General features: G+C 58.9%; 103 protein-coding genes and 1 riboswitch (1 of these 104 running past the window's edge). Of the genes, 59 read left to right on the top strand and 44 right to left on the bottom strand.

Annotated elements, in window-relative coordinates:
- From G6R15_RS20840 to G6R15_RS20830, 3 genes are all read left to right on the top strand, one after another.
- Positions 1-1,065 carry the 3' portion of a mandelate racemase/muconate lactonizing enzyme family protein gene (locus tag G6R15_RS20840; RefSeq protein ID WP_164661912.1) on the top strand. Its footprint begins 45 nt before the window's first position, so 1,065 of the gene's 1,110 nt are visible here — the last part of the coding sequence; its start codon lies beyond the left edge, outside the window; its stop codon occupies positions 1,063-1,065.
- Positions 1,062-2,165, top strand: coding sequence for a mandelate racemase/muconate lactonizing enzyme family protein (locus G6R15_RS20835; protein ID WP_164661911.1), 1,104 nt, complete (start codon positions 1,062-1,064; stop codon positions 2,163-2,165). Before G6R15_RS20840 ends, G6R15_RS20835 begins: the two co-directional genes overlap by 4 nt.
- Before the next feature lie 64 nt (positions 2,166-2,229).
- The gene (locus tag G6R15_RS20830) at positions 2,230-3,504 is read left to right on the top strand and encodes an aspartate aminotransferase family protein (RefSeq protein ID WP_164661910.1); all 1,275 of its coding nucleotides are present in this window, start codon (positions 2,230-2,232) and stop codon (positions 3,502-3,504) included.
- Positions 3,505-3,537: 33 nt separating this feature from the next.
- Here G6R15_RS20830 and G6R15_RS20825 read toward each other — a convergent pair whose 3' ends face one another.
- Positions 3,538-3,756: a DUF1127 domain-containing protein gene (locus G6R15_RS20825; RefSeq protein WP_164661909.1), complete on the bottom strand. Its 219-nt coding sequence runs from the start codon at positions 3,754-3,756 to the stop codon at positions 3,538-3,540.
- A 322-nt stretch (positions 3,757-4,078) separates the two neighbouring features.
- Between G6R15_RS20825 and G6R15_RS20820 the strand changes: the two genes are divergently transcribed.
- The 8 genes from G6R15_RS20820 (at position 4,079) to G6R15_RS20785 (ending at position 13,450) form a co-directional block, all read left to right on the top strand.
- Entirely contained in the window at positions 4,079-4,771 is a 693-nt protein-coding gene (locus tag G6R15_RS20820; RefSeq protein ID WP_240336825.1) for an FkbM family methyltransferase, read from the top strand.
- A gap of 265 nt (positions 4,772-5,036) precedes the next feature.
- Complete coding sequence (locus G6R15_RS20815) at positions 5,037-7,133, top strand: 3-hydroxyacyl-CoA dehydrogenase NAD-binding domain-containing protein (RefSeq protein WP_164661908.1); 2,097 nt, start codon at positions 5,037-5,039, stop codon at positions 7,131-7,133.
- Positions 7,130-8,305 (top strand): acetyl-CoA C-acyltransferase, encoded by a 1,176-nt coding sequence (locus tag G6R15_RS20810; protein ID WP_164661907.1) that lies wholly within the window; start codon positions 7,130-7,132, stop codon positions 8,303-8,305. The genes G6R15_RS20815 and G6R15_RS20810 overlap by 4 nt, the downstream gene beginning before the upstream one ends.
- A gap of 106 nt (positions 8,306-8,411) precedes the next feature.
- Entirely contained in the window at positions 8,412-9,602 is a 1,191-nt protein-coding gene (locus G6R15_RS20805) for an acyl-CoA dehydrogenase family protein (RefSeq protein ID WP_164661906.1), read from the top strand.
- A gap of 5 nt (positions 9,603-9,607) precedes the next feature.
- Positions 9,608-10,735, top strand: a complete 1,128-nt coding sequence (locus G6R15_RS20800) for an acyl-CoA dehydrogenase family protein (RefSeq protein WP_164661905.1) — start codon at positions 9,608-9,610, stop codon at positions 10,733-10,735.
- Positions 10,736-10,790: 55 nt separating this feature from the next.
- Complete coding sequence (locus G6R15_RS20795) at positions 10,791-11,162, top strand: PaaI family thioesterase (RefSeq protein WP_164661904.1); 372 nt, start codon at positions 10,791-10,793, stop codon at positions 11,160-11,162.
- Positions 11,159-11,929, top strand: a complete 771-nt coding sequence (locus G6R15_RS20790) for an oxepin-CoA hydrolase, alternative type (RefSeq protein WP_164661903.1) — start codon at positions 11,159-11,161, stop codon at positions 11,927-11,929. The genes G6R15_RS20795 and G6R15_RS20790 overlap by 4 nt, the downstream gene beginning before the upstream one ends.
- A 30-nt stretch (positions 11,930-11,959) precedes the next feature.
- Positions 11,960-13,450 carry a class I adenylate-forming enzyme family protein gene (locus G6R15_RS20785; protein ID WP_164661902.1) on the top strand — a complete coding sequence of 497 codons (1,491 nt, stop codon included), beginning with the start codon at positions 11,960-11,962 and terminating at the stop codon, positions 13,448-13,450.
- A gap of 243 nt (positions 13,451-13,693) precedes the next feature.
- On the opposite strand, the gene rpe is transcribed toward G6R15_RS20785, so the two are convergent.
- A complete protein-coding gene (rpe, locus tag G6R15_RS20780; protein ID WP_164661901.1) occupies positions 13,694-14,383 on the bottom strand; it encodes a ribulose-phosphate 3-epimerase in 690 nt (229 codons plus the stop codon).
- A gap of 265 nt (positions 14,384-14,648) precedes the next feature.
- Between rpe and phnC the strand changes: the two genes are divergently transcribed.
- The 5 genes from phnC (at position 14,649) to G6R15_RS20755 (ending at position 19,427) form a co-directional block, all read left to right on the top strand.
- A complete protein-coding gene (gene phnC / locus G6R15_RS20775) occupies positions 14,649-15,455 on the top strand; it encodes a phosphonate ABC transporter ATP-binding protein (RefSeq protein WP_164661900.1) in 807 nt (268 codons plus the stop codon).
- A 70-nt stretch (positions 15,456-15,525) separates the two neighbouring features.
- On the top strand, positions 15,526-16,434 hold the full coding sequence (gene phnD / locus G6R15_RS20770) for a phosphonate ABC transporter substrate-binding protein (RefSeq protein WP_164661899.1): 909 nt from the start codon (positions 15,526-15,528) through the stop codon (positions 16,432-16,434).
- Positions 16,435-16,499: 65 nt separating this feature from the next.
- The gene (gene phnE, locus G6R15_RS20765; protein WP_164661898.1) at positions 16,500-17,369 is read left to right on the top strand and encodes a phosphonate ABC transporter, permease protein PhnE; all 870 of its coding nucleotides are present in this window, start codon (positions 16,500-16,502) and stop codon (positions 17,367-17,369) included.
- Positions 17,366-18,736 (top strand): phosphonate ABC transporter, permease protein PhnE, encoded by a 1,371-nt coding sequence (phnE, locus tag G6R15_RS20760; RefSeq protein ID WP_164661897.1) that lies wholly within the window; start codon positions 17,366-17,368, stop codon positions 18,734-18,736. The genes phnE (G6R15_RS20765) and phnE (G6R15_RS20760) overlap by 4 nt, the downstream gene beginning before the upstream one ends.
- 70 nt (positions 18,737-18,806) lie before the next feature.
- The gene (locus G6R15_RS20755; protein ID WP_164661896.1) at positions 18,807-19,427 is read left to right on the top strand and encodes a chloramphenicol acetyltransferase; all 621 of its coding nucleotides are present in this window, start codon (positions 18,807-18,809) and stop codon (positions 19,425-19,427) included.
- Positions 19,428-19,574: 147 nt separating this feature from the next.
- Here G6R15_RS20755 and phnF read toward each other — a convergent pair whose 3' ends face one another.
- A complete protein-coding gene (phnF, locus tag G6R15_RS20750; RefSeq protein WP_164661895.1) occupies positions 19,575-20,285 on the bottom strand; it encodes a phosphonate metabolism transcriptional regulator PhnF in 711 nt (236 codons plus the stop codon).
- Between the two features lie 103 nt (positions 20,286-20,388).
- Between phnF and phnG the strand changes: the two genes are divergently transcribed.
- The 7 genes from phnG to G6R15_RS20715 are packed head-to-tail and all read left to right on the top strand — an operon-like array spanning position 20,389 to position 25,382.
- Positions 20,389-20,847 (top strand): phosphonate C-P lyase system protein PhnG, encoded by a 459-nt coding sequence (gene phnG / locus G6R15_RS20745; RefSeq protein ID WP_164661894.1) that lies wholly within the window; start codon positions 20,389-20,391, stop codon positions 20,845-20,847.
- Positions 20,847-21,422 (top strand): phosphonate C-P lyase system protein PhnH, encoded by a 576-nt coding sequence (gene phnH / locus G6R15_RS20740; RefSeq protein ID WP_164661893.1) that lies wholly within the window; start codon positions 20,847-20,849, stop codon positions 21,420-21,422. Before phnG ends, phnH begins: the two co-directional genes overlap by 1 nt.
- 3 nt (positions 21,423-21,425) lie before the next feature.
- Positions 21,426-22,520, top strand: a complete 1,095-nt coding sequence (locus tag G6R15_RS20735) for a carbon-phosphorus lyase complex subunit PhnI (protein ID WP_164661892.1) — start codon at positions 21,426-21,428, stop codon at positions 22,518-22,520.
- Entirely contained in the window at positions 22,517-23,377 is an 861-nt protein-coding gene (locus G6R15_RS20730; RefSeq protein WP_164661891.1) for an alpha-D-ribose 1-methylphosphonate 5-phosphate C-P-lyase PhnJ, read from the top strand. The genes G6R15_RS20735 and G6R15_RS20730 overlap by 4 nt, the downstream gene beginning before the upstream one ends.
- A complete protein-coding gene (gene phnK, locus G6R15_RS20725) occupies positions 23,374-24,144 on the top strand; it encodes a phosphonate C-P lyase system protein PhnK (RefSeq protein ID WP_164661890.1) in 771 nt (256 codons plus the stop codon). The genes G6R15_RS20730 and phnK overlap by 4 nt, the downstream gene beginning before the upstream one ends.
- Before the next feature lie 12 nt (positions 24,145-24,156).
- The gene (gene phnL, locus G6R15_RS20720) at positions 24,157-24,837 is read left to right on the top strand and encodes a phosphonate C-P lyase system protein PhnL (RefSeq protein ID WP_164661889.1); all 681 of its coding nucleotides are present in this window, start codon (positions 24,157-24,159) and stop codon (positions 24,835-24,837) included.
- Complete coding sequence (locus G6R15_RS20715) at positions 24,834-25,382, top strand: AAA family ATPase (protein ID WP_164661888.1); 549 nt, start codon at positions 24,834-24,836, stop codon at positions 25,380-25,382. The genes phnL and G6R15_RS20715 overlap by 4 nt, the downstream gene beginning before the upstream one ends.
- Here the strand turns inward: G6R15_RS20715 and G6R15_RS20710 are convergent.
- Positions 25,364-26,047: a DUF1045 domain-containing protein gene (locus G6R15_RS20710; protein WP_164661887.1), complete on the bottom strand. Its 684-nt coding sequence runs from the start codon at positions 26,045-26,047 to the stop codon at positions 25,364-25,366. The two genes, G6R15_RS20715 and G6R15_RS20710, sit on opposite strands and share 19 nt — an antisense overlap.
- Positions 26,048-26,100: 53 nt before the next feature.
- Here G6R15_RS20710 and G6R15_RS20705 point away from each other — a divergent pair, with 53 nt between their 5' ends.
- Positions 26,101-27,243, top strand: a complete 1,143-nt coding sequence (locus G6R15_RS20705; protein ID WP_164661886.1) for an alpha-D-ribose 1-methylphosphonate 5-triphosphate diphosphatase — start codon at positions 26,101-26,103, stop codon at positions 27,241-27,243.
- A gap of 169 nt (positions 27,244-27,412) precedes the next feature.
- Here the strand turns inward: G6R15_RS20705 and G6R15_RS20700 are convergent, their stop codons facing one another.
- The 7 genes from G6R15_RS20700 to G6R15_RS20670 are packed head-to-tail and all read right to left on the bottom strand — an operon-like array spanning position 27,413 to position 33,867.
- Positions 27,413-27,889 carry a class I SAM-dependent methyltransferase gene (locus G6R15_RS20700; protein WP_164661885.1) on the bottom strand — a complete coding sequence of 159 codons (477 nt, stop codon included), beginning with the start codon at positions 27,887-27,889 and terminating at the stop codon, positions 27,413-27,415.
- Positions 27,886-28,659 carry a polysaccharide deacetylase family protein gene (locus G6R15_RS20695; RefSeq protein WP_164661884.1) on the bottom strand — a complete coding sequence of 258 codons (774 nt, stop codon included), beginning with the start codon at positions 28,657-28,659 and terminating at the stop codon, positions 27,886-27,888. Before G6R15_RS20695 ends, G6R15_RS20700 begins: the two co-directional genes overlap by 4 nt.
- Positions 28,656-29,798 (bottom strand): glycosyltransferase family protein, encoded by a 1,143-nt coding sequence (locus tag G6R15_RS20690; RefSeq protein WP_164661883.1) that lies wholly within the window; start codon positions 29,796-29,798, stop codon positions 28,656-28,658. The genes G6R15_RS20695 and G6R15_RS20690 overlap by 4 nt, the downstream gene beginning before the upstream one ends.
- Positions 29,795-30,379 (bottom strand): histidine phosphatase family protein, encoded by a 585-nt coding sequence (locus G6R15_RS20685; RefSeq protein WP_164661882.1) that lies wholly within the window; start codon positions 30,377-30,379, stop codon positions 29,795-29,797. The genes G6R15_RS20690 and G6R15_RS20685 overlap by 4 nt, the downstream gene beginning before the upstream one ends.
- The gene (locus G6R15_RS20680; RefSeq protein ID WP_164661881.1) at positions 30,376-31,455 is read right to left on the bottom strand and encodes a glycosyltransferase family 4 protein; all 1,080 of its coding nucleotides are present in this window, start codon (positions 31,453-31,455) and stop codon (positions 30,376-30,378) included. The genes G6R15_RS20685 and G6R15_RS20680 overlap by 4 nt, the downstream gene beginning before the upstream one ends.
- 4 nt (positions 31,456-31,459) lie before the next feature.
- Positions 31,460-32,704 (bottom strand): glycosyltransferase family 4 protein, encoded by a 1,245-nt coding sequence (locus G6R15_RS20675; protein ID WP_164661880.1) that lies wholly within the window; start codon positions 32,702-32,704, stop codon positions 31,460-31,462.
- The gene (locus tag G6R15_RS20670; protein WP_164661879.1) at positions 32,701-33,867 is read right to left on the bottom strand and encodes a glycosyltransferase family protein; all 1,167 of its coding nucleotides are present in this window, start codon (positions 33,865-33,867) and stop codon (positions 32,701-32,703) included. Before G6R15_RS20670 ends, G6R15_RS20675 begins: the two co-directional genes overlap by 4 nt.
- A gap of 628 nt (positions 33,868-34,495) precedes the next feature.
- Here G6R15_RS20670 and G6R15_RS20665 point away from each other — a divergent pair.
- Complete coding sequence (locus G6R15_RS20665) at positions 34,496-36,856, top strand: mechanosensitive ion channel family protein (protein ID WP_164661878.1); 2,361 nt, start codon at positions 34,496-34,498, stop codon at positions 36,854-36,856.
- 210 nt (positions 36,857-37,066) lie between these two features.
- Here the strand turns inward: G6R15_RS20665 and G6R15_RS20660 are convergent, their stop codons facing one another.
- Genes G6R15_RS20660 through G6R15_RS20645 form a run of 4 tightly spaced genes read right to left on the bottom strand, consistent with a single transcriptional unit; the run spans position 37,067 to position 42,941 of the window.
- Positions 37,067-38,221 carry an ABC transporter permease gene (locus tag G6R15_RS20660; protein WP_164661877.1) on the bottom strand — a complete coding sequence of 385 codons (1,155 nt, stop codon included), beginning with the start codon at positions 38,219-38,221 and terminating at the stop codon, positions 37,067-37,069.
- Positions 38,218-39,246 carry an ABC transporter permease gene (locus tag G6R15_RS20655; RefSeq protein ID WP_164661876.1) on the bottom strand — a complete coding sequence of 343 codons (1,029 nt, stop codon included), beginning with the start codon at positions 39,244-39,246 and terminating at the stop codon, positions 38,218-38,220. Before G6R15_RS20655 ends, G6R15_RS20660 begins: the two co-directional genes overlap by 4 nt.
- A 13-nt stretch (positions 39,247-39,259) precedes the next feature.
- Entirely contained in the window at positions 39,260-41,116 is a 1,857-nt protein-coding gene (locus tag G6R15_RS20650) for an ABC transporter substrate-binding protein (protein ID WP_373456024.1), read from the bottom strand.
- A gap of 52 nt (positions 41,117-41,168) precedes the next feature.
- Positions 41,169-42,941, bottom strand: a complete 1,773-nt coding sequence (locus G6R15_RS20645) for an ABC transporter ATP-binding protein (RefSeq protein WP_164661874.1) — start codon at positions 42,939-42,941, stop codon at positions 41,169-41,171.
- A 229-nt stretch (positions 42,942-43,170) separates the two neighbouring features.
- Here G6R15_RS20645 and G6R15_RS20640 point away from each other — a divergent pair, with 229 nt between their 5' ends.
- From G6R15_RS20640 to G6R15_RS20620, 5 genes are all read left to right on the top strand, one after another.
- Positions 43,171-43,668, top strand: coding sequence for a class I SAM-dependent methyltransferase (locus G6R15_RS20640; RefSeq protein ID WP_255456194.1), 498 nt, complete (start codon positions 43,171-43,173; stop codon positions 43,666-43,668).
- 9 nt (positions 43,669-43,677) lie between these two features.
- A complete protein-coding gene (locus tag G6R15_RS20635; protein ID WP_164661872.1) occupies positions 43,678-44,826 on the top strand; it encodes an acetate/propionate family kinase in 1,149 nt (382 codons plus the stop codon).
- Between the two features lie 77 nt (positions 44,827-44,903).
- A complete protein-coding gene (locus tag G6R15_RS20630) occupies positions 44,904-45,533 on the top strand; it encodes a glutathione S-transferase family protein (RefSeq protein ID WP_164661871.1) in 630 nt (209 codons plus the stop codon).
- A gap of 137 nt (positions 45,534-45,670) precedes the next feature.
- Positions 45,671-48,073, top strand: a complete 2,403-nt coding sequence (locus G6R15_RS20625; RefSeq protein ID WP_164661870.1) for an FAD-dependent oxidoreductase — start codon at positions 45,671-45,673, stop codon at positions 48,071-48,073.
- Entirely contained in the window at positions 48,070-49,587 is a 1,518-nt protein-coding gene (locus G6R15_RS20620) for a trimethylamine methyltransferase family protein (RefSeq protein ID WP_164661869.1), read from the top strand. The genes G6R15_RS20625 and G6R15_RS20620 overlap by 4 nt, the downstream gene beginning before the upstream one ends.
- 315 nt (positions 49,588-49,902) lie before the next feature.
- Here G6R15_RS20620 and G6R15_RS20615 read toward each other — a convergent pair whose 3' ends face one another.
- A complete protein-coding gene (locus G6R15_RS20615; RefSeq protein WP_164661868.1) occupies positions 49,903-53,289 on the bottom strand; it encodes an indolepyruvate ferredoxin oxidoreductase family protein in 3,387 nt (1,128 codons plus the stop codon).
- A gap of 132 nt (positions 53,290-53,421) precedes the next feature.
- Between G6R15_RS20615 and G6R15_RS20610 the strand changes: the two genes are divergently transcribed.
- The 4 genes from G6R15_RS20610 (at position 53,422) to G6R15_RS20595 (ending at position 63,432) form a co-directional block, all read left to right on the top strand.
- A complete protein-coding gene (locus G6R15_RS20610) occupies positions 53,422-53,892 on the top strand; it encodes an Lrp/AsnC family transcriptional regulator (RefSeq protein ID WP_164661867.1) in 471 nt (156 codons plus the stop codon).
- A 501-nt stretch (positions 53,893-54,393) separates the two neighbouring features.
- A complete protein-coding gene (locus tag G6R15_RS20605; RefSeq protein ID WP_164661866.1) occupies positions 54,394-56,748 on the top strand; it encodes a FecR domain-containing protein in 2,355 nt (784 codons plus the stop codon).
- Positions 56,749-56,814: 66 nt separating this feature from the next.
- Positions 56,815-61,668 carry a PKD domain-containing protein gene (locus tag G6R15_RS20600; protein ID WP_164661865.1) on the top strand — a complete coding sequence of 1,618 codons (4,854 nt, stop codon included), beginning with the start codon at positions 56,815-56,817 and terminating at the stop codon, positions 61,666-61,668.
- Positions 61,669-61,719: 51 nt separating this feature from the next.
- On the top strand, positions 61,720-63,432 hold the full coding sequence (locus G6R15_RS20595) for an adenylate/guanylate cyclase domain-containing protein (RefSeq protein WP_164661864.1): 1,713 nt from the start codon (positions 61,720-61,722) through the stop codon (positions 63,430-63,432).
- 276 nt (positions 63,433-63,708) lie between these two features.
- Here G6R15_RS20595 and G6R15_RS20590 read toward each other — a convergent pair whose 3' ends face one another.
- A complete protein-coding gene (locus G6R15_RS20590; RefSeq protein WP_164661863.1) occupies positions 63,709-64,104 on the bottom strand; it encodes a DUF3307 domain-containing protein in 396 nt (131 codons plus the stop codon).
- A 243-nt stretch (positions 64,105-64,347) separates the two neighbouring features.
- Here G6R15_RS20590 and G6R15_RS20585 point away from each other — a divergent pair, with 243 nt between their 5' ends.
- Positions 64,348-67,305, top strand: coding sequence for an ABC transporter transmembrane domain-containing protein (locus tag G6R15_RS20585; RefSeq protein ID WP_164661964.1), 2,958 nt, complete (start codon positions 64,348-64,350; stop codon positions 67,303-67,305).
- A gap of 285 nt (positions 67,306-67,590) precedes the next feature.
- On the opposite strand, the gene G6R15_RS20580 is transcribed toward G6R15_RS20585, so the two are convergent.
- The 8 genes from G6R15_RS20580 to pcaD form a co-directional block, all read right to left on the bottom strand.
- Complete coding sequence (locus tag G6R15_RS20580) at positions 67,591-67,890, bottom strand: helix-turn-helix transcriptional regulator (RefSeq protein WP_164661963.1); 300 nt, start codon at positions 67,888-67,890, stop codon at positions 67,591-67,593.
- 106 nt (positions 67,891-67,996) lie between these two features.
- A complete protein-coding gene (locus G6R15_RS20575) occupies positions 67,997-69,229 on the bottom strand; it encodes a mandelate racemase/muconate lactonizing enzyme family protein (RefSeq protein WP_164661862.1) in 1,233 nt (410 codons plus the stop codon).
- 6 nt (positions 69,230-69,235) lie between these two features.
- Positions 69,236-69,601 (bottom strand): hypothetical protein, encoded by a 366-nt coding sequence (locus tag G6R15_RS20570; protein ID WP_164661861.1) that lies wholly within the window; start codon positions 69,599-69,601, stop codon positions 69,236-69,238.
- Between the two features lie 51 nt (positions 69,602-69,652).
- On the bottom strand, positions 69,653-70,744 hold the full coding sequence (locus G6R15_RS20565; protein WP_164661860.1) for a Zn-dependent alcohol dehydrogenase: 1,092 nt from the start codon (positions 70,742-70,744) through the stop codon (positions 69,653-69,655).
- Between the two features lie 82 nt (positions 70,745-70,826).
- The gene (locus G6R15_RS20560; protein ID WP_164661859.1) at positions 70,827-72,026 is read right to left on the bottom strand and encodes a TCR/Tet family MFS transporter; all 1,200 of its coding nucleotides are present in this window, start codon (positions 72,024-72,026) and stop codon (positions 70,827-70,829) included.
- A gap of 70 nt (positions 72,027-72,096) precedes the next feature.
- On the bottom strand, positions 72,097-73,434 hold the full coding sequence (locus G6R15_RS20555) for an adenylosuccinate lyase family protein (RefSeq protein ID WP_164661858.1): 1,338 nt from the start codon (positions 73,432-73,434) through the stop codon (positions 72,097-72,099).
- Positions 73,434-74,147, bottom strand: a complete 714-nt coding sequence (locus G6R15_RS20550) for an alpha/beta fold hydrolase (RefSeq protein WP_164661857.1) — start codon at positions 74,145-74,147, stop codon at positions 73,434-73,436. The genes G6R15_RS20555 and G6R15_RS20550 overlap by 1 nt, the downstream gene beginning before the upstream one ends.
- A gap of 2 nt (positions 74,148-74,149) precedes the next feature.
- Positions 74,150-74,938, bottom strand: a complete 789-nt coding sequence (pcaD, locus tag G6R15_RS20545; protein ID WP_164661856.1) for a 3-oxoadipate enol-lactonase — start codon at positions 74,936-74,938, stop codon at positions 74,150-74,152.
- A gap of 176 nt (positions 74,939-75,114) precedes the next feature.
- Here pcaD and G6R15_RS20540 point away from each other — a divergent pair, with 176 nt between their 5' ends.
- Positions 75,115-76,347, top strand: coding sequence for a dipeptidase (locus G6R15_RS20540; RefSeq protein ID WP_164661962.1), 1,233 nt, complete (start codon positions 75,115-75,117; stop codon positions 76,345-76,347).
- Between the two features lie 274 nt (positions 76,348-76,621).
- Here the strand turns inward: G6R15_RS20540 and G6R15_RS20535 are convergent, their stop codons facing one another.
- The 4 genes from G6R15_RS20535 to G6R15_RS20520 are packed head-to-tail and all read right to left on the bottom strand — an operon-like array spanning position 76,622 to position 80,296.
- Positions 76,622-77,812, bottom strand: coding sequence for an endonuclease/exonuclease/phosphatase family protein (locus G6R15_RS20535; RefSeq protein WP_164661855.1), 1,191 nt, complete (start codon positions 77,810-77,812; stop codon positions 76,622-76,624).
- On the bottom strand, positions 77,809-78,783 hold the full coding sequence (locus tag G6R15_RS20530) for a threonine/serine dehydratase (protein ID WP_164661854.1): 975 nt from the start codon (positions 78,781-78,783) through the stop codon (positions 77,809-77,811). Before G6R15_RS20530 ends, G6R15_RS20535 begins: the two co-directional genes overlap by 4 nt.
- The gene (locus G6R15_RS20525) at positions 78,780-79,610 is read right to left on the bottom strand and encodes an alpha/beta fold hydrolase (RefSeq protein ID WP_164661853.1); all 831 of its coding nucleotides are present in this window, start codon (positions 79,608-79,610) and stop codon (positions 78,780-78,782) included. The genes G6R15_RS20530 and G6R15_RS20525 overlap by 4 nt, the downstream gene beginning before the upstream one ends.
- Positions 79,610-80,296 (bottom strand): haloacid dehalogenase type II, encoded by a 687-nt coding sequence (locus tag G6R15_RS20520; protein ID WP_164661852.1) that lies wholly within the window; start codon positions 80,294-80,296, stop codon positions 79,610-79,612. The genes G6R15_RS20525 and G6R15_RS20520 overlap by 1 nt, the downstream gene beginning before the upstream one ends.
- A 129-nt stretch (positions 80,297-80,425) precedes the next feature.
- On the opposite strand from G6R15_RS20520, the gene G6R15_RS20515 reads away from it, so the two are divergent.
- Positions 80,426-80,854, top strand: coding sequence for a peptidylprolyl isomerase (locus G6R15_RS20515; protein ID WP_164661851.1), 429 nt, complete (start codon positions 80,426-80,428; stop codon positions 80,852-80,854).
- Between the two features lie 687 nt (positions 80,855-81,541).
- Here G6R15_RS20515 and G6R15_RS20510 read toward each other — a convergent pair.
- From G6R15_RS20510 to fabA, 4 genes are all read right to left on the bottom strand, one after another.
- Positions 81,542-81,976, bottom strand: coding sequence for a hypothetical protein (locus G6R15_RS20510; protein ID WP_164661850.1), 435 nt, complete (start codon positions 81,974-81,976; stop codon positions 81,542-81,544).
- A gap of 78 nt (positions 81,977-82,054) precedes the next feature.
- On the bottom strand, positions 82,055-82,846 hold the full coding sequence (locus tag G6R15_RS20505; protein WP_164661849.1) for an enoyl-ACP reductase: 792 nt from the start codon (positions 82,844-82,846) through the stop codon (positions 82,055-82,057).
- A gap of 4 nt (positions 82,847-82,850) precedes the next feature.
- Positions 82,851-84,080 carry a beta-ketoacyl-ACP synthase I gene (gene fabB, locus G6R15_RS20500; protein WP_164661848.1) on the bottom strand — a complete coding sequence of 410 codons (1,230 nt, stop codon included), beginning with the start codon at positions 84,078-84,080 and terminating at the stop codon, positions 82,851-82,853.
- Positions 84,081-84,280: 200 nt separating this feature from the next.
- A complete protein-coding gene (fabA, locus tag G6R15_RS20495; protein WP_164661847.1) occupies positions 84,281-84,790 on the bottom strand; it encodes a bifunctional 3-hydroxydecanoyl-ACP dehydratase/trans-2-decenoyl-ACP isomerase in 510 nt (169 codons plus the stop codon).
- Between the two features lie 188 nt (positions 84,791-84,978).
- Between fabA and irrA the strand changes: the two genes are divergently transcribed.
- On the top strand, positions 84,979-85,395 hold the full coding sequence (irrA, locus tag G6R15_RS20490; RefSeq protein WP_164661846.1) for an iron response transcriptional regulator IrrA: 417 nt from the start codon (positions 84,979-84,981) through the stop codon (positions 85,393-85,395).
- 9 nt (positions 85,396-85,404) lie between these two features.
- Here irrA and G6R15_RS20485 read toward each other — a convergent pair whose 3' ends face one another.
- Positions 85,405-86,298, bottom strand: coding sequence for a LysR family transcriptional regulator (locus G6R15_RS20485; RefSeq protein ID WP_164661845.1), 894 nt, complete (start codon positions 86,296-86,298; stop codon positions 85,405-85,407).
- Between the two features lie 88 nt (positions 86,299-86,386).
- On the opposite strand from G6R15_RS20485, the gene G6R15_RS20480 reads away from it, so the two are divergent.
- A complete protein-coding gene (locus G6R15_RS20480; protein ID WP_164661844.1) occupies positions 86,387-87,181 on the top strand; it encodes a phytanoyl-CoA dioxygenase family protein in 795 nt (264 codons plus the stop codon).
- 77 nt (positions 87,182-87,258) lie between these two features.
- Here G6R15_RS20480 and G6R15_RS20475 read toward each other — a convergent pair whose 3' ends face one another.
- On the bottom strand, positions 87,259-88,125 hold the full coding sequence (locus G6R15_RS20475; protein ID WP_164661961.1) for a hypothetical protein: 867 nt from the start codon (positions 88,123-88,125) through the stop codon (positions 87,259-87,261).
- Positions 88,126-88,250: 125 nt separating this feature from the next.
- Between G6R15_RS20475 and miaB the strand changes: the two genes are divergently transcribed.
- The 16 genes from miaB (at position 88,251) to G6R15_RS20400 (ending at position 102,128) form a co-directional block, all read left to right on the top strand.
- A complete protein-coding gene (gene miaB, locus G6R15_RS20470; protein ID WP_164661843.1) occupies positions 88,251-89,573 on the top strand; it encodes a tRNA (N6-isopentenyl adenosine(37)-C2)-methylthiotransferase MiaB in 1,323 nt (440 codons plus the stop codon).
- Between the two features lie 249 nt (positions 89,574-89,822).
- Positions 89,823-90,380 carry an OmpA family protein gene (locus G6R15_RS20465; RefSeq protein WP_240336823.1) on the top strand — a complete coding sequence of 186 codons (558 nt, stop codon included), beginning with the start codon at positions 89,823-89,825 and terminating at the stop codon, positions 90,378-90,380.
- Positions 90,381-90,391: 11 nt separating this feature from the next.
- Positions 90,392-90,685, top strand: coding sequence for a hypothetical protein (locus G6R15_RS20460; RefSeq protein WP_085794476.1), 294 nt, complete (start codon positions 90,392-90,394; stop codon positions 90,683-90,685).
- Between the two features lie 208 nt (positions 90,686-90,893).
- Positions 90,894-91,910, top strand: a complete 1,017-nt coding sequence (locus G6R15_RS20455; RefSeq protein WP_164661842.1) for a PhoH family protein — start codon at positions 90,894-90,896, stop codon at positions 91,908-91,910.
- Positions 91,911-91,931: 21 nt separating this feature from the next.
- On the top strand, positions 91,932-92,429 hold the full coding sequence (ybeY, locus tag G6R15_RS20450) for an rRNA maturation RNase YbeY (protein WP_164661841.1): 498 nt from the start codon (positions 91,932-91,934) through the stop codon (positions 92,427-92,429).
- 36 nt (positions 92,430-92,465) lie between these two features.
- On the top strand, positions 92,466-93,365 hold the full coding sequence (locus G6R15_RS20445) for a hemolysin family protein (RefSeq protein ID WP_164661840.1): 900 nt from the start codon (positions 92,466-92,468) through the stop codon (positions 93,363-93,365).
- Positions 93,362-94,864, top strand: coding sequence for an apolipoprotein N-acyltransferase (gene lnt / locus G6R15_RS20440; protein WP_164661839.1), 1,503 nt, complete (start codon positions 93,362-93,364; stop codon positions 94,862-94,864). The genes G6R15_RS20445 and lnt overlap by 4 nt, the downstream gene beginning before the upstream one ends.
- Before the next feature lie 38 nt (positions 94,865-94,902).
- A riboswitch (SAM-SAH riboswitch) is annotated at positions 94,903-94,951 on the top strand.
- Positions 94,952-94,957: 6 nt separating this feature from the next.
- Positions 94,958-96,139, top strand: coding sequence for a methionine adenosyltransferase (gene metK, locus G6R15_RS20435; RefSeq protein WP_164661838.1), 1,182 nt, complete (start codon positions 94,958-94,960; stop codon positions 96,137-96,139).
- Between the two features lie 294 nt (positions 96,140-96,433).
- Positions 96,434-96,556: an AAA family ATPase gene (locus G6R15_RS20430; protein ID WP_164661837.1), complete on the top strand. Its 123-nt coding sequence runs from the start codon at positions 96,434-96,436 to the stop codon at positions 96,554-96,556.
- Positions 96,557-96,586: 30 nt separating this feature from the next.
- The gene (locus tag G6R15_RS23035) at positions 96,587-96,715 is read left to right on the top strand and encodes a hypothetical protein (RefSeq protein ID WP_255456192.1); all 129 of its coding nucleotides are present in this window, start codon (positions 96,587-96,589) and stop codon (positions 96,713-96,715) included.
- A 48-nt stretch (positions 96,716-96,763) separates the two neighbouring features.
- The gene (locus G6R15_RS20425) at positions 96,764-96,937 is read left to right on the top strand and encodes a hypothetical protein (protein ID WP_164661836.1); all 174 of its coding nucleotides are present in this window, start codon (positions 96,764-96,766) and stop codon (positions 96,935-96,937) included.
- Positions 96,938-96,987: 50 nt separating this feature from the next.
- Positions 96,988-97,698 carry a tRNA (guanosine(46)-N7)-methyltransferase TrmB gene (gene trmB, locus G6R15_RS20420; RefSeq protein ID WP_164661835.1) on the top strand — a complete coding sequence of 237 codons (711 nt, stop codon included), beginning with the start codon at positions 96,988-96,990 and terminating at the stop codon, positions 97,696-97,698.
- A gap of 50 nt (positions 97,699-97,748) precedes the next feature.
- Positions 97,749-98,822, top strand: coding sequence for an amidohydrolase family protein (locus G6R15_RS20415; RefSeq protein WP_164661834.1), 1,074 nt, complete (start codon positions 97,749-97,751; stop codon positions 98,820-98,822).
- Between the two features lie 141 nt (positions 98,823-98,963).
- Positions 98,964-100,310, top strand: coding sequence for a 3-phosphoshikimate 1-carboxyvinyltransferase (gene aroA / locus G6R15_RS20410; RefSeq protein WP_164661833.1), 1,347 nt, complete (start codon positions 98,964-98,966; stop codon positions 100,308-100,310).
- A 574-nt stretch (positions 100,311-100,884) separates the two neighbouring features.
- Positions 100,885-101,502 carry a d(CMP) kinase gene (locus G6R15_RS20405; protein WP_164661832.1) on the top strand — a complete coding sequence of 206 codons (618 nt, stop codon included), beginning with the start codon at positions 100,885-100,887 and terminating at the stop codon, positions 101,500-101,502.
- Between the two features lie 77 nt (positions 101,503-101,579).
- On the top strand, positions 101,580-102,128 hold the full coding sequence (locus G6R15_RS20400) for a hypothetical protein (protein WP_164661831.1): 549 nt from the start codon (positions 101,580-101,582) through the stop codon (positions 102,126-102,128).
- A gap of 317 nt (positions 102,129-102,445) precedes the next feature.
- Here the strand turns inward: G6R15_RS20400 and G6R15_RS20395 are convergent, their stop codons facing one another.
- The 3 genes from G6R15_RS20395 to G6R15_RS20385 form a co-directional block, all read right to left on the bottom strand.
- Positions 102,446-103,924, bottom strand: a complete 1,479-nt coding sequence (locus G6R15_RS20395) for a sulfatase-like hydrolase/transferase (protein WP_164661830.1) — start codon at positions 103,922-103,924, stop codon at positions 102,446-102,448.
- Between the two features lie 82 nt (positions 103,925-104,006).
- Positions 104,007-105,563 carry an AMP-binding protein gene (locus G6R15_RS20390; RefSeq protein ID WP_164661829.1) on the bottom strand — a complete coding sequence of 519 codons (1,557 nt, stop codon included), beginning with the start codon at positions 105,561-105,563 and terminating at the stop codon, positions 104,007-104,009.
- 84 nt (positions 105,564-105,647) lie between these two features.
- Positions 105,648-106,022: a helix-turn-helix domain-containing protein gene (locus G6R15_RS20385; protein WP_164661828.1), complete on the bottom strand. Its 375-nt coding sequence runs from the start codon at positions 106,020-106,022 to the stop codon at positions 105,648-105,650.
- Between the two features lie 127 nt (positions 106,023-106,149).
- Here G6R15_RS20385 and G6R15_RS20380 point away from each other — a divergent pair, with 127 nt between their 5' ends.
- The 3 genes from G6R15_RS20380 (at position 106,150) to G6R15_RS20370 (ending at position 108,715) form a co-directional block, all read left to right on the top strand.
- The gene (locus G6R15_RS20380; RefSeq protein WP_164661827.1) at positions 106,150-106,791 is read left to right on the top strand and encodes an NAD(P)H-dependent oxidoreductase; all 642 of its coding nucleotides are present in this window, start codon (positions 106,150-106,152) and stop codon (positions 106,789-106,791) included.
- Between the two features lie 68 nt (positions 106,792-106,859).
- Positions 106,860-107,969: an NADH:flavin oxidoreductase gene (locus G6R15_RS20375; RefSeq protein WP_164661826.1), complete on the top strand. Its 1,110-nt coding sequence runs from the start codon at positions 106,860-106,862 to the stop codon at positions 107,967-107,969.
- 143 nt (positions 107,970-108,112) lie between these two features.
- A complete protein-coding gene (locus G6R15_RS20370) occupies positions 108,113-108,715 on the top strand; it encodes an NAD(P)H-dependent oxidoreductase (protein ID WP_164661825.1) in 603 nt (200 codons plus the stop codon).
- Positions 108,716-108,721: 6 nt separating this feature from the next.
- On the opposite strand, the gene G6R15_RS20365 is transcribed toward G6R15_RS20370, so the two are convergent.
- Positions 108,722-109,198 carry a YHS domain-containing (seleno)protein gene (locus G6R15_RS20365; RefSeq protein WP_164661824.1) on the bottom strand — a complete coding sequence of 159 codons (477 nt, stop codon included), beginning with the start codon at positions 109,196-109,198 and terminating at the stop codon, positions 108,722-108,724.
- 98 nt (positions 109,199-109,296) lie between these two features.
- On the bottom strand, positions 109,297-110,250 hold the full coding sequence (locus G6R15_RS20360) for an AraC family transcriptional regulator (protein ID WP_164661823.1): 954 nt from the start codon (positions 110,248-110,250) through the stop codon (positions 109,297-109,299).
- Positions 110,251-111,211: 961 nt separating this feature from the next.
- On the opposite strand from G6R15_RS20360, the gene rpsA reads away from it, so the two are divergent.
- Positions 111,212-112,891, top strand: coding sequence for a 30S ribosomal protein S1 (gene rpsA, locus G6R15_RS20355; RefSeq protein ID WP_164661822.1), 1,680 nt, complete (start codon positions 111,212-111,214; stop codon positions 112,889-112,891).
- 154 nt (positions 112,892-113,045) lie between these two features.
- On the opposite strand, the gene sigJ is transcribed toward rpsA, so the two are convergent.
- The 4 genes from sigJ to G6R15_RS20335 form a co-directional block, all read right to left on the bottom strand.
- Positions 113,046-113,921 (bottom strand): RNA polymerase sigma factor SigJ, encoded by an 876-nt coding sequence (sigJ, locus tag G6R15_RS20350; protein WP_164661821.1) that lies wholly within the window; start codon positions 113,919-113,921, stop codon positions 113,046-113,048.
- The gene (locus G6R15_RS20345; RefSeq protein WP_240336822.1) at positions 113,918-114,241 is read right to left on the bottom strand and encodes a hypothetical protein; all 324 of its coding nucleotides are present in this window, start codon (positions 114,239-114,241) and stop codon (positions 113,918-113,920) included. Before G6R15_RS20345 ends, sigJ begins: the two co-directional genes overlap by 4 nt.
- Positions 114,242-114,456: 215 nt before the next feature.
- Positions 114,457-114,843, bottom strand: coding sequence for a hypothetical protein (locus tag G6R15_RS20340; RefSeq protein ID WP_164661820.1), 387 nt, complete (start codon positions 114,841-114,843; stop codon positions 114,457-114,459).
- Positions 114,844-115,031: 188 nt separating this feature from the next.
- Positions 115,032-115,343 (bottom strand): transposase (locus G6R15_RS20335; RefSeq protein ID WP_205520600.1); only part of this gene is annotated, 312 nt, incomplete at its 5' end.

Below are 115,343 nucleotides of genomic sequence, written 5' to 3'. Positions count from 1 at the left end.
GAGCATCCTTATTGGCTCTCAGGCGGGCGGCTCAAGTTCGAAGTTTTGGATGCAACGCTCGTCAAGCTTGAAACGGACGAAGGTCTGATTGGCTGGGGCGAGGGAACACCCTGGGGGCACACCTACGTTCCCGCACATGGTCCCGGCATCCGCGCTGGGATCGAAACCATGGCACCCTTCATCCTCGGGCTCGATCCGCGCCGGGTGCTGGATGTCGAACGCGCGATGGATCTGGCGTTGCCGGGACACCTTTATGCCAAGTCCCCCATCGACATGGCCTGCTGGGACATCGCGGGGCAGGCGGCGGGCCAGCCGATTGCGGATCTGATGGGCGGTGGCTCGCGCACTCCACGCCCAATTGCATCGTCTGTTGGGGCCAAGACGGCGCAGGAAACCCGCGCCGTTGTCGACCGCTACCGCCAGCGCGGCTATGTCGCTCATTCGGTCAAGATAGGCGGCGACGTGGAACGCGACATCGAACGCGTCCGCGACATGGAAGACATCCGCCGCCCTGGCGAGGTCGTGCTCTATGACGTGAACCGAGGCTGGACCCGGCAGCAAGCTCTGCGCGTGATGCGTGCGACCGAAGATTTGCATGTGATGTTCGAGCAACCCGGTGAAACCCTCGACGACATCGCCGCCATCCGCCCGTTGCATTCAGCCCCGGTCAGTGTCGACGAAAGCCTCGTTACCCTGCAAGACGCCGCGCGCATCGCCCGCGATGGTTTGGCCGAAGTCTTTGGCATCAAACTCAACCGTGTCGGCGGCCTGACCAAAGCTGCCCGTATGCGCGACATTGCCCTTGCGCACGGCATCGACATGTTCGTCATGGCCACCGGTGGTTCGGTTCTGGCCGATACCGAGGCGCTGCATTTGGCCGCTACCATCCCCGACGCCAACTGCCACGCGGTCTGGGCCTGTCAGGATATGCTCACCGTGGACATTGCCAGTGGCCGTGGCCCCCGCAACATCGACGGACATTTGCACTTACCCGAAGCCCCTGGCCTTGGCGTTCATCCGGACGAAGACGCCCTGAGCGATCCGGTCGCGGTCTACACCCCATGAAACTCACGCGCATCTCTGTGTGGCACGTGCCGCTCACCAGTCACACCGCTTACTACATGGCCGAGGGTAAATCCTGCGACACGGTCGAGACGGTGGTTGTTGCGCTGGAAACCGACACCGGCCTAACCGGGTGGGGAGAGGTCTGCCCGATCCCCCACTACCTACCTGCCTACGCGCGAGGCGTGGCGCCCGCTGTGCAAGAGATGGCCCCGGTGCTGCTCGGCGCGAACCCGGTTGGCCCTGAGGCGCTGATGGCCAAACTCGACAAACATCTGCAGGGCCACGTCTATGCCAAGTCCGCACTGGATATCGCGCTGTGGGATCTGACCGGGCAGGCCGCGAACCTGCCGCTGCATGCGCTTCTGGGCGGGCGCCGGGCCGAGTCGATGCCACTTTATCATTCGATCACCTGCATCGCCCCGGATGAAATGGCCCGTATTGCCCAGACCGCCTATCAAACAGGGATACGCCAGTTCCAAGTCAAGCTTGGTGCCGATGCCGATTGGCAGGCCGATGTCGCCCGCTTGCGCAAAGTACGCGACGCGGTAGGAGACGGACCGCTGGTCTATGGCGACTGGAATTGCGGCGCCACGTCGCTCGACGCCACCCGCGTTGGCCGTGCCGTGGCCGATCTGGACATCATGCTGGAACAACCCTGCGCCAACATCGAAGATTGCGCCCGTGTCCGCGCCGCAACTGGCTTGCCGATGAAGCTCGATGAAAGCGCCCATGACACGGCTAGCCTGCTCGCAGGCCATGCCCAGGGATGCATGGACGCCGTGGCGCTAAAGTTGTCGAAATTCGGCGGGCTGTCCGCCACCTGTCGCGCCCGCGACCTGTGTCTGCATTTGGGGGCCAAGATGTGCATCGAAGACACTTGGGGCTCGGACATCACCACAGCAGCGCTATTACACCTGGGCGCCTCAACCGATCCGGCACGCGTTTTGAACGTCTGCGACCTGTCAGGCTACGTCGCCCCACGGCTCGCTCCTGATGGCCCGATACGCAATCAGGGGCGGATTGCACCGCCAGACGGGCCGGGACTTGGCATTCGACCTGACAAAAATGTGCTCGGCCCGCCCGATCTCGTTCTTGACTGATTTTTGACTTTCTGGTCAAAATTTATCCACCCAAGGAAATCCCCTACGGCAAAGGATCACTGCAATGGACAAAGTCCTCTCACAAGCCGATTGGTTCGAGCGCGCCCAATCCGTCCTTCCAGGCGGCGGATTTGGCAACTTTGACCCGACTATGTTCATTCGCGACGGTATAGGCAGCCGAGTCTGGGATGAAAACGGCAAGGAATACGTCGACTTTCTGATCGGCTCTGGTCCAATGCTGCTGGGCCACGGCCACCCCGAAGTGCTCGAAGCAGTCGTCGAACAGCTCCCCAAGGGGATGACGTTTTTTGCCAACAACGCCGCAGGGGTCGAATTGGCCGAAGAGATCTGCCGCGCGGTGCCATGTGCCGATCAGATCCGCTATGTTTCGTCCGGGGGCGAGGCTGATATGTATGCCATCCGCCTGGCCCGCGCCTTCACGGGCCGCGACAAGATCGTGAAATTTGAGGGTGGGTATCACGGCATGAGCGCCGAGGCGCAGATGTCGCTGGCGCCATCCCGCATGGTCAACTTTCCGCAGGCGGTGCCGGATAGCGCGGGTATCCCTGAAAGCGTTCGGGCTGAAATGCTGATCGCACCCTTTAACGACCCTGATTACATCCGCTCGCTGTTGGCCGAACATGGGGACCAGGTGGCTGCAATCATTGTCGAACCACTGCAACGGATCATACCGCCGATGCCCGGCTTCCTGCAGCTGCTGCGGGAAGAGGCCGACAAATACGGCATCGTTCTGATCTTTGACGAGGTGGTGACAGGCTTCCGTTTTTCTTACGGCGGGGCGCAGGAGCTTTATGGGGTCACACCCGATGTGGCGACTTTGGGCAAGGTCATCGGTGGCGGCTTCCCGCTGGCGGCGATCGCAGGGCGTGCCAACATCATGGCGCATTTCGACAAGGCGGCTGTTGGGGCAGACAAATGGTTGATGCAACTGGGCACCCTGTCAGGCAACCCAGTGGCGGCCGTTGCGGGTCTCAAAACGATGGAGGTGCTGCGCCGTGATGGCGCCTATGACCAACTGCGCGCCAATGGTCAGCGGCTGATGGACATGGCGGGTACAGCCTTGTCGGCTCGAGGAATCGCACATCAGATCGTGGGTGATCCAACGCTGTTCGAGATCGTCTTCGCCGAGAGCCAGCCACGCGACTATCGCGATGTGTTCAACTCGGACTCAGCCAAAGCGGCCACATTCAACGCAGTCCTGATGCAAGAGGGCATCTTCAAGGCATCAGGCAAGACTTATCCGTCTTTGGCCCTGACCGAGGCCGACTTTGAGCTAACACATCGGGCATATGAAGTCGCAGCCGCATCACTGGTTTAAGAAACGGTTGGGGTTCATCAAGATCCCACCCGCTTAGAATGCCTGGCCGATAACCTGACGGATGATATCTTCTCGTTTGATTCCTCGTGCATCTAGTTCTGCATCGCTTAAGTTGGACAGCACTTGGATGCGGTGCACTTTTGCATTTGCTGCGCCGATATGAGCCAGGGCGTTCCAGATGCCGATAAAAACGTCAGCGACGGCGCCAAGAATCGAAAGAACGGTGTGCGAGCGTGAGGCGGTTACAGCCATTTTCAATAATCTCCCGGTACAGGTTTCGGTTGATCGACATTTATGCTGCGCTTGCAGCATTGAGTAGGGGCGACCTTGGAATATCTGATGTGCGCCGCACGCAAGGGTGCATTTTCGGTTCATGTTTCCCGGGTGAAAGGTCGGCCAAGGTCGGGGGTGAGGCACGCGATGAGGTCTTTGGGGCACCGGGTAGGTGGTATTGCCAAATGCACGACATCTGACCCGGTGCCTTGGTCCGTGAAACACCACCAACAGCCCTTGCGTTTTGGCGCTCATCTCCGCAGGATGCAGCGCAAAGAAATGGGGCACAAGGACCTGAGCAGTGACTGACACGCAAACCGTTGCCGCAGAATGCCTGGGCGTCAAAGTGCCCATGACACGGTTTCTGCACGAAAAACGCATCGAGCGGATCAAGGCCGCCCGCTACGAGGGTCAAGAGATCGAAGGCTCGCTTCATGTAGTAACGCCTGACGATACGGTTCTGGAAATCGGCGCGGGCATCGGTCTGGTGGGCGCGGTCATTGCTCACAACGCCAAGCCCAAGGCTATCCATTCGTTCGAGGCAAATCCCGAACTCTTGGATGCCATCAACGAGCTTTATATACTCAACAATCTGCAAGACCTCATTTCGGTAAACAACCAAGTGCTGATCAGCGCCGAAGACCGCCCCGAATCTCTGCAATTTCACATTCGCACCAGCTATCTCGGGTCTTCTCTTTTGAACCCTGGCAACCGTCCGTCCAATGTAGTGGACGTGCCGACGGCCTCGTTCGCAACAGTTTGCGACGCGCTTGAACCGACCGTTCTGGTGATGGACATCGAAGGGGGCGAGCTGGAACTGTTGCGCCACGCCGATCTGTCCTGTTTCCGTGGGGTGGTGCTGGAATTCCACCCCGAGGCCTATGGTGTCGAAGGCATGCGGGAATGCAAGACCATCTTGACTGACGCCGGGTTCGAACGCGTCGATGAAAAATCCACGCGTACCGTCTGGACCTGCGTGCGCCCCGAAGGCTGACAACCTGCGGTAAGGTCCGGGCGCGCCTCCGAACCCATCTCCAACCTTACGTCGTTTCGGCGAATTCTCCTTGATCTTGGGATCAGGGCGGACCACCCTCTTGTTTGCAAAACGGTGTTTCGCAAGATGAAATGACTGCCGAACATGTCACGATGAAAGAACCCGACAGTGGCAAAATCAGCCGCAGCGGGGATATGTTCGGCCCAGAGAAGTTGGCGCGTCGCATTTATCCGACGCGCATACTGTCAAAGGGGAGTGGATGCCGATGTCAGAGGCAATTGGATACGAACTGATCGGGGATATTGCGGTGTTGTCCGCTCAAAATCCGCCGGTGAATGCTTTGGGGTTGGAAGTGCGCCAGGGGCTGGTCGACGGCATGGCCCGAGCCGAGGCCGACGGTGCCAAGGCGGTGTTGATCTATGGCGAAGGGCGCACTTATTTTGCTGGTGCCGATATTCGCGAATTTGGCAAGCCGCCGTCCGAGCCATTTTTGCCCAATGTCTGCTCACGCATCGAATCTTCGCCGCTGATCGTCGTTTCAGCCCTGCACGGTACTGCCTTGGGCGGCGGGCTCGAGGTCGCTTTGGGCTGTCACTATCGTATCGCGGTACCGTCTGCACGTGTGGGCCTGCCCGAAGTGCTGATTGGTATCATGCCAGGGGCAGGTGGGTCGCAACGATTGCCGCGATTGATCGGTGTGGATGCATCCGTAGACATCATAACCTCAGGCCGTCAGGTTGGTGCGAAAGAAGCGCTGAAACTTGGCATTGTCGACCGTGTTGAAGAAGGCTCTCCGCGTGAAATCGGCTTGGCCTACGCGCGCCAGTTGATCGACAGTGGCGCGCCCCGTCGGGCCATCAGCGAAATGCATGGACCCAAGGCGGTCGATTTCGATGCTCTTTATGACGTGGTGCTGAAGAAAAGCCGAGGCAAGATCGCACCCGCGACTGCGGTTCGTGGTATTCAGGCCAGTTGTGAGTTGCCGTTTGTCCAAGGCATGCACCGCGAACGCGAACTGTTCATGGAACTCATGGCCTCGGATCAACGCCAGGGCATGATCCATGCCTTCTTTTCCGAACGCGCCGTCGGCAAACTGCCAGAACTCAAGGGCGCCAAGCCCCGCGATCTGAATGCCATCGGCGTGATTGGTGGCGGCACAATGGGTGCAGGTATTGCAACGGCTGCGCTGCTGTCCGGGTTGTCAGTGGTTCTGATGGAAATGTCGTCCGAGGCTGCCGAAGCCGCCAAGAACCGGATAGAGGGCAACTTGGGTGGTGCACTGAAACGCGGCAAGCTCAACCCAGCCCAATTCGAGGAGCTGACTACCAAAGCGTTGACCCTGTCGACTAACTACGCCGCGCTTGGCGACGTTGATCTGGTGATTGAGGCCGTGTTCGAGGACATGGATGTCAAGAAAAAGGTGTTCACCCAACTTGATGCCGTCTGCAAGCCGGGTGCAATTCTTGCGTCGAACACCTCGTATCTCGACATCGATGAAATCGCGGCCTGTACCAGCCGACCGGCCGATGTGATCGGACTGCACTTCTTCTCGCCAGCCCATGTGATGAAGCTGCTCGAAGTGGTAGTGGCCGATGCGACTGCGCCTGATGTAGTGGCCACGGGATTTGCGCTCGGTGCCCGGATGCGCAAGATCTCGGTTCGGGCCGGGGTTTGCGATGGGTTCATCGGTAACCGGATTTTGTCGACCTATCGGACATGTGCTGATCACATGATATTGGATGGGGCATCGCCTTACCAGATAGACAAAGTGCTGACAGACTTTGGCTTTGCCATGGGGCCTTTTGCCGTGGCCGACCTGGCCGGGTTGGATATCGGGTGGTCGGTGCGCAAACGCAAACGGGCCGAGGGCTTGGATTCGCGTGTACGCGACAGCTCTTATGCCGACAAGATCTGCGAACAGGGCCATTTCGGACAAAAGACCGGTAAGGGATATTACATCTATGACGCCGGTAAGCGGGCTGGGGTGCCCAACCCGGATGTGATGCCGATGATCGCGTCAGAACGGTTGATCAAAGGGATCACGGCGCGTGAATTCACTGACGAAGAGATCGTGCGTCGTTACATGGCTGCCATGGTCAACGAGGCGGCTAAAGTGGTGGGCGAAGGCATCGCCCGGCGTCCGCTCGATGTGGATGTGACACTGCTCTATGGTTACGGCTTTCCACGCTATCGCGGCGGACCACTGAAATGGGCTGACATGGTCGGATTGCCCCAGCTGTTGGCGGATATTCAAGAGTGGTCCAAGGAAGACGACTATTTCTGGCAGCCCGCCCCACTTCTCGAAAAACTCGTGGCCGAGGGCCGCACCTTTGATGATCTGAATAAGGAAGCTGCACAATGAAACAGGCTGTAATCGTATCCACCGCCCGCACTGGGCTGGCGAAGTCCTTTCGGGGATCGTTCAACATGACTCATGGCGCAAGCATGGGCGGGCATGCCGTTCAAGCCGCTATCGAGCGCGCTGGCCTTCAGGGTTCGGACATCGAGGATTGCGTGATTGGCTGTGGCCTGCCTGAGGGCGAAACCGGCGGCAACATCGGCCGCCAGATCGCAATCCGCGCAGGCTTGCCGGTGACAGTATCCGGTATGACCGTGAACCGCTTTTGCTCGTCCGGCTTGCAGGCTATCGCGCAGGCTGCAAACGCGATCACGCAAGAAGGCGCTGGCCCGATGGTTGCGGGCGGAGTCGAGAGCATTTCACTGGTGCAGTCGAAAATGCGCCCCGCGCCGGACCCTTGGGTCCTGGAGCACAAGCCTGCAGTCTATATGTCCATGATCGAGACGGCGGACATCGTGGCCGAGCGTTATGGGCTGAGCCGTGAATATCAGGACGAATATTCTTTGCGCAGCCAGCAACGGATCGCAGCGGCGCAAGAGGCAGGCAAGTTTGCGGATGAGATCGTGCCGATGACCACCACGATGGCGGTCAAGGACCGTGAAACTGGTGAGATTTCGCAGAAAGAAGTCGTTGTAGATCGGGATGAATGCAACAGACCGGCAACGACGATAGAGGGGCTGTCAGGGCTGGACCCAATACGCGGACCTGAAAAAGCGATCACTGCGGGTAACGCCTCGCAATTGAGCGACGGCGCGGCGGCGGTTGTGCTGATGGAAGCGGCCGAGGCAGAGAAGCGCGGTCTGACGCCATTGGGTGCATTCAAGGGCTTTGCGATCGCAGGCTGTGAGCCCGATGAAATGGGCATCGGCCCTGTCTTTGCCGTACCTCGTCTGCTGGAGCGTCATGGGCTGAAGGTTGACGACATCGACCTATGGGAACTGAACGAAGCTTTTGCGAGCCAGTGCCTCTATTCCCGCGACCGTCTGGGGATCGACCCGGAGAAGTACAACGTCAATGGCGGCTCGATCGCGATTGGTCACCCCTATGGCATGACCGGTGCACGGATGACCGGGCATTTGATGCTGGAAGGCAAGCGGCGCGGTGCCAAGCTGGGTGTGGTGACCATGTGCATCGGCGGCGGCATGGGCGCGGCCGGCTTGTTCGAGATTTATTGACGGTAAGGGCCTTTGTCCGGGCCATCGAGGCCCGGACAAAGGCGGCCCAGCACGGGGTGCCGGGCAATTGCACCTAGCCGCAGATGTTTAGGGAGAAAGACCGGGTATGGATCTGAGTTACACAAAAGAGGAACAGGCGTTCCGCGAAGAGGTGCGAACGTTTCTGGAGGAAAAGCTGCCCAAGAGCATGTCAGACAAGGTCCGCCGGGGGGAGCACATCGGTAAGGAAGGTCATGAGCTGTGGCATTCCATCCTGAACGAACAAGGCTGGCTGTCGTTCAATTGGCCAAAGGAGTTTGGCGGGGCCGAATGGAACGCTGTGCAACGCCATATCTTCGAAGATCAATGTGCTGCGGCCTACGCGCCACGCATCGTGCCCTTTGGCCTGTCGATGCTGGCTCCGGTGCTGCAAAAGTTCGGATCGAAAGAACAGCAGGATCATTATCTGCCCCGTATCCTGGATGGCACCGACTGGTGGTGTCAGGGCTATTCCGAACCCGGCGCGGGATCGGATCTGGCGTCGCTCAAGACCAGGGCCGTGCGAGAGGGGGACCATTACGTGGTCAATGGGCAAAAGACCTGGACCACTTTGGGACAATACGCCGATTGGATTTTCTGCCTTGTGCGCACCGATCCGGATGCAAAGCAGCAAGAAGGCATATCATTCCTGCTCATTGACATGAACACACCCGGGATCGAGGTGCGACCCATCGTTTTGCTCGATGGCACGCCCGAAGTGAACGAGGTGTTTTTTGACAACGTCCGTGTGCCGGTTGAAAACCTGGTGGGCGAGGAGAACAAGGGCTGGACCTATGCCAAGTATCTGCTGACCCATGAACGCACCGGGATTGCTGGCGTCGGCTTTAGTCGTGCTGGTCTGGACGCGGTGAAACGTGTGGCCCGTCAAGAAAGCGCAAATGGCCGCCCGCTGATTGAGAACCCGCATTTTGCAGCACGACTGGCGCAGGTCGAGATTGATTTGATGGCCATGTCCACAACCAATCTGCGTATCATCAGTCAGGCGGCGGCCGGAGCAGCACCGGGTGTCGAAAGCTCGATGCTCAAGGTCAAGGGCACCATCATCCGGCAGGAAATCAATGATCTGGCGCGCCGCGCGGTAGGGCCATACGCGATGCCGTTTGCGTCCGAGGCAGTCGAGGGGGACAATGATCCTGTCGGGCCTGAGTATGCCGGCCCCGTCGCAGCGCAGTATTTTAACAATCGCAAACTGTCGATCTTTGGTGGATCGAACGAGATCCAGCGCGGGATCATCGCCAAAGTAAAGATGGGGGGCTGAAGGATATGGATTTCAATCTGACCGAAGAGCGGCAGATGCTACAGGACACGCTGAGGCGCTATCTGTCCGAGCGTTACACCACAACCAAGCGCAATGCGATTATCGACAGTGACGCAGGGCACAGCGATGAGATTTGGGGCGAACTGGCGGAACTGGGCGTTATAGGCGCGCTGTTCACCGAAGAGCAGGGCGGGTTCGGTGGCGCGGGCTTTGACATCTCGACGGTGTTCGAAGAGCTGGGCCGCGCCGGTGTGGTCGAGCCGTTCCTGGATACCGCCATTTTGGGTGGCGGGCTGATCGCAGCCCTTGGCGACGATGCACAACATGGGCTGGTAGAAGAGGTGATTGGTGGCGGCCTACATCTGGCACTGGCTCATGGCGAACCGGCCAGCCGCTATGACTTGAGCCGGGTGGAAACCACAGCCAAAGTCGATGGCGGCGAGATCGTGATCGAAGGCCGCAAGGCTGTTGTCATCAATGCTGAAGCAGCCGGTTTTCTGATCGTCTCTGCTCGCGAGGGCGGGGGGCCGTTTAGCCTGGATGGCATCTCGTTGTTCCTGGTGCCTGCCGATGCCGATGGCCTGACGATGCAGGGTTATCCGATGATGAGCGGGGGTCGTGCGGCGGAGGTGACATTGGACAATGTGCGTGTGCCGACGTCAGCCCGACTTGGGGCCGAAGGCGTAGGGTTCGAGGCGCTCGCAGATGTCGTTGCGCGGGCCAACGTCGCTTTAGCAGCCGAGGCCATGGGCGCGATGGAGAGCGCTACGGAACTCACCCGCGAATACCTGATGACGCGCAAGCAGTTTGGCCGTCCGATCGGGACGTTCCAGGCGTTGGCGCATCGGTTCTCGGACTTGCTGATCGAGTTGGAACAGGCACGTTCGGCTGTCACCAATGCGGCGGGTCACCTGGACAGCGACGACCGTGACCGCCAGATCGCCGCCGCGCGCAACCTGATTGCCCGTACTGGCCGATTGGTGGCCGAAGAGGCGATTCAGATGCATGGTGGCATCGCTATGACGCAAGAGTACGAACTCGCCCATATTGCCAAGCGGATTGTCATGACCGACCATCGCTTTGGCGACGCGGATTATCATCTGGAGCGGTTTATTGGACTCAGCGCAGCATAGCCCACAGAAAGCTTCACGGGCTTCGTGGACACGTCAGAAATCCGGTTGTCAAACGATGACCGGGTATGAGATCGACCACAGCCGAACGGGCACGAGCCGGGCCTGTTATCTTGATATCGGACCGGAGCATCTAAACTATCATGGCATCCTGCACGGCGGCATTGTTTCGATGCTACTGGACGTAGCTTGTGGCCAGACGGCCTCGGCCATGTTTTGTCCCGAAGATCCGGCCCCGGTCGTGACGGTTGCTTTGAATGTGCAGTTTGTCTCGGCTGGGCGAGGCGGACGGGTGACTGCCGTGGGGCAGCCCGCAGGCAATGGGCGCTCGATTGCTTATGTGTCCGGTGAGCTGCGCAATGAAGACGGGGAACTGGTGGCCATGGCGCAAGGCACATTCAAGCGCGGTAGCAAAAAGGCGAACCCATGAACCTGGCCTGGGTCGAGGATCAGGGTGACCGGTTGGTTGTGGTCAATGGCAACTCCGCGAAGCGCGGGGCGCTGACACCTGATTTGTATGATGCGATCCAGCAGGCCGTTGACCAGGCACAGGACGTACGCATTCGGGCCATTGTTCTCACCAGTGAGGGACCGTTTTTCTGCGCCGGGGGCGATTTGAACGTTCTCATCGAACGGCGCAAGTTGTCGGAAGACGAACGTCGAGCCCGTGTCGAATTGCTTCACGATGTGATACGCGCCGTACGGGGGAGCCCGGTTCCAGTGATTGCCGCTGTAGAAGGTGGCGCGGCAGGCGCGGGCCTGTCGCTGGCCTTGGCCTGCGATCTGATTGTTGCTGCGAAGGGAGCCAATTTCACGGCTGCCTATGTCAAGGCTGGGTTGGTGCCGGATGGTGGGTTGACCTCGGCGCTTGCGCGGATGTTGCCGCGCCCGCTGGCGACAGAGATGTGTTTGCTTGCCCGCCCGGTCGAAGCAGCGCGTATGACAACTCTTGGCGTTGTCGCTGAACTTGTCGAGCCGGGCGAGACTTTGACAGTGGCACAAGAACTGGCGGATTCATTGGCGCGCGGACCACGCGAAGCGCAAGGGGTGATCCGCGCGCTTGTGGGGCACGCCTATGAGCAGTTTGAGGCCGCGCAGTTGGATGCAGAGCGTGATGCCATGGTTCGGGCTGTCGCCGGAAACGAGGCGGGCGAGGGGATATCGGCCTTTCTGGAAAAGCGCAAACCAAGTTTCTAGCACGATGCTTGGACGACAGGGGAGTGTCGCATGACCAAATGGCATGATTTTCTAGATGAACAGATCAAGGTTCGCCCGGATGCAATTGCATTGACCGACAGTGGCGGAACCGCATGGAGTTTTGCGGCGTTAGGTCAGGCCGTTGATGCTTTGGCGGCAGCGCTGCTGGCCCGTGGAGCGCAGCCTTGCGATCGGGTCATGATCGTGTCCGAGAATTGCTGTGCAGCCGTCGCTGCACTCTATGCATGTTCCCGGATTGGAGCCTGTGCGGTGCCGGTGAATGCTCGGCAAACGACCGGCGAGTTGGCAACGATTATCGAACATGCGCGGCCTACTTTGGTTCTTCTGACAACAGCGGCCTCGCCAGATGCAGTGAAGCACGCCGAGACGTTGGGGGCTGAAGCCCTTGCTGGTGAATTCGGCGCGATTCATATTGCTGCCCCCTTTGCCAGCGACCCGGATGCGGATCTGGATGACGTGGCTGTAATGCTCTTTACTACGGGAACGACTGGAACGCCTAAGGGGGTTATGCTGACGCATGACAACGTACGTTTCGGAGGCGTCACTTCGGCCAATCTGCGAACGATGACGCCTGATGATGTGGTCTATGGGGTGTTGCCGATTACCCATGTGTTTGGTCTGTGCTCGGTGGTCACAGCGGCGGGCTACGCAGGTGCGCAGGTCAGACTTGAGGCACGGTTTTCGGCGGCGCGGCTTTATGATCAGCTGCGGGATGGGGTGACCTTGTTTTCCGCCGTACCGCAGATGCATGCGTTGCTGATGCAGTACGCCAAGGAACAGGGGGTGGATGGGTTGCAGGATTGCGCCTTGCGTTACACATCGTCGGGTGCTGCACCACTTGATCCCGCTTGGAAACGGAAAGCCGAAGCATTCTATGGCGTGCCGATCCAGAACGGCTATGGCCTGACAGAAAGCACGGCCGGGGTGAGCGCGTCGAGCAATGAACTGGGCGATCCGGACATCTCGGTCGGATCGGCTTTGCCAGGGGTCAAGGTCAAAATCGACGAGACGGTCGAGGGCGGCGGGGACGGCGTTGGCGAGGTTCTGACAGTCGGTCCCCATGTGATGAAGGGCTATTATCGCAACCCAGAGGCCACTGCGGCGGCGTTGGTTAACGGCTGGTTACGCACTGGAGATCTGGGCTATTTTGACGAACAGAAGCGGCTGCACATCGCGGGGCGGTCGAAAGAGCTGATCATCCACGGCGGTTTCAACGTCTACCCGCCCGAGGTCGAAGCGGCGCTCAACGATCACCCTCAGGTGATCCAATCGGCAGTGATTGGATGCATGGTGAATGGGGACGAGCTTGTTTTTGCCTTTGTTCAGGCCGCCGAAGACGATATGCCGGATGCAGATGATCTGAAAGGTTTCGCCGCTGAGCGTCTGACGGGCTACAAACGACCGTCGCGCATTATTGTGGCCACCGAATTGCCAGCGGCCCCCACTGGAAAGATCTTGAAACACAGACTTCTCGATCACTTCGCCGACCGTCTGGACTAGGCAATTCGGGGCGCTCCCGCGTCCGAGCGATCCTGACTGCGTCAGCACCGCTATCGGACTTGGGCCCAGCACCTCGCCTTCGGCTCGGTGCGGTCTCGCCTGAACGAGACTTTTGTTAGAACCGCCGACCGGTGCGACCAAGCGCCAACCGCCGAGCGTAGCGAGGCCCGGCCCAACGGGAGGAGGTGTTTCGTAAGAAACATCGACGACGGGCGGGAGCGCTCCGTCCTGTGAACGAAAAGTTTAGACGTATACGCCCTCGGCTGCAGCGCGGACCGTGCGGATGTTCTCGCCGTACACTTCGGGGTTCGAAACCGATCCGCCGCGGAATACAGCTGACCCCGCGACCAGGACATCTGCACCTGCCTGGGCAACCAGCGGGGCTGTGTTCGGGTCAACACCTCCATCGATTTCGATGTGAATGGGACGATCTCCAATCATCTCGCGCAAGCGGCGGACTTTGCTGGTCATGTCGATGAATTTTTGTCCGCCAAAGCCAGGGTTCACGGTCATTACACAGACCAGGTCCGTCAAGTCCAACAGGTGTTCCACCGCTTCAGCCGGGGTGCCTGGGTTCAGTGCCACGCCCGCCTTCATGCCTGCGCCGCGAATGGCCTGAAGGGTACGGTGGGTGTGGGCTCCTGCTTCGACATGCGCGGTCAGAACATCGGCGCCTGCATCGGCGTAGGCGTCAATATAGGGGTCAACCGGTGCGATCATTAGGTGTACGTCCATCACTGTTTTGACATGAGGACGAAACGCTTTGACCGCCATCGGTCCAAAGGTGAGGTTTGGCACGAAATGCCCATCCATTACATCCACATGCACCCAATCGGCGCCCTGTGCTTCGATTGCCTGAATTTCCTGGCCGAAATTGGCGAAATCAGCGGACAGGATCGACGGGGCAATCTTGATTGAACGGTCAAAGGTCATGGGGGGCACCTGCGTATGAGTGGGTCAGAGCGAGTCGCCGGTTGATATAGGCCGAAAATGCGCGCGCGAACAGGGGTGCCCCATTGATTGCGCATGACCCGATACAGACCATTTCTTCGCTGTAAAGAAAATGCGAACGTCTGCATCTGCAATCCTTTTCCGGCGCGTTCAAAAATTCGACGCCGTTACAAAAGCTTCACTGCGTCGACACAAACGTTTTGTCTTTCACGCTTAGCCACCCTTCAACAATCATTGGGGGTGGCTCGTGCTGCGGATCAAACAACTCACCAAGCGTTTCGGCAAAAACATTGCCGTTGATGCGGCCACGCTTGAAGTGGACAAGCCGTGCATGATCGGGATCATCGGACGGTCCGGGGCGGGCAAGTCGACCCTGCTGCGCATGTTGAACCAGCTTGAGGATGCCACTGAAGGCTCGATTACTTTTGACGGGCGCGACGTGACTGCTCTCAAGGGCAACGACAAGCGCGCCTGGCAGGCCGAGTGCGCCATGATCTTTCAGCAGTTCAATCTGGTGCCGCGTCTGGATGTGGTTTCGAACGTGCTGCACGGAACGCTCAACCGACGTTCGACCCTATCGACAATGTTTAACCTCTTTCCCATGGCCGACATCCACAAGGCCATCGACATTCTTGATCGTCTGGGTATTGCCGAACACGCCCCCAAACGGGCTGAGGCTCTGTCGGGTGGCCAGCAGCAGCGCGTGGCCATCGCGCGCGCTTTGATGCAGGACCCTAAGATCATTCTGGCGGATGAACCCATCGCCTCGCTCGATCCGATGAACGCTCAGGTCGTGATGCAGGCCCTGCGCCGCATCCACGAGGAGGACGGCCGGACAGTGATTGCCAACTTGCACACGTTGGACACTGCACGCCGCTATTGCGACCGCGTCGTTGGCATGCGCGACGGACGCATCGTGTTTGACGGCCTGCCCGAACAACTGACCACGGGTGTTGCCCGCGAAATCTATGGCGCTGGTGCCGATTTTTCCGAGGCCGCGACCTCGACCGAGATCGAAACGCTCGAACCCAGACCAGTCAAAGAAGCGGTCTAAGGCCGCTCCAAATCCATTTCATCACCCGGACCCGATGGGGGGTCGGGAAAACTTAACCGGAGAACCCAAGATGAAAAAACTGATCGCTGCTCTCATAGCAACCACAGCTCTGGCCGCACCGGCCCTGGCTGAAGACAACACTATCAGCGAGTTTCGCATCGGCCTGCTGGGTGGCGAAAACGCTCAGGATCGTCTGAACAATAACGAATGCCTGCGCGCCAAGACCGAGGAACTGCTGGGTGTTCCAACCAAGTTGTTTGCCCCTGCCGACTACAATGGCGTGATCCAGGGTCTGCTGGGCGGCACCATCGATATGGCTTGGTTGGGCGCTTCGGGCTACGCCAAGACCTATCTGTCCGACCCCGAAGCGGTCGAACCAATCCTGGTCAAGGTCAACAACGACGGCGGTTACGGCTATTACTCGATCGGTTTTGCCCGCAAGGACAGCGGCATCACCTCGATCGAAGACCTGAAGGACAAAACCTTTGGTTTTGGTGATCCCAACTCGACCTCGGGTTTCCTGATCCCCTCGATCGAGATCCCCGAAGTGACCGGCGCGACCATGACCTCGGGCGATTACTTTGGTGAAGTTAAGTTCACCGGAGGTCACGAACAAACCATCGTAGCCGTCAACAATGGCGACATCGACGCTGGTGTAAGCTGGGCCGACGGCCTGGGTGAATGGGAAGATGGCTTTAACTCAGGTGCACTGCGTCGTGCGGTTGATGCTGGTCTGGTCGACATGAACGATCTGGTCAAGATCTGGCAGTCCAAGCCGATCCCCGAGGGTCCGATTGTTTTGCGCAAGGCGCTGCCCGAAGACGTCAAAGTCAAGTTCACTGCTCTGATGGCCTCGCTGCCGTCGATGGACCCTGATTGCGCTTACGGCGTCCTGTCGGGAGAAGCTAAGGGAGTTCAGCCGATCGGCCATGACGCTTACGAAGTCATCATCGAAGCGCGCAAACTGAAGTCCAACTGATTTCAGCGCCAAATTCTCGGGGCTCGGCACAATCGCCGGGCCCCGTTTTTGACAGGAGCATTCCAATGACAGACCTGAGTGCAGGGTCCCCTTCGGTCGCAGAAATTCGCGACGACTACGCCGCGCAGGTACAGCGCAAACGGGTCTATGGTGGTATTCTCCTGATCCTCTTCGTCAGCCTGATGGCGGCCGGTTTCCGCACTGCGGACGCGCGCAATGCGGGCTCGTTTACAGACGGCTGGCATCGTATCCTAGACTACCCGACCGAGGTGCTTAGCGAGGCATGGGAAAAGGTCGCTTTGTTGCCCGCCCATCTGGTGCATTTCATGCCCGCCTTGATCGAGACACTGAACATCGCAGCCGCCTCGACCCTGATTGGCGCGGTTGTCGGCACCTTTCTGTCACTGCTGGCCACGCGCGGCATGGCGCCTTGGCCTGCGCTGATCCCGCTCTTTCGCCGGATCAGCGACATCTGCCGTGCCGTCCCCGAGATCGTGATTGCGCTGGTTCTAATCTTTGTTCTGGGCGGTGGACCGGTTCCTGCCATGATCGCCATTGCCATTCACACGGCGGGTGCTCTGGGTAAACTGTTCTCTGAGGTGAACGAAAACGCCTCGCTCAAACCTGTCGAGGGGCTGCACTCCGTCGGCGCGTCTTGGGCGCAGCGGATGTATCTGGGCGTGATACCGCAGGTGGGGCCGAATTACGTCAGCTACGCTCTGCTGCGGTTCGAGATCAACATCCGCGCCTCGGCGATCCTGGGTTTTGTTGGCGCAGGCGGCATCGGATATGAGCTGCGCAATTCAATGTCCTGGGGGCAGGGAAAGTATGACGAGGCCGCTGCGATTTTTATCCTGCTGTTTGTCACAATCGTTCTGGTCGACCAGCTGTCTGGCGTCCTGCGCAATCGTCTAACCCACGGAGCCGCAAAATGAGCACCTTTGCCACCAACCTACCTATCGAGGCGCTAAAATCTGAGGCTGACAAACTGTTCGTCCGCAAGCGGATCATGAACTTTGGCTTGCCGCTGCTGGTGCTGCTTTATCTAGCTTATGTGTTCTTTGCTTTTGACGTTGCCGGCCTCTACGAAAAGGCCAGCTGGAAAAACGGCAAGACACTGGTCGCGGACAGCTACAGCTACAAAACCCATGTGACCCGTGACAATCGCAACGGTGAGGTGTCGGTCGCCATCGAAGGCGAACGCAAGGGCGAATATCCCGAAGGCACATCACCCGATTGGGTCGAAATGGGGCAGACCACGGTGATCGACCTCGAAAACGGGCATGTCGTCACCTTTGGTCTAAAGAGTATCGAATACGACGTGCCGGGCTATGGTCTGATCCGCACGACCCCAGACCGCCGCAAAGGTGTGCAGGCCGAATTGCCTGCGGGCGATGTTCCCGACTGGATCAATGTGTCCAAGAACCGACTGGCCGTGACAACAGATGCAGGCCGTCTGACAGTGACCCGCAACCGCTCAGAAGTGTTCCGTTATTTCAACGGCTGGGAACTGTTCTGGTTCACCCTCGACAGCCCCTACTATGGCAAAGGTCCGGGTGAGCTGATGGGGCTGGCCTTTGCCGGAGAAGCAGGCGCGATCTGGACTGAATTCTGGACCAACAAGATGTGGCGGCATCAGGATGTGGCTTGGGCGATATTTGAAACGATCCTGATGGCCTTTCTGGGTACACTTGGGGCCGGGATTGTGGCACTGCCACTGGCGTTCATCGCGGCCCGGAACTTTAATCCGCTGGGGTCGGTTCGATTTGGCGTGCGTCGGGTATTCGACTTTGTTCGCGGCGTGGATGCACTGATCTGGACCGTGGTTCTGAGCCGCGCTTTTGGTCCTGGCCCGCTTACGGGTGCCTTGGCAATCTTGGTGACTGATACTGGCACCTTTGGTAAGATATTTTCAGAGGCGTTGGAAAACGTCGACAAGAAACAGATCGAGGGCGTGCAATCCACCGGGGCCAATGCGCCGCAACGTTATCGGTTCGGAGTGATCCCGCAGATCACACCGGTGCTGATCAGTCAGTTGCTGTATTTCCTGGAGTCCAACACCCGCAGCGCGACCATCATTGGCGCGATCACGGGGGGCGGTATCGGCTTGCTGCTGACGCAAGCGATCATCACCCAAAAGGATTGGGAAGAGGTGGCGTATTACATCGTGCTGATCATCTTGATGGTGATGTTCATGGACTGGTTCTCGGGCTGGCTGCGCCGCAAGCTGATCTCGGGCGACGTCAAGACACCGCGCAAACGCAAGGTGGACTCCAAGGCCAAGCCCTTTGTCTTGCCCTGAGATTGCTTCAAGATACACCGCTGACGGGTACGCCTCGCCAGCGACGTGTTCTGTTTGAGAAAGAAAAAAGATGACTGAACCCCGCTTGAAGCCCGAAACACCAACTGTCCATTCTGACTGCCAGATCCATGACAGCCAGTTCGGGGCTTATGTCGAGATCGGGGCGGGCACCCGGTTGAACACCACAGTATGGGGGGATTATTCGTACTGCGACAGGACTTGTGATGTGGCAAATGCCCAGATTGGAAAGTTTTCAAACATCGCCAGCTTTACCCGGATCGGCGCGACGGATCACCCAATGGAGAAGGCGTCGTTACATCATTTTCACTATCGCTCAGCAGACTATTGGGCGGATGTTGAACATGATACCGATTGGTTCGCCCATCGCGCCAGCCGCGTGGCGCAGATCGGGCACGACACCTGGATCGGCCACGCTGCGATCATCAAACCCGAGGTCACAATCGGCCACGGCGCGGTGGTTGCCTCGGGCGCTGTGGTGACCAAGGATGTGGCACCCTACACGATTGTGGCAGGCGTTGCGGCCACTGAAGTGCGGCGTCGGTTCACCGTGCAAGTGGCAGAACGGATGATGGAGCTGGCCTGGTGGGACTGGAGTCATGACGTTCTGCGCGAACGGTTGGGTGATTTCCGGTCCATGAGGGCTGAAGCTTTCCTGGACAAATACACCTGACAAATTCAGGGGAGCTCCCGCACCCGAGCGGTCCCGACTTTGTCGGCACCGCTAGTGGCTTTGGGTCGGGCGCCGGACAAGGCCCGGCGCTCGACCCAACGGGAGGTGTTTTGTCAGAAACATCGTCGACGGGCGGGAGCGCTTGGTTTATGGATCGCCGAAGGTCAGGGTGACGTGATCGCCTGCGAACCACGTGCGGCCGAATTCGACCGGGTGACCGTCTTGGTCGACGTTGACACCCACCGATTGCATCACGGGCGCTCCTTCGGCAACACGTAGGTGCAGGGCTTGCGTTGCGCTGGCACGGCGGGCCGTCAGGCGGGTCCATTTGCGGGTGTAGTCTGCGATGCCAAGCTCTTGCAGGGCGCGCGTGACCGATCGCGTGTTTTCCAAAGCAGAAAGTAGTTCCGGGAAGCGGTACTCTGGAAAGACGCTTTGAAAGACCGCAATTGGCAGCTCGTCTGCCAGGGACAGCCCGTCGTAGACATGCACTGGGCCACCAGTCTTTAGCTCCAGGGCTTCGGCCTCTTGCGCGTCGGCGGCGCGGGTTGTCAGCGCCAGGATTTGCTTGCCGGGGATCTTTCCACTGGCTGAGATGTTCTGGTGGTATCGCACGCGCTTGCCAATTGGATAGTCGGTTGGTCGAGCTGCCACAAACACCCCCGCGCCTCGACGTGCGTGAACCAGACCTTGCTCAGACAGTTCTGCCAAGGCGCGCCGCACGGTGTGGCGGTTCACTCCGTGGGTGGCGGACAGCTGCACCTCGGTCGGCAGGCGGTCGCCATGGCGGTATCGGCCTTCGGCGATGTCCGAGATCAGGCTCGAGGCGATGGTCTTCCAAACGGGTGTGCGGCTCATGTCACTAAATCTTCACAAGTCTCAGGATTGCGGGGTGAAAGGTAAAGGTCTATTATTTGTCTAGTTGTATAGTTGTTGTAGACAACTTCGCCAAGAGGCTAAAATGGCAAATGAGATAGACACCGGTAATTCCGCCCGCAAAGCGTGGATGAGCCTAATCGCGTCAGCGCCCGAAGAGGTAATGATGGCGTTGTGGGGCGCGATGGACAACCGCCCTTCCTTTGACTGGTTGCGCGTGCCCGAGGTGGGCGGCGTGATGGTACGTGGCCGCATGGGCGGTACGGGAGCACCGTTCAACGTGGGCGAAATGACAGTGACACGCTGCTCACTGGTTCTGGGTGATGGAACTGTGGGGCATGGCTATATTCAGGGGCGCTCCAAGCCCAAAGCCGAAGCCGCGGCTCTGATTGACGCGCTGATGCAGACCGAGGCCGCGGCCCTTGTGCAACGCGACGTCCTGAAGCCACTCGCCGATCAGGTGGCACAAACCAAATCAAACCGGGCAGCAAAGGCCGCGGCGACAAAAGTCGAGTTTTTCACCATGGTTCGAGGAGAGGATTGATGCAGGCGCAAGCAACTCAATTTGCAGGTGGGTTCTCGAACACGCCGGTCGACGCGGCCCACGCCTTTCGTGCGGCCATGACCGTCATGGCCCGACCAGGTGAAATTCGTACCCTGTCCGGTGCACAAGCCCCTGTGCCCGTATCCGGGGCGGCGGCGACGCTTCTTTTGACGCTCTGTGATCCGGAAACGGGTGTGTATCTGGCTGGCGCGAGCGACACGCCCGAGATGCGCCAATGGCTGACCTTCCACACTGGCGCACCGTTGGTTGATGCCGCACAGGCGGACTTTGCTGTGGGCACTTGGACTGATCTTCTGCCGCTAAAAACCTATCGGATCGGCACCTCGGAATACCCGGATCGATCTGCGACCTTGATTGTCGAATGCCACGCGTTGGCCCAGACCGGAGCCACGCTGTCGGGACCGGGCATCAAAAACACGTCGCAATTGAACCTGCCTGACATCCCAGCACTTCAGGCCAATTCGATGCTCTACCCCCTCGGGATGGATTTCTTTTTCACCAGCGGCACCCAAGTCGCGGCCCTGCCGCGAAGCACGCAAATTGCAAAGGGCTAAGGCATGTATGTAGCTGTCAAAGGTGGCGAACGCGCCATCGAAAACGCCCACGCCTGGCTGGCCGAGGAACGACGTGGCGATACGTCGGTGGCAGAGCTGTCCACTGCGCAGATCCGCGAGCAGCTGAGCCTTGCTGTCAATCGCGTCATGGCCGAGGGTTCGTTGTTTGACGCCGATCTGGCGGCGCTGGCGATCAAGCAGTCGCGCGGCGATCTGATCGAGGCGATCTTTTTGATCCGCGCTTACCGCACGACATTGCCGCGTTTCGGTGCGAGCCGACCGGTGGAGACGGGGCAGATGGCCTGTGACCGCCGCATATCAGCAACATTCAAGGACGCGCCGGGCGGGCAGGTGCTGGGCCCGACGTTTGACTACACGCATCGTCTGTTAGATTTCAAATTGGCCGCCGAAGGCGAGGTCACACCGACTGAGCAAGGTACCCCTCGTGAGGACGTCACCCCACACATCACCGAGTTCCTGCAAGGTGAAGACATTATTCAGCGCGAACCGGAAAGTGACGCAGTGCCCGGAGATCTGACTCGCGAGCCGATGGAGTTTCCCGCCAACCGTGCCCTGCGCCTGCAATCACTGACACGTGGGGACGAAGGGTTCATCCTTGGCATGGCCTATTCGACTCAACGCGGCTACGCCCGCAATCATGCCTTTGTCGGCGAATTGCGGATTGGCAAGGTTGCGGTCGAGATGGACATCCCCGAGCTGGGCTTTGCCATCGAGATTGGCGAGCTGGAGTTGACCGAATGCGAAACGGTGAACCAGTTCCAGGGCTCCAAGACCGAGCCGCCGCAGTTCACGCGCGGTTATGGTCTGGTTTTTGGGCAATCCGAACGCAAATCCATCGCCATGGCGCTGGTCGACCGCGCCTTGCGGTGGGAAGAGCTGGGCGAGGACAATTTAGGAGCGGCTGCACAAGACGAGGAATTCGTGCTCAGCCATTCGGACAACATCCAAGCGACCGGTTTTCTGGAACACATCAAACTGCCGCATTACGTCGACTTCCAATCTGAACTGGAATTGGTTCGCAAGCTGCGCCGTGAAGTTGAGGAGAGAACCACCGCGCATCAGGAGGCTGCGGAATGACTGAATACAATTTCGCTTATCTGGACGAACAAACAAAGCGGATGATCCGCCGCGCCATCCTCAAAGGGTTGGCAGTGCCGGGCTATCAGGTGCCTTTTGCCAGTCGTGAGATGCCGATGCCGTATGGTTGGGGCACAGGTGGGGTGCAGGTGTCGGCGGCTACGCTAACCCCTGACGATACCTTCAAGGTGATCGACCAGGGTGCTGATGACACCACCAACGCCGTGTCGATCCGCAAGTTCTTTGAGAACACTGCGGGCGTGGCTGTGACCGAAGAGACCGAAAAGGCAACCTTGATTCAGACCCGCCATCGCATCCCCGAGGCCGAGCTGACCGAGGATCAGATTCTCGTGTATCAGGTGCCGATCCCGGAACCGCTGCGCTTTCTTGAACCGCGCGAGACCGAGACTCGCAAGATGCACAGCCTTGAGGAATACGGGCTGATGCATGTGAAGCTGTATGAGGACATCAGCCAGCATGGCGACATCGCAACCGCCTATGCCTATCCGGTGATGGTGCAGGACCGCTATGTCATGGACCCGTCACCGATCCCCAAGTTCGACAATCCGAAACTTGAAATGTCGGCGATCCAGCTCTTTGGTGCGGGCCGCGAACAGCGGATCTATGCGGTGCCGCCTCATACCAAGGTGGTGAGCCTGGATTTTGAGGATTTCCCTTTTGTGGCGTCCAAAGCGAACCATCCGTGCGATCTGTGCGGGGCCGAAGACAGCTATTTGGACGAGGTGATCCTGGATGATGCGGGCAACCGGATGTTTGTTTGCTCGGACACCGATTTCTGCCGTTCGCGTCGCGCGGCAGGCCATGTAGGCAGATTGGGAACGGAGGACGCGGCATGACACCGCTCTTGCAAGTCAAAGGTATCGAAAAGCACTATGGCGCGCTGATCGGATGCAAGGATGTGAGCTTTGACCTCTACCCCGGAGAAGTCATGGGAATCGTGGGCGAAAGTGGGTCGGGAAAGTCGACTTTGCTGAACTGTCTGGCAGGTCATCTGGAAACGGATGCAGGGCAGGTGATCTTTGACACCCGCGCGGACGGTCCGGTGGATACGCTACAGATGTCCGAGCCGGAACGGCGAATGCTGGGGCGCACTGATTGGGCCTTTGTTCATCAACACGCCCGCGACGGGCTTCGTATGTCGGTCAGTGCTGGCGGCAATATAGGCGAACGCCTGATGGCTGTGGGGGATCGCCACTACGGTAACATCAGGGACAAGGCCGTCGATTGGCTCGGCCGAGTCGAAATTGCCGAAAGCCGCGTTGACGATCGCCCGACGGCGTTTTCGGGCGGGATGCAGCAGCGGTTGCAGATCGCGCGCAATCTTGTGACCGGGCCGCGGCTGGTATTCATGGACGAACCCACCGGCGGGCTGGATGTTTCGGTCCAGGCGCGTCTGTTGGATCTGCTCAGGGGGCTGGTGCGCGAAATGGGACTGAGCGCCATCATCGTGACCCATGATCTGGCCGTGGTGCGCCTGCTGGCAGATCGACTAATGGTGATGAAAGACGGCCACGTGGTCGAGGCTGGCCTGACCGACCAGGTTTTGGACGACCCACAACATGCCTACACGCAGCTGTTGGTTTCCAGCGTTCTGCAAGTGTGAGGGACGAGAGAGATGATTGAACTCGATAACGTAAGCAAAAGCTTCACACTTCACAATCAAGGCAGCGCCATCATCCCGGTGATGGAAGGCGCAACACTGAAGGTGAACCCCGGCGAATGCGTGGCCCTCACGGGTGCTTCGGGGGCTGGTAAATCCACCCTGATGCGGGTGATCTATGGCAACTACTTGGCGGCCTCAGGTCGTGTCGTGGTTGGCGGGCTTGATGTGGCGCAAGCCGAGCCGCGCGAGATTCTGGCCTTGCGGCGGGAAACCCTGGGCTATGTCAGCCAGTTCCTGCGCGTGGTGCCGCGTGTGCCGACGCAGGAAGTGGTGGCTGAACCCTTGTTAGCCATTGGTGTCGACAAAGCGCAGGCGCTGGAAAGGGCGACCGGATTGCTGGAGCGGCTCAACATCCGGGAACGTCTGTGGACCCTCAGCCCAACCACCTTTTCGGGCGGTGAACAGCAACGTGTGAACATCGCGCGCGGCTTTGCCCATGGTTACCCGGCGATGCTGCTCGACGAACCCACCGCCAGCTTGGACGCCACCAACCGTGACACCGTGTTGTCCCTGATCGAAGAAGCCAAGGCACGGGGCACAGCTATCGTTGGCATCTTCCACGACGCAGAAGCCCGCGAGCGGGTCTGTGATCGCGAAGTCAACGTTTCGCACTTCACGCCGGTGGCCGCATGACCCTGGCAACCGTCATAGCCGTTGTTGGGCCGTCCGGCGTGGGCAAGGACAGTGTCATGGAGGCATTGGCCGCGCGTGGCGATGCCCTGCAATTGGTGCGTCGGGTCATCACCCGACCGTCGGGCGAGGATGGCGAAGATTTCGAACGCGTGACCGAAGATGAATTCGAGGCTGGTTTGGCAGTGGGTGACTTCCTGCTGCATTGGGAAGCGCATGGCATGCGTTACGGTATTCCTAAGTCGATCCACGAGCAGCGAAGCCAAGCGCGTGGCCTGTTGGTGAACCTGTCCCGCTCGGTGCTTTTGGACGCGCAAGAATTGTTTGACGACTTTGTGGTGGTGGCGCTCACGGCCTCGCCTGAAGTTTTGGCCGCGCGGCTGAACCGTCGGGCACGTGAGAGCGTCGAAGATCGCCAGCGTCGTCTGGACCGGGCGCGCTTGAAACTGCCCAAAGGGCTGCGCCGGGTGATCAAGGTCGACAACTCCGGCGCCTTGGATCAAACGGTCCAGATGATCCTGTCCCGACTTCAGCGGGAAAGTGCGTAGCGATGGATCATCTGGAACCGGCCATCGCTGCGCTCGCCCACAAGCGCCAGATCGCTGATGACAAAGGGTTTGGGCAGCATCGGGGTCAGCACTTGTTCCAGCGCGTCCTGAACGCCGGGCAACTCGGGCTTCGGCAGTTTGCCGGTGAGGGTGATGTGAAAGCGGAATTCGTTCATCACGTAAGGATAGCCCCACTGCAGCAGGTTCGCCTCTTGCGCAGGGTTCAAACCAGTCGCCCGGCGGCGATCAAGTTCCGACGGCGGGGCGGGCGCACGAAAGCCGTCCAAACCACGCACAGCTTGTGCAGCCAATTCCCCCAGTTCACTGGTGTCACCCATCGGACGCAGCGCCAGGAACCGTCCCAGCCGTGCCAGTTCCAACCCGTCCAGCCAGACTGGAGCCATCGAGGTGGCCAAGTCAGCGCTGGCCTGGTGCAGCGCCTCAACCGTCTGCCCTTCGGTCAACCGGAACGGCGGCTTGATGGTTCCATGCAAACCGTATTTATGCGGCGTCGCCGTGATTTGGGCCACATTCAGTCCTGCAAGTTCAGGATGGGCCACCGTTTCACCAGTTTCCGCGTCCCACCCCAACCAGCTGGCACCAAACCGGGCCCACTCCGCATCGGCGGGTGGCGCAAAATAGATCGCGTATCGCGTGAATGTCACATTGGCCTCCTATGTCGTGGCCTTCCCAATAGCTCAAACCATGTGAAGTTCAGATGACAGAAGAATTGATCCTTGCCAATGCGACGCTGATTTTTCCCAATGAGATCCGCAAAGGGTCCCTGCGGGTGGTGGGCGAGCACATCGAAGCCATCGACAGCGGTTCAATGGTTCCTGCGAGAGCCATCGACTGTGAGGGCGATTTCATCTGCCCCGGCCTGATCGAGTTGCACACCGACAACCTGGAACGCCACATCCAGCCACGCCCCAAGGTCGATTGGCCCCACGCGGCGGCGATCATCGCGCATGATGCAGAACTGGCAGGCACTGGTATTACAACCGTGTTTGATGCCATGCGGGTTGGGTCGATCCCGTCAGGTAGGGCGCGCTATGGAAAATACGCGCGCAATCTAGCCACCGAGCTGCTGGAACTGCGCGCGGCGGACGCGCTCAAGATCAGCCATTTCCTGCATCTGCGGGCCGAAGTGTGTTCGCAGACCTTGGCGGATGAGCTGCGCGAGTTCGGTGAAGAAGACCGCGTGGGCATTGTCTCGCTGATGGATCACACGCCGGGACAGCGGCAGTTCCGCGATATGACCAAACTTGAGTCCTATTTGAAGGGCAAGCACTCGATGAGTGATGATGATTTCTTGCAGCATGTCGCGCAACTCAAGGGGCTGCGGGATCAATACGGCGATCTGCACGAGGTCGAGACGGTGAAACAGGCCGGTCTGTATGGTGCAGTGCTGGCGAGTCACGATGACACAACAGCCGAACAGGTTGCGGTGTCGGCGGGCCACGGGATCCGACTGGCCGAGTTTCCGACCACTGTCGAAGCCGCGCGGGCCTGTCACGAGCATGGCATCCAGGTGATGATGGGCGCCCCCAACTTGATCCGGGGCGGGTCACATTCGGGCAATGTGGCTGCGCATGAGCTGGCAGAGCTGGACTTGTTGGACATCGTCTCGTCGGACTATGTGCCCTCGGCGCTATTGCTGTCTGCGGTTAAACTGGGTGAAATTTGGGGCGACATGGCACGCGGTATTAAGACGGCGACATTGGCTCCAGCTCTGGCCGTAGGATTGCAGGATCGTGGTGCTTTGCGCGTCGGTGCCAGAGCTGATTTCCTACGTTTCCGGATGCGAGCAGGCGTTCCGGCGCTGCGGGCAGTCTGGTCCTGTGGAATGCAAGTGGCCTGATCTGTCTTACGCCACCTGGTGCCTTTCAATTTGCATCCATTATGTCGGACATCGGGTGCCGCACACGAGGCTCATACGGGCTCGCCCGTATGAGCGCGGCCCAACCAGAGGAGCTGTCCCGCAAGGGGCATCGACGGCGGGCGGGAGCTCCTTGTGAATCTGGTCTGCGTTAGACCCGATAAAACAAATAGCGATCCGGGGCGATGGTTTCTGGGCCTTTTACGTGTTCGAACCCTACAAGGGGTTGGCCCGATACCAGCAATCCCCCCGGCTTCATCACGGCAGCGATCAGCGGGCTCAGCCGCGCAGATTCAGCGACGTCATCCTCCTTGATCCCCATGCCGAAATCATAATGCGCCAGAGCGATCGTCTGGCCGCATTCCGCCAGTTTCCGCAACATCGGCTCGGCCTCACCCTGCAAGAAGTCCGTTTCCGGGGGCACACAGGACGGATGACATTGCAACACTCGATCCATAACCCAGATACGGCGACCGGGTAGAATTTCGCGCAGGTGATCATACGTACGACCGTTGCCCAACCCCATGTCCAGCACGTCCCCGTCCAGATCGGCAACGGCTTGAGCAGCCCAGTTCAATCCGTCCCTCTGAGCAGTAAAACGGCGCAGCATTGAATCCAGTCGGCTCATGGGGTGGGGTCCTTTTCCAGGGTCTCGGCCATTGTCCAGCACCGGGTTGGCCCGTCCAGCAAACGGAGCAGAACCTCTCGGGTGAAACGCCAGATGTCTTGATCATGAACCAGGTGATGGGTCAACAGGCCATACGGTTCCGCATTGTCGGACACGCCGGTGCGGCGATCCTGTAGGTGCTGTACCAGTTGGGAAATCAGTTGATCTTCGGGCACCAGACCGCGTGTGCCTCGCCAATCGATGGGATCGAGATGGGTGTTGATCTGCCACAGGCCGGGGGTGGCAAAGGGCCTCTTGCGTGGGGTCGCAGTGGACAGAACCTTATAGCCCAAACTTGGCAATCCTTCCACGATCTCATGGTCGATCCGGTTCCATGGCGGCACGAACATGGGCATTAGTGACGATCCAAACATTGCTTGCGACCGGCTCAGGCCACGTTCGGCGTCAGCAGTGATTTCACTGACGGGGCGGTGCATTCGAAACTCGGCTTTCTTCTCCAAAGCGGGCGCGTGGTTCTGATGCGCCCAACCATGCACGACAGGTATCATGCCAGACGAAGGGGCAAGCCTTTCCGATAAAGTTTCAGTGGCATAGGCCGGGACTACCGCAAGATGCACCGGGATACTGAGTTCTTCCGACAAAGCGCCCAGCCGATCAAGCGCCGCGGTCGGCTCTACCGCATCATCATCGCGCCACCAAAGGGGGAGGGATTTCCCTTCAGCCCACCAAAGCGCAAGCTCTCTTTCCAACGGTGACCAATCAGGTGTCATACGAATGTCTCCAGTCTGGCCTCGATGAACTCAACCGTTTTTGTGGCGCCGTCAAAATCAGCGGTCTTGCGGGATCGTGGAGGGGCATTGATGACGTCCTCGATGGAACGAACCAATTTGGGGCCTGTTAATTCGGCACTTCGCAAAACGCTGAACCCGGGTAAATTGGCCAGGCTCTCTGCCCGGAGGGTTTGCTCGACCTCGTTGCCATCATCAAAGGGGATCAAAACGGCTGGTGTGCCAGCCTGCAAAATATCCAAAGCGGTATTGTAACCGCACATGCTGACCGATGCAGAGGCGTGATATAGCATTTGGCGAAAGTCGGGGCGGGCCGGTTCGAATATCACGTTCTCTGGCGGATCATCTTGCATCAACTGAGCGATTCTTGTCGCGGAATCGGAGCCACCCACCAAAAGGCGCCAGCGCCTGTTGGTGATCTTTCGGGCGGCCTCGATGGCCGTACGAAAGATCGGTGTGCCCACCGTTCCGCCACCCGCACTAACCAGGATTTCTCCCTCGCCGAAGCGATCGGTGCCTGCGCCCGCTGCAGGGGGCGCGACATAGCCAGTATAGATCAGCTTGGCTTCCAGTGCCTTGGACACCGGCCAGCTTGCTTCAAGCCGTGTTGTCCGGAAATCGGAATGAACCAAAACCGCGTCATAGAAATCCGAAAGGATGATATCCGTTTTCTCGACCTTCTCCGGCTTCGATGGCGGTGCCAGAATATCCCGGATCGAGCAGCAAATCAGCAATCTCTTGGGCAAGGCACGCGCGGCTCTCAGCAAAGTTAGAAACTCATGCCGCAGCACCCGTCGACCAAAGGGGAACAGCTCGGTGATCAGCACGTCGGGTTTAACAGCATGCAGAATGTCGACCATAGCTTGGGATCGCGCGGCCAAATACGCGTCGTCCGCAACGTCGCCGACATCAGTTAGCAACCGGGTGAAGTTTGTGCCATCCGATCTGAGCCGGGGCAGGTTGCGCACATCAACGCCGTGTGTGTCCAGTTGAGGCACGGCAAACCCGCCCGAGATCAGAACGACGTCATGCCCCTTGCGGGCAAAGGCGCAGCCCAATGTCAGGGCCCGGCTCAGATGGCCGCTGCCCAACAAATGGGTGACGGCGATCAATACCTTCATGCAGAATCCTCGGCTTTGATCAAGCGCACGGGTTCGGGCATGGGTGCGAAAGTATCAAGATCGACGACAAACAACCGGTTGCGCTTGATCCTGAAAGGGGCCTCTCCATCGAAATCCCATCCATGCGCCTTGGCCAGAATTACCCGCATGATCCCGATGTGGCAGACAGCAACCGTATCCGTGTTGCGAAACCGGACCCACGGCTCTAATCGCGCCCACAATTCACGGGGGCTTTCACCCTCAGGTGCGCAGTAGTCCCAGCCCCAGTGCTCGATATGTCTGAACCCGCTGCCGGGCTCTGCTAACAGATCGACGCCGCGTTTACCTTCCCAGAGTCCCCAGTTCATTTCGGTCAGCTCGGGCGAGGTCAGCGGCGCACGACCAGCCACGATCTCGGCCGTTTCGCGGGCGCGGCCCAAGGGACTCGACCACAATTCAGCTCCTGCCCATTCCGGCGGCAGGCTGAACTGGGACAGATCGCGGCGCGCTTCATCATCGAGCGGAATGTCGCTGCGCCCCTGGATCTGGCCTGCGCGATTCCATGCGGTGTGACCATGGCGAAGAAGGGCAAGACGGGTCATTGGGCACCTTTCAAAAGCGGGGCGACAGCAGACCAGAACCGCTCGGTCGCGGCTGGCCTAAGATGAGTGTTCAGGATCATCTCACGGGCGTTTGCACCACATTTGGCGCGATGTTGGGCATTGTTCAAGAACGTCATGACTTGTGTTGCCAATGCTTCTGGTCCATCTTCCGGGCGAGGGTGCTCACCCCCCGGAAGAATGTCGCGCACACCCGGACGATCCTGCGCAGCTACGGGCAGGCCATGTGCCTGCGCCTCAAGATAGACCATACCAAAGGCTTCGTTGACACCCGGCCACAGGAATAAAGACGCCTTGCGGTAAACCTTGTCTAATTCGCTGCGATCCAACTGCCCCAGAAACCGCACGCGTGACCCATGCGGGGCCATTAGGTGTTCGACTTGCAATCGGGCGGGGCCGTCCCCGGCTATGTTCAGCTGCCAGTTGCCCGTCAGGTGCGAAAGTGTCTCGGAGATGATCTCATAGGACCGCAGCTTGTCGCCGTCGCGCATCATGCCGGCTGTTAGCATTGGTCCTTTCAGGGTGCTGGCTTCGGGCAGGTCATCTGTGGGCAGAAAGGGCGGGAAATGCACCAGATGTTGGGCCCCGGCGCGCTCGCGTTCAAGGGTGATCAGGTCATTGGATGTTAGGTAAAAGATCGCCCGGGCCGCGTCGCAGGCATCATGGGCCGCTTGCGCAAAACCCGACCAGGGGCCGTCTAGGCGGCTATAGGCGCGGGTGCTTTCAATCTGAATATAGGGAATACCCAACGCTTCGCAGACGCGTGGGCCGACCAGATCGGGGGCTTTGTAATAGTTGTGATATGTCACCCACAGTTGGGTGTCGCGATGCAGGTCTCGGGTCAGTCGCGCGACTTCGGCATCAGCTTGTTGTCGCAATTTTTCCTGTCGCTCCGTATCTCCCACTTTGTCATAGATCTTGAGCTCGGAGACCAGATCGACCTGTGCGCCATCGCGTTGGACAATCGCCGCCATCAGGTTGCGCGCCATTTCACGATCCCCCGAAGGCACCGCGCTGTACGGGGACTTCATAGGGGCGTAAAAGGCAACACGGGTCATGGGATCAGCCGCCTTGCATCAACTGGGTCAACCGGGTGGACAGGCGCGCGATACCCGGGGCCATGCCGAACTCTCCAACCAGGCGGTCGTGCGCGGCTGTGGCATAGGCCTGTGTCTGTGACGGGTTGTCGGCCAGATCACGGATCGCGGTTGCCAGTTTGGCCGGGTCATCTTCGACCAGCAAACCGTGGGTGCCGCTGTCGATGAATTCGGGGATCGCAGAGACAGGCGTCGACAGGATCGGCAACATCTGCGAGGCCGCCTCCATCAGCACGTTGGGCAATCCGTCGCGATCGCCGTCTTCGGCGATTCGGCTGGGCAAAACAAAAAGGTCGGCTTCGCGCATCGCTTCGATAACCTCAGGCTGATCACAAGCGCCGCGCCAGGTGATCCGGCTTGCGACACCGGCCTCTTCGGCTTGGGCTTGCAGCGCATCCTTCAGGCCGCCGCCGCCGATGTGTGTCCAGTGCCAATTCAGACCAGTGGGAAGTTGGGCAAAGGCTGAAATGAGCCGGTCAAACCCCTTCTTTTCGACCAGACGTCCGACGGAAACCATGTGGAACGGATCAGACGCATCGCGCAACGCGCGTTCGGGCGGCGCAGGAAAGCGGGTGAGGTCAAGACCGTGATAGACCAAATCCACGCGCGCCGGGTCATCCGCCATCTCGCGCAGGTGTTCGGCCCCAAAGGCGGTGCAAGTGGCGCCAAAGACCGCGCCGTGGGTCGCCGCGCTCAGCTTTTCGCGTTTTTCCCACTCATCAGATGTCCAGATGTCCTTGGCATGGGCCGAAAAGCTCCACGGCAAACCCCGCATGATCGCAGCGTAACGCGCGACCGAGGATGGCGTATGCATGAAGTGCGCGTAGAGACCTTGGGTGCCTTCGGGCAGTTCGGTGGCCAGAACGCAGGCCTGGCCAAAGCGACGAATTCGATTGTGGGTCAGATCGCGCGCCAGATCAGCGCGCCAGATGCGATAGGCCTCGCCGTAACCTGGCAGGGCTTGGGCCGCCGTCCGCGCATGCCAGACCCGCTCGGGGTCTTCATGCAAGTACTCGGGCAGATAGCGCACACGCGCCTTGATCCGGTCGTGCAGCGGGTGGCGCTTTTTGTCGGTGGGATAGCGCAGCGACCAAATGTCGAAGTCGTGGCCGCTGTCTTCGAGTGCAGCCAGTTCCTGTGCGATGAATGTTTCGGATAGGCGCGGCCAGCCTTTGACCACGATCGCCAGTGGCGGTTTTTGGGACGTCATTGAGCGGCTTGTTCCGTCTTGTTGGTCAGTAGGGCATTCACCCGGTGTGTGACATAGTTCAGCCCGTCGAGCAGCCCGGACGAAATGGCCTGCGAGGGTTTGGGTTGCTCCGCCAGACCACGAATGGCCTGGATCATGGCATCCGGTGTCAGCCCGTCGCGTGTCTCATCCAGCATGCGGATCAAACCCAAATCTTCGGCGCGGGACGCGCGCAACCATTGTTCCAGGCGCGGCGTGGTGCGGGGCACGATCACGGCGGGCTTGTCGAACGACAGAACTTCGCAAAAGGTGTTGTACCCGCCCATGCAGATCACGCCCTGAGCCCCTTTGAAAATGGTTTCGATCTGGGATTCAAAACCAACGGCGGTCACGCGCCCGTTCAGCGCCTCGACTCGGGTTTCAAAGTCTTCGCGCAGCTCACCCGACAGGAACGGGCCGTAGACCAGAACCGCGCGCGGGGCGAGCGTTGGGTCTTTTTCATAGGCGCTGAGCACCAGATCGACCATGGCCCTGCCGTCGCCGCCGCCGCCGGGAGTTATCAGAACATAAGGCTGCTCGGGTGGTTTGCCGTCAGCGCTGGCTTCGCGCCGCAGATAACCGGTCCAATGCATCCGGGATTGAGCATCTGCCGACAGCGGTAGACCCGCGGTCGGATCATAGATCGAGCGCAGACCATAGACCCAAATCTCGTGATAGAACCGTTCGGTCGCGGTCACAGCGTCCTTGCGCTCCCATTCGGTGGCCAGCACCTCAGGCTCGTCCAAAACGTCGCGTAGTCCCAGAACCAGCCTCGTCTTACCGCCGTTCTGAAGCATTTCCAGAGTTGGCAGAAGCTCTCCACGAAACCCCGTAGGCTCCTTGTCGACGATCAAAACGTCCGGCTCATATTGTTTGGCCGTAGTACAAATCAGACCGGACCGGAGGTCTGTGACTTCTTCAATGCCCATACCGATGGTTTGCGAGGCGTAAGAGCCATCGCTTCGTTTCGTGACACCAGGCAAACGTACGTGGTCGACCCGCCGTGGAAAGGTAAAGCGACCCGCAACTGGAGATCCTGTCAGAATCAGCGCTGAAGCATGCGGATCAGCGGCAGTGATAGCGGCGGCCAGAGCACGGGATCGCCGCAAGTGCCCCAAACCAAAAGTATCATGGCTGTACAGCATGATACGGGGCGCACGATAGGCGCCCTGAGAAACTGTCTTATTAGCGTCCTCGCCCGTGTTCACGTCTTCGACCTCGGATTCGCGCTGAACAAATTGCTTGCTTCAGAGGCACCGTATCGAATTGTACAGCGAAAACCAAAGCTTCGAATTCGGGCGCTTGGCATTTGACTTTTAGCCAATTGCGCCTCTGCCACAGCTCTTGCATCGATGTTCTGCTTTGCGGGTGCCTTGATACAGGTCAAGCCAGGTGCACAGGGATGCGTGCCCGGCAAGATGGGGCCGGTCGGCCACGACAAAATGCCCGATCCCAGAAGCGCCCCGTCCATCCTGTTTTCCAAGGCGCGTGACCTCATGCTCAAATCCTGTTTTGCGCGGCCGCCCGATCGGCGTCAGACATTTTTGTGCTGGTTAGTGTGGCGTTCGGACGAGACCTGTGTCGGTCTCTTTCACGCGGTTCTATTGGACAAGATCGGGATTGAAAACACGATACTGCGCGCGAAACCGGCTGATCTGTCACGGAAAGGTGAGTTTTCTGCTGGTGTCATTGCTATGTGGTCAAGTCATTTGAATAACATGCACCTGTCCGATAGGTTCCTTGCCAGGTTAAGTTACCCAAAGAAAGACCTCTATGCTGACCATTGTCCTTCGCATTCTTGCAATGCTGGCGCTGACTATTGCGGTTTCCACCACAACCGCACAGGCGCAATTGTCACTTTATTCCGGTGCGTCTGGCTCTAGCAGCAGCGAAACAGACACGGACAGCGATCTGGCCACTGCAATCCGCGAGGCGACCGAGGCCGGGGCCAGCGTGATTGTCATTGACAGTTCGGGCAACCTCGCCACGGCAGGTCAGGCGCCTGGAGAAGGCGGGGGCGCCGATAAGGCCGACCCGATGGGAGAGGCCTCGCAGTTGATGCAGGCGCAATCGCAATGGGCCGAGTTCCGAAAAGCGTTGGAATCCAGATTGGCAGCACTGCCGTATTCCATTTTTGAGGTTCAGTATATTCTGCGCCAAACAAGCCCGGACGGACAGATCAGTACGTATCTTTGGGTGTTGGCCATCAATATCGGCCTTCTGCTAATCGGGCGATGGTTGTCGGTTGAGATTTACGGCAAGCGGGTCGCCAAAAAGTACGTCGTTTCGCGGATCAAGGAAAACCCTTTTGGATACCGGGACAAGATGCCGTTCCTGGTGTTCCGCTTTGCCATGGGGATCGGCGGCACGCTGTTTGCCATGCTGTTTGCCACAATTATCAGCTATCTGATCTTCGGTGAATCTGACGACATCTCGGTCCAATTCACCGTCACAGCAATTTTCACGGCGTACTTCCTGTCGCGCACGGTGTCCGATCTGTGGCGCATGGTGCTGTCGCCCTTCCTTAGCCAGTACCGCATTCCACCGTTTTCTGACAGGGACGCCACGCGGCTGTACATCTGGGCGTCGGTTCTGGCGACCTATGACATTTCGGCGGTTCTTTTTGCCACTTGGGTCGCGGACTTTGGGCTGAACTACAACGTCTACGCCATGGTTTATGGCGTGCTGACGGCGGTGGGCGCTGCCCTTAATGTTCTGATGATCCTGTTCAACGCGCGCGCGATCACCGAGGCCATTCGGGCAGGTCGCAGCAAAGAACAGGTATCCTGGATGCTGTGGGCGATTTCGATCGCATGGGCCCCGGTTCTGATCCTTTACATCGCGTTTAGCTGGTTCTCTCTGGCGCTGGATTTGGTGTTGGAGAACCCTGCTCCGATCCCGTTGATTGCCGGAACCTATGGCATTTTCATGTCTGTCGTCGTCGCCTATGGCGCGATGAATTACATGCTGGAACGGTATTTTAACCGGTCTCGCAGGGTGCAACAGATCAACGCCGAGTTGGCCGAGGCCGAGGCAAGTGAAGAACCGCAACCCGTACCGCCCATTGAATTGGCGCATTCGATCTCGACCTACGAGGATCTGGCGCGTCGTGTGGCCGGTATTCTGGCCTTTGTTGTTGGTGCCTATGCGCTGTTGGTGATCTGGAACCCGGATGCAGATTGGACCCAAGACCTGCCGATGGAGCGGTTCCTGGACGTGATGATGATCCTGTTCATCGGCTACGTCGTCTTTCACTTTTTTCGGATCTGGATCGACAGCAAGATCGCTGAAGAAGGCGGAGATATGGAAGAAGGCGAATTGGGCGATGAGGGCGGTGGTTCTTCGGCCAGCCGGTTGGCGACCCTTCTGCCGTTGTTCCGTGGCGCGATCCTGGCCGTGGTGGTGGTGTCAATCGCGCTGATCGTTTTGCTGGAAATCGGCATCAACGTAAGCCCCCTTTTCGCCGGTGCGGGTGTTGTCGGGCTGGCGGTGGGTTTTGGTTCTCAAACGCTGGTACGGGACATTTTTTCAGGCGCGTTTTTCCTGCTGGATGACGCGTTTCGGAAGGGAGAATACATCGACATCGGGGATGTGAAGGGAACGGTCGAAAAAATCTCTGTTCGTTCATTCCAGCTCCGCCACCATCTGGGGGCGCTCAACACCATTCCCTTTGGTGAGATCAAGGTTTTGACGAACTATTCCCGAGACTGGGTGATTATGAAGCTGCCTTTGCGGGTGACCTATGACACCGATGTGGAAAAGGTGCGCAAACTGATCAAGAACCTCGGGAAAGAGTTGCTGACAGATCCGGTGATTGGTGAAAATTTCATCCAACCTCTCAAGTCGCAGGGCGTGATCGAGATGCAGGATTCGGCAATGATCATTCGCGTTAAGTTCATGACCAAACCGGGGGATCAGTGGCTCGTACGTAAACGCGTGTACCAGGACATCCGCGAGCTGTTCGCGCGCGAAGGTGTGAAGTTCGCACACCGCGAAGTCACGGTGCGCCTTGCGGACGAGAAGGACCCCAAAGATCTTTCGCCAAAACAGCGCGAGGCTGTGACTGGGGCGGTGCAGGCTGCTATCGACGAGGACTATCTCGACGACATCGGACCTGGCGGCGACCGGGATTAAAATTCGGGGGCTCCCGCCCCCTCGGCATCTTTCTGACGAAAGACGTCTCGGGGTTGGGCGTGGCGCCGCGCTGACGCGCGTCGTGGTTGCTTTGCTGGGGTCGAGAGTGCCGCAGAACGCAACGAAGGGAGTGGCGCCCCTTACTTCTTCTTGCTTAAGTAATTTCGGGGGAGTGGCGCAGAGCCGGGGGCGGAACCCCCATCGCTCTGCTTACTGTTGGTAGGGATCAAGGCTGTCGCGCAGGCCATCGCCGAGGAAGTTAAATGCCAGCACAATGATGATGATCGGGATCATCGGGATCGCTGTCCATGGATAGATTTCGATTGAAGCCAGGTTCTGCGCATCGTTTAGCATCACGCCCCAACTGACGGCTGGTGCCCGCAGGCCCAGGCCAAGGAAACTGAGCGCGGTTTCCCCTAAAATCATCGCAGGGATCGACAGTGTCGCGCTGGCAATTAGATGGCTCATGAAGTTGGGTAGCAGGTGCTTGCGGATCACACGGCCCGAGCTTGCACCCATCATCTCGGCCGCCCGGACGTACTCCTCCTCACGCAAGCTCAGGAACTTGGCCCTTACGGCACGCGCAAGGCCCGGCCAATCGAGGATGCCGAGGATTATGGATATGATGAAGAACACCGCAACGGGCCCCCAATTCGAGGGCACAGCGGCGGACAGAGCAAGCCACAAAGGCAGTTCGGGCAGAGAGCGCAGGATTTCGATCACGCGGTTGATGACCCAATCGATGCGGCCGCCAAAATAACCTGCAATTGACCCCAGCAGAATACCAAGGAAGAAGGATACCGAAATGCCGATCAGACCCACGGTCAGGGACAGTTGCGCACCGTAAAGGATGCGGCTGAACACATCTCGACCCAAGCGGTCGGACCCCCAAAGGAACAGCGTGGCCCCGTCAGGGGCGCAAAACAGATGCGTGTCGCTGGGGATGAAACCCGCCAAACTGTACTCGGCACCTTCGCAGAAGAACTCGAGTTGTACCGGGGTCGAGGTGTCCGGTTTGAACACCCATTGAAACGTCTCCAGGTCTGCTTCGGCGGTTATTGGATAGACGAAGGGACCCAGGAATTCACCCTCGTGTACCCAATGCACGGCCTGTGGCGGGGCATAAAGGTGGTCCGAGTTCCGCTCGTTGGCGCCATAAGGTGCGATGAAGCCCGCAAAGGGCAGCATCAGATAGCAGAACAGAAGGAAGATACCCGATATCAGACCCAGCTTGTGGGTTTTGAATTTGCGCCAGATCAGCACCCAATTTGGCGCGTCCAGATCGCGGCGTTCCAACTGTTGTATGGAAACCTGTGGGTCATATGGCGCGTCGTCGACGTAGCGCCCATCGGGGAGTTTGGTCATGAATCGCGCCCTTCATATCTGATGCGCGGGTCAAGCATGACCAGCAGGATGTCTGAAATCATGGTGCCGATCAGGGTCAGCAATGCGACGAACATCAGAATAAAGGCCGAAAGGAACTGGTCTTGAGTCTTGAGCGCAGTGAGCAGCGCCGGCCCGATCGTCTGCAGGCCCATGACTACCGAGACAAGAACAGAACCAGACACCATCGAGGGCAAGAGGTTGCCGATGTCAGCCACAAAGGGGTTGAAGGCCACGCGCAGCGGATATTTGGTCAACATCCGGCTAGGGGCCATGCCCTTGGCAATCGCAGTTTCAACATACGGCTTGCCCAGTTCATCCAACATGTTGGCGCGCAAGCGCTGCATCATCGCCGAAGCACCAGCGGTGCCGATTACGATGGTCGGCACAATCAAATGAACCATGATCGACTTCATTTTTTCCCAGTTCAGCGGTTCCCCTTCGAAGGAAGGGTCCATCAGGCCACCAATTGGAATGTTCAGGTACTTGCGCCCGTAATAATAAAGGATCAGCGCCAGCAAAAAGTTCGGCGTTGCCAGTCCAAGATAGCCAACAAATGCGGATGTATAGTCGATCCAGGTACGGGATTTGGCGGCGGCGATTACGCCCAAAGGCAGCGCCAGAGCATAAACAAAGACGATGGCGGCCATGTTGACCAGAACGGTCAGCCACAGGCTGTCGCCCACAATCTCACGCACGGGGCGGTCGAATTCGAATGACCAACCAAAGTTACCTTGGATGAGGCCAGAAAAGCCATGCGGGCCGGGCATGAAGCCCATCCAGATCATGTATTGCTCCCAAAGCGCGCGATCCAGCGCGTATTCCTTGCGCAAAAATTCAGCCTTGGCGACGCCTGCGGATTGGCCGGATGCCTTGAGCTCGGCGATCTGGTTCGACAGGTAGTCACCCGGCGGTAGGTTGATGATCACGAACACCAGCATCGACACCACCAGCAGGGTGAGCAGCATGGTGCCAAAGCGATAGATTGAGTAGCGCAGGATGCTCATTCAGCTTGTCCCGTCACTCGGCCATGAAGAATTCATCGGGGCGATGAACACCGAAATGCGCGCCGGGGTCCCAAGCCCAAAGGCCTTTCTTGGGCACGTTGCGCATCCGGTTTGATACGACGATAGGCTGCGGCGCTTCGGCCAGAATACCGATGCCAAATAGCTGATCGGCGTGTATTTCCAGCATCTCGTTCCAGGCGGCTGTGCGCTGTTCGTCGTTGTCGGCGCGGTCCCAAATCAAGGCCAGCTCCATCAGGCGCTGCGCAGCCGGAATATCAGGGGCCTCGCCCACATCACCGTTGGTTTGATAGTGCTGTCCCCACTTTGGCCACGCCATGAATTCTTGATGGCGCGGGGCCAGGTAATCAGGAGAGGTGTAGGTTTGTGGAATGCCATTGTCCCAACCAAACCAGACCGCGACCATAGTGTTGCCGGCATAGACGCGATTGCGCAGGATGTCGCGATCAAGCGGGCGCATAACCAGCTTCACGCCAATCTCGCGCCAAGTATCTGTCACGATTTGCAGCGCGTTTTCAACTTCTTGCCGCTCGCCGGCGGTTTCAATGACGATCTCCATCGGACGGCCATCGGGCAACATACGGATTCCGTTGCCATTGCGCTTGTCCAGTCCAGCCTCGTCCAACAGGGCATTCGCGGTTTCGGGATCAAAGGCAGCCCAGGCGTCGCGATGTTCTTGCTTGAAGAAAGGCGAGGCGGGCAACACGGTCATCGAGCCCGGCTTGGCCAGTTTGAAATACAGTGCCTGATTGATGGTTTTGCGATCGATCCCCATGGACAGCGCGCGGCGCACGCGCACATCGCGCATAACCTCGCGCCAAACCGGATCGGCGTAGTTCAAGTTGGGATAGATCGCGATTTGTGAGGCAACACCTGTTTGCCAAAGGTTGGTCTTGTAGTCCCCGTCAGCCTCACCTTTTTTCAGGATCGAAGTGTCGCGGAAGTCCAATCCGCGCCCCTGCAAGTCGACTTCGCCCGCATTGGACTTGGCGGCGACTAGACCGGGGGCCACGATCTCCATCTCGACGATGTCGATGTAGGGAAGTTGCAAGCCGTTGCTATCGATGCGGTGATAGTAAGGGTTACGAACAAAATTGTGACGGATCTTCTTACCGGCACTGGCGTTGATCCAGGGTTGCAACGTGGGCAGCTCGGAATTGTCGAACTTGTACATGTTGTCGCGCTTGTTGTGCAGGGCAGCCCAGCTTTTTACGCGGGCATCCTCGACCTTTTCGGCCAGCGGTTCAGGGTCGGCATAATCGCCATGATAATCTTTCAGAAAATGCGAGGGGCGATAGATGAATGGCGGACGCGCCTGAGCCAGTGACTGTAGGAAGTTCGGGTTCGGATGCTCCCACTGATACACAACTGTCAGTTCATCGGGGAATGTAACCGTGGGCAACTCGCCTTCGATGCGCAGGAAATCAAGCGGGCCAGCGGGGCTGAGCAGTGGGTTGTTGGCAACATCTTCCCACCAGTATTTGAAATCGGCTGATGTAAATGGCGCACCATCCGACCATTTATGGCCAGGGCGCAGGCGCAAGGTGAACTTGTGGTTGTTTTCATTCTCAAACGAGGCCAGCAGATCCGGCACCAGCTCATAGTTTTCGTTATATCCGATCAGTCGGGCGTAGCCATAAACCACCATCTGCCGGATGTCTTTGGATCGGGTCACCATGGTCGACAATGTGCCGCCTTGCTGGCCAAATTCGCGACCTTTGGCCTTGAGATCGACAATGATTGGCTCGTCGGGGATGCGCTCATTCACGGGAGGCAGATCACCGGCGTCAACTTCGGCCTGCCAGAAGGTACTTTCCTGCAGCGGTGGTATAGGGTTCGCACCTGCCGGCATCAGGCTGGCGATCACCAGAGATGCGGCAAGAATCAAAGAGCAGCGTTTGGGTTCAAACATGACAGCGTACCTTATGGCCGGGTTCCAGCTCCACCAATGAGGGTACCATGGTGTCGGTAAAACGGAAGGCTTCGGCCCATTTTTCAGGAGAGCCGGCGCCCTGGGCGACCAGTTTGAGGTTGATGGGGCGCTCGATATCAGGCTCGGGTTGAGCCGCGATCAAGGCTTTGGTGTAAGGATGTTGGGGATTATAGAATAGGGTATCAGGCGGGGCTTGTTCAACGATCAAGCCCTGGCGCATCACGGCCACCTCATCAGCGATCCGGGCCACAACGGCCAGATCGTGTGAGATGAAGAGGTAGCTGAGGTTCAGGCCCTCTTGCAACTTTTCCAGCAGGGTCAGGATCTGTTCCTGAACCGATACATCAAGGGCCGATGTCGGCTCGTCACAGACGATCAACGAGGGGTCCAGCATCATGGCGCGTGCGATGGACAAGCGTTGACGCTGACCGCCCGAAAACGCGTGCGGGTAGCGTTTGAGCATCTCTTCACTCAACCCGACACGCTGCAGCATCTGGGCTGCCTTGTCGCGCCGCTCTGCTTTGGTGCCGATCTTGTGGATCTCCAACGGCTCGGTCATTGCGTCTTGCACCCGCATCCGCGGGCTGAGCGAGCTGTAGGGGTCTTGAAACACCATTTGTGCATCGCGTTGGAACGCGGTGCGGGTGGCACGGGACATCTTGTGCACGGTGATCGGGTCAGCATCTGGCGTGGCGCGGAACAAAACCTCGCTGCCCTGGTCCGGCAATTCGGCCCCAAGCGCAATGCGAGCTGCGGTGGTCTTGCCCGAGCCGCTTTCGCCCACGATGGCAAGCGTCTTGCCGCGCGGCAATTTCAGATCAACGCCCCGGCAGGCATGGACCAAAGCGTCTGGTTTCCAAGCTGACCCGGACCGCATGGTAAAGGTCTTGTTGACCTTGTTCATTTCCAGGATCAGATCGTCGTCCGGCAGGGGGGGCGCAGGACGCGCTTCGGCCGGAATGGCGGGGGCCGCGTTGAACAGTTGTTGGGTATAGGGGTGGGCTGGGTTCTTGAGCAAGGGCTCCGCGGCACCGGCCTCCATTACCCGGCCCTTGTGCATGACCACGACCTTTTCGGCCATGTTCGCCACGACACCCAAATCATGCGTTACCAAGACCAGCGCCATGCCGGTTTCCTGTTGCAGCTCTTTGATCAGGCCCAGAACCTGCGCCTGTGTGGTTACGTCGAGGGCGGTCGTTGGTTCATCTGCGATCAGCAGATCGGGTTTGGACACCATGGCCATGGCGATCATGGCGCGCTGGCGCATACCGCCTGACATTTCAAACGGATAAGACCGATAGGCGCGTTCGGGGTCGGGAAAGCCCACCCTCTCGAACGTTTGCAGAACTTGCCGCTTTGCCTCTTTCTCGGATGCACCGCGATGCAGCCACAGAACTTCGCTGACCTGATTGCCGATCCGATGAAGCGGTGACAGCGAACGCATCGGTTCCTGAAAAATCATGGACACCTGATCGCCGCGAACATCGCGCATCTTGCGTTCTGACATCTCCGTCAGGGTCAGCGGGCCTTTTTCGGTGTTGAGAGTGATCCGGCCTGATCGGATTTGCGCGGCGCGCGGCAGGATGCGCAGCACAGCGCGGCAGGTGACGGTCTTGCCTGATCCAGATTCCCCAACCAAAGCCAGTGTTTCGCCGGGCATCACGTTAAAATTAACATCCTGAACGACGGCGTCGCCGGACCCGAATCCAATGCTCAGATTTTCCACAGATAACAAAGGGGTCATTCAGGCGATCCACCCGACTGGCCGGTACGCAACATAAGTCTATCGATCCCCCTGGTCATTCTGCGTCACTTTCGCGCGCGCACCCCCCACTAGTCAAACCCGAAATTGTGACTAAACGTCACGAAACAGGGAGAATTCAGTTAACTGTGTCTACACAAGCGCAGCCGGATTTGGCATGACAGGTAAAGTTACGTCCCAAACGGCCGATTGCGCCAAAGGAGTTATCCCAGTGAGCCGAGATGTCAGTCGCCTAGATCTTTTCATCGACCGAATGGTCTCGCAACGCGCTTGCCTGGATTTTGCGATTGCCGAAACCGCTGCCATGACCGGCCCGGTGTTCGAGCTGGGGTTGGGCAACGGGCGGACCTACCACCACATGAAAACCCACATCAAAGGGCGCGATACCTATGTGTTCGAACGCGCAGTGGCTTCTCACCCGGATTCGACGCCACCAGAGGAAATGCTGATCCTGGGTGATGTGCGTGAAACATTGCCCGCGTCAGTCGAACGTTTTGGCCCCACGGCCAGCCTGATCCATGCTGATCTGGGTGGGCACAACCGCGAAAAGAACGATGTGTTTGCGCGCCTCGTCTCGCCCCTGATCGAGCCGCTGCTGGCACCCGATGGGCTGATGGTGTCGAGCGACCGAATGTATTTTGAGACGCTGAGCGAATTGCCGCTGCCGCCCGGCGCGGTGGAAGGGCGCTGTTTCATCTATCGTCGCTAGAGTGCTGATATGAGCGGGCTTCTGACGCTGAACGCTGGCAGTTCTTCGATCAAGTTCGGGGTCTATCTGGCCGCAGATGAGCCTGAGTTGCTGCTGCTTGGACAGGTCGAAAACCTTGGGCCCGTGGCGCAATTGATGTTGAGCCACCCGAAAAAGAAGACGGTTGAGATCGGGCCAGCTGACCACGTTTCGGCCGTACAGGCGATTCTTGAGGCCATTGAGCCCGTGTTGCAGGGCCACGTAGTCACGGGTGTCGGTCATAGGATCGTGCATGGTGGCAAGACCTTTACCGGGCCGGTAGAGTTGACGCATCAAGTCATGGGGCAGTTGGAAACGCTGGTCCCGCTTGCACCCCTGCACCAGCCGCACAACCTGGCCGCGGTTCGCGCGGCACAAGCGGCGTTCCCGGATGCCGTTCAGATCGGGTGCTTCGACACGTCGTTTCACCAAGGGCATTCTTTCGTGAATGACGCCTTTGCTATACCCCGACGGTTCTATGAAAAAGGCGTGCGGCGGTACGGTTTTCACGGGCTGTCTTATGACTACATCACCGACACGCTGAAACGAGAGCATCCAATCTTGGCGCGTGGGCGGGTGGTGATCGCCCATCTGGGCAATGGTGCCTCCATGTGTGCCATCAAAAACGGGCAAAGCATCGGTTCCACAATGGGGTTTTCGGCGCTCGATGGCCTGCCAATGGGCACCCGCTGTGGGCAGTTGGATCCGGGTGTATTGCTTTATCTGATGGAGCAGGGGCACAGCGCCGAGGCGATCACGCATATCCTGTACAAGAAAAGCGGTCTTTTGGGATTGAGCGAGATCAGCCATGACATGCGCACTTTGCTTGCGAGTGACGACCGGCGCGCGGCAGAGGCCATCGACTATTATGTTTTCCGCATCAAACGCGAACTGGGCGCGATGGTTGCAGTGTTGGGTGGGTTGAACGCTGTGATTTTTTGCGGGGGCATCGGCGAAAATTCCCCGGAAATCCGGGCGCGGATTCTAGATGAGATGGAATTCATGGGCCTGTCATTGGATGCGGATGCCAATCACGCCAACGAACACGTGATCTCGGACGGGGTGATCCCAGTTCTGGTCATTCCAGCAGACGAAGAAAGGGTGATCGCACGAGCCGTGGCGAACCACGTGATGCCGTAGGGTTATTTGGGTGGGGGCTAGGCGTAAGCGCATGTCCTTGTCATCGTTGGGCGACCACCTGACAGGAAAGGCTGCCCATGCTGTTTTATGATTGCTCCACCGCCCCCAACCCCCGTCGTGCGCGGATGTTCATCGCCGAAAAGGGGCTGACGATCGAAACCCGCGATATCTCTATCGCCAAGGGTGAACAGTTGAGCGATGAGTTCAAAGCCGTGAACCCCCGCGCCACGATCCCAGTGCTGGTGACGGACGAGGGCACGGTGTTGACCGAAAACCTTGGCATTGCCGCCTACCTTGAGGCGCACACGCCCGAGCCGCCTTTGATGGGGCGCACGGCGGATGAAAAGGGGCTGGTGCTGATGTGGAATTCCATCGCCGAACAGCAGGGCGGCATGCCCGTGGCCGAGGCGCTGCGCAACACGCATCCGGCGTTCAAGGGCCGCGCTATTCCCGGGCCTGCCAATCATGCACAAATCCCTGAACTGGCCGAACGCGGGTTGGCGCGGATCGACCAGTTTTTTGATGTGCTCGAGGCCCGTTTGCAGGACAGTCGCTACATTGCTTGCGATCATTTCACGTTGGCCGACATTTCGACTTTTGTGTTCGTCGACTTCGCACGAGTCGTAAAAAAACGTATCCCTGAAAGCCACACCGCCGCCCTGGACTGGTACGAGGCGATCAAAACTCGGCCAAGCGCGCAGCTTTGAACCCGCGAAAAATCACAGAGCATGAGGCCGACGCAATGTCGGCTTCTTTTTTGCTTCGATGGTATTGTACATAAATGTCTAGACAGGTGTGAACAATCGCAATAGCGTCCCTTTGATGTCAGGCAGAGGAGGGTCGGATGAAGTCGAATTACCGCGTGGTTGTTATTGGAGGCGGCGTTGTTGGCGCCTCGGTTTTGTATCATCTGGCCAAGCTTGGTTGGAGCGATGTCTGCCTGATCGAGCGCAAGGTTTTGACTGCTGGGTCCAGCTGGCATGCTGCGGGCGGTATCCATGCGCTGAACGCCGACCCAAACATCGCGGCCCTGCAGGCGTACACCATCGACCTGCTGCCCGAGATCGAGCGTGAAAGCGGCCAGAACATCGGCCTGCACATGACCGGCGGCCTGACGATGGCCGGAACCCCGGACCGCTGGGAATGGCTGCAATCGGCTTACCGCGTGTTCCAATCCATCGGCATCGAAGATTGCCGCCTTGTCACGCCAGAAGAGGCCCGAGAGTTGAACCCGGTGATGTCAACCGATGGCCTGTTGGGTGGCATGTGGGCCGATCGCGAGGGGTACATCGACACCACGGGCACGGTACAGGCCTATGCTGGGGCTGCTAAAAAACGCGGCGCAACAGTGGTCGAAAACAACCGTGTGCTGGAACTGAACCAGACCTCTGAGGGGTGGGAGGTTGTGACCGAACAAGGCACGATCCATTGCGAACATGTGGTCAACGCCGCTGGCCTTTGGGCCAAGCAGGTGGGGCGAATGGCCGGGGTGGAACTGCCCGTTTCACCACTCAACCACCACTATCTGATCACCGATGCGATCCCCGAGGTTGCAGCGCTGGATCATGAACTGCCAATGACTGTCGATCTCGAAGGGTTCACGTACATGCGGCAGGACCAAAAGGGGATGCTGGTCGGCATCTACGAGATTGACCACGACCACTGGATGGAAGACGGCGCACCCTGGGAATACGGGTTTGAGCTGCAGCAAGAGGATCTGGGTCGGATCGAGAATGAACTGACCCTTGGGTTCCAGCGTTATCCTTGCCTGAACGACGCGGGTATCAAAACTTGGGTGAACGGGGCCTTTACCTTCTCGCCCGACGGCAACCCATTGGTTGGCCCGGTGCCGGGCAAACGCGGTTATTGGACGGCGTGCGCGGTCATGGCCGGGTTCCTGCAGGGTGGTGGCGTCGGCAAGTCACTGGCCGAATGGATGATCCACGGCGAGCCTGAAGCAGATGTCTATGGCATGGACGTTGCCCGCTATGGCGATTTTGCGCAGAATAAACGCTACATCCGCGAGACGACTGGGCAATTCTATTCCCGCCGTTTCGTGATGACCTATCCCAACGAACAACTTCCGGCGGGTCGTCGGATGAAAATGGCACCCGCCCACGATGCGATGACAGCGGCTGGCTGCAAATGGGGCGTGAGCTGGGATCTGGAAGTGCCTCTCTATTTCGCCGAGCCAGGTTTCGAGGAAACACCGACACTGAAGCGTTCCAACGCCCATGATATCGTGGGCGAAGAGTGCAAGGCGATCCGCGAAGGCGCGGCTTTGCTCGACATCACAGGGTTTTCCCGGTTCGAGGTTTCGGGGCCGAACGCTACCGCCTGGTTGGATCGGGTCATGGCGTCGAAACTGCCGGGGCCGGGGCGGGCGAAACTCGCGCCGATGCTCAGCGAGACCGGCAAGCTCAAGGGCGATCTGACCGTGCTGAACTGGGGCGATGGCCGCTATTGGGTCATGGGCAGCTATTACCTGCGCGCTTGGCACATGCGTTGGTTCAACGATCACATGGATGATGGTGTGACCCTGCGCGATCTGGGCGAAGAGGTCTGTGGATTTGCCGTCATCGGCCCGAAATCGCGACAGGTGGTCGAGAAGCTGGCTGAACAGGACATCGGCGCGCTGCAATTCATGGGCTGCGGGCAGTTTGATATTGGATTAGTGCGCACCCATGTGGCCCGCATGTCGGTGACTGGCGAGAAGGGCTATGAGATCAACTGCCGGTATGGCGACCACATTGCCCTGCGTCGGATGCTGCTCGAAGCGGGCGCAGATCAGGGCATCCGCGAGGTTGGTTTCAACGCCATGCTGTCAACCCGGATCGAAAAGAGCTTTGGCATCTGGTCGGCGGAATTCACCCAAGGCTATACGCCCGGTATGACCGGCATGGATCGCTGGATCGACCGGGACAAAGACTTTGTCGGGCGCGAAGCAGCTATGGCTGAACGCGATGGCAACGGCCCCGGACAAGTGCAGGTCACGTTGGAAATCGACGCAGTGGATGCGGATGCCAGCGGCTATGAACCGATCTGGTCGGATGGCAATCGCGTGGGCTTTGTGACGTCTGGTGCCTACGGCCATCACACCGGAAAATCGCTGGCGATGGCGCTGGTGGACCGCGAACAGGCAGCGGTTGGCACTGACCTGAGTGTACATATCGTCGGGGTCGAACGGCAGGCCAAGGTCATCGAGGCCTCGCCTTACGATCCCCAAGGTAAGGTGATGCGGGCATGACACGACGCGGCAGACGAGCGCGGGTCGAAGCCCCCGCCGAACAACGCAAGGTCGACTATCACAATCTGCGCAATCCATTCCCCCCGATGCGGGCCTTCTCAGACGACCGGATCGAGGCGCTGCATCAGGCCTCACTTGAGGTGCTCGAAGACATCGGCATCAAGGTGCTGCTGCCTGAGGCGCGAAAACTGTTCCGGCAAGGTGGCGCACGGGTCGACGACGAGATGGTCTTTATCGGTCGTGAGATGGTTGAGGCCGCGATCGCAAGCGCCCCGAAATCCGTCCCGATTCGAGGCGCGGTGCGCGAGCGTGACATTACGCTGGAGCTGGGATCGCTGGTTTTTCAACCAGGTGCAGGTGCGCCCCATGCCACCGATTTGGAACGGGGTCGCCGTCCCGGTTCGCTGTCTGACTTCCGCGAGATGGTGCAGCTGACGCAGCATTTCGATGTGCTGCAGATGATCCCGCCTCTGGTCGAGGCGCAGGACGTCCCGATGCATCTGCGCCATTACGCAATGACGGAAACCATCCTGACGCAATCGGACAAGGTGCCGTTCCTCTATTCCCGTGGCACGCCGCAGGTGATGGACGGGTTCGAGATGATCCGCGATTTCCGCGGCATTTCGGACGGTGAATTTCACGCGACCCCATGGTGTTACACCATCATCAACACCAACTCGCCCCGCGTGATCGACATGCCGATGGCGCAAGGGCTGATCGACTTTGCCCGCGCAGGGCAGGTGTCGATCGTGACGCCGTTCACCTTGATGGGCGCCATGGCGCCGATCACCGTGGCAGGCGCCATGACTCTGTCCCATGCCGAAGCTTTGGCCGCGATCACCCTGACGCAGCTGACCCGCTCCGGTGCGCCGGTGTGCTATGGCACGTTTACCTCGAACGTTGATATGAAATCCGGCGCGCCGGCATTTGGCACGCCGGAACATTTCACCGCCTCGCTGGTTGCCGGTCAATTGGCGCGACGGTTGGGCCTGCCGTGGCGGTGCGCGGGGGGCAGTGCGGCCAACGTCAACGATGCGCAAGCCGCTAATGAAAGCCAGTTTGGTCTGTGGGGCTGCCTGATGGCCGGAGCGACCGTCGTCATTCATTCGGCCGGGTGGTTAGAGGGCGGACTGACTGTATCCTACGAGAAGATCATCACCGATCTGGAAGTCCTGCAGATGGTCGCCGAACTTTGCGCGGGCACCCCGGCAACAGACGCTGATATCGCGCTCAGCGCGTTGCGCGAGGTACAGCCCTCGGGCCATTTCTTTGGCGCGACCCACACAATGGAGCGTTATCAGACGCAGTTTTATGAGCCGGTCGTGGGCGATTGGTCGAATTTCGGAACGTGGACTGAACGCGGATCAGTGGACGCCAACCACCGTGCGACCGGTATTTGGAAGAACATTGTGAACGAATTTAAAGCACCCAATCATGACGCAGACCGCGTTGGCGCGCTTCAGGAGTTTATCGCCCGTCGGACCGAGGAGGGCGGCGCACCACCTGAGAGTTGAGCAAGGGACCGGATATGAGCAACGCGTAAGCAGTCATCATTGCACTGGCGTGATGAAGAGATGGCTAACTTGAGAAACACAAGACGTACGGCATCGAACTGGAGTGTCTCTTCGAGGACTGGTCGCCGGGGTAGATCGGCGACAAACTCTTCTCTGATCAACCTCAGACAGACGATCGATGTGTTCCGCTATTTTTGCAATTATCTGATCAACTAGGAAAGCAACTTCCCGGCTCTGGGGAAAAGAGCTTTCGCCTCACTGGACCCCCTCCACAAGAGGAGAGAGTTTCTTGGTTGGAAGACGGCAGTGGAAACATCAATGAGCTTCTAGGAGCAAATCGGTTTTTGCCCGCGCCTGCTTAACGGCTTGTTCTCGGACCGTACCATATCCGCGAATGTCATCTGCAGCAGACAGGATGGCTTGCCAAGTTTCGCTATCCTGTGCCTGATCCAACAACCCTTCGTACCAGACGAGCGTTTCACGGTGCATCTTGGCCTCGCTATGAAAGCCGAACGGGTTCAGTGCCGAACCTCGAAAGGATTTCCCCTTGGCCAGTAGGCCCAAAACCGTGCGCATCCAGGGACCAAACGTGCGCTTGGCAGGGCGGCCACGCCCGTCCTTGCCAAAGTTCAGGATCGGCGGAGCCATGTGGTATTTGACGATAAAGTCCCCTTCGAACTTCTCGGCCAACTCGTTGGCAAAACCCTGCCCTGTCATCAGGCGCGCCACCTCGAATTCGTCCTTGTAGGCCATCAGCTTGAACAGGTTGCGTGCCGCGGTTTCAGTCACGGCGTCCGACGTACGAGTGCGGAGTTTTGCAATCCGGTCTGTAAAGCGTTTGGCATAGGTCGCATTCTGATAACCAGTCAGGAACTCGGCGCGCCGTGCAATCATCTGATCCAATGTTTCCGGCTTTTCTTCGGGCGCGATCATGTCTTTCATGCGCGCCGGATCGGCGGCCATCGCACGCCCCACGGCAAACGCCAGTTTGTTTTTCTCAACGGCCACACCGTTCAACAGGATCGCCTGCGACAGGGACATCTGTTCGACCGGGACCAGCCCCTTTTGCCAGGCAAAGCCCAGCATCATCACATTGGCAAAAACCGTGTCACCCAGCACCTGTTCGGCCAGCCCATTGGCATCGAACCCGGCCACATTGCCCTCGCCGACAACGCGTGAAATCTCGACCTCGCGGGTGTCGACTTTCAACTGCGCGTCGCGGCGCAGGACCAGATCACCGGTGGGCATTTCCGCCCGGTTCAGAACCACGCGAGTGCCCGCACGGTAGTGTGCTGACGCCTTGGGGGCGGAACTCACGACCATATCACAGCCAATCACCGCATTCGCCATACCTTGATCGATCCGAACTTGGTTGAGCGCCTCGGGCGTGGCGCCCAGGCGGATGTAGCTCAGCACTGTGCCGAATTTCTGCGCAAAACCGGTGAAATCCAGCACCGAACTGCCTTTGCCCTCAAGATGTGCGGCCATAGTGATCAGAGCGCCAACGGTGACAACGCCAGTGCCGCCCACACCCGTGACCAGCAGGTCAAAAGGGTCTGCGAGTGGTGGCAGGTCGGGGGTGGGCAGCCCGGCCTCGACAGTTTCCAGATCCAGCGTGACCGCACGTTTGCGCCGGGTGGCGCCTTCGACGGTGACAAAGCTGGGACAGAACCCGTCAAGGCAAGAAAAATCCTTGTTGCACGAGCTGAGGTTGATCTTGCGTTTGCGACCAAGGGGAGTTTCGCGCGGCTCGACGCTCAGACAGTTGGATGCGACCGAACAGTCACCGCAGCCTTCGCAAACCAGATCGTTGATCCAGGCGAACCGCTTGGGGTCGTCCATAGTGCCCCGCTTGCGGCGGCGGCGCTTTTCGGTGGCGCAGGTCTGCTCATAGATCAACACGGTGACGCCAGGGATCTCGCGCAGCTCGCGCTGGACTTGATCCATTTCCTTGCGGTCGTGGAATGACGTGCTCGCCGGGAAATCAGAGCGCGAGAACTTGTCGATGTTGTCCGACACCAGTGCGATCCGTTTCACGCCTTCGGCGCGGCAGGTCTGGGCGATGCCATGTACGCTCACCGGGCCATCAACTGGCTGTCCGCCAGTCATTGCGACGGCGTCGTTGTAGAGGATCTTGTAGGTGATGTTGGTGTTGGCAGCGACCGCCTGACGGATCGCCAGAGAGCCGGAGTGATACCAGGTCCCTTCGCCGAGATTCTGAAAGATATGCTTGCCACCGTTGAACTTAGACGCAACCACATGCGGCACCCCTTCACCGCCCATCTGGGCATAACCGACGGTCTGGCGATCCATCCACGACGCCATCACATGGCAGCCGATACCACTGGCGGCAGTGGACCCGTCAGGCACTTTGGTTGAACTGTTGTGCGGGCAGCCTGAGCAGAAATACGGCGTGCGGGTCGCGCCCGGTACGTTGATCAACTGCGGCGGGGTGTCGATCAGTGCCTTGGCTTTGGCGGGCAGGCCTTCGTCGGGGAAGAACGCGTCTAGCCTTGCAGCGACGATGGGGGCCAGCATCAGCGGGCTCAACTCTCCGGTCCAGGGGATCAGAGGTTCGCCGTGGCTGTCGTATTTGCCGACCATCTTGTGGGGTTTGTCGCCGGGCCAATCATAGAAATACTCTTTGAACTGGCTCTCGATGATGCCGCGCTTTTCCTCGACCACCAACACCTCGGCTTTGCCCTTCACGAACCGCAAGGCATTGCGACGCGCCAGCGGCCAGACCATGCCGACCTTGTAGATGTCGATGCCCAGTTCGCGGCACTTGCCCTCGTCCAATCCCAGCAGGCGCAGCGCTTCTAACAGGTCCAGATGACCCTTGCCCGTGGTGACAAAGCCGAATTTCGCGCCCTTGATGTCATAGACGCGGCTGTCGATCGGGTTGGCTTCGGCAAAGGCGCGTACGGCGCGCAGCTTGTGCTGCATGCGGGTTTCGATTTCGGGCGAGGGCAGGTCCGCTGAGCGCACATGCAGACCGCCAGCGGGCAAGTCAATCTGCGGCAGCTCGAACGTGCGATCCGGGTGCAGCTCGACCGAGCGCGCACTTTCCACCGTTTCACTGATCGCCTTGAACCCGACCCAAGTGCCAGAGAACCGCGACAATGCCAGGCCGTATTCGCCGTATTCCAGATATTCCTCGACAGATGCCGGGTTCAGGGTTGGTATGAACCAGGTCATGAAGGCCACGTCGGATTGGTGCGGCATCGAGCTGGAGACGCAGCCGTGATCATCACCAGCCACCACCAGAACGCCGCCCTTGGGGGCCGAGCCGTAGGCGTTGCCATGTTTCAGTGCATCCCCTGATCGATCCACACCGGGGCCTTTGCCATACCACATGGAAAACACGCCCTCGACCTCGCAATGCGGGTCCAGCGTGGCCTGTTGGGCACCCAGAACGGCCGTCGCGCCCAGATCCTCGTTCACGGCCGGCATAAAGGCAATCTCCTCCTCAGCCAACCGATCACGCGCGCGCCACAGCTCCAAGTCCAACCCGCCAAGCGGCGAACCCCGATAGCCCGAGACAAAGCCTGCGGTGTTCAACCCTGCCGCGCGATCCCTTTGGGCCTGATCCATCATAATCCGAGCAAGAGCCTGTGTTCCGGTCAGAAAGACGCGACCCGTTGTGTTGGTATAGCGATTCGAGAGTTGATAGGGGCGCAGGTTCGGCGTGTGCTGTGTCATGGCTTAGAGTCACCTTTGGATTCCGGGCTATCCCCTAGTGTGTCCCAAATATTCTGGTTGTTTGTTCCAATTCTTGCGCGGAAGTGATAAGTTTTGGCAAAAACATTCAGTATACAATGAATTGGTGAGAAAATGAACCAATCTGTCAATCTTGATGACCGGGACTACCAAATCCTGAAGCTGCTGCTGCAAGACAGTCGAATCTCGAACGCCGATTTGGCAGATGCCGTTGGAATGTCCACATCGGCCCTTTGGCGGCGTGTAAGAGTGCTTGAAGATACGGGCGTCATTGAACGCTATGGCGTTGTGGTAAACCCAAAGGCGATGGGGTTGGGGTTCCAGGCCATCGTTCATGTGCAATTGACCCGACATGACCCGGAAAAGATCGTCGATTTTATTCGCGCCGTTGAAACCAGCCCCGAAGTGCAGGAGTGTTTCGCAACCACCGGACAATCGGACTATCACTTGCGGGTGTTGTGCGCTGACCTAGACCGATACAATCGGTTTCTCGAAGATTTCCTTTTTCGCCTGCCGGCTGTGGCCAGCGCACAGACCAACGTGGTGCTGCGCACGATCAAGCGGGGTGGCAGCGCATTGGTGTGACAGGTGATTCCGTCAAAGAAGGCTGGATCGAATTAGCAAAGGAACCAGTATTTCGAGGCGTCATTCGGTGACTGGGTGTAGAACGTTGCGTTCGGGCAAGTGCTTTGTGCAGCGCTGGTGGCTGCCTGAGTGGGGGCGCCACTCTGAATTGATTGCAAAGAACCGGACTGTGTCGAGCAGGCGGATACGGCAAGAATTGCAGCGAGGACTTTCATGCGAAACAACATTTTAACCTCCATTTTGGATTTGAATTGAATAGACGCTAGTGTTCGGTACCTTACCATGCAACGCCAACACGGGGCGCGCAAATTTGCGCCGCTTCCCGGTGCGTGATTTGTGAACAATTCGAAATAATTTGACGATCTGCACCCAATCAGGCGACAATTGCTGTACCGTTACCGTTACGTTTTGCATTTTTCTTGCGTATCGAGGGCGATCGCGAAGAATTTGTATCAATACTTTTTAATCACTTCGGTTTGGCTGGCTGTGGGAGCAAGCAGAATGAAGTTGACAAATGCCTTGCTTAGAAAAGTTGGACACATCGCGCACATGTCTGTGCCGGTGGTACTTGGGTCTGCGACTTTGTTGTTTGGCGTGGCGCATGCTGAAACCGATCCGATGGACGCTCCGCTAGAGGTCGTCCGTTTTGGTGAGAACGATACCATCCGCGGTGTCGTGGGCGAATATCTTCGTGATCCGGATTTGTGGCCAGCGGTTCTGAAACTAAACAACATTGGGTCTTCTGCGGACCTCGTTCCTGGAATCGAGCTGCGGTTGCCGGTGAAGCAGGTTGCCGCAGCTGATGCGGCCCTGTTGTCGTCCTTGCATGCAATTCAAAAGGCCAACGCTGAAGGTGCCCGAATTTTTGCACCTGAAGAGATTGGCCAGGCCATCGATAGCCGCGAGGAAGCAGTTACGAAACGCGAGACTGGCGAATGGCGGCAGGTGGTGAGCTTTGCTGGGGTTGCCCGGGACTTCGCTCAAGAGGCTTTGGACATTTCAATCACGCAACGGGATCGCGCTGCCGAGGCTGTGGTTTCTGATGTGCAGGGCGATGTCGAAGGTCGGGCACCGGTCGAGCCAAGTTGGTCGAACCGCGATCGAAACGACATTCTGGTCGAGTTTGAACGCATCCGCACTCTGTCGGCCAGCACAACCCAGGTCACGTTCCGCGACCTCAGCCGGTTGCGGCTGAACCCGAACTCCAACGCCACCATCCAGCGCATGCGCTCAGACCCGCTGACCGGTGGCGAAGTGACCAAGGTGTCGCTGGCCGAGGGGGATTTTTATGCGCTGTTGAACCAACTGTCCGACAAGACCACATTCGAGATCGACGTGCCGGGGATCGAGACGACGACAAATTCGGCAGATTTCTGGATTAAGAACGATCAAAGCGGCGCGCGCTTTGTGAACTATGATACGCCGGGGCTTGAAATTGAGCGTGACGGCCAGACGTTTGAATTGGGTGAAAACGAAGGTGTGGTGATCGCAGGAACTGGTGCGCAACGCGCCGAAGTGCTGACAAGTCCGCTGCTTAATCTGCCAAGTACGGGTCAGATCCTCTACTCTGAAACCGCAAGCCTCAGCTGGGAAGTTTTTGCCGACGCCGAGGCCTATTGGCTCGAGGTCGCCAGCGATCCGGGTTTCAACCAGATGCAGATTTCAGAATGGGGTATCCGTGACACGGCCTTTGCTGCCAGCGGGTTGAAACCTGCACGCTATCACTGGCGGGTGGCAGCGCTCGACAAGCTGGGGCTGCCCGGCGAATGGAGCACGCCGCGCGACTTCACGTTGCGGATCGACAACACACCGCCTTTCTTGACCTTGATGTCACCGGCCTCGGGTACCATCGCCACCCAACCTCGGATCGAGGTTTTGGGCGCGACCGAGCTGGAAGCGACCCTGACGCTGGGCGGCAAGCCGCTCAAAGTTGACGGGGATGGCAGTTTTGTGGCCGATGTGGAGCTTACGCCCGGCGAGAACGTGATAGAAGTGGTGGCAATTGATCTGGCGGGCAATACCAGCCGCCGCAGTCAATCGGTAATCTATCGTCCTTCGGCCGAGGTTGAAATTGCACTGTCCGATCAGATAGCGCGTGTGGATCAGGCGCTGGCGTCGCGCACGGATCAACTCTCGGTAACCGCCAGGACGACGGCAGAGCCGGGGGCAGCGGTGTTTGTCCGGGATGCATTGCAAAATGTGGTTGTCCAAACGCAAGTGGGGGCAGCTGGTGAGATCGGCTTTACCGTGCCCGTGAATGAAGCATCACGCGAATTCACTATCCAGATTCTGGCACCCGGTGGTGCGGTCGAAGGGGCGCTGACGTTTGCCGCACTTCGCGATCAGATTGCGCCCGAGATTAAGCTGGACCTGCCACCACCGCGCGCAACATCGGATGAGGTGCTGTCGGTGACCGGTGCGACCGGGGATGCAGTTCGGCTGATGCTCAATGGAACGGATTTGCCCATGGTCAACGGGCGGTTCGATCTGACCGTAACGCTCGCGCCAGGACCAAATGCGTTCGAGCTGGTGGCTGTGGACGCTGTTGGCAACGTGAGCGTCACGCGGTTGAACACGCTTTTGGACGTGGACCCGCCCGAGGTTCTGAACGTCGAATTGGGGCGCCCTCAGGGCGAAGGCGGCCCGATTGAAATTGACGTACAGGCCCGCGATGCATCCGGCCTGCGTCAGGCGGCCCCGTTTGTGATCAGCGTCGATGGGGTCGAAATAGAGGGATTTTTGCGCTGCGAAAGTGTCAGCGGATTCTGCCGGGCGGTGCTGCCGCCCGAAACCGGCGAACTGGAGCTGGTTGAACTTATTATCGAAGACTACGCGGGAAACACCGCCTTCGAATAACCCAAGACCCAACCGGCGTGGGGGCGCTGGAACGGTCCGATATGGAACGGCAGAGGGGAACGGAACATGTGGTGGATGAAAGGCTGCGCAGCTGCCGCGCTGGCTATGGTTTTGTCGTCCGTACAAGTTGCTGCACAGCCTGCAACAGTGTCGGACGGTTTGCTTGTGGTCTACGGTCCCCAAGCTCCTTCACGCGAGGGAGATGTCGACCGCCGAGAACAGGTGTTCTTCAGCGTCCCCGCCGATCTAAAAGACCGCGTTTACGTGCGGATTTTCGACCCCGAGGTCGCGGGTGAAAATGACTTTACCTATGGCGGGGCGGGCGACTCTGAAACCACGTTTAGGGTGTTTGGCGGTGCTGGAGCCTACACCGATGCCAATCGACCCAAACCGGTTGCCGACGGCGCGCGCGAGCCGCGTTTGATCCCCTATGATCCGGTCACACAACCCGGCAAGCTGGTCAAGGAAAAGGCCTGGGCTTCGGATCGCACCACGGATGGGAAGTGGGTTAATCTGGGCGCGCTGCGTGCGCGTCAAGGCGAAGTTGTGGATGGTCGCGCCTATTTCCGCATCGATGTTCAAGGCAGCAAGGGCAATGACGGCAATGGTTACACCCTCGGTGTTAGCCTGTCGCGCGACCGCGCGCGTGCGCCAGTCGGGTTAGAGATGTTTGCATATCGTCCAACCGTGCGTTGGTCGGCTGGCGGCACAGCAACTCAGGTGTGGTTCACCCGCACAACCGACGGTCCGTTTCAGGTTCAGAGTTTTGACGGGGCCAATGGCGATCTGGCGCTGGTGACGGACTATGGCGATCTGGGCCTGCGTATCTCGGGGCAGGATTTCTGGACCTCGGACACGGTGGATACGAACGAAACCAATCTAGCGATCAGCCTGCAAGGCGGGTTCGAGACACCAAACGACGTGACATTGGCCGTCTTTGATGCGGCGGGTGATCCCGTGCCCCTGAACATGCCGCCGAAACTGGCGCCCGAGCCGTCGCGACCCACCGCCATCGGAACCGGGCGTCCGCTGGCTGATTGCCGCTCGGTCGCTTTTGATGGCAGCCGTTCCATCGGCCTGACACCCTTGGGCTATCAGTGGGAGTTTGGCGACGGCAACAGTTCGACCGAACCGGTTGTGGCACATCGCTATGCCGATCCGGGCCGCTACATTGCGCGTCTGCGGGTGCTCGACCCCGGCACCCGCCCTGGTCGCGGGGATGAGGTGACCGTGCCTGTCCATATCCGCAACGCGCCCGTAGCTGTACCCGGTTCTGACATCGTTGTGGCTCCGGGCCAGACGGTGGACTTTGACGGATCAAGCTCGCAACCTTCGGACAGTCCGATCACCGGCTACGGCTGGACCTTTGGCGATGGCGGCAAGGCCGAAGGCGCCAAAACGGCCTATGTCTACAAAACCCCCGGCCAATATCGCGCTGTTCTGCGCGTCAAGGATGACAGCAAACACCCCTGTAACGTGGGTCTCGCGACGCGCCGCGTGGTTGTGAACTTTGCCCCCGTGGCCGAGGCCGGAACCGATCGGAGCGCAATTATCGGCCAGACGGTTATCGTCACGGGCGGGGCCAGCTATGACGTGGATGGTTTGATCAACACCTATCGCTGGTCCATGGGCGACGGAACCGTTCTGGAAGGTGAAACTATCACTCACCAATACGCTAAGAGTGGGTCGTATCAGGTGCTGCTGACTGTCATCGACAACAGCGGTGTGGCCAACAACCTGGCCACCGACGGCATGCGGGTTGAGGTCAACGCGCCACCGGAACCCACATTCACCATCCCGGATCGGCCGGTGTCCGTCTCGGAACTGGCGATGCTTGATGGCTCTGCATCCGCAGACGCAGACGGGCAAATCCTGTCCTATATCTGGGACTTTGGCGATGGCGCCATGGGCGAGGGGCCTGCGGTCGATTACGCTTGGACCCGCGCTGGCGAATACACCGTCACGCTGACAGTCGAAGATGACAGCGGCACCGAATCTGCGCTGCAATCCTTTTCCCGTACCATCCGCGTAGATGCCGCGCCCGAGGCAAATGCCGGTCCTGATCAGTTCGTGACGGCGAGCGAGGTGACATTTTCGGGCGGTGGGTCGGTCGATCCGGACGGCACTGTGACCGAATGGCTCTGGGATTTCGGTGATGGCGGCGCGGCGGCAGGCCAGAACGTCAAACACGCTTATCTGCGCCCCGGCACTTATGAAGTCGCCTTGACGGTGCGCGACGACAGCGGCGCGCCGCTCAACACTGACCGTGCCACGATGCAGGTAACGGTCAATGCCACGCCAATTGCTGACGCAGGCCCGGCGCAGGTGGTAGCCCCGGGTGAGGAATTCGTGGTTTCGGGCCGCGCTTCGGTCGACCCGGACGGAGAGATTTCCGAATACATCTGGACCTTCCCGGATGGTCAAACCATCGAAGGGCTGCGCGCCGCACACACGATCAACGAACCTGGTCTTTACCGGGTTGGCCTTATGGTACGCGACAATTTTCACGGTGGCGCAGCCGAAGATGAATCCGAGGTTTTCATAACAGTCAATGCACCGCCCGTGGCGGTGGCAGGCGCAGACCGCCTGATTGCGCCAGGTGACACATTGCAGTTTGATGCAGGTCAGAGCTTTGACAGTGACGGGCAGGTGACCAACTACCGCTGGGAGTTCGACGATCTGGGCGAACCGCTCGAGGCGCGCACGGTTGAGCGCCACTATCCCACACCCGGCGTCTGGTCGGCGCAGCTGCTGGTAACCGATGACAGTGGCGTTCTGAACAGTACCGCCGGCGACGATATGACGATCCGGGTGAACCATCCGCCGGTGGCCGAGGCGGGGCCGGACATCGATACAGACAAGCTCTATGTCGCCTTTGATGGCTCGCAATCTAAAGACGCCGATGGCGATGCGCTGATGTATGAATGGGACTTTGGCGACGGATCGCCTGCCGCTTATGGGACGCAAGTGACCCATGTCTACCCCCGCTCGGGGGTGTTTCCGGTGACGCTGCGCGTAGACGATGGCACCGGCCTGTCCAATGCTCGTGCCATCGACGCCACCCGCGTCAACATCCGTGCACGTCCCTTGGCTGATGCGGGCGGAAATCGCGATGTGTGCTCGGGGGAACCGATCCTGTTCGACGCCTCTGACAGTGCCGACCCGGATGGTGGGTTGCTGCTTTACGCGTGGGACTTTGGCGACGGCAGCGACTCGGATCTGATCAACCCGACCAAGACCTATGAACTACCAGGGGTCTACCCCGTCACTCTGACCGTGCGAAACGAGACGGGGACGCTATACGGCACCGACATCGACCGCATCGCGGCCTTGGTGCGCGAAGGCCCTATTTCAAATGCCGGAGGCGACCGGACCGTCTGTTCAAACCAGCAGGTGCGATTTGACGGCTCTGGGTCCACGGATGCGGATGGGGCGGTCAATGCGTTTTCGTGGACGTTCGGAGATGGCAATACCGGAAGCGGCGAGGCCCCGGTGCATATCTTCAAACGTCCCGGCACCTATGCCGTGACCCTGACCATCACCGGGGAGGCGCGCGGCGCTTGTAGCCCACTGGACAGCGATGTGGCCAATATCACCGTGGTTTCGGCCCCAACGCTTACGATTGGGGGCTCGGATCGTGCGGCGGTTGGAATGCCGGCGACCTTCACGGCTGAATTGGGGCAATTGAGTGGTGCACAAGCCCAAGGGTTCTCGTGGGAGATTTCGGACGGCAGCACAATGCAAGGTCAAGAAATGTCTCATGTCTTTACCGAGCCGGGCGAGTATATCGTCACCCTGCGCACAAATCTGACCGGGGGCACCGAGGGCTGCACGGACCTGGCGGTTGTGCGCAAGGTTATCGTGAACGCTGCGCCTGAACCTGTCATTGATGTCGTGGCCGAGGTCGCCGTCGGCGAGGCGGTGCGGTTTGATGGTGGTGGGTCAACGGATGCAGATGGGGCGATCACCCGATTTCGTTGGGACTTTGGCGATGGGGGCGCAGCGGACACAGTTTTGGCTGTGCACCGCTTTACGGAACCGGGCGACAAGGCCGTTGTCTTGACCGTCTGGGACGATGCGGGCGTCGGAAACTCCGAGCAAATGGTCGAAAAGGTGGTCCGTGTCACCCCCGCTCCTGTTGCGGGTTTGGTTGCTGACGGGGCAGTCTGTCCAGGTATTGATACGCCATGGAGCGTGAACGTGGCTGATGACACCCAAGTCACCTGGACCTTTGGTGATGGCACCCAGGCTCAGGGCGCGTCGGTTGACCACGTCTTTGCGACCCCCGGCCAGTATCCCGTGCGCGTCAGCATGGATGACGGACGTGGACTGCTCAGCAGCCAACGTAATGAAGAGGCTTATGTGCGGGTGAATTCGGAACCCACCGCGCTGGCCGGCCCGGACCGGATCGTTTGTCCGGGTGACACCGTCACATTTGATGCGGGCGCCTCGGGTGATCTGGACGGGCAGATCACCGATTGGAGCTGGGAGTTCAGCGATGGCGTCATTCTTGAAGGGCAGCGGGTGGATCGTACCTTTGACAGCGCGGCGGACCTGACAGTGCGTCTGCGCGTTCGTGATGACAGCGGCGCTTTTGGATGTGACGTTGGCACGGATGCTGCACGGATTTTGGTCAATGCACCTTCGGTGGTGAACGCAGGACCCGATCGCATTGTTCCGGTGGGTGCCGCGCATGATGTCGTGCGCTTTGCTGCGGAAGATGTCCGCGATCCAGACGGGCAGGGCACGCAAGTGACCTGGGCCTTTGGCGACGGAACCGAGGCGAGTGGCGCCGTGGTTCGGCATCGGTTTACTACGCCCGGCAGCTATACCGTGACCGTTCGCGCGCAGGACAGCACCGGGCTCGCATGTGGGATCGGGCGCGACACGGCGACGATCACGGCTGTGGCCCGCGAATGAGCCGTGGAATTTTGAAGACGTTGTTACACTTGTGAACTAGGATCGGCGTCAATGAGATTCCCTTTGCGCCTCAAGTTCTTTGTTTTTGCTGTTTTGCTTGCCGTTGGCCCGCTGGCCCTGGTCGGGCAAAATCTGACGCAGCTGTCGCGCGACGAGCTCAAAAGTGCTGCTAACGAGGACCTGACAACGGTGGCCGCACAGCTGCGCACAGCTTTTGACAATACGTTCGAAGGGCGCTGGCTGACCCCATTAATGGTGATCCGAAACGGGGTGGATAGCAACGAATTGGGGGTGCCGCAAAAGGTGTCTCTGCTGACTCTGGGGTTAGAAGAGTTGCCTCAAGTCGTGGCGCTGCAACTGTCGGTCGAAGGCTCGGATTTGCCCATACTGGTGGCAAACGAAGGGTTCGCCGAGAAACTTGCCCAGGCGGGACTTGATCCGGTGGCCACCCTGGCAACGTCACCCGATCTGATCCGGGCGTTTGAGGGCACCGGTCAGTTTGGTCGCCCTGTTGTGAACCGTCTGCCGGAGACGGGTGATTGGCTGGCCACGCTGGCGCTGCCGCTCACGACCCAGATTGCCGGCCGTCAGGTGACGATGGCGGCCAAGATCGAGTTGTCGATCCTGGGCGATATGGTGCGTCGCCACCCATTCGCACAGCGCGGCGAGATCACGATCGTTGATCAAGCCGGGCGACGGGCGCTGGGCGGTGACACCGAACTGCTGATCCAGCGTCAGATCGTGGCCTCGACCATGCCGCTGATCGTAGCGGGCGCGCGGGCAGACGCATTGGAACCTTATGTGCGCCCCGACGGAAGGGCGATGCTGGGCGCTTATGCCTTTCCCGATTGGTTCCAATGGGCGGTGATCACAGAGTTGAGCGAAGACAATGCCTATGCTGTGGTCAACGCGATAACACGGCAAATCCTGATCGTGGGCCTGATCGGATTTGCTATTGCGGCTGTAGGGGCGATGATCTTTGCACGGCAGCTGACCCGACCGATCCTGGCCATCGGTACGGTTGCTGAAAAGGTGGGGGAGGGGAACTTTGCAGCCCGCGTTGAAAATGTCCGTGCGCGCGACGAGATCGGTGATTTGGCGCGCCGGATCAACCAGATGATCACACATCTGGGTGAGCGGATGGAATTGATGAAGTTCGTCTCGCACGGCACCATGTCCGCAATCCAAGGGGCCGAGGCCGAAGGGATGGAACGCGGCGGTGAGCGACGGCGCATCTCGGTCATTTTCACTGACATTCGCGGCTATACCGAATTCTCTGAACGGGTGCCGCCCGAAGTTGTGATCGAAGTGCTGAACCAGTATTTCGATGTGCAGGCCGATATCGTGACCGAATTCGGCGGCGATGTGGACAAATTTATCGGGGACGCGTTGGTTGCCGTCTTCGAAGGCGAGGACATGGAGCTGCGCGCCGTGGAATGTGCGGTGGGGATCACGCAGGCGATGGTGCGGCTTCTTGTCGAGCACCCCGAACACAATCTGCATGTGGGCATCGGCGTCGCTTCGGGCGAGGTGGTGATGGGGGCTATGGGTGCGCGCGATCGGATGGATTTCACAGTGCTGGGTTCCACTGTGAACCTTTCGGCTCGGCTCTGTTCCAAGGCTGACCCGGATCAGGTCCTGGTCGATCAAGCCACACGTGACGCGGCGCTGGATCGAAACGGTGTGGTCTTTGACGCGCTTGAACCGATCCCACTCAAAGGATACGCCGATCCAGTTCCGGCGTATTCTGCCACTCGTCTCTGATGGCACTTCCTCTCGGGGGGCCCCCGCGCCCGAGCGATCCCGACTTCGTCGACACCGCTAGCGGTCTTGGGCGTAGCACCGGGCTAGGCCCGGCGCGGTCCCGCCAAAACGAGAATGACCAACTGATCCACCAGCGGTTGGCGGCCGCCATCTGGTGCAACCGCCGAGCGCAGCGAGGCCCGGCCCAACGGGAGGAGGTGTCCCGGAAGGGGCATCGACGACGGGCGGGAGCCCCCCCTTGAACTGCGAAGCAAGGTTGTCAGGAATTGACCGAGGTTACGCTGCGTAGCTTACCCAGGCCCAGGTCATCGCCACATAGGTCAGGTTGTGCAGGCACTGATCTAAACCCATCGCGCGCCAGAATGCGCCTTGTGTCGGGTTGAGAGCTTTTTTCTCCGAGTAACTGGCCTTACCAAAGTCGATGTTAAAATGGACGATCCATTCCAGCGCCACTATGATCGCGATGAATGCCAGCGGCGCGCCCATAATCAGAAACACGAAAATAGAGCCCAGTACATGCACACCGGCATGCATCGCCCGCCCCATATGCCAATATTGGCAGCGTCCAGATAGCATCTTTGGTGTTTGCAGATAAAAATCCGCAAACATATGCTTGACCATCAACAAGCTAAACAACAACAGCACAGAGCTGACCAATTCAGGCAAAGCCATCCTCCCGAGTTTTGCCGAGACTCAGCTTAAGCGCATATCCGGATGGCTGCAAATGAACTGGTTCACAGACAGGGCAAACAGAACGTTCGTAAATCCATTTGCCTGCAAACCGTGACGCAGAGTAGGTTTGATACGTATTGACGAGTTTTGCCCGTCTGGTGCCCGGCCACGCTGCAATTCAGGAACAGTCCCATAGAACGCTCAATTTTTAGCTTTATCTGGAAGTATTCGAAACGTGACCAGCTGATCTTGCTGGCGATTACGACGACACTTTTCCCGTTACTCTACCTGACGTTGGAACTGCCCAAGCGGATCATCAATGACGCCATCGGCGCGGCGAGCTCTACCATTGATCTCTGGGGATACACCTTTGATCAGATCACCTTCCTTGGTATTCTATGTACCGGCTTTTTGCTGGCTGTGCTGGCGCACGGGCTTATGAAGATGCGCATCAACACGATGAAGGGTGTGTTGAGCGAGCGGATGCTGCGCCGGTTCCGATACCAGCTGATCGCCCGGATCATGCGTTTTCCCCAACCTTACTTCGAACGCGTCAGCCAGGGTGAAATGGTGTCTATGGTCACCGCTGAAAGCGAGCCGATGGGTGGGTTGATGGGGGATGCTATCAGCCAGCCGGTGCTGCAGGCGGGGCAGATGATCACCATCTTGTCGTTTCTGTTTTTGCAAAGCTTCTGGTTCGGTTTGGCCGCTGTTGCCCTGATCCCCTTGCAGGCTTGGCTGATCCCAAAGCTGCAAAAGCAGATTAACTTGCTGAACAAGAAACGCATCCAAGAGGTGCGCATACTTGCCGCCCAAATTGGGGAAAGTGCTGCCGGGGCATCGACCCTGCGTGCCAATGGCGGCTGGCGGTATCGCCGTGCGGCGATCACGGATCAGTTGGGGCGTCTGTTCGACATTCGCTTCGAAATCTACCAGAAGAAGTTCTTCATGAAGTTCCTTAACAACTTCATCTCGCAGCTGACCCCGTTTTTCTTCTTTTCCATTGGCGGCTATCTGGTGCTGCAGGGAGCCGTGTCTCTGGGTGCTTTGGTGGCGGCACTGGCGGCTTACAAGGACCTGAGTTCCCCCTGGAAAGAGTTGCTGACCTATTACAACCAGACCCAGGACATGTCGATCCGGTGGGAGGTGATCCTGGACCGCTTTGCCCCGCCTGGTATGGTGGATGAAAACTTGTTTGAGGGCGAACCGGAAGGCCGCCCCAAGCTGGATGGTGACATCGAGTTGAAACATGTCTCGGTCCGGGATGCGGATGGCAACCTGGTGCTGGACGACCTGACCGCGACACTGCCCGGCGGTGGTATCATCGGGATCGCGGCACCCAGCGAAGAGGATCGGCGCGCGCTGGCCGAACTGCTCACGCGTGAGATCATGCCATCCAGCGGTACAGTGCGGGTTTCTGACCACAATTTATCCGAACTGCACCAGGCGGTGATTGCATCGCGGATAGGACATGCCACATCTCGCCCGGTCATGTTTCAGGGTAGCATTGGCGACAACGTCATGATGCCAATGCGGCAGCATCCACAAGGTGACAGCATTGACGGCAAGGCGCACCGCGAAGCAGTCCGAGCAGGAAACAGTGAAGATCCCTTTGATGCCGAATGGTTGGATCCAACACTTGCGGGTCTGAACGACGAGGCTGCATTGCGTGCCTGGTGGTTGCGCTTGATCGAAGGGATGGGGTCGGGTGCGGCCCTGTTCCGGCGCGGCGCCGAGCAAAAGTTTGATGCCTCTGATCATCCCGAGCTGGCTGCGCGATTGATCGAATTGCGTCCGGTCGTGCAGCAGGCGATGCAGGACTCTGGGTTGCAGGCGCAAGCCTATCTTTTTGAACCAGACACCTACAACCCTGCGCTGCCAGTGGCAGAGAACCTCCTGTTTGCGACGCCAGCGGTGGCCATTTCGCAGGACATGATCGCCTCGCAAACTGAATTCCTGGCCATGCTTCGCTCGCTGCATGTGGATGAAACATTGGTCAGCCTGACTCAGGACGTGATCGACATGTTGCGCCAGATCTTTGGCCTGGATGGAACCGATCATCCGCTGTTTCGCAAGCTGGGGCTTGAGGTCAAGACCTATGAAACTGCGGTCGAACTGATCGAAAAGACTCGGGCTGACGGGGCGGCTGCGTTGGATGACACCGAACTGGCAAACCTTATGGCGGTACCGTTTCGCATCTCGGCTGATCAGATCGGACCGGCATTCTCGGAGGAACTCAAAGCGCGTATTCTGGAAGTCCGTCGCGGGCATTCGGCAGAACTGTTGCAATCGCTGGACGGGGTGTTCTCGCCGCTGTCGCCCGGAAGTTATGCACCCGGCCTGACTGTTCTGGAAAACGCTCTTTTTGGCAAGGTGAGCGAAGTCGGCGGCGCAAAGTCAGACGAGCTGCGCAAGCTGATCGCGGACACACTGGCCGAACATGGCGCGCAGGCGCAGGTGATCGAGCTGATCTATGACGTACCAGTTGCCTTGGGCGGAACAAACCTGCCGGCTGTTTTTGCCGAACCGCTGGCCTTTACCCGTGCGACAATCAAGAAGCCGGACGTGTTAATCCTGGATAAGGCATTGGACAGCTATGATATGGACACTCAGGTGGCTGTGTATCGGAACCTGCGGGCGCTGTTGCCGGATACGACTGTGATCTATCTGAACGATCAGTTTCAGTCGCCCGGTGTCTTTGACGTGTTCCTGGAGATCCAGCAGGGCCGCATTGTCACCGAAGAGGCCCAAACCGAAGCCGAAGAGGACAGTGTCGCCTCGGCAGATTTGGCGCGCAAACTGCGTGCGCTGGAAAAGACACCTATCTTTTCTGAGCTTGACCGGAGACAACTGCGGCTTTTGGCTTTTGGCGCGCGCTGGTATGACGCCAAAGCCGGCGAGGTGGTGTTCCTGAAAGACGACGAGCCCACGGATGGCGCGTATATGATGATCGATGGCGAGGCGGGGTTGTACCTGCCACAGGACGGGGCCGATGACCAACTCATTGCCAACGTGGGCGCGGGAACCTTGGTCGGAGAGCTGGGCCTCATCCGCAAGGTGCCACGCGCGCTGTCGATGGTGGCAGAAACAGACATCACCTGTTTGCGTATCGGCGAAGAGGAGTTTCTGGCGGTGGTCGAAAATGATGCAGCGACAGCGTTCAAGCTGTTGCAAGTGGTCGCAGGCTACGTGTCCAATTGATGCAGGCGAGCGGCGCTAGAAGTTCGAAGCGCTCCCGCCCTTCGTTGATGCCCTGACGGGACATCGCCTCCGGTTGGGCCCGGCCTCGCTACGCTCGGCAGTTGGCGATTGATTGTGAGGGAATGCCCCAAGGCTGCCTGCGCCTCGCCTTTGGGGCGAAACATTCGCAACAGACGGGACCGCGCCGCGCGCAGCGCGGCGCTAGGCCCAAGGCCGATAGCGATGCCGACGAAGTCGGGATCGCTCGGGTGCGGGAGTGCCCCGGTTTTGTGGTTTCAACGCAAATTACGCTTCTTGAAACTGCTCTTGGGAACAGAACAAGCTGTGTAGTAGGCCAATGACTTGCTCGGTTTTGTGATCCAACAGCGAATAATAGATGGTCTTGCCGTCGCGGCGGGTGGTGACCAGCCCCTCATCGCGCAGCCGTGCCAGCATTTGGCTGACTGCTGCTTGCCGCATTTGCAACAACTCTTCCAACTCACCCACCGACCGCTCGCCTGTGCCCAGGTGACACAGGATCATCAACCGTCCCTCATGCGCCAACGTCTTGAGATAGGCTGCCGCCTGACTGGCGCTGGCGGCCATGCTATCAGGTGTGTCTGGCGAAAGAGAGGCAGAGGGTTGAAGCGTCACGGTCACGGGTTCCTGAAAAAAGTCGTGACCGCATAATGCCTCAGCCGCTGGATCAATGTCACCCCTTCTTGGCAGGTGCGCCACCCTGAAAGGCATTGCCGCCCTTGTAGTCGCAGGGCTGCTCTTGCATTTGCAGGTGCAGCCCGTCACCCGAGTAGGGATGCGCACGGGCCAGGTCCTCGTCTACCTCAATGCCCAGACCGGGGGTTTCGGGCGGCGTGATGAACCCGTCCTGAACTCGGATAGAACCTTTGATCAACGCGTCGTGAAACGGGGTCTCGATGCTTTCAGCCAACAGGATGTTTGGGATCGAGGCGGCCAGTTGGATATTTGCCGCCCATTCGACGGGACCCGCATATAGATGTGGTGCCATCTGAGCGTTGAACACTTCGGCAATCGCCGCGACTTTCTTCATCTCCCAGATGCCGCCAGCCCGACCAAGCGCGGGTTGCAGGATCTCGGCCGCACCGGTGCGTAAAACAGCGGCAAACTCGGCCTTGGTGGTCATGCGCTCACCGGTGGCCACCGGGATGCGCACGTTGCGTGCTACACGGGCCATGTCCTTAATGTTGTCAGGCGGCGTGGGTTCTTCGAACCAAAGCGGGGAATAGGGTTCCAGCGCTTGGCCCAGACGGATTGCGCCTGCGGTGTTGAACTGCCCGTGGGTGCCAAAGAGCAGATCGGCCTTATCTCCCACCGCCTCGCGGATGGCTTTGCAAAATGCCACTGACAGCGAGATGTCGGTCATTGCAGGCATATGGCCGCCGCGCATCGTATAAGGCCCAGCCGGATCGAACTTGATCGCGGTATACCCCCGGCGCACCATTTCGGCGGCACTTTCGCCGGCCAATTCGGGCGAGGTCCAAAACTCATTCAGATCGTGATGAGGTAGCGGATAGAGGTAGGTGTAAGCCCGGATACGGTCATTCATCCGACCGCCAAGCAGCGCATGCACTGGCCGGTTGCGATCCTTACCCAGAATGTCCCAACAGGCGATTTCCAGCCCCGAAAACGCGCCCATAACCGTCAGATCGGGGCGTTGGGTGAAACCGCTGGAATAGGCGCGACGGAACATCAACTCGATGTTTTCGGGGTTTTCGCCTGCCATGTGACGGTCAAACACATCGCGGATCACCGGTTTCATGGCCTCGGGCCCGATGGACGAGGCATAGCATTCGCCCCAACCGGTGATGCCGGTATCGGTGGTCAGCTTGACCAGAATCCAATAGCGCCCGCCCCAACCGGGCGCGGGTGGTGCCGTGATGATGATGTCGAGGTCTTGCAGCTTCATGGGGGGTTACTCCATCAGGTCGCCAAATGCGGTCAATTCCCGTTCGATCTCGTCAATCACGGGTTGGGTCGAGAAAAAGTACATGTCCGGCGCGTCGATGTCGTCCATGAAAACTTCGATATCGATTTGCACCTTTGCACCATCGAAATCACCGTCAATCTGCCAGCGCTGTTTACCATCGACAAGGATGCCGGGCAGTGCCTGCGAAATAGCTACGGGCAGATCGGACGGCAGGCCAAAGCGCGGATTGTTCAACAAACCAATCAGGAATGGTCCGACGCTGTCCGTGTCGAAATTCATCGACGTTTCGGACGTGATCGGCGGTGCTTTGGCGACCTGGGGTTTGAACAGGCCGGTCAAGAAGTTCAGCATGGATTCCGCTCCCGCGGGGATGCGGGCGGGGTCAGTTCCCGCCCGGTTCAGTTATCGGTCAAAGATGATGACGTTGCGCTTGGCGCTGCCGGTCTTGGTGTCAGCAATCGCTTCGTTGATCTGATCCAGCGACCAGCGGCCCGAGATCAGTTCGTCCAGTTTTAGGCGACCTTGTTCGTATAGGTCGATCATCCACGGGATGTCCCGCTGGATCACCACATCGCCCATTTTCGACCCCACCAATCCCTGTCCTATGGCGGCCAGGATTACGGGTTCATAGCTTGCCTGCGCGCCGGAATGGGGCATGCCGATCATTACAGCTTTACCGCCGCGACCCAAATAACGGGGGGCCTGATCATAGGCCTGAATTGCGCCAACTGTGATCAGCACCACGTCTGCTCCACGTCCACCAAGCGCTTTATAAGCGGCCTTCCATGGAGCATCGAGAGTGGCTAGAACACCATGGGTCGCGCCGAATTCCTTGGCGATCTCCAGTTTTTCTTCGGTCATATCGACGGCCACGATGCGGCGTGCGCCTGCGATCCGTGCGCCTTGAATGGCATTGAGACCAACGCCGCCTGCACCAATGACTACGACATCCTGGCCCGGACGCATCTGTGCCGCGTTCACCGCGGCGCCGACGCCGGTAATCACGCCGCACGACAACAGGCTGGCCACATCCTTACCCATCGTCTCGGGGATTTTCACGATTTGGCTGTGATCAACGACGACCTTTTCAGCAAAGGCACCACAGGCCATGGCCTGTTCCAGCGGACCACCGTCTGCGGTACGCAACGGTCCCTTGACCGTGTCGTAGGGCGTTTCACAGATCGTTGGCTTGCCGCCCGCGCAGGAGGGACAAAAGCCGCAGGCCCGGATCAGGGTCACGACAACCGAGTCGCCCTCCTTGTATGTGCCGACTGCGGTGCCAGCCTTGGTGATGATACCGGCGGCTTCATGACCATAGACGGCGGGCAGGTGACCGCCCCAGGCGCCGCTGGCATAGGTGATGTCGGAATGGCAGATGGCGACCGCGTCCAGGGTGACCTCGACCTCGCCCATGCCGGGATCGGCGAGCTGTACGTCTTCGATCACCAGCGGTGCGTTAAACTCGCGGCAGACCGCCGCTTTGATGGTTTGCATGATGTCTTCTCCCTTGCTTGGAATAACCGTGGCGCGCGGACTTCGTTCCTGCAAGCCGGAAACCGGCATTAAGACGTCGGGATTACGTCACGGCAATACGTGTGCGCATAAACACGATTAAACCCAGCAGTAGCAGGACGATCGCCACCAGGAAGGGAGCGCCCGGCAGGTAAAGGCTTGTCCCCTCGCGGGTGTAGTGGGCAAAGACGCTGGCCATCATCAAGGGCGAGACGACCATGGAAAGAGCATGAACAGCGGTCATGACGCCCTGCAGCTCGCCTTGCTGATCGTCGCCCACCGATTTCGACATGATCCCTTGTAGTGCGGGCGAGACGACAGCCCCCAGAGCCGATATTGGCGTCAAGAACAGGGCCAGCGTACCGCTGGTTATGAACGCCAACAAGCCAAAGCTGAACAGGTCCAGGAGCTTTCCTGCGATCACCGTACGACGTTCACCGAGGTATTTCAGGGCCAGTCGGATCAAGCCACCTTGGACGATGGCCATCATGATGCCAAAGACACCCAGTGACAGACCGATCATCTGCGGGCCCCAATCAAACCGCGCTTGTGTAAAGTAAGACCAGATTGCCGGATAGACGTAGATGGCAACCGAATATAGGAAATATACCAGCAGCAGCCTCGCAATGCCGGGGATCTGCGCCATCGCTTTGAACGCGCCAAACGGGTTGGCCCGACGCCAGTCAAAGGCACGGCGGGTTTTGTCGGTAACCGTTTCGTTCATCACAAACCAACCGAGGACAAAGTTCATCCCCGCCAGGACGGCAGCGGCATAAAACGGCGCCCGCGTACCAAACTCGCCCAATAGACCACCGATCAGCGGCCCCAGCACAAAGCCCATGCCAAAGGCCGCTCCAAGCAGGCCAAAATTCGCAGCCTTTTTGTGAGGCTCGGAAATGTCGGCGATGTAGGCACCAGCCGTGGCGTGCGTAGCAGCAGTGATCCCGCCCACGATCCGCCCGATTAACAACAGCCACATGGTCCCCGCCACAGCCATCACCAAATAATCCAGCGCCATCACGAAAAGCGACACCAATAGGACGGGGCGCCGTCCCACACTGTCAGACAAGTTGCCAATTATCGGGCTGAACAGGAACTGCATCACAGCAAAGACTGTGCTGAGCACACCGCCCCACAGCGCCGCCTCGGCCAGCGTTCCGCCCTGCACCTCGACGATCAGATCAGGCATGATCGGCATGATCAGACCAATCCCCATGGCATCGATCATGACGGTGAACAGGATGAACAGGACGGGCAGACGCAAAGGGATTGCTCCGGGTGAACGGGGTTTCAGCGCACCCTAGGTCGGCACTGTCCCGATTGAAAGATGCCCCTCAAGGTTTCGCTGCGGCACGGGCGCGGTATGCAAAGTCACGGGCGGTTGTCGGAGCAAGACCCATCTGCTGCCCCGGATCGAACAGGCGTTGGCTGTCCAACTTCGGCCAATCGCGGGCAACGATCTCGCGCAGCGGTGTGTTAGCGTCAAGCGCTTCCCTGCACAGGGCTTTGGTTGCGGTTTGTGCTTCCGGGCGAGGCAGGTGAGCGGCCAAGGCAAAGCTCAGCGCCTCGGCATGGATCAGGTCTAGTGACCCGTCCAGAGCAGCACGCATCTGCACGGGTTTGGGCATCAATGCGCCAGACAATGCCAACCCCTGTTGCGCACTTGACGCCGCCGCCAGTACGATTTGCGGCAGACACATCCATTCGGTGAACCAAGCTGCACCATCGCGTTGGTGGCGGTGCACGGCAGCACCTTGCAGAACAGGCATCAACCCGCTGGTTTGCCGAGCCAAGGCGACCAGCACCGAAGGGCCGACAGGGTTCTGTTTCTGCGGCATGGTTGACGACGATCCGCCGCCGTCCAAGGAAATCTCGGAAATCCCGCTTTGGACCAACTCGGTCAGATCTTCGCCCATCTTGCCAAAGGCGATTGCGACGCGGCTGCACCAATCGGCAATGCGCAACACCGGCGTCCGGTCGGTGTGCCACGTGCGCTCGGGATCAGTCAGGTTGAGCAATTTGGCCAGCGCAGCGCGGGTTTCTGCCGCTTGCGGTCCAAGCGCCGAGGCGGTGCCCGCTGCGCCGGACAGAGATACCAGCAGGCAAGATCGGCGCAGATCTGGCAGTTCGCCGAGCAACGACAACAGCGGCTCGCCCCAGGATGCCACAACCGCCCCAAATGAGGTGGGCGTCGCATGTTGGCCATAGGTGCGGGCGTGCATCGGCGTATCGGCGTGCTCTTCTGCCATCTCAGCAAGACGTGCCAAGGCGGCGCACACATCCTTTTCAAGCAAAGCCAGAGCCTGTCGCAATCGCAGCATTAGGCCGGTGTCGATTATGTCCTGCGAGGTTGCTCCCCAATGGGCGTATTGGGCGTGTTCAGGGGCCTGCATCTCGGTTCGAAAGGCGTCCACAAGCGCAGGAACACTGACGCCGTTCTGGCCAGTGGCCTTTGCTAGCGCACCGGGGTCAATCAATATTTCCATCGTTGCACGGCTGATGGCATCGGCGCTTTCGGCGGGGATGATCCCCTGTTCGCCCTGTACCTTGGCCAGCATCCCCTCGACCAGCAGCATAGCGCGCAAGTCGGCGGTATCAGTGAACAGACGTCCCACTTCTCCGGTGGGAAACAGCTGGGAAAACAGTGCGCTGTCAAAGACAGAGGCGGCCATCAGAATTGCCTTTCAATCTGGGTCAGAAGCATCGCCAGCCCGCGTGGGTCGGACAGGAACGGGGAATGCGATGTCTCCATAACGTGGACCCGGTCCGCTGGCCAGTCACGGGTCATCTCGATCTGGTATTCTGGTGGAATGGTCCGGTCGTTTGCGCAGCGGATGTAGGATTTGGGGACGCTGGAAAAGGCTGCCCCCGTCGGCAGCGACGTGGCCTGCGGCGCGATGGGCTGCGGACACAGATGTTGCATTGCGTAGTTCACTGTGTCGGGCATGCAGTCGTGGTAAAAGAGATCCGGCGCACGGCTAGAGTCAATTGTATAAGATAACCCGTCTTTCGACTTTAACACCGCGTCGACTAAGGGTTGGTGCGGGGCGGCTCTGCGCCTCTCGACCATCGACAGGCCATCCTTGGGAAAGTAAGCGCAGAGGTAGATTAATCCACGCACGGCATCTGGTGCGTCCTCTGCTGCTGCGCTGATCGGATAGCCACCCCATGAATGACCCACAATCAGAGTATCGGGGGTCGACGCCGCCAAAACCGCTTTGCGGCAACTGTCAAGTGTGACCTCACCCAACGGCGTCTGGTCTGCGCCCATCCCCGGCAGGTCGATTGCGCGGGTGGTGTGACCCTGAGCTTCTAGCGCCGGGATCAGGTCGCGCCAGCACCAGGCCCCGTGGCAAGAGCCGTGTACCAATAGGAAATCTGCCATTTTCAAAGATGTCCGGTGTCGTGGATGAACTGTGTCAGAACGCGGGCGTATTCGTCGGGTTGTTCGACACAAGGCAGATGTCCGGCCTTGCGGATCAGGTGGAACTGCGAGCCGGGGATCAGATCGACGGTTTCGCGCATCAGATCAGGCGGGGTCGAACCGTCCTCGGATCCGGCAATGCCCAAAGCCGGCAGGCGCAATCCACTGGTCGGCGTATAGAAATCGGTGCCCGAAATGGCGGCGGAACAGCCCCAATACCCTTCGTTTGGTGTGCGTACCAACATGTTTCGCCACAGCTCCAGCTCGGGCGTGGCGCGGAAAGCTTTGGAAAACCACCGCTCCATCACACCATCCGCCAGAGCCTCGATTCCGTCTTTCTTGACGGCCGCGATACGCTCGTCCCAGATTGCGGGTGTTCCAATCTTGGCACCAGTGTTGGACAGCACCATAGCGCGCACCAGATCAAGTCGTTTGACCGCCAGCCCTTGCGCCGTCATGCCGCCAATCGACAGGCCGACAAACATGCTGTCCTTGATTTCGAGCATGTCCATCAGCCGTTCAACGTCTCGTACCAACGCGCCCATGGTGTAGGGCCCGTCGGGTGTGGACGACAGGCCATGACCGCGCTTGTCGTAACGGATGAATTTCAGCCCCTTGGGCAACAAAGGCAAGATCGGATCCCACAGCCGCATGTCCGTGCCCAGAGAATTGGAAAACACCACCGGCGCGCCGTCCGGGTCGCCATCTATGCGATAATGTAGCCTAACGTCGCCAAAATCTGCGATCTGCATCAGTCTTACCCTCTCTCAAATCCTGCTGCACCCTAGCCATCTCTGGTGTGCAAGGTAAAGCAGGGGCGTCATCCGGCGGCGGGTTATTCCAACGTTATCAAAGCATCACGTGACGCATGATAATTTTCGCATATTATAGTGGGTAATGTGACAGAGGAGAAATCAACGTGAAACGTATGATCGCAATCGGAGTTGTCATTCTGGGCATGGCAACCGCAATCCAAGCCAGCGAGGAAAGCAAAACTTGGGAGGCTTCGGACGAGGCCAAGCAGTTCGTGCAAGACACCATCGTTCTTGGAATGCTGGCCAGCCCTTACGGCACCGGCTGGACCGAATACTCGCAATTGCATGACTATTTTAAGGTGGCGCGGGACAATGGCATTACAGGCCATGAAATGACGCTGGCAGCGGCTGACATGTCGTTCGAAACGCTGCTGGAACAGCATTATCATTTCCGGGCGGCGATGGCGCAACAGCCGCAGAATTTCCTGGTCGTCAACCAGACCCGCGATATCGAAGCTGCCCATGCCCAGGGCAAGACGGCGGTGATCTGGAACAGCCAGACCGCAACTATTCTGAACGGTGACCTGAAGAAAATGGCGTTGCTCAAGGATATGGGCATCAAAAGCATGATCCTGGCCTACAACGACATTTTCCGCACTGGTTCGGGGCAATTGGCGGCCTATAACGGCAACGACATCGGACTTACCCCTTGGGGCAAGTCGGTGATCGACGAAATGGTTCGCTTTGGCATTTTGCTGGATCTGAGCCACACAGGGTCCAAAACTGCGAACGACTCCATGGACTACATGGATGAAAATTATCCCGGCGTGCCTTATGTCTACACACACTCGGTTCCAGCGGGGCTGTACACAAGCGAACCCGGGGCGACGCCGCGTGGCTGCTATCGAGCGATCCCGGACGACGAAGCACTGCGGGCGGCCAAATCAGGGGGTTATATCTCTCCCACCTTTACCGAGTGGATGATGGACGGCATCTGGCCCGATGACATCTCGCCCAAGCAGGCAGCCGATATGATCGACTACTACGTTCAGTTGGTCGGCGTTGATCACGTGGGGATTGCCACGGATGATATGTTCTCGACCAAGCTGGTGGTGGATTTTGCCACAGCCAATGCGGCGATGTACGACGATGGCGGCTATATGATCGAAGCGTTCAACAAGGGAGCAACTGGCAACGGTGAATTGGCCAAGATCCTGGCCGCGATCACGGACGATCTTTGGGCGCGTGGTTACTCCAACGAAGACCTGGCCAAGATCTATGGCGGCAACAAAATGCGTGTCTATGCGCAGGTCTGGGAGGGCAAGCCGCCTGAGCAATTCCTGCAGGAATACCCCGAACGTCTGCGGCTGCGGCAAGAGTTCCGCGATCAGTTCCACTCGCGGTGATGCAGTGAAGGATTGCGCCAAATCAGCCGGAGCGCTCCCGCCCTTCGTCAATGTCCCTTGCGGGACACCTCCTCCCGTTGGGCCGGGCCTCGCTTCGCTCGGCGGTTGGCACTTCGTTGCGACCAGGGTGCTTTCAGGAGAAGCGTTTCCGGCGAGAGTATAGCCTCGGGCGGAACCGCACCGCGCGAAGAGCGGCGCCCGGCCCAAAGCCGCTAGCGGTGTCGACGCAGTCGGGGTCGCTCGGGTGCGGGAGCTCCCCTCGATGGGATTCTCGTCAATCCAGCCGAATATGGGCCATGATTTGTCCATGGTCCGAGGCGAGCTTGTTGTAGGGCGCCTCGGGGTGTGATCCATCCGTGAGGTGGTCGTTGAAGACACTGTAGTATTCCATCTCGCCTAGGGCCTTGCCCCAGGTGCTGTCGAAATGGCGCGACATGTAGATTTGGTCGATGCTCTCGTAAACACCGCCAAAAGCCGCCGTATAAACCATGTCACGTAGGGATTTGCGCACGAACATCTTTTCACCCGACCGCAGGCGAACCCGATCGACGGCTTCGGTGATTTGCTCGTTTTCTTTGCGTGAATAGCGGTCATTGGATGCTTTGGCATCATGCCGCAGCATCCACGAGTAGTTCTTGAACGGATGCTCGCCCGAGATGATTTCGGAACTCACCGCATGTTCGCCGTCGTTGAAATCGCCCAGCACCATCACCGGATGGCCCCTGTCCAGCTCGGTTACAATCTCGCGCCGAAGAACCCAGGCCTCGGCCATGCGCCTAAGTGCTGACCTAAGCGCCCCCATGGCGCGGCCTACAGGATCATAGGCCGTTAGCACGGCCTCGGGTGCGAATTCCGCGCCTTCGGGGCGGATGAACTCTCCCAGCTTCGATTTCAGGTGACAGTTGAAGACGGTGATGACCTTGCCCCCAACCGGCACACGGACTTTAAGGATCGGTCGCGAGATCCGTGCCAACGTGTAGTGCCCCGCGCTCTCATCTCCGCCAAGGGCAGACATGGGGATACGCAGGGGTTCGGCGAGGTTTTGAATGATCTCTGGTTCCTCGGCAAACCCAAAGCGGGATAGAACCGCCAGCCCAGGACGCCGCTCGCCAGGACCGCCGTCTGATGCATTTGGGGCAAAGGCCAGAGCCGCGTCTTTGTACCCTCCAAACGCCAGTTTCCGAAAAATCGCTTTCTTGCGATAACGTTTTGAGGCATCGGGCAAGTTGGCCTGGTTCGCCTGATCACCGCGTCGGTCGGTTTCAGCGATCACATCACGCAAAGCGTCTTCTTCGAATATCTCCTGGAAGCCGACAAGGTCGGCGTCCATGGTGAGCAACTGATCCGCCATCCAGTCTTGTTTCCAAGCATACTCTTCGGGCGTGTACTTCTGGAACGTATAATACTCCTGATCTGCGCCGATCAGGTTTTTGACGTTGAAGGATGCAATGGTGAACCGTGTCATGCGAAACGCTCCAAACTCGCGCGAAAAATCTCAGCGTCTACGTTACCGCCCGAGGCGACGGCAATCACAGCTTCGCCTTCGATTTGGTCCTTGCGGAAGAGGGCTGCGGCCAACGCCACAGCGCCGCCTGGTTCCAGCACGATCTTGAGGCGCGAGAACGCCAGCGCCATTGCGTGCAACGCTTCATCCTCAGTCACGGTCAATCCTGGGCCGCAGCGCTCATACATGATCGGAAATGTGATCTCTCCCGGCGAAGGCGTCAGGATCGCATCGCAGATATTGCCGGAGGTCGCCGGGTTCTCTTCGATCTGACCAGAGGCCAGCGAGCGCGTGACATCATCGAACCCTTGCGGCTCGCAGGGTCGAGGGCGCAGTCCCGGCGCTTGCTCTTCAAACGCTAAAGCAATGCCCGAAGTCAATCCACCGCCGCCGCAGCAAACCAGAACGTCGCCCAGGGTGACGCCCTGTTCGGCGGCTTGTTGAGCGATTTCCAACCCGGTTGTGCCTTGGCCTGCAATCACCTGCGGCTCGTCATAGGGTTTGATCAGGGTCAGGCCGCGCTCTTGTCTCAGCCGTTCGCCAATCTGTTCGCGGCTTTCGCTGCCGCGATCATAAAGCACCACTTCGGCCCCAAGGGCGCGGGTGTTGTCGATCTTCATCTTTGGCGCGTCAGACGGCATGATGATCACTGACGGCGCGCCATGTCTGGTGGCTGCCATCGCGATACCCTGCGCATGGTTGCCGGATGAAAACGCCAGAATGCCGCGCTTGCGTGTGTTCTCGTCCAAGGCAGAGACAGCAGACCATGCGCCACGAAACTTGAAGCTGCCCGTGTGTTGCAGGCATTCGGGCTTCACGAACAAACGTCGCCCGGCCAACTCATCCAGAAACGGAGAACTGAGCAGCGGTGTGCGCCGCGCGTGGCCTTTTAGCCGCTCGGCAGCGGCGTGGATCATGTCGATCGAGCTCATAGCGTACGCTCCAATACGCTGCGGATAAGGGAGATGGACTGGCGTTCATCAAGAAACGGCACATGGCCCCGGTTGGGGATAACTGCGGTCAGCATCTCTGGGTGTCGGGCCTGCATCTCGACCAAGGTGTCTGGCTCCAGAATGTCCGAGTTCTCGCCACGGATGACACCCGTGGGCAGCCCTTTGAGCGCCTCAAACAGAGGCCATAGGTCGGGAACAGGACCGGCGGCGGCTTGCTCGATCAGTGCGTCGCGCAGCTTGGTGTCGTAGCGCAAGGCAAGGCCATCCGGCGTTTCATCGTATTGTGTTTCGACCTGCTGCCGCCAGACGTGCGCGGGCACATCCGGGAACTGCGGTTTCAAGGCCGCGTGCATTGCCTTAGCGGCTTGGTCATAGGTCTTGGACACTGGCGCCCTGCCCACATATTCCATGATCCGCGCGATGCCCTGGGGGCTTACCACCGGGCCAACGTCATTAAGGATCACGCCTGCCAGCCGGTGGGGCTGTGTTGCCGCCAGGGTCATTGCGATCAACCCGCCACGCGAGGTGCCCAGCAGGGTCACGCGATCTAGACCCAAGTGATCCAGTAACTCAACGGCATCTTGTCCTTCGCGCAGGACGTTGTAGTTCATGCAATCAGCGTCATAGTCGGACTGCCCGCGCCCGCGATAATCCATGGTGATCATGCGAAGATCGGTGACATGCGGCGCGAGATGGGAAAAATCCCGCCCGCACCGTGTCAGCCCAGCCAAACAAAGGAGCGGCTGACCGCTCCCGGTGTCAGTGTAGTGGATGCATTTTCCGTCCGAGGTGGTGAAATCGGCCATCAAACCCCTGCCAGTTGCGGTATGTTTGTGAGGTCGGACAGTACATGCGCAGGCGCCCATGGCAAGCGGTCCATCGGCTCGCCCGCGCGATTGACCCAAGCCGTGGTGAACCCATAGCCGCTGGCCCCGGCCGCGTCCCAGCCGTTGGAGCTGACGAACAGTACCTCGTCGTGCGCGCAACCGAACCGTTGACCGACAAGGTCGTAGACGCGGCTGTCCGGTTTGAAGATGCCGACGCTTTCCACGGACAACACATCATCGAGAACATCGCCCACGCCCGCCGATTGCACCGCGCCGCCCAGCATCGCAGGTGATCCGTTCGAGAGAATCGCGGTCTGCAACCCGGCACCCTTGAGCGCGCGCAGCATCTGAGGCACTTCCGAATAGGCCTGCAGTTCCCAATATAGATCGAGCAGTCGCTGACGCAGGGCAGCATCGCCATTCAGGCCTGTTGCTTCAAGCGCCCAATCCAGCCCGTCTTGGGTGACGTCCCAGAAATCGGTGTGGGCATCGGTGATCGCACGCAGCCAGGTGTATTGCAGCTGTTTCAGACGCCACTGGTTGGCGACCTCCATCCACTTGTCCTTGAGCGCGGCATGCGTCGGCTCGGATGCGGCCTGTCGCGCGGCGGCCGCCACGTCGAACAGGGTGCCGTAGGCATCGAATACGCAGGTTGTGATTGCCATGATGTTCTCCCCTTATTTCGGGGCAGGGTTGCACAGGCGGAGCAGGGGGGGAAGGGCCTGAACCTTTACATTGGCGTGAGGGTCCTTAAGGGTGGCATATCTTTAAACTCCCACTCGATCGGAGACCCAATGACACAGGTCAAATCAGGCGACACCGTGCGCATCCATTATACTGGAACCCTGCTGGATGGCACCACATTCGACAGTTCTGACGGGCGTGACCCGCTGGAATTCGTGGTGGGTTCGGGGCAGATCATTCCAGGTCTGGACAAGGCGTTGCCTGATATGGAAGTGGGCGAGAAGAAAAAGGTCACCATCGATTGCAAAGAGGCATATGGACCGCTCAACCCCGAAGCCCGTCAGGCGATCCCGCGCGAGGGTATTCCTGACGACATTCCGCTGGAAATCGGTAGCCAATTGCAGATGCAAACCCCAGACGGGCAGGCCCTGCCGGTGACCGTGGTCGAAGTGGATGAAGCGACAGTGACACTGGACGCAAATCACCCTCTTGCAGGTCAGGACCTCGTGTTCGATTTTGAGATCGTGTCGATAAACTGACACTGAGCGGGTCACGTTCTCGGGGGTACTCCCGCCCGTCGTCGATGTTTCTTGCGAAACATCTCCTCCCGTTGGGCCGGGCCTCGCTACGCTCGGCGGTCCGCGCTTTATTGCGGTCTCGCACTGCAGGGCGGTTTGAGCGTCGATGGTCGAGCGAAACACTTGCTACAGGCCGGGCTGCGCCGCGCGCAGCGCGGCGCTACGCCCAAAGCCGCTAGCGGTGCCGACGAAGTCGGGGTCGCTCGGGTGCGGGAGCTCCCCCGGACTGACTGGACGCTGGATGTTCAGCTTCCATGCGTTGGTCTAGACCCTCCGACTTTCAGTCGGGCCCGCTTTAGTGCGAAGCTTCGTGTCATGTCCTTTTCCGCGAGTAAGGACATGAAATATGACACCGGCAAGAACTGCGTTTTCTGTCACCTCGTCAGGTCGTCCAAGTTTCGCTACGAGGTCCAGCACGGCGCGCCGCTCTGCGGAAGTGTAACATCTGTCGTCAGGGCAGTTCGTCCGTCAATGTGTCGGGAGTTTCCTGCAGTCCGCAAGCACTACTGGGGTTGCCGGTTTTTGGGACAGGGGTGGTTTTCAGCCATCAACGGTTTCGGCACCGAAGACATCGCGCGTCGGTACCTGGAAAAACACATCTCTGATCCTACCAGATCAGTCTCGGCACCAACCGGTAGCCGTTCAGTATCATTCAGACACGCGCCTGCCATTTTTTCGTACCGGTATCCTACTACGCGGCATTCCAGAAACTATGGGGTTCCAAGACTGCTCAGCTTGCGCAGAGAATAATTCGCCCGCATCCTGCATCGTGATCTCGTTTGTTCCATACCAGGCGGTCCCCGTTGGGGTCTTTTCCGGCGACGGGCTTACAAATCCGTGGGTTGTTGTTTGTGCAGTGTGAATCTGAATTTTGATACGGGTTTCAGCGGGCTCTGCTCTTGCCTTTGAAGCGGCGTGTGCTTCACGCGAAAGCGCTGCTTGGAATTTTGGTGATGAGGCCAGAATAATCAGCATCAAGGCACCCGACGATACGACAAGCGTTATCTTCAGCAACCGCAGCGGATTTGCGTGTCCTGCAGATGACATACGTCTCGGAATGGGGATGACATTGATTTGGGTCATGCGCGCACCATGATCATCAAACGTGACAATCCAAAGGCACGGAAGGGGCGATTTCAGGCGCTTGACGCGCCTGAAATATCACATCGATTCTGGCTGTGGCATACCCAACACATGGAAACCACCGTCCACGCGGATGATCTCACCGGTGGTACAGGCGCCTGCGTCTGAGGCCAGGTAAACGGCTGTGCCGCCGACCGCTTCAAGCGACGCATTCGAGCGCATGGGGGCGTTGGTATCGGCAAACTTGAACGTCTTGCGCGCACCGCCGATGGCCGCACCGGCCAGCGTTTTCATCGGACCGGGCGAAATGGCGTTTACGCGGATGCCCTCGGGGCCCAGGTCGTTGGCGAGATAGCGGGTTGCCGATTCCAGCGCGGCCTTGGCGACGCCCATGACGTTGTAGTTCGGAACAACCCGGTTCGACCCGGCATAGGTCAGCGTCAGCAGCGTTCCGCCGTTGTCCGTCATCAGAGGATGTGCACGCCGGGCCACTTCGATAAAGGAATAGGCCGAAATTTCCATCGAGTTCTTGAAATTCGCGCGGCTGGTGTCCAGGAATCGACCCGTCAGCTCGGTCTTGTCAGAATAGGCGATAGCGTGCACCAGAAAGTCGATGGTCGGCCAGCGCTCACCCAATTGGGCAAAGGCCGCATCCAACGATGCATCGTCAGTCACATCAACGTCCACCATGAAATCCGAATCCACGCTTGCGGCCAGCGGTTCCAACCGCTTGCCGAATGCCTCGCCCTGATAGGTGAATGCCAGTTCGGCACCGGCCCCGGCCATGGCCTTGGCGATGCCCCACGCGATCGAACGATCATTGGCAACGCCCATGATCAGCCCGCGCTTGCCCTGCAATAATCCGGTCATCGGGTTATCCCTTGTACTTGCTCAGGATCATCGATCCGTTAGTGCCACCAAAGCCAAAGCTGTTGGTCATCACCGAATCGAGGCCTGCGTTTTCGACGAGATCGGTTGCCACTTCGCCGGGGTTGATCCCCTCGGCCAGGGTCTCGACATTGATCGACGGTGTAATGAAATCGTTGTCTAGCATCAGCAGGCAGAAGATTGCCTCGAGCGCGCCTGCCGCGCCTTGCGCGTGGCCGGTCATCGACTTGGTCGAACTGATGGGTGGCACGTTGCCTTCGCCAAAAACGCGGCGCACGGCTTCAACTTCGCCCACATCGCCGACAGGTGTCGAGGTGCCGTGTGCGTTGATATAGCTGACCTTGCGATCCTCGGGCAGGGTGGCCACGGCCAGACGCATCGCCCGTTCGCCACCTTCGCCCGACGGGGCCACCATGTCATGGCCGTCCGAGGTCGCAGCGTATCCGGTCACTTCGGCATAGATTCTGGCACCGCGCGCCAGAGCGTGATCCAGGTCTTCCAGCACCACGATGCCGCCGCCACCCGAGATCACGAAACCGTCACGGTCCTGATCAAACGCGCGCGAGGCTTTGTCCGGCGTGTCGTTGTATTTCGAACTCATCGCGCCCATCGCGTCAAACAGGCACGACAGGGTCCAGTCCAGCTCTTCGCCGCCGCCTGCAAACATCACGTCCTGCTTGCCCAGCATGATCTGTTCTGCAGCATTGCCGATGCAATGCAGCGAGGTAGAGCAGGCGGACGTGATCGAATAGTTGATGCCCTTGATCTTGAAGGCCGTCGCCAGGTTTGCCGAAATTGTCGAGCTCATGCATTTGGGCACAGCAAAGGGGCCGATGCGCTTGGTTGCGCCTGTTTTGGCAACCACCTGATGCGCCGTCAGCATGGCGCTGGTCGATGGCCCGCCTGATCCGGCAACCAGCCCTGTGCGCACGTTCACAACGTCGTCCTCAGTCAGGCCAGCGTCAGCGATGGCTTGGCTCATAGCGATATGGGCATAGGCCGCACCGGGGCCCATGAAGCGCAGCGCACGTTTGTCCACGTGTTCCTTGATGTCAAGTTTCAGCGTTCCGGCGACCCGGCTGCGAAAGCCGTGTTCGACCATTTCGTCGCTGGCGACGATCCCGGATTTGCCTGCCTTGAGAGAGGCCACGACCTCTTGGGCATTGTTGCCGATCGACGAGACAATGCCCAGACCGGTGACGACGACACGACGCATACGTGCACTCCCTTGTTAGCTTATGTCTTAGTATGCATTGCGGGGGAGGGGTGCAAGATGGGTTGAGGCGGCCTGTGCCGTCAGTAGGCCTTTTGAAGGGTTCGTGTCAGCGGGCGAGCCAAAAACGTTCGAAGCCTTTGCAACGATCTCTTTCAAAAGAAATCGTCGCTCTGTTTGGGGTCGGCAAGACGAGGCGGCGCTCAACTTTCGCTGAGCGCGACTTTCATATCCTTGACTTCATAGATCACTTCGCCATCCGCCTCGACGATGCCATCAGCAACGCCCATGGTCAGTCGGCGGGTCTGGATCGCCTTGGTAAAGTCGATCTTGTAGGTCAGCACCTTGCGATCAGGACGAACCATGCCTTTGAGCTTCACTTCGCCCACGCCTAATGCATAGCCACGCCCCTGCCAGCCGCGCCAACCCAGGTTAAAACCTGTCAGCTGCCACAGACCGTCCAGGCCCAGACAGCCAGGCATGATTGGATTGCCGGGAAAGTGGCAGTCAAAGAACCACAGGTCTGGCGTGATGTCGAATTCCGCCAGCACGTGCCCCTTGCCATGTGCGCCACCATCGCCCGAAATATCGGTGATCCGGTCCATCATCAGCATCGGCGGAGCCGGAAGCTGTGCGTTGCCGGGGCCGAAAAGCTCGCCACGGGCGCATTTCAGCAGGCCCTCTTTGTCAAAACTGCTCGGGAATTGGGACATGCTGCCGCTTCTCCTGCCAGGGGTGTAAAATATCGCTTTGGACCCTCTAACATTGCCCTAGGTTGTCCTGCAAGGCCCGGACTGGTGGATTGCGACGTCGGGTCTGCACAGTTGCGAATGAATTTCATTTGAAATTTCTGGTGCCGCGGCCCTATATATAAACTCAGCGATTAGCGAGTCTTGACGTGATGACACCAGATAGCCACCAGATAGCCACCGATTGGTTGGTCGACGCGGGCCTGCGCCCGACCCGTCAGCGTGTCTCGTTGGCTGAACTGCTGGTTGGTGATGGTCGCCACCGCCATGTCACCGCAGAGAGCCTGTTTGACGCCGCCAAAACCAAAGGCGCATCAGTGTCTTTGGCGACTGTCTACAATACACTTCGTGCGTTTTGTGATGCGGGCGTGTTGCAGGAGATCACTGTAGACGGCTCGAAAAGCTATTTCGACACCAACACTCACGATCACCCCCATTTCTATTGGGAGGACGAGGCCAGACTGTCGGATGCTCCGTCGGATCAGCTGGTGATCCAGCGCCTGCCAGAAGCGCCCGAAGGGGTCGAAATCGCGTCCGTCGACGTGGTGATCCGCCTGCGCAAGGTGTGATCAGGGCCACTACGCTTTCAAAGCTTCCTTCAGAATGCCCATTGCATCGTCGATTATTGGGTCGCCAGGGCCTGTGCCATGGCGGGTCAGGATAACCGGCTCGCTGGCGTCTTGGTCTTGGATCGGAACCATCGCCAACGGCTGGCCATCATAGCTGTGGCTGGCAAAGGGCGCGGCATAGCTGATGCCGATTCCTTCGCCATGCGCCGCCAGACTGCGCATGATTTCCAGCGATTGCGTGCGATGGGCCACAACCGGCGACAGGCCATGACGTCTAAACAGCCCCAGCATGTGCTGCGCCGACAATCCCTCATCCGACAGGATCAGCGGATGAACTGACAGATCCCGCAACGAGATGCCCTTGCCCCCCGCGAGGTCGTGGGCAGGCGGCAGCACCGCCACGGGAGCTTGATGAAACAGCGTGGTGCGGGTGAAACCTGCGTCCAAGCCCAAGTCATAGGTCACGGCGATGTCGATGCTCCCATCCAGCAGCGCACCGATCAGCGGTTCAAAGGCTGCTGCGCGATAGCTGACCGAAACCTTTGGATACGCTTGCCTCAGTCGCTGCAGGGCAGGGGCGAGCAGAAATGGCGCAAGATCGGAAAAGCAACCCAGGGATAATCGGGTCGTACTAGGAAGAGCATCCTGTCCTGTCTCTAGGCTAGCGGCCCGAGCCAACAGTGCTTCGGCCCGCTCCACAAAGCGACGGCCTTGTGGGGTCACGGCCAGCGCGGCCCCGCGTTTGCGGATGAACAGAGGATAGCCCAATTGCGCGTCGATCCTGTCCAACGCGTTGGACAGCGCCGGTTGTGACACGTTCAACCGTGCGGCGGCGGCAGATAGGCTGCCTTCGGCCGCGATGGCGCACGCATATTCATAGTGGCGGAGTGTCAGGTATAACATGAACTTAATTATGCCATTTCCAGATATGATTTGAAATGTTGGATTCGTCAGGGCAGAAATCTTTCAACCCGATTGATGGAGAGCCCCGATGACGCACCCGCTAGTGACACCCGAGATGATCGAAACCTATCAGCGCGACGGCGTTGTCCTTGTGCCGGGTCTCTTTGCGGATCACGTCGAAATTCTGCGCGATGGGGTCGAGGCGAACATGGAGGAACCGGGGCCCTACGCCTCGGACAATCAGAAAAAGGGACAAACGGGTCTCTTCTTTGACGACTACTGCAACTGGACGCGCATCCCACAGTTCCGCGATGTGATCCATGCCTCGCCCGTCGCGCAAGTGGCAGCGGACCTGATGCAGTCCAAAACGGTGCAGATGTTCCACGACCATGTGCTGGTGAAAGAGCCGGGTACCTCAATGGCGACGCCTTGGCATCAGGACGGGCCCTACTACTTTGTCGAAGGTCGGCAGAACGTCAGTTTTTGGTCGCCACTTGATCCGGTCAAAGAGGCGACGTTGCGTTGCGTCGCGGGTTCGCATCTGTGGAAAAAAGAGGTGCTGCCGACCCGTTGGGTGTCGGAAGAGGGGTTCTTTGCCGACGAGGGCCAGTACATGCCCATCCCCGACCCGGACGCCGAGGGCATGAAAGTGGTCGAGTTTGAAATGCAGCCGGGTGATGCCGTGGCGTTCAACTACAAGATTCTACACGGCGCGCGTGGCAACACATCCAACAGCCGCCGGCGTGCGTTTTCCCTGCGTTTGGTCGGCGATGATGCCCGCTATGTCGAGCGCCCGGGCCGCACCTCGCCACCGTTTCCAGGGCATGACATGCTGCCAGGACAGCGTTTGCGCACAGATTGGTTCCCGATGCTGATCGGTTAAGGCCTAAGTACGCGGTGCAAAAGCGGGCACCAGCTTTGCCCTTCTCGGGTATGCGGCAAGAAGAAAGGGGGTAGAGGTCAGAACCATTGCCCAGGTTCCATCAGCCCCAAATCAAGCAGCTGGCGTGAGTGCCATTCAAAGGGGGTGGAATTGTGCCATCGAAAGCTATCGATCTCGAACGTCGAGCCGGGGTTGCGTTTGAGTGCCTTGGTGGTGCGAAAGGAACAGATCGCGGCGGTCAGATTGTGGTGCCAAGGGCAGGCATAGGTGTTGTATTCCTGATCTTCGAAGGTGTGGTTGGACAGCAGCTTTAGCCCTGGTGCCGATTTAAACAGGGCAATCCGGTCGATCTTGCGGCTTTCTTTCGGAATATGTTCCTCGTACCGCCAGCGAACGCCGCCAAAAAAGTCCAGCTGCCGTTCGCGCGGGTGACCGGTTTCGGGATTTTTGCGCGCTTGTGCGTAGTAACCTGACTTGTCCAGATTGGCCCGATCCAGTGAAACCCCATCGGGATGTGTTTTGAGGTCATCAGCATAAAGGTCGATGACATAAGCCAACATCGAATCCCGCCGCTCTTCGGTGTGAAACATCAGCATCTCACCGACGCTGCGTGTCTCGCAAAAAGGGTAGAACAGGTATTCAGCGTTGTAGCAGTAATACATCCACACGCCTGGCGCAGCTTCGATGATGCGGTTGATAGCTTCGACCACGGATTTGCGCGGGCCGCAATCGAACGGCACGCGGTGCACGCGGGCTTCGACATCCTTGGGCAATGTGAACGCGTCCGGCATGAACGCCAGCACAGCCGCAAAGCCGCATTGCAGATGGTGGCGCATTGTGGTGGCCAGCTCGACATCATCCTCGACAAAGATCAACGCCAATGGGCCTTTGGCCAACGTTTCCTTGCCTGTGCGCAAGAGATGATCGAGAGAGTTGTATTCCATCTGCGCGTCCCTGATTTGCCATGCTGGCATCAAACACCAAAATCGGTTAATTGCTCGTGCATTGCAAGCGGTGCTGGAAAGGTATAAAGCCCGCCGCTGATCCCGCGAACGCAAAGGCCTGCCCAATGTCCGAGCCCAAGAAGCTGTATATCAAAACCTATGGCTGCCAGATGAACGTTTACGACAGTGAGCGTATGGCCGAGGCGCTGGGCGGTGAAGGCTATGTCGAGACCAAGTCGCATGATGACGCGGACATGATCCTGCTCAACACCTGTCACATCCGCGAAAAGGCGGCCGAAAAGGTCTATTCCGAGTTGGGCCGGTTCAAGGGGCTGAAGGCCGAGAAGCCCGACCTCAAGATCGGTGTGGCAGGCTGTGTTGCCCAGGCTGAGGGTGAGGAAATCATGCGTCGCCAGCCGCTGGTCGATCTGGTTGTGGGGCCACAAAGCTACCATCGACTGCCCGAGATGGAGGCGAAGACCCGTGCAGGGGAAAAGGCGCTGGATACGGACTTTCCCGAAGAGGACAAGTTCGAGAAGCTCAAGAGCCGCCCCAAGGCCAAGCGCGGCCCGACCGCGTTTTTGACCGTGCAAGAGGGCTGCGATAAGTTCTGCGCCTTCTGCGTGGTGCCCTATACACGCGGGGCCGAAGTCAGTCGCCCGGCGGACCGCATCATCCGCGAGGCCAACGAGTTGGTTGAACGCGGTGTGCGCGAGATCACTTTGCTGGGGCAGAACGTCAACGCCTATCACGGGGTTGGGCCCAATGGCGACATGACGCTTGCGCAGCTGATCTGGGAGCTGGACAAGGTCGACGGGCTGGAGCGCATCCGGTTTACCACCTCGCACCCCAACGACATGATGGATGATCTGATCGAAGCGCATGGCACCTGTTCGAAACTGATGCCGTATTTGCACCTGCCGGTGCAGGCCGGATCGGACAAGATCCTGAAACGCATGAACCGCAGCCACACCGCCGAAAGCTATTTGCAGCTCATCGAACGCATCCGCGCCGCGCGGCCCGATATTGTCATGTCGGGGGATTTCATCGTCGGTTTCCCCGAAGAAACTGAAGAGGATTTCCAGGCCACGCTGGATCTCGTTGAACAGGTCAAATACGGCTATGCCTATTCGTTCAAATACTCGACCCGCCCTGGCACCCCGGCGGCAGAGCGTCCCCAGGTCGATTCGGTTGAAGCCGATGACCGCCTGCAGCGCCTGCAGGCGACGATCACCCGCCATCAGCGCGAAATTCAAGACGGCATGGTGGGCCGTGAAGTCAGCGTACTATTCGAAAAACCGGGTCGGTTTGACGATCAGATGGTTGGCAAATCCGAGTATCTGCATGCGGTTCACGTGACCGGTTCTGGTGCTCAAATTGGCGACATCGCGCGCGTCAAAATCGTGTCTTCCGGCGCGAATTCGCTGGCCGGAGAGGTCATCCGCTGATCGCGCTGCGATTGTATCAAGGCGACTCACTCAATTTCTTGTGTTCGTCAAAATCGCCAATTTAGCGACAATCGAATGAATTTCTGGTGAGTGTGTCCGCATCTGCCACAATATATGGTGGATTTTGCTTCACAATTATCTCTTATTTTCCTAACCTTAGGTCAATTGGGTTATGGGTGCTCGCCGATGCACGTCAGCGGTGCCAATTTTTTGGGGGAACTATGGTGAGGGATATCAGCGGTGTTTAGTTTGAAAATCAAGAGCGCTGTAGCAGCGCTTGCAGCCATTGTTGCGATTGCCGGGGTTACTGCCACCCCCGCCAGCGCACAGAACCAACGTACAGTTATCGGTGAGCGCTATGTGCCCACCATCTGGGTCGACCCGGACGGGTGCGAACACTGGGTGATGGATGACGGGGCCGAGGGGTATATGACCCCGCACGTCAGCCGTCAGGGCATTCCGGTTTGTCGCCGCGGCAACCTGTGCGGCACGCTGCCTTCGGATCAGTTCTTTGCGACCGACAGCTTCCGTATCAGCTCGGCCGGTCAGGCCCGTCTAAAGGAATTCTTCCGGACCACGCAGGCCAGCGGCTACATCATCACCGGTCACACCGACAGCCGCGCGTCTGATGCCTATAACCTGCGCCTGTCGCAGAACCGGGCCAACTCGGTCGCACGTGTCGGCCGCAGCTCGGGCGCACGGATCGTCGATGTGCGTGGGTACGGTGAGCGTGATCCGCGTGTGGCGAATTCCAGCCCGTCTAACATGGCGCAGAACCGTCGTGTTGAAATCGTCTGTGTGAACTGAGGAGAGCAGTCATGAAACTGATCAAAGGCATTGCGCTTCTCGCGGCCCTGGGTGGCTTGGCCGCCTGCGAGGCAACCGACAAAACCGTGGACCGGGGCTTTGATTCCGGTGACCTGTCGAACCTGAAGGCGGGCATTTGGGTTGACCCAACGGGCTGTGACCACTGGATCATCGACGACGGGCTCGAAGGGTACCTGTCCCAGCGTCTGGACCGCAACGGCAAGCCGGTCTGCTCGGGTGCGGCCCCTCCGGGTGTGGCCACCGGGCCGTTCAAGAAAGGCTCGGGTGTCGTAGACGCGATCTGATCGCCTGAACATTCGCATCAAACACGGAACGACCAGCAATGCCTTTGTTGGTCGTTTTCTTTTTCATGCTGAAAAGGGGGCGGTGGCAGAATTTTGCCTTTGCCCTCACCAATTTTGTTTCAGTTGGATGAAAAGTGAACATGGCGGCTTGCGCACGCGCGGTGATCGTGGCTACGCTTGAACCAGACTGCCAAAACAGGAGAGCAGATTGGCCATTGGTGCCCTGACCCCACCGCCAACCGAAAGCGCCCCGCGCGAGGCGCAGATCGAATTTTCTGACAACCGACTGTTGATCGACCTTTGCGGCGAATACGACCGCAATCTGGCCATGATCGAAAAGGCGCTCGACGTGCAAATCGCACGGCGCGGGAACCAGCTTGTGATCATGGGCGGCGAGGACGCGCGAGAACGCGCGCTTGAGGTCATGCAGGCGCTCTATGACCGCTTGCAGGCGGGCCGCACGGTTGAACCCGGCGACATTGACCGCGAGCTGCGCATGGGCAACGCGACCGAAGACACCGGCACGCGCGATGGCAACCAGCTTGAGATGTTCAAGGGCGGTAAGGTCGAAATCAAGACCCGCAAGAAACTGGTCGAGCCGCGCACCGACGCGCAAAAGGCTTATGTTCAGTCGCTGTTTGAAAACGAGCTGGCTTTTGGCATCGGCCCTGCAGGCACCGGCAAAACCTATCTGGCCGTGGCCGTGGGTGTGTCGATGTTCATCGGTGGCCATGTGGATCGTATCATCCTGTCGCGTCCTGCGGTCGAGGCGGGCGAAAAGCTTGGCTATTTGCCCGGCGACATGAAGGACAAAGTCGATCCTTACATGCAGCCGCTTTATGATGCGCTGAACGACTTCCTTCCCGGCAAGCAACTGGCCAAACTGATCGAAGAAAAGCGAATCGAGATCGCGCCGCTGGCCTTTATGCGGGGCCGGACGCTGGCCAACGCCTTTGTTGTACTGGACGAGGCGCAAAATGCGACCACGATGCAGATGAAGATGTTCCTGACCCGCCTGGGTGAAGGTTCGCGCATGGTCATTACTGGCGACCGCAGTCAGGTGGACCTGCCGCGCGGGGTTCAGTCAGGCCTGCAAGACGCCGAACGCCTGCTCCATTCGATCCCAAAGATCAGCTTCAACTACTTCACCTCCAAGGACGTCGTGCGCCACCCGCTTGTGGCCGCGATCATTGAAGCCTATGAGGCGGACTCAGGCCACACTTAGGGTCGAGGCAACGGGGCAGAGATGCTGGATATCGCGATAGAGGACAACCGCTGGCAGGATGCCGGCCTTGAGGCGCTGGCCGAACGGGCCGCTGCCCAGACGCTTGCGCATCAGGGGCTGGACGCCGACGAATCCGAAATCTCGCTGCTGGCCTGTGATGACGACCGCATTGCCGTTCTGAACGCCGAATTTCGCGATAAATCAACGCCCACTAACGTGCTCAGTTGGCCCGCGCAGGACCTTGCGCCAGAAATTGCAGGCGCAGAACCAGCGCAACCCGAACCCGATTTTACGGGCGAACTGGCTTTGGGCGACATTGCAATTTCATACGACACCTGCGCCCGCGAAGCTCAGTCTGTAGGCAAGCCGATGGATGATCACGTGACCCATTTGATTGTTCACGGGGTGTTACATCTGTTGGGCTATGACCATATCCGTGACGCTGATGCCACTGTGATGGAGGCATTAGAGGTCGAGATACTTGGCAAAATGGGCATAAATAACCCATATATAGAGTGAAGGGGGCCTTTGGCCTTCGTGTTTGGAATAGGAATAATGGGCGACACAGACGGCAGTTCTAACGCAGCGCACCGCGCGCAGTTACAGAACCAAGCAGATTTTTCTACCGGCGACACGTCGGCAGAGCGAGGCTTTTTCTCACGCATCATGGATGCAATTTCACCAGCGGAAGAGCCCGAACCAACGGAACCGGACCATCCGGCAGACACCGCAACGCAACCCCATGGTATGATCAACCTGCGCCGGATGCGGGTCGAAGACGTGGCGATCCCCACGGCTGAGATTGTGTCGGTGCCCAACACCATCACTAGGGACGAGCTGGTGCAGGTGTTTCGCGAAAGCGGCCTGACCCGAATACCGGTGTACGAGGGAACGTTGGACACGCCGCTTGGTTTTGCCCACCTTAAGGACTTTGCCCTGATTCACGGCTTCAACGGCAACTCGACCGAGTTTGACCTGCAAAGCATGGTTCGACCGCTGTTGTTTGTCCCCCCATCCATGCCCATTGGTGTCTTGCTCGCCAAGATGCAGACCGAGCGGCGGCATATGGCGCTTGTGATTGACGAATATGGTGGCGTTGACGGCCTGTTGACGATTGAGGATCTGATCGAACAGGTCGTGGGCGAGATCGAGGATGAGCACGACACTGGCGAGGATCAGACCTGGCTTAAGGAAAAGCCGGGCTGCTACGTGGCCCAGGCCCGCACGCCACTGGATGAATTCGAAACTGAAATTGGCCGCTCTCTGACCAAGCATGAAGATGTGGACGAAGAAGAGATCGACACGCTTGGCGGCCTGGTCTTCATGCTGTCGGGGCGTGTGCCCGCACGTGGCGAGGTCGTGTGCCATCCTGATGGTCCCGAGTTCGAAGTTATCGACGCCGACCCCCGCCGGATCAAGCGGCTGCGGGTTATGTTGCCCGACCTGATCGAATGAACCGTCTGTTGGCGGGGCCTTTATGGTCGAGACTGGCGCTGACTGCACTGCTGGGCGCCATCGCCGCCTTTGGGCTTGCGCCCTTTGGCGCTTGGTGGGCCACTCTGGCGGTTTTGATTTTGGTGCCCTCGGTTTTGGCTTCGGCCGACTCGCGGCCTCAGGCATTCGGTCTGGGGTGGGCCTTGGGGTTGGGATATTTCGCACATGCACTGGTGTGGATCGTCGAGCCATTTTTTGTCGATCCCGAGCGTCACGCCTGGATGGCACCCTTTGCCCTGATTTTTCTGTCTGGTGGATTGGCTCTTTTTTGGGGGGCGGCCTTCTGGTTTGCACAATGGTTCGGCAGAACTCTCGGGGCCCGCACCTGGGTTTTGATTTGCGCCCTTTCGCTGGCCGAATTTGCCCGCGCCTATGTGTTTACGGGATTTCCTTGGGCCGCGTTGGCGCAGGTCTGGGTTGATACAGATGTTGCCCTGCTGCTGGCGTGGATCGGGCCACATGGCTTGGCAATGATTACGGTGATGGCGGCGTTGACCGCTGGCTTACTGCTGATCAACCCGGGCCGTGCGCTTTGGAATGTCGCGCCTGTTGTGTTCTTTGCGGCTGCCATCTTTGCCGTTGGACGAACCGCACCCGACGTTGCCGGAACTGGTCAAACCGTCCGTCTGATACAGCCCAACGCGCCGCAGCATCAAAAGTGGGACCCGGCCTACATGCCGACGTTCTATGAGCGGCAAATCGAATACACCGCCGCTCTGCCGCGACCCGACCTGATTGTCTGGCCCGAAACGGCGGTGCCCGTGTGGCTGGAAACCGGCGGCCCGGCGCTCGACCGGATTGCGGCGGCAGCGGACGGCGCAGCCCTTGCGCTTGGTATACGCCGATCCGAGGGCAGCCGCATCTTCAACTCGATGGTCTACGTGGACGTTCAAGGTCAGGTCGCAGGCGTTTATGACAAGCACCACCTTGTGCCTTTTGGGGAATACGTTCCGTTTGGCGATCTTATGGCGCGGTTTGGGATCTACGGCTTTGCCGCCAACAACGGTCAGGGGTTCAGTGCGGGGTCCGGGCCCGAGTTGGTTTCGATGGGCCCACTGGGCCATGCGCTGCCCCTGATCTGTTACGAGGCGGTGTTCCCGCAAGACATCAATGGCGTCAGCACACGGCCCGAGTTTCTGCTGCAGGTCACCAACGACGCTTGGTTCGGCGCACGCTCTGGTCCCTATCAGCACCTGGCGCAGGCCCGAATGCGCGCCATTGAGCAGGGCGTGCCCCTGATGCGCGCTGCCAATACGGGCGTCTCGGCCATGATCGACCCGCTTGGCCGTGTGACCGCGAGCCTGGCCTTGGGGCAGGCAGGCTATGTTGACGCAGAGCTGCCTGCGCCCCTGCCGCCGACACTCTATGCTCGCACCGGTGATCTGTTGGCCTTTGTGGCCTTAATCCTGCTGAGCTTTGCTGTGGCCGCAAGTCAACGTCCCGGAACGCGGCGCAAATAGGCGTTGACCGCCCCAAGCCTCACACGTATCCCTCGATGAAACTGCCACAACGGCTTCCTGGCGTGGCAGCGTAAACCCAATGGAGCACTATTCATGTCCCGTAAGAATTATACCTTCACCTCGGAGTCCGTCTCTGAAGGCCACCCGGACAAGGTCTGCGACCGTATTTCCGACGCCGTCCTTGATGCCTTTCTGAGCGAAGAACCCGAGGCGCGTGTTGCCGCCGAAACCTTTGCCACCACCAACCGTGTGGTCATCGGCGGCGAGGTCGGTCTATCCGATCAGGACAAGCTGCGCGATTACATGGGCCGCATCGACGAGATCGCCCGCGCCTGCATCAAAGACATCGGCTATGAGCAGGACAAGTTTCACCACGAGACGGTCGAAATCACCAACCTGCTGCACGAGCAATCGGCTCATATCGCTCAAGGTGTGGACGCGGCCGACAACAAGGACGAGGGCGCTGGCGACCAAGGCATCATGTTCGGCTACGCCACGACCGAGACTGACGCGCTCATGCCGGCGCCGATCCAATACAGCCACGCCATCCTGCGTCGCTTGGCCGAGGTGCGTAAAAACGGCACCGAGCCCGCGCTTGGCCCGGATGCGAAATCGCAGCTGTCGGTGATTTATGATGATGGCAAGCCGGTTGGCATCAGCTCTGTCGTGCTGTCGACCCAGCACCTGGACGAGGCGTTGAGCAGCGACGACATCCGCGCCCTTGTCGAGCCCTACATCCGCGAAACTCTGCCCGAGGGCTGGCTGACTGCAGCCACCGAATGGCACGTGAACCCGACCGGCAAGTTCGTGATCGGTGGCCCGGATGGGGACGCTGGCCTGACTGGCCGCAAGATCATCGTCGACACCTATGGCGGCGCGGCCCCACATGGTGGCGGCGCGTTCTCGGGCAAAGACCCGACCAAGGTGGACCGCTCGGCGGCCTATGCAGCGCGCTACCTGGCGAAAAACGTTGTGGCCGCTGGTATGGCGGACAAATGCACCATCCAGCTGAGCTATGCCATTGGCGTGTCCAAACCGCTGTCGATCTACGCTGACACTCACGGCACGGGCGAGGTCGCACCTGCAGCGATCGAGAAAGCCATCGATCAGGTCATGGACTTGACCCCGCGCGGCATTCGTTCGCACCTGGGCCTGAACAAGCCGATCTACCAGCGCACCGCAGCCTACGGCCACTTTGGCCGCACGCCGGACGCCGATGGTGGTTTCAGCTGGGAACGCACCGATCTGGTCGACGCGCTGAAGGGCGCTGTCTGAATTCAGGCTTTGAAGTTTTTTAAAGGGCGGTCCAATTGGGTCGCCCTTTTTTCGTGGGTTGGTTTCTGGACCTCAGCGGGCTCCCGCCCGATTGCAACCGCTTGAGAATGGTCCGCCAGGGTTCTACTGGGCGCAACCGCGCTGAGCCGAAGGCGAGGCGCCCGGCCCAAGCCCGTTAGCGGGGCTGACGCAGTCAGGTCCGCTCGGGCGCGGGAGCTCTTCGAGCTTTTGGGTTTCGGATCACTTTGCAGCGCGATAGGTCCGGCGGTGTATTTGAGTGAAGGTTGGCCAACGATGCAACGGATTATGATCATCGGCGGACCGGGGTCTGGCAAATCAACCTTGGCCCGTGCTCTTGGCGCGCGGATGTCTCTGCCCGTTGTCCATACGGATCCGATCTATTGGCAGGGCGATTGAGTTGAGCGCGACAAGGCAACCGTGATGCAGATGGCCAAGGCTGCTGCTGACGCGTCGGCCTGGGTCTTTGATGGCAACCAATCGCGCAGCATGAACTATCGCGCCGAACGGGCTGAGACGATCATTTTTCTCGACATGCCACGCGCCCTCAGGACTTGATGTATCCTGTGTCGTTCGGCGCGTTACTTTGGGCGCACTCTTCCCGACATGGGTCCCAATTGCCCCGAGCGTTTTGACCACGAATTCCTGAGTTTCTGTTGGTCCCATCAGGCCACCGGGCGATTGCGCGCCCGGTCCCTTGTCGAGCGTTGGTCGGACAAGCGCGAAACCCACATCCTGCGCTTGCGTGCCGAGGTGCGCAGGTTTTTGCAGCAGTTCTGACGCGCCACCCCATCTTGCAACGATGGGCTCAAGCCAGTATGGGCCGGGGCATGAGCACTGATCACCCAGAACGCCCCCGCCGGAACTTCTATGGCCGCTTCAAAGGCAAGAGCCTGAAGCAGAGTCAAAAGACCTATCTGGACGAGGACCTGGCCGCGCTTGCGCCGGGTGCTGTCGGTTGGAAAGAAAACCCGACACGCGAGAACCTGGACCTGGACAGCCTCTTTGTGGGCAAACCCGTCTGGCTCGAGATTGGCTTTGGCGGCGGTGAACATCTGGTGCATCAGGCGGCCAGCAACCCCGATGTCGGCATCATCGGGGCAGAGCCGTATATCAACGGTGTTGCTATGCTTTTGGGCAAGATCCGCAAGGCCGGTGTTGAAAACCTGGCAGTGCACCCCGGTGATGCGCGCGACCTGTTCGATGTGCTACCCGATCAAAGCATCTCCAAGGCGTTTCTTCTCTATCCTGATCCCTGGCCCAAAACCCGCCACCACCGCCGCCGTTTCGTGACACAGGAACATCTGGAACCGCTGGCGCGCGTGTTGAAGCCTGGCGCGACTCTACGCGTTGCGACGGATATTCCAGATTATGTCCGCCAGACGCTTGAGGAGGTGCCCAAAGCCGGTTTCGACTGGTTGGCCGAACGCCCCGACGACTGGCGCGTGTCATGGGAGGATTGGATTTCCACCCGCTACGAGCAAAAAGCGCTGCGCGAGGGCAGGGCGCCGCATTATCTGACTTTCCGTCGACAGGGCTGAGAGGTGCGTTAAACTACGGGCATTCAATTCTTAGTTTATGGAATTTTGCCATGTCCCGTATGCGTATCACCAACTGCCACGTGCATCTGTTCCACGCTGATCACGTACCCGAAAACTACCCCTATTGGGCGCTCAAGCCGTTCAAGAACATGCCTTGGTTGATCAAAGGGCTAAAGGCGCTGATGACCCTGATTGGTCAACATCCGATCGCCGAAAATCTCAGTCGCCTCTATCGGTTTCAGCAAGAAACACAGGAGGGCAGCCAGCGGGCCATTTTGGACAATGTGCGCCAACACTATCCGTCAGATACCCGTTATGTTGTCTTGCCGATGGACCTTTCTGCCTTTGGCTATGGCGCCCCCAAGGTGGCGCTCGCGGCGCAACACGACGAATTGGCGGATCTGGCGCGGGACCCGGATGTTGGCGTCTCGGTCATCCCCTTTGCCACGCTTGACCCGCGGGCCGACCCCCATGGAGCCGAAGCCTGGCGTGCCATCGACCAGTTGGGCTTTCGCGGGATCAAGATCTATCCGCGCCTGGGCTTTGCGCCCGATGATCCCCGCTTGATGAAACACCTTTACCCAAGGATGGAGCAGCTGGGCCTGCCGCTCATGACCCATTGCTCGCGGGGGGGCGTACAAGGGCGCGAATTGTCGGATCATTGGGCCGACCGCTACACCGAACCCGACGCCTATGTCCCGATCCTGAAAGCACACCCCAAGCTGCGCATCTGCCTGGCACATTTTGGTGGGCAGCGGGATTGGGCTGCTTATGTGAACCCCGATCAGCGTAGCCCCTTTGCCGACGAACATCGCAACAACTGGCAGGTCCGCATCCGCGAGATGATTTGCAGTGGCGATTATCCGGGGCTGTGGACAGACATCTCGTACACGTTGTTTCATTTCGAGGATTACGTGCCCTTCCTGCGGCTCTTCCTGTTGGGAGATGAGCCCGAGCACGAACGATTACGTGCCCGTGTGCTCTTTGGGTCGGATTTCTACATGACCCGGCAAGAGAAGCTTTCCGAGAAGGCCGTTTGTTTCCGTCTGCGCAATGCGTTGGGAGAGGAGGTGTTCCGCCAGATCGCCGAAGAGAACCCGGCGCGTTGGTTGAGCGAGGCCTGAACCGAGCTGAAAGGGCCGGATTATCCGTATTTGCAACGAGAAGAAGCAAGGGGACCGTATCCAAGCCGGGCATTGCTGCTGGACGCTGATGGGGCAATTGGGTAATCGGGTCAGGACTGATAGCGCAAAAGGAACCGCCCCATGTCTGGACACGGCACGCCCATCCCGATGACCTCGACCCCCTGCGGTCCGCTGAGCGGTGTGGCCGAGGTGCCCGGCGACAAGTCGATCTCGCATCGCTCGCTGATCCTGGGTGCGATGGCCGTGGGCGAAACCCGCATCACCGGGTTGCTTGAGGGCGAGGATGTGCTGGACACCGCCAAGGCCATGCGCGCCTTTGGGGCCGAGGTCACCAAGCATGATGATGGCAGCTGGTCGGTGCATGGCGTGGGCGTGGGTGGCTTCGCCGAGCCGGAAAATGTGATCGATTGCGGCAACTCGGGCACTGGCGTGCGCCTGATCATGGGCGCAATGGCAAGCTGTCCGATTACCGCGACCTTTACCGGCGACGCCAGCCTGAACGGCCGCCCCATGGCTCGGGTGACTGATCCGCTGGCGCTTTTTGGGACGCAAACCGTTGGCCGCAAAGGCGGACGCCTGCCGATGACCATCGTGGGTGCCGCTGATCCGGTGCCGGTGCGCTATGTCGTGCCTGTACCCTCGGCGCAGGTCAAATCAGCCGTGCTACTGGCGGGGTTGAACGCCCCGGGCAAGACTGTAGTGATCGAACAAGAAGCCACTCGCGACCACTCCGAACGGATGCTGGCGGGTTTTGGTGCGGAAATCACCACCGAAGAAACGGATGAGGGTCGGGTGATCACCCTGACCGGGCGACCTGAGCTGAAGCCGCTGGTGATCGCCGTACCGCGCGATCCGTCCTCTGCCGCCTTCCCCGTTTGCGCCGCTCTGCTGGCGCCGGGCTCGGATGTTTTGGTGCCCGGCATCGGCCTGAACCCGACGCGCGCGGGGCTCTTTACTACGCTGCGGGAAATGGGCGCTGACCTGACCTATGAGAACGAGCGTGAAGAAGGCGGCGAGCCGGTCGCGGACCTTCGCGCGCGCTACTCGCCCAACATGCAAGGGATCGAGGTGCCGCCCGAGCGTGCCGCGTCGATGATCGATGAATACCCGGTGTTGTCCGTCGTCGCGGCAAATGCGACCGGAACCACCATGATGGCAGGCGTCAAAGAGCTGCGCGTCAAGGAAAGCGACCGTATTGATGCAATGGCGCGCGGTCTTCGTGCCAATGGGGTAACAGTGGACGAAGGCGACGATTGGTGGTCTGTCACCGGTCTGGGCATTGGCAAAGTGCCGGGCGGCGGCACCTGCGAAAGTTTTCTGGATCACCGCATCGCCATGTCGTTCATGGTGTTGGGCATGGGTGCAAAGACACCGGTCTCGGTTGATGACGGCGGCCCGATCGCCACATCATTCCCAATTTTCGAACCGCTGATGGCTGGCCTTGGGGCAAACGTCACGCGGGAGTGATCCCCGCACTGCGCCCAAAACGCAGCCCCGTGACCAGGCCATGATGCCCGCACCGACGTCGAACCAGACGATCAGAACGGTCCAAAAGGTCCAAGGGGCCTCGTCCCGCGTGACGGGTGCCCACAGGATCAGGCCCATACGGACGCAAAACCAGAACTTTATGTCATTCTCTTGTGAATGAGTGGGTGCCCACTGCGCCAGATTACTTGCAATTCGTTGGCAGGTTTTTGAATGACGGCGAACTGAGATGGGTTCGCACTCGGACGCCGGAAACGGTTGCTCGGATTGGCGGGGGCATCTTGAAAGCCCAGGCACCCGAAAAAATGACTTTTGGGGCGATGAAAACGGGTTTGGGCTGGATTTTCAGCCGGCCTGACGGAACAGGGTGCCGTGTTCATAATCCAAGGCTCTGGCCAGCTTGAATGTTATCCCCCGGTTCTGCGCAACGCCGTCTAGGACGCGTTGACCAATTCCAACTGAGGCCAACCACAGGTGCAGATTTGTCCGCACCGGGGATTGCAAAAGGCAGGCGCAGATCAAATAAGGTTAGGTTAACCCAAAAAGCGGAGCACTCATGCGTTTCACCATTGCCATCGACGGGCCGGCTGCTGCCGGAAAAGGCACGATTTCCAAAGGCGTATCGGCGCATTTCGGCTTTGCGCATCTGGACACAGGACTGCTCTATCGCGCCGTGGGTCGCCGCACATTGGATGGCGAGGGGCCTGAGGCCGCTGCGCTGGCCCTCACACCCGAAGACCTGAACCGCGACGACCTGCGCAGCGCGCAGGTAGCCCAGGCCGCCAGTAAGGTTGCTGTGATCCCCGAAGTGCGCGCCGCTCTGGTTGATTTTCAGCGCGGCTTTGCGCGGCGTGACGGCGGTGCGGTTCTGGATGGGCGAGACATCGGCACCGTGATCTGCCCCGACGCTGACGTGAAGCTCTACGTCACTGCCAGCCCCGAAGTACGCGCCGAACGACGTTATCTGGAACTGTCGGGCAATGGCGCGGACATCAGCCGCCATCAGGTCTTGGCCGACGTCAAGGAACGCGACGCCCGCGACATGGAACGCGCCCAGGCCCCGCTGATACCGGCGAAGGACGCGATCTTGCTGGACACCAGCGATCTGTCTATCGACGATGTGCTGATGGCCGCCGTAGCCGCAGTTCAGGACAGGGTTTCGCCGACCGACTAAAGCCGATCACCAACCTGTGTATCGCTCATGGCCGTCCGTCTCCTTAGGTTTGAATTAATCCAAACCGGAGGCCCGCCATGATCCGTCTCGTTTTGCTTTTGTCGATGCTGTCCGTTGGGACAATAACCTTGGCTCAGGACACTGGGGATGCGCCCACAGCGACCGAGGCAGAGCAACCGATGACTTATGAGCGCCTGGGTAAGATCATCTTTGCGTTGGACGCTGACGCGCAGCCGCGTGGACCAGGGTTCGAGCTGACAGTCTCAGGGGTGCCAATCATCGTGGTCACCGACGCAAACGCCGACAGGATGCGTGCCATGGTTCCAATCCGCCGGGCCAAGGATCTGACAGAACAGGACATGCAACGCATGATGCAGGCAAACTTTGATACGGCACTGGATGCGCGTTATGCTATCGCCAACGGAACGCTCTGGGCTGCTTTCATTCACCCGTTGTCGCCATTGGAAAAAGATCAGTTCATTTCCGGATTGGCTCAGACCGTCAACATCGCCAAAACCTATGGCACGCTCTACTCGGGCGGGGCCGCACAATATGGTGGTGGGGACAGCGGCAACCTGCAACGCGCCTTGATCGACGAGCTGCTCAAGAAGGGCGAAGAAATCTGACCCCGATTTCAGATCAATGAAAGAAGAGGACCGGAGCAGCCTTTCGGCGCCCCGGCCCAACCCGCCGTTCGTGAGTGATGGCAGGACGTCAGAGTCCACGGCGGGTGTTTCTGGTCGATGCATGGCAAGGACCATGCCCCCGTCGAAAGCGAACTAAATACCGTCGAAACATCATTGAAACTCGGTCCGGGGAGGCAATCCTGAGGTCCGTACTTATTGGTCCTGCCCAGAGTGTTCAATTAGGGTATTCCATAGTCCAATGGGTCATAAGTGCAGTCAAAAGGGGGAATTGGCGGTTCCCCACTCGTGACCTAGCGTCAAGTGGCGGCTTGCTGCTCGTGCATCTCAGCCTGTTCGACCGGCGTTGGCGTGTGGTTGAACACAAACGCTGTACGGCAGGCTTCTTCGCCGCCAAGCTCTGCGATCTTGCGGCGCTGATCGGAAAAGGCGCGGGCGTTGACCGCTTCGGGATCACAAATCTCGTGCAACCGTCGCTTGCCTTCGATCAGCGCGGCCTGCACGTCCGCATCGTTTACCCTGTCGATGGCGCGGTTCATCTGCTCATCCGGATCTGTGTTCAGATCAAATAACTGTGGCGGCTGGTCCACGTAATGCACATATTTCCAGCCCCCCCACCGTACCATAAAGGTGCCCGTCTTGGACCCACCATCATGATATTCGCTGAACCCCGTCCGATCGGGGTCGTCCGACGCATTGGCAATGCCGCGCAACGAAACACCGGGCAGGGCGGCACTTGTCTCATCATCCAAGACGCCGCAAACATCCCGCGCGGTGGCCGCAATGTCGATCAGGTTGGTGCAGGTGGCCACCCGACGCCCGCTTGGGATACCTGGGCCGGCGGCGATCATCGGTACTCCGGCGCTGGCTTCATACATCACCTGTTTGGTCCAGAACCCTTGATCTCCCATCATGTCGCCATGGTCCGAGACATAGAGCACAACGGTGTTGTCCAACTGCCCGCTGTCCTCCAGAGATTTCAACACACGCCCCACGCAGTCATCCATAAAGGACGTCAGCCCATAATACGCCGCCTTGGCTTCGCGCATCTTCTGCTCGTCAAAATAGTCGTCGTAATGGAAAAAGTTCTTTATGTTGCGCAGTTCGGGGTGGTCCGGGATGCCTTTGCCATAGCCTACGGGCAGGTCCATCTCGGCAGGGTCATACATCGCATACCATTCCTCGGGGCAGGTAAGGGGGTAGTGCGGGCTGACCAGTGACACAAACGCCGCCCAGGGTTGCTCCTCCCGCGCCGGATCGGCCAGCCACGTTTCGGCCGCATCGGTGATTGCAAGGTCATAGTCGGAATAGGTGGACGAGCCCACACCCACATCGCCCGCTAGTTCGGCAGCAGAATCATAGGGCGGTGGATTTTCCCGCAACAGCCCCACGGCCCAGCCAACACCGCCCACCACATGCATCGGCAATATCTCTTGGGAAAACCCGTTGTCATCCTCGCCCGAGCGGAAATGCAGCTTGCCGATGCTCACCACTTCGCGTCCCGCGTCGCGTAGATGTCCCATCCAGCTGCGGGGGTGACCGGTATAAGGCGTTGCGCTGTCCCAATTTCCTGTCTTATGCACCCAATCACCCGACGCCAGCGCCGCCCGCGTCGGCACACACATGGGCGAGGGGGTGTAAGCCGCGTCAAACATCGTGCCCCGTGCGGCTAAAGCATCCAGGTTCGGCGTTTTCACGATCGGATGACCTGCGCACCCCATCGCATCCTTGCGATGTTCGTCCGAGATGATGACCAGGAAATTGGTGTGCTTGCTCATGGTGCCGTCCCTCTTTTGTTTCTTAATAATAGGGCAGGTGCCGAAAGCACCCGCCCGATCCATTCACCCAATCCCTAGCACGTTAGTCAGTGATGCGGTCTTTCAGAAAGCGACGCAGAATCTTGCCTGACGGCGATTTTGGCACTTCGTCGATCACCTCAAGCACGCGCACCTGTTTGTAATGTGCCAGCCGGTTGCCCAGATACGCTTGAACAGCGTCCAGATCCGGCGCGGCCTGTCCCGGTGCAGCCACGATAAAGGCCATAGGCAGCTCTCCGACCGCATCATCAGGTTTACCAATCACAGCGGCGTCCACGATGTCGGGATGGGTGAGCAACTCGGCCTCCAGCTCGGCGGGAGCCACCTGAAACCCGTTATACTTGATCAACTCTTTCAATCGGTCGGTGATATAGACGAACCCCTCGTTATCGAAGTGCGCAATGTCCCCGGTACGCAGCCAGTCGCCCTCGACGATGGTCTCGGCGGTGGCGGTGGGATTGTTCAGGTACCCTTTCATCACCTGCGGTCCGCGAATCCACAGCTCGCCATCCTCGCCGTCGGCGGCATCTTCCATCGTCTCAATGTTCACGATCCGGCATTCGGTGTTTGGGATGGTCACGCCAGATGCGCCCGACTTGCCCTTCCCGAACGGAGAGATGTGGCTGACGGGGCTAAGCTCGGTCATGCCATAGCCCTGATTGACCCGCGCGTTCAGCCGCCCGGCCAAAGCGTCGCCCACGTCCTTGCCAAGGGGAGCAGCTGCGCAAAAGATCTGCTCGGTAAAGGACAGGTCGTATTTGTCGATCACCGGGTGCATTGCCAAGGCCAGTGCCACAGGCGGCACGATCCACAGGCGGGGCGTTTTGTATTCAGTGATGAAATCCAGATACTGCTCCAGATCGAACCGGGGCATGGTGACGAGCCCGCCACCTGCCGCCAGATAGGCATTCATCATCACCTGTAGCCCATAGATGTGAAAGAACGGCAGAAACACGACCGTCATCTCGCCGGGTGACAGGTCTGATGGCGCAAGCGTCTGATCGGTGTTCACCACAAGATTCTGATGGGTCAGCATCACCCCCTTGGGCAGACCGGTGGTGCCCGATGAATAGGGCAGGGCCACCACATGATCGACCACATCAATAGGCGCTTGTTCTGCCATCGGCGCGCCCATCAGGTCCGAGAACGCAATCGTACCCTCAGGCGCGTCTCCGATCACCACGATTTGGGTCACGCCGGTTCCCGTGATAGCCTCGCGCGCAGTGTCCAGAAACATCTCGATCGTGACCAGCGTGTTGGCCGATGCATCCCGCAGCTGATGGTTGACCTCATGTGCGGTGTAGGTCGGGTTGATCGTGGTCACAGTGCCCCCGGCCCAGGCTACCCCATGAAATGCGATGCAGTACTCGGGGATGTTGGGCAGCATCAACGCCACACATTTGCCCGACGCCATGTCTCGTGCGTCCAACCCACCGGCCAGCGATTTGACCGCGCCCATGAACTGGGCCCCGGTATAGCTGCGCCCGCTTGGCCCGTCGACCAGAAGGGGCATCTCGGGGTCGATCCCTTCGAACACCCGCTGCGTGATAGACTTGTCGGACAAGGCAACGTCCGGAAATGAACTGGCGATAATACCCACGCGAAAATCTCCCTGAATTATTCTTTTGATTGCCACCACTCTAGGAGCGGCCGAGTGCAATACAAAAGACTATTCTCTGGGAGGTTATGCGTCTTCTACTGCCGCCTGTGCGTCGAAAGCCGAGCGCGCCTGATCAATGGCGCCCAGGTTTTCTAACGCCCACAGGCCCATCACCTCAACCGGCTTGCGAAATGACTGCCCCAAAGGCGTCAACGAATACTCTACCTTTGGCGGGATCGTCGGGTGATAGGTGCGATTGACCAACCCGTCCCGCTCTAGGGAACGTAAAGACAGGCTCAGCATACGCTGTGAAATACCCAGATGTCGTTTCAACTCGTTGAACCGTAGGGTGCCGTATCGTGACAGAGAGATCACGATCAACACGCTCCAGCGATCCCCAACGCGGGCTAAAACCTCGTTAATGCGCCCGCAATCGGGGCATTGATTTGCTTGCGACATGGGCGGTTCCCTTTGTGTTACCGGGTCTCAGGCATGTGCCTTCTTGCGGGGTGATAAGGTGTCACATATATAGCCGGTTACAAATTTATACTACCCCTGGGCCGTTGCCCCCGCAAGGATATACGACATGACCAAAAGCACCCTGATCGACAAGCTGAACTGGCGCTACGCAACCAAGAAGATGGACCCCGCCAAATCGGTTGAGCAAGACAAGGTCGACCAGATCGTCGAGGCCGTGCGCATGGCCCCCACCTCCAGCGGAACCCAGCCGTTTGAGCTGTTTGTTGTGACCAATCCCGACATCCGCGCTCAGATCCGTCCCCACGCGTGGGATCAGGCCCAGATCACCGAAGGCTCGCATCTGTTGGTGTTTGCGGCTTGGGACAATTACTCGTCCGACCGCATCGACGCAGTGACGCTGCAGATGACAGATGAACGTGGCGAGATTCCGATGTTGAACCAGTACTACGAGAACCTCAAATCCAACTACCTGCCACGCGACGAACAGATCAACCACGACCATGCCGCCCGTCAGGCCTACATCGCGCTGGGCTTTGCCTTGGCCGCTGCTGCCGAACTTGAGGTCGACAGCACTCCGATGGAAGGTTTCGATCCGGCCAAGGTCGACGAGATCCTGGGGCTGCGCGACAAAGGTCTGCGCTCTGTTGTCCTGCTGCCGCTGGGCTATCGCCAGGAAGACGCCGACTGGCTGCTACCGATGAAAAAGGTCCGCAAGTCCAAAGAGACCTTTGTGACTGAAATCGCCTGACTTGGCGGTTGACAGGGCGGTCGTTTGGGCCGCCCTTTCTCTTTGGCACATATTGCAGGATCAAAAACATGACTCAGGCCGACGCCCTCTTCCGCCCGCTGGAAACCGAAAAACTGACGCTCAAGAACCGCGTTGTGATGGCACCCATGACACGCACCATGTCACCCGGCAATGTGCCAAATGACGCCGTAGTCGACTACTACCGTCGCCGGGCAGAGGGCGGCGTGGGCCTGATCATCACCGAAGGAACCTTTGTGGATCACCCCGCCGCCATCGCGTACCCGAATGTGCCCGCATTTTTTGGCGACGAGGCACTGGCCGGATGGAAAAAGGTCGTGGATGCCGTGCACGCGGCCGGAGGCAAGATCGCGCCGCAGATCTGGCATGTGGGCGCCGTCCGTCGGCCGGGTGTGAACCCCGGAGGTGACACTCCGGGTTACAGCCCCAGCGGTATGCCGGTACCGGGCAAGGTCCGTGGCCACGCAATGACCCAGGATGACATCAATGATGTTGTCGCCGCTTTTGCAAAGGCCGCCAAAGACGCCGAAACGATCGGGTTTGACGCAGTCGAAATTCACGGTGCCCATGGTTATCTGATCGATCAGTTCTTCTGGGACGGCACCAACCAGCGCGACGACGCTTACGGTGGTGATCTGGCCGCGCGCTCTCGGTTCGCGCTCGAATTGGTCAAAGCCGTCCGTGCCGCCGTCAGCGCCGATTTCCCGGTCATCTTCCGCTTTTCGCAGTGGAAACAACAGGACTATGCGGCCCGCCTGTGTGAAACGCCGGAACAGTTGGGCACTTTCCTGCAACCACTGGCCGAGGCCGGGGTGGACATCTTCCACTGTTCAACTCGCCGCTTCTGGGAGCCGGAATTCGAAGGCTCAGATTTGAACCTTGCAGGCTGGGCCCGCAAACTGACAGGCAAACCCTGCATCACCGTAGGTTCGGTCGGGTTGAACGCTGATTTTCTGCCCGAGGATGGAACGGCCGGTTTCAGGGCGGCAGAACCGGCCAGCATCGACAATCTGGTCGACCGGATGGACCGGGATGAGTTCGACATGGTCGCCATCGGTCGCGCCCTGATCGCCAACCCGGACTGGGCCAACCAGGTGCAGGCGGGCAAATTCGCTGACCTGGCAGCTTATGAAAAGGACATGCTGAGCAAGCTCTACTGACGGTTCAGGTTTGCCCTGTGTTTTGCCTCAAGCCGCTACCGCCTGGTGGCTCTGGTTTGAGGCAAGCTGCCGCTCAATTCTTTCTTGCTCTCAAGGTAGGTTGAGCTTGCACAGTTGCCCTCAGACACCAGACCGAGGAAGACATGCACGTACTGACCGTTCTTGACCACCCGAACCCGACCTCTTTCAGCGCCGCTGCCGCAACCCGGTTCATGGAGGGTGCACAAGCTGCCGGGCACACTGTGGAACTGGCCGATCTCCATGCCGAGGGGTTCAATCCACTCTGGACCATGCAAGATGCCGAAGGGGACGAAACCCCGGCAGATGTCCGGCTCGAGCAGGACCGCATTGCCCGCGCTGATGCCATCTGCCTGGTTTTCCCGCTGTTCTGGTGGGGGATGCCATCGATGACCAAAGGTTGGGTTGATCGTGTCTGGAGCTGGGGTTGGGCCTATGATCAACTCGACGACCCCGAACTGTCGCTGCAACGCCCGCGCACGGGCGTTCTGCTGATCCCTGCCGGTGCCCGTTCTGACGAGATTGAGCGGGATGGCTATGGGCAGGCATTGGATACAACATGGACCAGGGGTACGTTTGGCTACTTTGGCTGGTCGCCGCGTCAGATGGAGCTGCTCTGCGGTTCAACCGGATCTCTCGACCGCCGCCGCGCACTGCTGGACAGATGCCAACAGATCGGCCTGACCCTGCCGGAACCGAGCGGCGGGACAGGGCCCGCCGCAGGGTGATGCAGGTTACAGATCGTTGACTGCGGTATGTTCGATCCTGTTCCACTGCTGATCTGCGGTGACTTCGGTGGCTTGTGCATCCTCAATAAACGCTGCGCGGGTGGCCGCGTTCAGAAACACGAACAGGCGCCCGTTCTGGACCAGAAACTGGTTCGGATCACCGTCGAATTTTTTGCCGACCGACACGCCATACGAGCAGAACCCGCCGTGTTCTGATGCAAATTTCGCCGGATCGGCCTGAAACGTCTGCATGTTGGCTTCACTGGCAAAGTAATAGGCTGCCCCGTCGTGGGTTGCGGCGTAATCCGCTGATCCCTTTACCAGATCGCCGCCCTTTACCAGATCGACGGGATCGTTGCCCCGCAACGCCAGCGGTGCGCCTGCTGCGGTGATGCCAGGGGCAACGTTTACCTCATCAGCGGCAAAGGCCGGGGCAATCAGCATCGGGGTAACGGCGAGGGCGGCGATCAAAAGAGCTTTCATGAGTGTTTCCTTTCTCAGGTTGGTCGCAGGTGTGTCTTGCGATGACCCGAGAATGGGCGCGGACCTTGGGACGAACAATTTCAGAGGATCCGGGAAACTTATCCGATCGTCCGGGTGTCCCGAGCGTCCTGTTTGCGGGCCTGACCGGGACCAAAGCCATAAAATTTGCTGAAGGCACGGCTAGAGGCAGGTGTGGATTGATACCCTACACTCAAGGCCGCACTTTCGACGGATTGCTCGCCCGATTGCAGCAACTTGCGCGCCTTTTCCAGCCGCCAGCCGGTCAGATACTTCAACGGCGTTGTCCCCGTCAGATTATGGAACCGATCTGCAAAAACCGTCCGCGACATGCCGGCATTCCGCGCGATACTCTCGACCGTCCAGGGCGAGGCCGGGTCATCATGCAAGGCACGCAACGCCCGCGCAATCATTGGATCCCCCATCGCCTTGAGCACGCCTTGGGGCAGGGCTTCTTTCTGCATCCAAAGGCGCAGGGCTTGCACAAACAACACCTCGGTCATGTGATGCACGATGATGCTGTTGCCGGGGGCAGGGGCATTTGCCTCGGTCGCGAGCATGTTCAGGGTCGCCGCCAGCCAGGCCGCAGCCTCGTGCGGCAGTTCGCGTGCCAGAATGAAGGGTGGCAAGCTTTGCAGGAAATGATTGCGCCGCGCCTGCGGAGAGAACGAAAAATGCCCACACAACAGCCGCGTCTGCGCCCCATCATCGCGCAGCTTATAGATCAACTGCCCCTTGCCGTCATACCCCGCATCGCTCAGCACCGTCTCCAATTCGGGTGTCGCCGCGTTGGGATGCGCCAACAAGTCATGCTGCGCCCCGTGCGGGATCATCAGGAAATCCCCCTGCCGGATGTGGTTGGTGGCGTTGTTCCCTTCAATCCGCACATGGCATTCGCCCCTGAGCACCAGATGAAAGCGCACCACGTTTTCATAGGCCGGAACGCGCACGCCCCAATCCCCAGAAAACTCGGTCGAGAAATACAGCATCCCGGCAAAGTCGAGATGAGACAGAATATCACTGATCGGATCCATCCCGACAGCTTATGGGATGCGCTGCCAGTTTCAAGCAGCCCGGACGATCTGCAAGGTTTGCGGGACGGGTTGCAACAGGTTGGGGAACACGCATCGGTGTTGAAATTGTTTCGATTGACTCTCATGGCGGATCTTAATTGAGCACTTTTCAAGACATTCATCGAAGAAAGTCTGAGATTGAGACCTTCAGCATGTCAAAAAAGATCTCATATCTGTTTGAAGATTGCCTTATCTTAGTAATTCAGATTGCGTTCTGGGCCTATGTCGTCGCTCTCGTTCTTCTAGCTTCCGTCGGAGTGCTTCTCCCGGTGTTTTCTCAAGCTCTGGAATGGCTTTGAGAGGGGAGGTTTCCGCGCGCGATGGCTATTGGCTGTATGCGTTTTTCACGTGTGGCGAGGTATGGTGCAGGCCCCAATTTGTAACTTTCTCTTACTGGGTGGGAGTCAATCGGATTGTCAATTGGGTTATGAGCTAACATGTGGCCGCCTACAGAATTCTAATTGGCTGGATAGGATTTGCTTTAGCTTAGGAATAGGCCGACAAAATTGCCGAATGGAAATTACTTGAAGAGAGAATTCGTTCTCCTCGGCGTTCCAAAGAAGACGATGACGATGACTGACGTGTCTATCATTCGGGAACTTCTCACGATCTGATCCCTCGCGACATAGGATTAGGAAGGAAAACCGATCATTTCCTGGTGCCTCCCATTGTGCACCCCGGCTGGCAGGTTGCCCAAAGCCCTTTTCCCTTGCACGCAACGGGGAATCTGCCTATACGCGCGCTGTCTGTACATGGGCGGTCAACGTCCGGATGACATGTCTGAGCAGGGCTGGGGTACACCTCGGCCCTTTGTGTTTGTTTGGTCAGATGTGTTCCGGGTCACGTTCTGGATGGGCTTAACCAAGACCGGCGGAGACAACCGCTCGGCCAGAAAAACCGTTACAAAGGACACACACGCCACATGGCTGATACATCCATGGAGGAATTCGAAGCCCTCCTGCAAGAAAGCTTCGAAATGGACACCCCCGAAGAGGGTTCGGTTGTCAAAGGTAAGGTCATCGCTATCGAAGCTGGCCAAGCCATCATCGACGTCGGCTACAAAATGGAAGGCCGCGTCGAGCTGAAAGAATTCGCAAATCCTGGCGAATCCCCTGAAATCGCTGTTGGCGACGAAGTGGAAGTTTACCTGCGCGCGGCTGAAAACGCCCGCGGCGAAGCTGTTATCTCGCGTGAGATGGCCCGCCGTGAAGAAGCATGGGACCGCCTGGAAAAAGCATACGCCGACGACCAGCGCGTCGAAGGCGCGATCTTTGGCCGTGTCAAAGGTGGCTTCACCGTCGATCTGGGTGGCGCAGTTGCGTTCCTGCCCGGCTCGCAGGTTGACGTTCGCCCCGTGCGCGATGCTGGCCCTCTGATGGGTCTCAAGCAGCCGTTCCAGATCCTGAAAATGGACCGCCGCCGTGGCAACATCGTTGTCTCGCGTCGTGCAATCCTGGAAGAATCGCGTGCCGAACAGCGCGCCGAAGTCATTGGCAACCTGTCCGAAGGCCAAGCGGTCGACGGCGTGGTCAAGAACATCACCGAATACGGTGCGTTTGTTGACCTGGGCGGCGTAGACGGTCTGTTGCACGTCACCGACATGGCATGGCGCCGTGTGAACCACCCGTCCGAGATCCTGTCGATTGGCGAAACCGTCAAGGTTCAGGTCATCAAGATCAACAAAGAGACCCACCGTATCTCCTTGGGCATGAAGCAGCTGCAAGAAGATCCTTGGGATCTGGTTGCTGCCAAGTATCCGCTGGAATCGGTACACAAGGGCCGCGTCACCAACATCACCGACTACGGAGCATTTGTTGAGCTGGAGCCGGGCGTTGAAGGTCTGGTTCACGTGTCCGAGATGTCCTGGACCAAGAAAAACGTCCACCCCGGCAAGATCGTATCGACCAGCCAGGAAGTCGACGTCATGGTTCTGGAAATCGACGGCGCCAAGCGTCGCGTTTCGCTGGGCCTCAAGCAGACCATGCGCAACCCATGGGAAGTGTTTGCAGAAACACACCCCGAGGGCACTCAGGTCGAAGGCGAAGTCAAGAACATCACCGAATTCGGTCTGTTCATCGGCCTCGACGGCGACATCGATGGCATGGTTCACCTGTCCGACCTGTCGTGGGACGAGCGTGGCGAAGACGCGATCCAGAGCTACCACAAGAACGACGTGGTTCAGGCCGTTGTCTCCGAGGTTGATGTCGACAAAGAGCGTATCTCGCTGTCGATCAAAAACCTGGGTGGTGACAAGTTCGCCGAAGCCGTTGGCGGCGTGAAGCGTGGCTCGATCGTGACCGTGAACGTGACCGCAATCGAAGATGGCGGCATCGAGGTGGAATATGAGGGCATGAAATCCTTCATCCGCCGTTCGGACCTGTCCCGTGACCGTGCTGAACAGCGCCCCGAGCGGTTCAATGTTGGCGACAAGGTTGACGTTCGCGTCACCAACGTCGACGGCAAAACCCGTCGTCTGGGCCTGTCGATCAAAGCGCGCGAGATCGCGGAAGAAAAAGAAGCGGTACAACAGTACGGTTCCTCGGATTCCGGCGCATCGCTGGGTGATATCCTGGGCGCAGCTCTGAAAACGGGCGACGACTGATCCATCCACTTGGATGTTACGAGGCCTCGCAACGCAAGTTGCGGGGCCTTTTTCGTTGGGGGAGCGATGTGGTTTCCCGTTCGAAGTCGAAGGTTAGAAATGAGCCCGTGTTGACCAATGCTGCGCTTTCTACGAAAATCGGCTTTGCCCAACTCTATTGCCCAAACACACCGAGCTTATCTGGATTTCTCATGATGTATATCCACGCGATCTTTCCACTTCGATCTGGCGCAAGAGTGGTGATGGAGTCCAACTGGCCGAGATGAAATCGGAGTATTGCAAGACGGGCATTCACCATCGACATTCGGGTTGTCCAACCCTGCTCGCTTTTCGCTTTTTCATACAATGCGCGGAACACCTGCATGATCTCACTACCACCAAATAGGGGGCGTCGCGCGGCACGTCTTTTGGCTCCACCGTCTGAGATCGCGACCGAACTGGGTGTAAGTAGCGACAACGCTGTATCAAAATCCTCAGTCATGATTGCCATGAAAAAACGCTGGCTAAGTTCAGCAACTTGTTCTGGCGTGGCATCAAACCGGGGACCGGCGTCTTGCAGCTTCTTTTGCGACCGACTTACAAGTTGGCGGCAGGCGGCCTCGGTTGTGCCAAGCGTGACCGCGAGTTCCGAATAGCTGGCATCGAATACCTCTCTTAAGATAAATGCCGCGCGTTCTTTTTCAGTCAGGCGTTCCATAGCCCACAACAACGCCAACTCGCATTCTTGAGCCAACTCAAAGTGATGCACGGGCTCATGAGGTTCATGCTGAATTAGGGGTTCAGGCAGCCAAGGGCCGACATAGATCTCGCGTTGGCGGTGGGCGGAACGCAGGGTGTCGATTGCGATATTCGTGGCGACCCTACGCAACCAAGCCGCAGGATTGTCGATCTTGTCAGTGTCGGCTGTCGCCCACTTCAACCAAGTATCCTGCACAACGTCCTCTGCCCCTGCACGTTCGCCAAGCATGCGATAGCACAGCGACACCAACTTCATTCGCTCGGCTTCGAATATGTTTGCAACCATGTTCATGTGTGCTGTGAAACCTGTATTGTTGTTTGCTTCACTTGGACACTGCTACAGGTTTGACCAAAGCCCAACCCACGTTTCAATACAGGATATATCCGTCCGCTGGACGCGGCAAAGGAGGCCGCCGTGACAGCGGATGGACCGAACCGTTTTTCAATTTCAGTTCTGAGTTCTTCCAGCTCAGGGGCATTCTCAATAGCGGCTTGGGAGAACCGAAACCCAAGCCCGACATTGCCCGCTGCAGGAGCATTGCCTTCAAGGCAAAGCGCAAGTTGATCTGCAGGGACAGCCACTTCGAGCGCCATATCGACAATGAGTTGCACACATGGTCCACAATCCCCTTCTTGTGTCGACCCTAGCATTGCGCCCGCCCAGACATCTCGCGCCTTCTTGGGGCCCCTAAACTGGCTAAACAAGGGGAGCAATGCTAACCGAACTCCGGCCGCAGTCGAAGTCCCCACGACATGAGACATGTAAGCTGCATCATAATTGTAGCGCCTCGCGAATTTTCGAGCACCCACTCTCAGAAGATACCGGATCATACATGCGTCCTCTCGGTTTGAAGGTTGATCGCCGCAAAGAAAGCGAGAAAGGCTGGCAGCTGAATGCCGATCAAGTTCGTCAGGGCAATAATGTCTATAAAAACCCCTAGATGCACCCACATCCTGATATGCAACAATGCGTGCAGGACCAACCACGACGCCCCGCAAATTCCGGCAGACTTATCTTGTTTGTGGCCAGCCCATATCAAACCCGCACCGCTTACCACGTAGGCAAGAGCGACGTCTTTCGCAAAGTGAAAGTTCAGAGCACCAGTCAGCGCAACGCCTGGTACATTGTCGTGCCAATGCTGCGTAGCGCCCCAAATGTAAGCCGCTGTCACAATTGAAATTCCACCAACGCCGATTAAAATAAGTCTGTGCATTACATCTACGATTCTTAGATCTCAGAGATATGACGATCAGACTTGGAGCTTTGTGACATCCAATCGACAATTTAAAGCAGACACCGCTTCAACCGCAGCGAATTGGTACTTTGTCCGGATACTGTTGAAGAAGTCGGTGTTTTGGCGGGCTTGATGTTGATCAAGAAACAGGCCAGCCGCGTTTCCCTTCACGCAGGCGCTGGTGTTGGCAGCAATTTAGCCAGTTTGCGGAGGTTTTGGGCTGTTGCTGCGAGTTGGAACTGTTCTGTTGCACCTTTGGGTCCGCGAAGCCGCATCATCCGCAGGCCGATGTATCGTTTTAGGTGCGCAAATAGCATCTCGACCTTTCGTCGCTGGATGAACGAGGTAATGTAGGCGTCTGTCTTGCGGATATCGCGGGCGACATCGCGTGCAGCTTCATGAACCGAGCGGAGCAAATTTCGCGCCGGTTGGGTTGGGCAGCACATTGGCTTCAAGGGGCATGCGTCGCAATCCAGTTT

Source organism: Tropicibacter sp. Alg240-R139, assembly GCF_900537075.1.
Taxonomy (GTDB): Bacteria; Pseudomonadota; Alphaproteobacteria; order Rhodobacterales; family Rhodobacteraceae; genus Falsiruegeria.
Note: the sequence above shows the minus strand (reverse complement) of the source record. Positions and strands in the feature narration are given on the sequence as shown.

Coding starts and splice junctions, on each gene's coding strand:
- G6R15_RS20620 (WP_164661869.1), top strand. CDS start 48,070: ATGACACGACGCGGCAGACGAGCGCGGGTCGAAGCCCCCGCCGAACAA.
- G6R15_RS20485 (WP_164661845.1), bottom strand. CDS start 86,298: ATGTTATACCTGACACTCCGCCACTATGAATATGCGTGCGCCATCGCG.
- G6R15_RS20790 (WP_164661903.1), top strand. CDS start 11,159: ATGAACCTGGCCTGGGTCGAGGATCAGGGTGACCGGTTGGTTGTGGTC.
- G6R15_RS20815 (WP_164661908.1), top strand. CDS start 5,037: ATGTCAGAGGCAATTGGATACGAACTGATCGGGGATATTGCGGTGTTG.
- G6R15_RS20510 (WP_164661850.1), bottom strand. CDS start 81,976: ATGACCCAAATCAATGTCATCCCCATTCCGAGACGTATGTCATCTGCA.
- G6R15_RS20475 (WP_164661961.1), bottom strand. CDS start 88,125: ATGGAATACAACTCTCTCGATCATCTCTTGCGCACAGGCAAGGAAACG.
- phnF (WP_164661895.1), bottom strand. CDS start 20,285: ATGAGCCGCACACCCGTTTGGAAGACCATCGCCTCGAGCCTGATCTCG.
- aroA (WP_164661833.1), top strand. CDS start 98,964: ATGTCTGGACACGGCACGCCCATCCCGATGACCTCGACCCCCTGCGGT.
- phnD (WP_164661899.1), top strand. CDS start 15,526: ATGAAAAAACTGATCGCTGCTCTCATAGCAACCACAGCTCTGGCCGCA.
- G6R15_RS20375 (WP_164661826.1), top strand. CDS start 106,860: ATGACTCAGGCCGACGCCCTCTTCCGCCCGCTGGAAACCGAAAAACTG.
- G6R15_RS20735 (WP_164661892.1), top strand. CDS start 21,426: ATGTATGTAGCTGTCAAAGGTGGCGAACGCGCCATCGAAAACGCCCAC.
- G6R15_RS20425 (WP_164661836.1), top strand. CDS start 96,764: ATGGGTCCCAATTGCCCCGAGCGTTTTGACCACGAATTCCTGAGTTTC.
- phnG (WP_164661894.1), top strand. CDS start 20,389: ATGGCAAATGAGATAGACACCGGTAATTCCGCCCGCAAAGCGTGGATG.
- G6R15_RS20715 (WP_164661888.1), top strand. CDS start 24,834: ATGACCCTGGCAACCGTCATAGCCGTTGTTGGGCCGTCCGGCGTGGGC.
- G6R15_RS20625 (WP_164661870.1), top strand. CDS start 45,671: ATGAAGTCGAATTACCGCGTGGTTGTTATTGGAGGCGGCGTTGTTGGC.
- G6R15_RS20600 (WP_164661865.1), top strand. CDS start 56,815: ATGTGGTGGATGAAAGGCTGCGCAGCTGCCGCGCTGGCTATGGTTTTG.
- G6R15_RS20805 (WP_164661906.1), top strand. CDS start 8,412: ATGGATCTGAGTTACACAAAAGAGGAACAGGCGTTCCGCGAAGAGGTG.
- sigJ (WP_164661821.1), bottom strand. CDS start 113,921: ATGAACATGGTTGCAAACATATTCGAAGCCGAGCGAATGAAGTTGGTG.
- G6R15_RS20635 (WP_164661872.1), top strand. CDS start 43,678: ATGAGCGGGCTTCTGACGCTGAACGCTGGCAGTTCTTCGATCAAGTTC.
- G6R15_RS20415 (WP_164661834.1), top strand. CDS start 97,749: ATGTCCCGTATGCGTATCACCAACTGCCACGTGCATCTGTTCCACGCT.
- G6R15_RS20630 (WP_164661871.1), top strand. CDS start 44,904: ATGCTGTTTTATGATTGCTCCACCGCCCCCAACCCCCGTCGTGCGCGG.
- G6R15_RS20395 (WP_164661830.1), bottom strand. CDS start 103,924: ATGAGCAAGCACACCAATTTCCTGGTCATCATCTCGGACGAACATCGC.
- trmB (WP_164661835.1), top strand. CDS start 96,988: ATGAGCACTGATCACCCAGAACGCCCCCGCCGGAACTTCTATGGCCGC.
- G6R15_RS20505 (WP_164661849.1), bottom strand. CDS start 82,846: ATGACCGGATTATTGCAGGGCAAGCGCGGGCTGATCATGGGCGTTGCC.
- G6R15_RS20520 (WP_164661852.1), bottom strand. CDS start 80,296: ATGGCAATCACAACCTGCGTATTCGATGCCTACGGCACCCTGTTCGAC.
- ybeY (WP_164661841.1), top strand. CDS start 91,932: ATGCTGGATATCGCGATAGAGGACAACCGCTGGCAGGATGCCGGCCTT.
- G6R15_RS20705 (WP_164661886.1), top strand. CDS start 26,101: ATGACAGAAGAATTGATCCTTGCCAATGCGACGCTGATTTTTCCCAAT.
- G6R15_RS20650 (WP_373456024.1), bottom strand. CDS start 41,116: ATGCCGGCAGGTGCGAACCCTATACCACCGCTGCAGGAAAGTACCTTC.
- rpsA (WP_164661822.1), top strand. CDS start 111,212: ATGGCTGATACATCCATGGAGGAATTCGAAGCCCTCCTGCAAGAAAGC.
- phnE (WP_164661898.1), top strand. CDS start 16,500: ATGACAGACCTGAGTGCAGGGTCCCCTTCGGTCGCAGAAATTCGCGAC.
- G6R15_RS20785 (WP_164661902.1), top strand. CDS start 11,960: ATGACCAAATGGCATGATTTTCTAGATGAACAGATCAAGGTTCGCCCG.
- fabB (WP_164661848.1), bottom strand. CDS start 84,080: ATGCGTCGTGTCGTCGTCACCGGTCTGGGCATTGTCTCGTCGATCGGC.
- G6R15_RS20605 (WP_164661866.1), top strand. CDS start 54,394: ATGAAGTTGACAAATGCCTTGCTTAGAAAAGTTGGACACATCGCGCAC.
- G6R15_RS20665 (WP_164661878.1), top strand. CDS start 34,496: ATGCTGACCATTGTCCTTCGCATTCTTGCAATGCTGGCGCTGACTATT.
- metK (WP_164661838.1), top strand. CDS start 94,958: ATGTCCCGTAAGAATTATACCTTCACCTCGGAGTCCGTCTCTGAAGGC.
- G6R15_RS20370 (WP_164661825.1), top strand. CDS start 108,113: ATGCACGTACTGACCGTTCTTGACCACCCGAACCCGACCTCTTTCAGC.
- miaB (WP_164661843.1), top strand. CDS start 88,251: ATGTCCGAGCCCAAGAAGCTGTATATCAAAACCTATGGCTGCCAGATG.
- G6R15_RS20800 (WP_164661905.1), top strand. CDS start 9,608: ATGGATTTCAATCTGACCGAAGAGCGGCAGATGCTACAGGACACGCTG.
- G6R15_RS20400 (WP_164661831.1), top strand. CDS start 101,580: ATGATCCGTCTCGTTTTGCTTTTGTCGATGCTGTCCGTTGGGACAATA.
- fabA (WP_164661847.1), bottom strand. CDS start 84,790: ATGTCCCAATTCCCGAGCAGTTTTGACAAAGAGGGCCTGCTGAAATGC.
- G6R15_RS20730 (WP_164661891.1), top strand. CDS start 22,517: ATGACTGAATACAATTTCGCTTATCTGGACGAACAAACAAAGCGGATG.
- G6R15_RS20810 (WP_164661907.1), top strand. CDS start 7,130: ATGAAACAGGCTGTAATCGTATCCACCGCCCGCACTGGGCTGGCGAAG.
- G6R15_RS20615 (WP_164661868.1), bottom strand. CDS start 53,289: ATGACACAGCACACGCCGAACCTGCGCCCCTATCAACTCTCGAATCGC.
- G6R15_RS20480 (WP_164661844.1), top strand. CDS start 86,387: ATGACGCACCCGCTAGTGACACCCGAGATGATCGAAACCTATCAGCGC.
- phnH (WP_164661893.1), top strand. CDS start 20,847: ATGCAGGCGCAAGCAACTCAATTTGCAGGTGGGTTCTCGAACACGCCG.
- G6R15_RS20700 (WP_164661885.1), bottom strand. CDS start 27,889: ATGAGCCGACTGGATTCAATGCTGCGCCGTTTTACTGCTCAGAGGGAC.
- G6R15_RS20835 (WP_164661911.1), top strand. CDS start 1,062: ATGAAACTCACGCGCATCTCTGTGTGGCACGTGCCGCTCACCAGTCAC.
- G6R15_RS20575 (WP_164661862.1), bottom strand. CDS start 69,229: ATGAAGCTGCAAGACCTCGACATCATCATCACGGCACCACCCGCGCCC.
- G6R15_RS20685 (WP_164661882.1), bottom strand. CDS start 30,379: ATGACCCGTCTTGCCCTTCTTCGCCATGGTCACACCGCATGGAATCGC.
- phnL (WP_164661889.1), top strand. CDS start 24,157: ATGATTGAACTCGATAACGTAAGCAAAAGCTTCACACTTCACAATCAA.
- G6R15_RS20655 (WP_164661876.1), bottom strand. CDS start 39,246: ATGAGCATCCTGCGCTACTCAATCTATCGCTTTGGCACCATGCTGCTC.
- G6R15_RS20570 (WP_164661861.1), bottom strand. CDS start 69,601: ATGCTGAACTTCTTGACCGGCCTGTTCAAACCCCAGGTCGCCAAAGCA.
- G6R15_RS20365 (WP_164661824.1), bottom strand. CDS start 109,198: ATGAAAGCTCTTTTGATCGCCGCCCTCGCCGTTACCCCGATGCTGATT.
- G6R15_RS20580 (WP_164661963.1), bottom strand. CDS start 67,890: ATGGCCGCCAGCGCCAGTCAGGCGGCAGCCTATCTCAAGACGTTGGCG.
- G6R15_RS20675 (WP_164661880.1), bottom strand. CDS start 32,704: ATGACGTCCCAAAAACCGCCACTGGCGATCGTGGTCAAAGGCTGGCCG.
- G6R15_RS20405 (WP_164661832.1), top strand. CDS start 100,885: ATGCGTTTCACCATTGCCATCGACGGGCCGGCTGCTGCCGGAAAAGGC.
- phnK (WP_164661890.1), top strand. CDS start 23,374: ATGACACCGCTCTTGCAAGTCAAAGGTATCGAAAAGCACTATGGCGCG.
- G6R15_RS20360 (WP_164661823.1), bottom strand. CDS start 110,250: ATGGATCCGATCAGTGATATTCTGTCTCATCTCGACTTTGCCGGGATG.
- G6R15_RS20610 (WP_164661867.1), top strand. CDS start 53,422: ATGAACCAATCTGTCAATCTTGATGACCGGGACTACCAAATCCTGAAG.
- G6R15_RS20385 (WP_164661828.1), bottom strand. CDS start 106,022: ATGTCGCAAGCAAATCAATGCCCCGATTGCGGGCGCATTAACGAGGTT.
- G6R15_RS20680 (WP_164661881.1), bottom strand. CDS start 31,455: ATGACCCGTGTTGCCTTTTACGCCCCTATGAAGTCCCCGTACAGCGCG.
- G6R15_RS20695 (WP_164661884.1), bottom strand. CDS start 28,659: ATGACACCTGATTGGTCACCGTTGGAAAGAGAGCTTGCGCTTTGGTGG.
- G6R15_RS20660 (WP_164661877.1), bottom strand. CDS start 38,221: ATGACCAAACTCCCCGATGGGCGCTACGTCGACGACGCGCCATATGAC.
- G6R15_RS20590 (WP_164661863.1), bottom strand. CDS start 64,104: ATGGCTTTGCCTGAATTGGTCAGCTCTGTGCTGTTGTTGTTTAGCTTG.
- G6R15_RS20595 (WP_164661864.1), top strand. CDS start 61,720: ATGAGATTCCCTTTGCGCCTCAAGTTCTTTGTTTTTGCTGTTTTGCTT.
- G6R15_RS23035 (WP_255456192.1), top strand. CDS start 96,587: ATGGCCAAGGCTGCTGCTGACGCGTCGGCCTGGGTCTTTGATGGCAAC.
- G6R15_RS20555 (WP_164661858.1), bottom strand. CDS start 73,434: ATGGCCGCCTCTGTCTTTGACAGCGCACTGTTTTCCCAGCTGTTTCCC.
- lnt (WP_164661839.1), top strand. CDS start 93,362: ATGAACCGTCTGTTGGCGGGGCCTTTATGGTCGAGACTGGCGCTGACT.
- G6R15_RS20830 (WP_164661910.1), top strand. CDS start 2,230: ATGGACAAAGTCCTCTCACAAGCCGATTGGTTCGAGCGCGCCCAATCC.
- G6R15_RS20380 (WP_164661827.1), top strand. CDS start 106,150: ATGACCAAAAGCACCCTGATCGACAAGCTGAACTGGCGCTACGCAACC.
- G6R15_RS20445 (WP_164661840.1), top strand. CDS start 92,466: ATGGGCGACACAGACGGCAGTTCTAACGCAGCGCACCGCGCGCAGTTA.
- G6R15_RS20460 (WP_085794476.1), top strand. CDS start 90,392: ATGAAACTGATCAAAGGCATTGCGCTTCTCGCGGCCCTGGGTGGCTTG.
- G6R15_RS20535 (WP_164661855.1), bottom strand. CDS start 77,812: ATGACACGGTTCACCATTGCATCCTTCAACGTCAAAAACCTGATCGGC.
- G6R15_RS20530 (WP_164661854.1), bottom strand. CDS start 78,783: ATGAGCTCGATCGACATGATCCACGCCGCTGCCGAGCGGCTAAAAGGC.
- G6R15_RS20670 (WP_164661879.1), bottom strand. CDS start 33,867: ATGCTGTACAGCCATGATACTTTTGGTTTGGGGCACTTGCGGCGATCC.
- G6R15_RS20565 (WP_164661860.1), bottom strand. CDS start 70,744: ATGCAAACCATCAAAGCGGCGGTCTGCCGCGAGTTTAACGCACCGCTG.
- phnE (WP_164661897.1), top strand. CDS start 17,366: ATGAGCACCTTTGCCACCAACCTACCTATCGAGGCGCTAAAATCTGAG.
- pcaD (WP_164661856.1), bottom strand. CDS start 74,938: ATGCAGATCGCAGATTTTGGCGACGTTAGGCTACATTATCGCATAGAT.
- G6R15_RS20755 (WP_164661896.1), top strand. CDS start 18,807: ATGACTGAACCCCGCTTGAAGCCCGAAACACCAACTGTCCATTCTGAC.
- G6R15_RS20645 (WP_164661874.1), bottom strand. CDS start 42,941: ATGACCCCTTTGTTATCTGTGGAAAATCTGAGCATTGGATTCGGGTCC.
- G6R15_RS20550 (WP_164661857.1), bottom strand. CDS start 74,147: ATGGCAGATTTCCTATTGGTACACGGCTCTTGCCACGGGGCCTGGTGC.
- G6R15_RS20825 (WP_164661909.1), bottom strand. CDS start 3,756: ATGGCTGTAACCGCCTCACGCTCGCACACCGTTCTTTCGATTCTTGGC.
- G6R15_RS20795 (WP_164661904.1), top strand. CDS start 10,791: ATGACCGGGTATGAGATCGACCACAGCCGAACGGGCACGAGCCGGGCC.
- G6R15_RS20515 (WP_164661851.1), top strand. CDS start 80,426: ATGACACAGGTCAAATCAGGCGACACCGTGCGCATCCATTATACTGGA.
- G6R15_RS20540 (WP_164661962.1), top strand. CDS start 75,115: ATGATCGCAATCGGAGTTGTCATTCTGGGCATGGCAACCGCAATCCAA.
- G6R15_RS20340 (WP_164661820.1), bottom strand. CDS start 114,843: ATGCACAGACTTATTTTAATCGGCGTTGGTGGAATTTCAATTGTGACA.
- rpe (WP_164661901.1), bottom strand. CDS start 14,383: ATGACCTTTGACCGTTCAATCAAGATTGCCCCGTCGATCCTGTCCGCT.
- G6R15_RS20430 (WP_164661837.1), top strand. CDS start 96,434: ATGCAACGGATTATGATCATCGGCGGACCGGGGTCTGGCAAATCAACC.
- G6R15_RS20525 (WP_164661853.1), bottom strand. CDS start 79,610: ATGGCCGATTTCACCACCTCGGACGGAAAATGCATCCACTACACTGAC.
- irrA (WP_164661846.1), top strand. CDS start 84,979: ATGACACCAGATAGCCACCAGATAGCCACCGATTGGTTGGTCGACGCG.
- G6R15_RS20690 (WP_164661883.1), bottom strand. CDS start 29,798: ATGAAGGTATTGATCGCCGTCACCCATTTGTTGGGCAGCGGCCATCTG.